Below are 115,343 nucleotides of genomic sequence, written 5' to 3' on the forward strand. Positions count from 1 at the left end.
AGAATGGCGGATAAGATGCTGGCGGATAAGATGCTGACAGGCGTGGATCGTCAAATGGAATGGGCAGCGCATCGGTCGGCGCAGCGCTTTCATTTCAGTGATTTGAAAGGACGGGGATAGCGGATGCCGGACCTGGCGCCGCTGGGTCACCCATAGGTCTGACTCTGCCGTAATCGGTAAGCAGCTCCCAGATTTGTTTGTGGGTTTCGTACATTCGATCAAGCATGCTCATCACGTCTACATGATAGGGGCGGCGCTGTCCGTGATGCTCCGTTATAGGCCCGATAGGGTCGTGTTGAAGTCCATAGAGACCTAATAACCTATTCAATGCTGGGTCCATAATCGAAACCCAATGGGTAACATTGTGTTCAGCAGACATACTTATGAGGCCAACCACAAGCGCCAGCATGGGATGGGGGAAACGCCGGAGTTTCCTGATGCCGCTTTCTTCAACAACGATTTTACGTTCAAAATTTCCGTTGTCTTCCCGCCGCTGACGGAACCGGCGCATGATTAGTAAGCGTGATACTTCAGCTGTATGCTGTCGAGGTAAGGTGCTGAGATCAAAAAGTAGCGGATCAAGCTGGGTATGCAGTTCGAGTGGCAATAATTTTTTTGGATGAGCCGGATCTGAAAGTATCAGTCGTGCTGTACCTACAAAACCGCCAGAGGGGCGGTGCAGAAGAAGCACATGAGATGAATGGTCGTCATAAATATCGCGTTCGCACTGGTCCGGATAGCGCGAGGCGTCGAATCCTGGCACACGCTGCTCGAGACATAACACCTGATATCGCAAACGGAATACTTCATGCTGCAATTCCTTGCTATTGGCAGGGATCACTTCGAAGTATTCATGAAAGGCAGCCACAATGTCATTCATTTGGATGAGCTAAAATAACTTTAATTGAAATTAAGAAATTTTGAAATCGCTTCCTTTAAAACCGTACTGAATTCAGGCCGTCTGATCCATTCCGGTAGATTTTCTTCTGAGGGTAGCGATTGTGATTGTTTAATGGGAAGCTTACAGCGGCGGATTTATTAACCGGCCATAGACGGACGCACAACCGCCGGGCAGGGAAACAATTTCGCTTATCCAAGAGTGTGGAAGCAGCAGGTTTATCGCATTACTCCTTTATAAAGAACGTGAAAAATTCTCTCTGCCGTTACTATTGCAACCAAAAACTATCGTATAGGTTGAGGCTTTAACGGCAGTAATTTGCCGCGCTTTATTTTCACTATGACCTTCTGAAAAGACGTTGCCTTCCTTAAGTATAAAAAGACTGTCAGCATGTTTCGCAGCTCAAACCCAAGCTTGCCGGGAAAGGGAAATTACCCACGTTCGAAATTTTAAAATTCTTATTTCGGCTCAGAATCTACGTCGCCACGAGGCGAAAAAAATTAATATTTCATTTCCTGTGTGAGGGCGCATACACGTAGCGCCGTTTCAACCGCAATATCGTTGATTTACGTGAAAGAGTGCGTTATAAGACAACGGATTGGGTTTTACGAATAGCTGTAAGATTTTACAGCTAGCTATTACACGAGCGACCGCGAGTGGTAACTGTGGCTGATTCAGGAGATTAATCCTTCTTTTTGGCGTCGTTTCCCCTGAGAGCAGCCTTTTGAACTGAATGACAACGATGCATTCGTGTCCGCGCGTGTGCGGTCTCGGCAGCTTTTTGAAATACAACTCGCGTCGCCTTTAGTGTTTCGAACGGGAACGCCCGTGCCGGCTGCTATAATCCGGTTGTTAGATTGGTGCGCGCGGTCCAACTGCCGAAAACTGTGCAGATTTAATTAACCAGAATGATGGACGCTGCGATTTGACGGGAAATAACGAATGGTGCCCAGAAGAGGACTCGAACCTCCACAGTGTTGCCACCGCTAGGACCTGAACCTAGTGCGTCTACCAATTCCGCCATCTGGGCAATGCTTCCACCTGTCCGGCTAGAGGGACAGAGGCACGGACAGACGCGCAATTTTATAGGAAACCATTGCTTTGTCAATCAAGAAAAGACGCAACCTTCGTGCGCTGGACCCTCATCTTCAACGGGAGAAAGAGCGCTATGGACACGCGTTGCCGAGTCGCGAGTTCATGCTGCAAATACTGGAAGAGCAGGGTGTTCCGGTAAATGAAAAAGCGTTGCGCAGCCTTCTCGAAATTATCGAGGAAGAAGAAGAAATATTCGGTCGCCGGGTTTCCGCGATGTTACGCGAGGGTCAGATCATGCGTAACCGCAAGGGAGACATCTGCGTTGTCGAGAAGCTCGATCTTATCAAGGGAAGGGTACAGGGTCACGCAGATGGTTTTGGCTTCCTGATACCCGATGATGCGAGTCCGGATTTGTTTTTAAGTGCGAAAGAAATGCATAAGGCGCTGCACGGGGACCGGGTTATGGTACGCGAGATTGGCGTAGACCGGCGTGGACGCAGGGAAGCCGCCATTGTGGAGGTGCTCGAGCGCGCGGTGACGCAATTGGTCGGGCGATTGCACGCCGATCACGGCATTTTGTTCGTGGAGGCGGAGAATAAGCGTATCAGTCAGGATATTCTGATACCTCCGGAAGAATCTACGGGAGCCAAGGCAGGTCAGGTAGTGATTGTCGAAATCATCCAGCAGCCCAGCAAACATGCTCAACCCATCGGTCGTATTGTCGAGGTCCTGGGTGAGTATGCGGCTCCCGGAATGGAGATCGAAATTGCGGTGCGTAAATACGATCTGCCTTACCAGTTTCCCACTCAGGTCAAAAAGCTTTCCGACAAATTTCCCCACAAGGTCACGGAAGGTGAGTTGACAGGTCGAGAGGATCTTCGCCATCTGCCTCTGGTCACTATCGACGGTGAAACTGCTCGCGACTTTGACGACGCAGTGTATTGCGAACGCGACGGAAAGGGATATAAGTTGTACGTCGCGATCGCGGATGTCAGTCATTATGTGCAAACACGCGACGCGCTCGATCAGGAAGCGTTCAATCGTGGGAATTCGGTTTACTTCCCGCGACGTGTTATCCCGATGCTGCCGGAAGTGCTTTCGAACGGCTTATGTTCACTTAACCCGCAAGTTGAGCGTTTATGCATGGTGTGTGAGATGAATATCGACCCCCTTGGCGACTTCGGTGGGTATCGTTTTTATCCGGCGGTAATGTTTTCCCACGCGCGGCTTACCTATACCAAGGTGGCGGCGATGCTGGAAGATCCCAAGGGGGAGGATGCCACGCAGCATAATAAGCTCCTGCCCCATATTCAGTTACTCCATAAACTATTCAAGATATTACTGAAGGCGCGCGGGAAGCGGGGCGCAATCGATTTTGAAACCATCGAAACTCAGATGGTTTTTAATGACCAAGGTAAAATCGAGCGCATTCTCCCGGTGAAGCGCAACGATGCCCATCGTCTGATTGAAGAATGCATGCTTGCGGCAAACGTATGCGCTTCCGATTTTTTGCAAAAGCACAAACAGCCGACCCTCTACCGCATCCATGAAGGTCCTACGCCGGAAAAGCTGGTGGCCCTGCGCGACTTTCTTAAGGAATTCGGGGTGCAGCTGAGGGGTGGCGACGAACCCCAGGCCAAGGATTATGCAAAAACTTTAACCAAGATCAAGGACAGACCCGATGCGCAGCTCTTGCAAACAGTAATGCTGCGGTCGTTACGTCAAGCGGTTTACAGTCCGGATAACGTAGGTCACTTTGGGCTCGCCTATGAATCCTATACCCACTTCACATCGCCGATCCGGCGTTATCCCGACCTCCTGGTGCATCGTGCCATCAAGGCAGTGCTGAACGGAACTGTCTATACTCCCGGCGACTGGCATGAATTGGGCGAGCATTGCTCGCTAACCGAGCGGCGCGCCGATGATGCCAGCCGCGATGTGGAGTCATGGCTCAAGTGTTTTTACATGCAGGATAAAGTCGGCGAATGTTTTGATGGCGTCATCAGCGGGGTCACTGGCTTCGGGCTTTTCGTAGCGCTTGACGGCATTTATGTGGAAGGGTTGGTGCATATTTCAGAGTTGCCCAGCGATTATTTTCATTTCGACCCCGGTAAGCACATGTTGCTGGGAGAGCGCACCGGCAAGCGCTACCGCCTTGGGGACCGGCTTAGAGTCGAAGTGGCAAGGGTGGATCTGGAAACCAGCAAGATTGATTTCGTTTTGACTAACAATTGCGATTCATGAGCTTAAATCCAACCGCTGTGCGGCCATGAACAGAAGCTTGCGCTCGTCCGCTACTAATCTTTAATGACCCAGTTCGCCGATGTCCACCAATCGTCTGATGTTCGGTTTCCACGCGATTACGAGCCGGGTGCGGCAGAATCCCGCCAGCGTCAAGGAAATTTTTCTTGACAGTAGTCGGCGCGACCCGCGCGCTCGCGATCTGGCGCTGCTCGCCGAGAATAGCGGCATCAAACTTATATCGTGCGATAGCAGCAGACTGGCAGGAATGGCCCAAGGGCTCCGCCATCAGGGTGTAGCAGCGTCGATAGACCCCACGCGCAGCCACATCAATGTCGAAGACGTGCTCGATACGCTTGCTGAGCCCGCGCTTCTGCTGGTGCTCGACGGGATACAGGACCCGCATAATCTGGGTGCCTGCCTGCGCGTTTCGGACGCGTTTGGTGTCCACGCGGTGATCGCGCCTAAGGATCGCGCGGTCGGGCTAACGGCCACGGTATTTAAGGTCGCGAGCGGAGCAGCGGATGCCGTTCCCTATATTTCCGTCACCAATCTTGCGCGTACGTTGCGGGGATTGAAGCAGCGCGGTATTTCGATAGTCGGTGCCACGGCTGACGTGGACAGCGACCTCAATACTGTCGAGCTGGATGGGCCCATCGCGTGGGTTCTGGGCGCCGAAGGGAAAGGGATGCGGCGCCTGACGCGGGAAACTTGTGACCGGCTTGTTTCCATCCCCATGCTGGGTAGCGTGGAGAGCCTCAACGTTTCGGTCAGCGCGGGCATCTGTTTGTTTGAGACGCGCCGACAGCGCAGCAAGGGTTGATAGATTTCCTTTTTATCGTGCAGCCTGGCCTTCATGCAAGCGCTTTTCGATTGATATTTCCTTGCTGGTTCAGTATAGTACCCGCCTCTTCAACCTAATCCGGTAGTTGCAGTAAGCTCACTCGAAAAGCAAAAGGTGACGCGGCCGACTAAATGTCGGGTCGTACCGCCAAGCTGAGAATGAGCGGCCAATGCTGGGCCTGGGTTTAACCCTTGCCTCACCGTTCCCGCATGACGGGAGGCTTTTCCCGTAAGGAGAATATATGCGCCATTATGAAATCGTTTTCATTGTTCATCCCGACCAGAGCGAGCAGGTGCCCGCGATGGTCGAGCGATACCGCGGCATCGTCACCGCCAGAAATGGCAGCGTTCATCGCCTCGAAGACTGGGGGCGCCGCCAGCTCAGCTACCTGATCCAGAAGGTTCATAAAGCGCATTATGTGCTGATGAATATCGAATGCGATCAGGAAACGCTGGACGAACTGGATCATTCATTCAAGTTCAACGACGCGATACTGCGTCATCTTACGATTAAGATGGATGGGCCGATCACAGCACCCTCGCCCATGATGCGCGAAGAAAAGCCGAGGCCGGCCGCCGCTCCTGCGGAGGACGCCAAAGAGACCACGCTCGCGACATAGTCCGGCACTAATTGCACTGTAACCAGACGGTCATTTGCGGCAGGGTCATCGAAACTGGCAGCTTGCGCTATACACCAGCGGGGATAGCGGTAACGGAATTCAAGATCGGCCACGCCTCACGTCAAATTGAGGCGGGTAAGCCGCGCAAGGTGGAATGCGAAATTCCCGTCGTGGCGCTGGCGCAATCGTTAGAGACCGTGGCGGCGATCACACCTGGAACCATGGTGAAGGTCGCCGGTTTTCTGGCAAAAAAAAACCGCATGAGCTTGCAGCTGGTGTTGCATGCGAGCAAAATCGATTTTATTTAATTTAATCATATTCGAGAGAAACAGGAAAAATCATGGCTCGGTTTACGACAAAACGTAAAGATGGCAAGGACAAGGATAAGGATAAAAAAGCAAGCCGTCCGCTGTTTAAGCGCAGAAAATTCTGCCGCTTTACCGCTGAGGGCATCCAGACGGTTGATTACAAGGACGTCGACTTGTTGAAAGATTTCATCAATGAAAATGGCAGGATTATTCCTGCCCGCATTACCGGTACCAAGTCGCGTTATCAGCGCCAGTTGGGTATTGCCGTGGAGCGTGCACGCTTTCTTGCATTGCTTCCTTACACTGACTTGCACTAAGGAGCGGATAACATGCAGATCATTCTGATGGAGAAGGTGGTCAACCTGGGTCAGCTGGGCGATGTCGTCAAAGTAAAAAACGGGTATGCACGAAATTTTCTCATTCCGCAGGGCAAGGCCAGGCGGGCAACTTCAACCGCCATCGCCGAGTTCGAGGCGCGGCGCGCGGAATTGGAAAAAACCCAGGCGGAAATATTGGCTGCTGCGCAGGCGTACGCGGCCAAGCTGGAGGGCCTCATGGTGCAGATTTCCCGAAAAGCTGGCGTGGACGGCAAGCTGTTTGGTTCGGTTACCAACGCCGATATCGAGGAAGTACTTAAAGCTCAGGGCTTTGAGATTGAGCGTGCAATGATACGTATGCCGCAGGGGTCTTTAAAGCAGATTGGAGACCATCCGGTAGCGATCGCGTTGCATAGCGACGTAATCGCGCATATCGTTGTCTCTGTGCTGGGCGAACCTACTTCCTGAGACTTTCGCATTCTGCTAGCAGGAATCGCCGACCCGCGAGGTGGGTTCGGCGATTCGCCGGGGGCTGTCTGCAGCCCTTTTTTGTTTTCATATTGCCGCCGCCGTGGCTGTCAGACGGATGGTAGAACCTTTCGATACCAGCACGTTTACCTGATCTCATGGCTCAATTCCTCACCTCGCCCGCCAGCGATCAATTGCTCGAATCCTACAAAATGCCTCCCCATTCGGTGGAAGCGGAGCAGTCCGTCCTGGGCGGACTGATGCTCGATAACCATGCATGGGATAGGGTGGCCGATGTTCTTACGGAGGATGATTTTTATCGGCAGGATCATCGCCTCATTTACCGGCACATTTGCAAGCTGGTTGAGCATAGCAAACCGGCAGACGTAGTGACAGTTGCCGAGTCGCTTGAAATGTCAGCGGAACTGCAAAATGTAGGTGGACTGGCGTATGTCGGCATAATTGTTCAAAACACCCCATCCGCAGCCAACATCCGGCGTTACGCGGAGATCGTGCGGGAGCGGTCGGTGATGCGCAAACTCGCGCAAGTCGGATCCGAAATCTCCGACTCTGCTTATAGCCCGTCGGGGCGTTCGGCAGCCAACCTGCTGGATGAAGCCGAAGCGAAGGTGTTTGAGATTGCGGAGGCAGGGGCGCGCGGCAAGCAGGGATTCATCGATATTCAGCCCCTTCTCAAGCAGGTCGTAGAGCGGATCGAGACACTTTACAACCAGGATAATCCCAGTGACGTGACTGGCATCGCGACCGGCTTCCACGACCTCGACCAGAAAACCTCCGGCTTGCAGCCGGGCGACCTGGTTATTGTAGCTGGTCGTCCGTCTATGGGAAAAACAGCTTTTGCCCTCAATATTGCAGAGCATGTGGCGCTCATGCTGGGAAAAGCCGTCGCGGTGTTCAGCATGGAAATGGGCGGCGCTCAACTGGCAATGCGGATGCTTGGCTCGGTAGGGCGTCTCGATCAGCACAAGGTGCGTACCGGGCGTTTAGAGGACGAGGATTGGTCGAAGTTGACCCATGCGCTCGGGAAGCTGAGTGATGCGCCCCTCTTCATTGACGAGAGCGCTGCATTGAACGCACTGGAATTGCGAGCGCGGGCGCGAAGACTTCATCGCCAGCAGGGGGAATTGGGATTAATCGTCGTGGATTATCTGCAGCTCATGTCTTCTACCAGCCACGGAGAGAATCGCGCTACTGAGATTTCAGAAATTTCGCGTTCGCTAAAGGCGCTGGCAAAAGAACTGAACGTGCCTGTGGTCGCATTGTCGCAATTGAACCGTAGCCTGGAACAGCGCCCGAACAAGCGGCCGGTCATGTCCGATTTGCGTGAGTCAGGCGCAATAGAACAGGATGCGGACCTGATTCTTTTTATCTATCGGGATGAGGTCTACAACCCGGAGACACAGGATAAGGGGATTGCCGAGATCATCATTGGCAAGCAGCGTAATGGGCCGATAGGCAAGGTAGACCTGACCTTTCTTGGCGAATACACTCGCTTTGAAAGCTACGCTAAATCAGGACATTATTAGTCGGAATGGCGCCCGGTTCTCCATACCGAACTGGAGCTCTGGCCCGCCTATAACACCTCCGCCGCATAATCGGCCAGTCGCGAGCGCTCGCCGCGTTGCAATGTCACGTGTCCGCTGTGGTTCCACCCCTTGAACCGGTCTACGACGTAGGTCAGTCCTGAACTGCCCTCGGACAAATATGGTGTGTCTATTTGGGCAATATTGCCTAGGCAGATGACTTTGGTAGCGGGTCCGGCCCGGGTAATGAGGGTTTTCATCTGCTTGGGAGTTAAATTCTGGGCCTCGTCGATGATGAGGAACTTATTTATAAACGTGCGCCCGCGCATGAAATTGAGCGATTTTATCTTGATGCGCGAGCGAATCAGATCAAGGGTGGCTGCGCGTCCCCATTCTCCCGCACTGCTGTCTGTTTTGTTGAGCACGTCAAGATTGTCTTCCACCGCGCCCATCCACGGTGTCATCTTTTCTTCTTCCGTGCCGGGTAGAAAGCCGATGTCTTCTCCTACCGGCACCGTGACTCGAGTCATAATTATTTCCGAATAAATCTTGTGCTCCAATGTCTGCATCAGCCCGGCCGCCAAGGTAAGCAGCGTCTTGCCCGTGCCGGCCTGCCCCAGCAGAGTGACAAAATCGATCTCCGGATTCATCAGCAAGTTGAGCGCGAAATTTTGCTCGCGGTTACGCGCCGTGATCCCCCAAACGTTATTTTTTTGATGACCGTAGTCTTTAAGGGTTTGCAGAACAGCGGTCCGGCCGTTACGCTCCTTGACGAGGGCATAGAACGGCTTGTCATGTTCCAGATAGACGAACTGATTGATCATGAAATCTGCGCATAGCGGTCCATTGACGCGATAGAACGTCTGACCGCCCTGCTGCCATGATTCCATATCCTTGCCGTGCTTATCCCAGAAGTCGCCTGGTAGCTCTTGTATTCCGGAAAAAAGGAGATCAGTGTCTTCGAGGACCTTGTCGTTGAAGTAGTCTTCCGCAGCCAGTCCCAATGCGCGCGACTTGATGCGCATGTTGATGTCCTTGGAAACCAGGACCACCGTGCGGTTCTGATAGGTTTCGTGCAAAAATTTTACGACACCGATAATCTGATTGTCAGCGCTGCCGCTTGCCAGGCGCATGGGCAGGACGCTGCTAATCGCCTGGGTCTGAAGAAACAGCCTCCCGGTGGCGCTCTTGCTGCCGTGCGGTTGCAGAGGGATACCTTCGTCGATATCGGTGATAGCGCTGTTCACGATCTCATCTAGAAAACGGCTGGTTTGTCGCGCATTACGAGCCACTTCGGACATGCCCTTCTTGTTATTGTCGAGCTCCTCGAGGGTCATCATCGTGATGTAGATGTCATGCTCCTGGAAGCGGAACAGACTGGTGGGATCATGCATCAGCACATTGCTGTCCAGCACGAAAAGCTTGGGGTTGGCATGTAGCCGAGTGACGGGAGTAATGGACGAAGTCGGAGAGGAGGCTGTTTTTCTAGGGCTCATGACTCTCCCTCGGCAGTGTCTTGACGAATTCCAGCACCTCCTGAACGTGACCGGCTACCTTGACTCCCCGCCATTCCCTGCGCAGTATTTGCTTCCCATCCAGCACGAAGGTGCTACGCTCGATTCCACGTACCTGTTTACCGTACATATTTTTCATCTTGATGACATTGAACAGTTTGCAGACGGATTCGTCCGAGTCGCTCAACAGCTCAAAGGGGAAGTCCATTTTGATTTTGAACCCGTCATGCGATTTGATGCTGTCGCGCGAGATGCCAACAATATCGCAACCAAGTTTTGCAAAGTCATCATATGCGTCGCGAAACTCCTGCCCCTCGATTGTGCAACCGGGGGTGTTATCTTTGGGATAAAAATAAATTACCAAATTTTTCTCTGAGGCTGCGGACAAGCGGAAGATTTTGTTGCTGGTCGATGGAACCTCAAAATCGGGAACGGGTTGATTTAGCATGGACGTTGGTAGGTTGTGGAATTCGGTTCATGTTAACAAAAATCGCGTAAAACGACGAAATTAATTGGCCTTTGGAAGCGCAGGCGCATGATGGAGGAGGGCTGCCCGCAATGGTTCTAATTGTCTCAGCGGGGCGGTTGGGCACTGGCTTTGTCGAGGGGACTTTTACAACCCAGGCGCATAAGGGCAGTTTCAAGTGCGATCAAAAAAGCCACTAGTTGTCCTCATGTGTGACAGCTTGGGCGGAGCGCACATCGGGTCGCATGATTCACGGAACCAGCTGGTTACCCCAAGGTCAAACCGGTAAAAATAAACGGGTTAAAATAAATCGGTCAAAATTTACCGCGTACCGCATCCGCCCAGCAATTAGGCGTTTCAAACAGGCGTACTTGCTCCAGCCTCAGGTGATTGCCGTAAGTATCCTGGTAGGCGACGTCTAGTATCCGAAATGCGGTAAGCGCGAGATTTTCAGCTGTGGGTGGGCTGTCCAGCACGACTGTTTTGTGATCATCGAGAGATTGAAGGAATTGTAAAACTTCGACATCCTGGCGATAAACCAGGAATGCATGATCCCACAAATCCACCAAGGCAACATTGGCGATACGTTTTACTTCGGAATAATCCATTACCATCCCTTGCTCGGCAGCGCCTGCCTCAGTAATAATGAGGCCCGACAAGGTTACTTCGATAGCGTATCGGTGCCCGTGCAGGTGTCGGCATTTGCTTTGGTGCGCGGGGATGCGGTGGCCAGCGTCGAATTCCAGCCTGCGTGTAATCAACATTAGGGAATTGTAACATTGCAGCGCACCTCTAAACTATTGCATATCGCTGACCACAGCCGCGACATTGCAGGTCTTACTTATGTTTATCCGGTAGTTTCGCGGCGCTCTGGCGGGGTGTCGATAGGGATCAATCTGAATCCCAATAATGCCTGCAACTGGCGCTGTGTTTATTGTCAGGTTCCCGATCTCAAACGCGGCACAGCGCCACAAATTGATCTCACCGCACTTGAAACGGAGTTGCGGGCATTCCTGCATGAAATTCTGCACGGCGACTTCATGTTGACACAAGTCATCCCGGAAGCGCGGCGCATCAATGATATCGCCTTATCCGGTAACGGCGAGCCTACCAGCGCGCGGGAATTCGCACAGGTGATCGCGTTGATTGGGCGCGTAAAAGCTGATTACGATTTACCCAGTAATCTTAAACTGGTGCTGATCACTAACGGCAGCCTGATCGATCGACTGGACGTGCAGACGGGGTTGAGCGCGATGGCGCAGCTCAACGGCGAGGTCTGGTTCAAACTCGACAGCGTTACTCGCGGGGGGCGACAGCTCATCAATAATACAAGGATGAGCTTGCAGCGAATGCGCCAAAACCTGCAGTTGGCAACGACATTGTGTCCCACCTGGCTGCAAACCTGCGTGTTTCGGATCGACGGCATTCCACCTTCGACCGGGGAGTCGGAGGCCTATCTCAACTTTATCGAGGACTTCCTGATAGAGGGCGGACAACTGAAAGGCGTGCTGCTTTATGGTCTTGCCCGTCCCTCCATGCAACCGGAGGCGCCCCGGCTTACTAAAGTCAGTCAAGTGTGGATGGAAAAGTTTTCAGCAAGGATTCAGGCGCTGGGCATTGATGTCAAGCTAAATGCCTGAGTTGCAGCTGCTGGTAAAGCTTTTGCGAAACGACCGCCGAGAGTGAGTCAAGACTGACCAAGATTTTCCGCGAACGGGACATTTCGATTTGTCTCTTTAACAGTTGCGCCATATTTCCAGAGAAACGGCCCACCGTCCCACCCCGAGATTAAAGACTTCGGCGATACTTTCTCCTGCTCAGTTGAGATGAGCTAAAGCAACTCGGAGGTCAGGTTTACCATGCGGTGAGTCTGGCTTAGCCGACGTTCTCGCCTTATTTCGCTTTGGCGGCTTTCTTCAGACTCTTGTACAAATCCGGATTCTGGCTTTTCAGTAGCGCTGCCACAGCCAAATCATCCTTCTTGATCTTGCCAAGATCGATGTGTTCGATATGCACAAGCCGCACCAGCTCCCTTACAGGCCGTGGCATATTTCGTCCACTTTCATAACGGGAGCCACCACTTTGCGTGACGCCGACCTTGCTCCAGAAGTCATGCTGATTAAGACCCAATTTGCGACGGATTTCACGGGGATTGGATATTTCTTCGAAGAGTTTCATAAGCCAGCTCTCTACAGGTTATGTTGAGGGATTATTGTACATTCATAAATTTAATTTGTTTTTTTATTCTGTGCAAGTATTAACTACATTCAGTTTGCTTATTTCAACATTTTTCGGCTGTCGCATTTATCGTATTGCATATTTACTGGAGCTGGAAATAAACTCACATAAGGTGGTTGCCAGGACCGGGCGGTTGGGGCACTGGAGCAGGAATAATCCTCGTTTTCCACCGCACGTCGTGGCAAGCTGGCAAAAGACCGGCTGCGGAAAAGTGTGCACAACCCCTTGTTCCAGCTATGTTTAAAATGCAGCGAACGGAGCAGTCGTACGAGGCCCTGTGAGAAGCGTCACGAAAATGAACAAGTTCCGTTTAGCTGCTCAGACTCCGTCTGGTTGCGCTCAGCTAGAGGATACCAGAGATGTTTGCCAGTTTTATTTTTGGTAATCAGGTAAAATTCCCGATCGAGATACCTGTATTCGGTTCAACTAGACTCAATACTTGCATTGGCGGTACGTTGAATTGATCTGACATAATGCTTGCGACGGTATCTTTTTTCTCAATGTCGAATTGTTGGCGATCGTGACACTTATTGTTCAAAAATACGGCGGCACATCGGTTGGAAGCACGGAGCGGATAAAAAATGTCGCGCGCCGTATCGCCAAATTTCAGTCTCGCGGCCATCAGATCGTAGTAGTGGTTTCTGCCATGAGCGGGGAGACCAATCGCCTTATTGCCCTCGCCAGGGAATTTCAGGCGAATCCCCATCCAAGAGAACTGGATGTCATGGTATCGACCGGTGAGCAGGTCTCCGTGGCGTTGTTGTCGATGGCCCTCATGGATCTCGGCGTCCAGGCGAAGAGCTATACCGGGTCACAGGTTCGTATACTGACCGACAATGCCCATACCAAGGCGCGCATTCTTAAAATCGACGAAGATAAAATCCGCGCGGATCTCGACGCCGGATACGTTGTGGCCGTGGCAGGATTTCAGGGAGTGGACGAGGCGGGCAGCATTACCACACTAGGCCGAGGCGGATCGGATACCACTGCGGTCGCGTTAGCAGCAGCGCTCAAGGCGGACGAATGTCAAATCTATACCGACGTGGATGGCGTTTATACCACCGACCCCCGAATCGTGCCTGAAGCGCGCAAACTCAGGACCATTACTTTCGAGGAAATGCTCGAAATGGCCAGCCTCGGTTCAAAGGTACTGCAAATTCGCTCAGTGGAATTTGCCGGTAAATACAAGGTTAAATTAAGGGTATTGTCCAGTTTCGAGGAAGAGGGCGAGGGCACCCTGATTACTTTCGAGGAAGAAGAAAACATGGAGCATGCGATTATATCGGGTATCGCATTCAATCGTGATGAAGCCAAGATCACTGTACAGGGCGTTCCGGATCGCCCCGGTATCGCTTATCAAATTCTTGGTCCGGTGGCCGATGCCAATATTGATGTGGATATGATCATCCAGAACGTCGGCCATGATGGCATGACCGATTTTTCGTTCACCGTAAATCGTAGCGATTTCACGAGAACAGTAGATATCCTGAAGAATCAGGTGCAGCCGCATATCGGTGCGCGCGGGGTAATCGGAGGCGACAGGATCGCCAAAGTCTCCATTGTGGGCGTTGGCATGCGTTCGCATGTGGGCATCGCCAGCAGAATGTTTCGCGCCCTGGCCGAAGAAGGCATCAATATTCAGATGATCTCGACCTCAGAAATAAAGATTTCCGTGGTCGTTGATGAAAAGTACATGGAACTCGCTGTGCGCGTGTTGCATAAAATATTTGAACTGGATCAGATGTCGTGACACCGCAGTGCAGGCAATGGGAACGTACAGGATCAGTTGCAAAACCTGGTTTCGGTTGTTTGACCAGGAAGGTTTAAACCGCTATCCTAATGCGGCTTCGTGGAGAGATGGCCGAGTGGTCGAAGGCGCTCCCCTGCTAAGGGAGTATAGGCTCAAAAGGCTTATCGAGGGTTCGAATCCCTCTCTCTCCGCCAATAATTCAAATATCTTATTGAGTATTAAGTGTTTTTTATCTTATACTTTATATTACATACACCTTAACCCACGTTGAGATTAACCGAGTTGCGTTAAGAAAAGGACATCGTTAGCTTTACGAGCAGCCAAACCCTGCCAACCTGCACATCTCTTCCCAGCAGAAATATCCGCCCGCGTACTTGCCTCTCGGAAGAGTTGAGTTTTACCTAGATCTCCAGCTACATTCAGTCATTCCACCAGCCTCGACTCATCCTCGAAGCCATCAGATTGGACAATTAAGTGGCGAAGCCCTTAATAGCTAGCGTGCCCGATAGTCTTTCCTAGAGTTGATGTTCAATGTCTGTCGCATCGCCCCCGAGGCGTGCCAACGCTAGAATTACCCCCATGACCAACTACACTTTGCCTTGAATTATTTTTAGCCATTCATCCAACTTAGATAGCATAGGTCTTCTTTAGTCATGGAAAGCCGAACTCAGGCGACCAACAGATTTATCGCAACGCTTAGCATTCCCTGCCAAGCTTGGATTTTAGGTTTTATGGCTGACCCCAACAAGTGGACTTCGGTACTCCATCTACCGCTGGTATCAGAGTTCCAAAATTGTTCTTATCGGTCGCCCCGATGTTGAATGTCCATGCCCTTCTCAAAGAAATGATAGTTGTTGCGTCCATTTTCCTTGGCGTGATACATCGCTATATCCGCATTTTTTACCAAAGCTTGCGCATCCTGGCCGTCGTCGGGGTAGATACTAATGCCGATGCTGATGGAGACGAGAATCTGAAGCTCATTGATTCGATGGGGAGCGATTAGCGCCGCGACTATTTTTTGTGCAGAAGCTGCCGCATCGTCTCGGTGTTTAATGCCCGTCAGCAGCACCAAAAATTCATCTCCGCCTTGGCGGCAGACGGTGTCTGAGTTGCGCATACAACCAACCAAGCGCTGTGCAACCGACTGCAGCAACTGGTCGCCATTGTCATGGCCTACGGAATCGTTGATTTTCTTGAACTCATCCAAATCCATGAATAGGAGTGCGAATTGTCCGCCTTGGCGGTGGGCCAAGGCGATCGTCTGGCTGAGCCGGTCTTGGAGAAGCAATCGATTTGGCAGGCCGGTCAGAGCATCGTGGTGAGCCAAATGGTCGAGCTGAGCATTGGCTGCTTCAACTCCTTCGGCCAGTTTGTGTGCTTCAATGATAGCGACGACTAGCTGCGCGTTTGCCTCTTTCACCAGCCCAAGGTGATCGCCGGATTCGGTCTCTACCCTATCTGTGGCGTGGAGCGCAGTCGTTGCTCGTTCCCGAGCCTCCATTGCTTTCTCACGGAGAAGTAAAGATTTTTCACGAAGATCGGCAGTTATCTCGCGCGAATATACCGCGTCTTCGCGTGCGGCGAGCGATTTCTCGCTCATGAGAACCTCTGGCGTAGAATCGCCGGCTGTTCTCTCTGAGCTTTGTTTTCTTTTTCCGGGATATGGGGCAACGGGTCTTTATGCTGGCTTGGCAAAACCAAGGTACCGTATCGGAACTATCGAGGCCAGAGCACCCCCTCGATATCCGTTTTGATCAGTTAGGCTCCTGTCCCCCGGCTAGTTGATGGGGGCTGACATTGGCAGAAATAATTGTCAGTGCAATGTTCATTACGGCATGCCGTCAGATTACTGAACAGCTCTAGAACATTACAGGTGCGAACATCGCCCTGGCGGAACCGGGATATCGACGCTCAGGATACGCTCCACAGCTCCCGAACCGTGGAGAAGAGGTAGATGGCCTGTCAGGGAATTGAAGGGGATTTTCCCTTCATCAACCGTGAATGGGCAAGTGGGATGCCAGTTTGCAGTAAAGTGGCGAGCGATTCTGCCCCCACCGGATGGCCGAAATAGTAGCCCTGGCCCTCGTCGCAATTGTGAGCCAGAAGAAATGCATACTGCTCCGGCGTTTCCACGCCCTCCGCAATGACGCGGAGCTTCAGGCTTTTACCCAAGCCGATCACGGCGCTGATAATGGTGGCGTCGTCCGGGCTCCTGGTAATCCGGTTCACGAACGACTGGTCGATCTTCAGAGTATCAATCGGAAACTGCCTCAAATAACTGAGGCTGGAATAGCCGGTGCCGAAGTCATCAATTGCAAGCGTTACGCCCAGGTCTGAGAGCGCGTGCAGCACGGAATCGGTAAACTCTGCATCCTGCATAAGGACGCTTTCCGTTAATTCGAATTCCAGATATTGGGGCTCCATGCACGTCTCCTCAAGTGTCGCACGTGTGCTTTCCAGAAAATCCGGAGCGTTGAACTCGAGTGCGGACGTGTTCACTGCGACTGTGACCGCTGGCAAGCCAGCCTGTTTCCAGGCCCGGACCTGAAGACAGGCTTCACGCAGCAGCCAGCGTCCAATGGGCAGGATCAGGCCACAGTCTTCGGCAATGGATAAGAACTGCCGTGGTGGCATCAGTCCTTGTTCCGGATGTTGCCAGCGAATGAGTGCTTCAACACCGACTATCATGTTGCTGCCGAGATTTATTTTTGGCTGGTAGTACAGCACAAATTCCTGCCGTTCCAATGCGCGGCGCAAGCCGGCTTCAATCGACTGGCGCTGGACCGCACGGATACTCATCTCTTGCTCGAAGATTTTGTAATTGTCGCGTCCGTTTTCTTTGGCATGGTACATCGCCGTGTCCGCACTTTTTATCAGGGTTTCCGCATTCTGACCGTGGTCTGGGTAAATGCTAATGCCAATGCTCACTGAGAGCTGTAGCTCGAGTTCCCCGATAAGGTGTGGAACAGCAAGCGCAGCAAGGATCTTTTGTGCGCTGATTGCCGCGTCGTCTGCCTGTTTGATATTGGAAAGCAACACCACGAATTCATCACCACCCTGACGGCTGATAGTGTCCGATTGACGCACGCAACGCACCAGGCGGCGTGCAACCGACTGTAGCAACCGGTCGCCAACCGCATGCCCGAGGGAATCGTTGATATGTTTAAATCGATCAAGATCCATGAATAGCACCGCGAATTGCCGACCTTGACGACGGGCCAACTCAATCGTCTGGCTTAACCGGTCTTGCAGGAGCAATCGGTTAGGCAAGCCGGTGAGAGCATCATGGTGGGCCAAATGGTCCAGCTGATCTTTAGCGGTTTCGACTTGTTGGGCCATTTTGTGTGCTTCAATTCCGGAGATGCAACTGTGCATTCGCGTCCTGCATCATCCTCAGATGATCGTCCCGCGTCGACTGTAAGGCATCTACGGGCCGAACTACCAGCTCACGCAGGGTGACTACTCCTCTCCGTGCATTGGCCTCTCCTACCCGTATCTCAGCCGCTTTCTCGCGCGCGTGGGCCTCTCCTTCCCGTATCTCAGCTGCTTTCTCGCGCTGACGGGCAGCATCTTCACGCAAGTCCGCTGCTTTTTCACGGCCATGCGCGGCATCTTCCCGAGCATTTGCCGATTTCTCGCACCTTAGAACATCCGCATCATCGTCGATGAGAGCATTTTTTCTGCCAGGAACACTTTTTTTCTGCAAAGCTGCCGGTCTATCTTTTTGCTGTTTTGACAAACGGTTGACCTCCGGGAGACGGGTTCGAGAAGCAGCCACAACCATGCCTCATTGCGCTAACGGGGCCGATTGACAGTTGTTTTCAAAATAAAAGCGTTATAGCGATAGTTATACGACTAGCTGCCATACTGCCATTTTTCCTAGTGAAAAAGTGCTTGGGCTTGGTCAATTGTGCTGATTGTGTTGCAAAAACCATTTGACTTTCTACAGGTGCCAATCAATTCTTGACTTGGCAGTACAACGTTCCTCTTATCTCGCTGGTCTTGCCTCTCAGATTTTGCGCAAACATATCAAATCTTTCTTAATTATTGGATATCCCTGAATTATTAGGTAACAGAATTATGCTCTGTATAGCTGTAAGAAATCGCAGACGACCTCGGTACGCACCAGGGCCCTTTCAAGTTCAACTACGGGCAAACGCCGGCGACTGTTGCGTATTCTGTTCGCTTATTTAGGTGGGTGTCCACCAATTCCAACGCGGGAGGGCTACTGAAGGTCGAACAGCGACGCTTTATCCCCCTAGGTGTACCTGAAACTGGCACCCGATAGGTCAAGCGACCTTTGCTGAAGTACGCGTCTAGATAATAAGTTGCTTAAACTCTGGCTGCTCAGGTCCCCATCTGGGAATGCTTTGAATGTTGCAGCGATACAAACGTTGAGTACTTCGCCCAGATCTCAGAATGCATACAGAAGCGGTTGCTTCGTCTTTTTAGGTGGATTTGTATCTGATGAACTCGTTAATGATCATGGATGAGTCGCGCTTGATCGAGGGGTATTTCTGAATGCAAAGGGCGATAGTGAGAAGGCATTTGGTAGGCCGTTCTTTTGGAGCTTGCTCAGTCAGGACGTCAGCCAATTATTTTATCGAGTAGTAGTGTTCAAGGTCGGCAGGCGGGCCATAACGCTTGCTCCTTATCTAGACACCATATTTTTACTCCGCATTAAGATCCTAAATTATCGCCCTTTTTGGCTTTTAGCTCTCAACGGCTCAAGTTGGCCGTACCCCGACCGTTCTTGTAATGACAACTCGGTTTGCCCTGGAAGTTTTGACGCAATGTGGCACCAAGCCCCGGAGGGGGAATCATGACGATCCGGAAATTGAGCCATGTCTTTTACCTTGCGACTTGGGTGCTTATTTCCCTGCTTATTCTTTTTGTTGTGCTCCGCTTCTTCGAGCAGCGGGAATTGGACCACCTTCGAGACGTTCGCTACGCTTCGTTCCTTGTTGCCGACAAGTTGCGACAGTCATCTGATGACCTGAGCCGCATGGGCCAAGCCTATGTCGATACCGGCGACCCCAAGTTTGAGCGTTTTTTTTGGGAGATACTTGCGATCCGCAACGGGGAGATAGAAGAACCCGTTCACTATGAGCGCAGTTATTGGGACCTCGTGATCGGCGATCCCAACTTCCAGCCCAGCTTGGGAGGCCAGAAGATTTCTCTACAAACGCAGATGGAGAGACTTGGATTCACCGAGGAAGAATTCGCCAAGCTTAAGGAAGCCGAGAATAATTCCAACCAGCTGGTGAAATTGGAACGCATCGCGTTTAACGCAATGAAAGGACTGTTTCAGGGCCCCACCGGAGCGTTCGATGTAAGAGGCGCTCCCGACTCCGATCTGGCCCGTCGCCTTTTTAAAGATGAGAACTACTTTGGCGGGAAGGCCGGGATCATGCGGCGATTGAACGAGTTTCATGAATTGCTCGACACGCGCACGCTCAATGCGGTTGCAAGGGGCCAGCATCGCACTAACCTCTATGTAGCAGGCGTCTTCGCCACGCTCGCCTTGCTCGTCGCCTGGCTCGTTCTTTCGTCCCACATCGTATGGCGAAAGGTACAAAATCTGATCCATCTTGAAGATGAAACCCGCAACACCGGAAACGTGGACTATATCTCCCAATTCGAGACTAACTCTAACGACGAGATAGGCAATCTTTCCCGTGCCTTTGCCGCCGCCCAAGCTGAACGCGACCGCTACTTCGATCAGTCTGCTGACATTCTATGCATCTCCGGTTTTGACGGCTTTTTCAAGCGCTTGAATAGAGCCTGTGAAAACACCTCTGGCTATACACAGGAGGAGTTGAGGTCTCGACCATTCATAGATTTTGTTTATCCCGCTACCCGTCCCGAAGCCGCGCGGGTAATGGACCAGCTAATGATGGGTATTCCGGGTTCGTTCGATACCCAGATGATCGGCAAGGATGGTGCGTTGCGCTGGATGTCCTGGAATATAACCTCGAACATGAACGTCGAGGAAATTTACTTCTCGGGCCAGGACATCACTGCGAGAAAGGCGATGGATATCGAGATGCGCAAAATGCAGTTTGCGGCCGAGGCTGCCAACCGCGCCAAGAGCGAGTTTCTGGCAAACATGAGCCACGAAATTCGCACCCCGATGAATGGCGTGCTTGGAACGGTGGGCCTGCTTCTGAACATGCCGTTGACTGTGGCACAACGCGAGCTGGCTAGCCTGGCACAGGCCAGCGGCGAGACGCTGCTCACCATTATCAATGACATTCTTGATTTCTCCAAGATCGAGGCCGGTAAATTGGTTATCGCGCCTACGCCTTTTGACCTGCTTCAGACCATTGAAGAGGTGGGCGCAATGATAGCCATGCAACCCACCAGAAAAACGGACGTGAATGTGATCGTGCGCTATCTCCCGGATGTGCCGCGCCATGTGATCGGGGATGTGGGACGTATCCGCCAGATTCTCATGAACCTGACCAGCAATGCAATCAAGTTCACGGATAAGGGTCAAGTGCTCATCAGTGTCGAAACTGACTCGATCAGTGAAGATGAAGTTACGCTGCGCATCAGTGTGGAGGATAGCGGACTGGGAATCGCAGCGGACAAATTGGAGAGTCTCTTCGACAAATTTACGCAAGCAGATGCTTCTACCACGCGCCGGTATGGCGGCACAGGCTTGGGTCTGGCTATCAGCAAGCAACTGGTGAAGCTGATGGGCGGGGCCATTGCTGGCAAGAGTCGCGTTGGCATCGGCTCAACTTTCTGGTTTACCTTGCGCTTGCCCCTGCAGGGGAATCACCCCGCCATGGCGCGGCCGCACGCTGAACTGGCACGTGTTCGTGTGTTGATTGTGGACGATAACGCGGTTAATCGTCTCGTATTGCAAGAGCAACTCCGCATCTGGAAGATGCGAATTGGAAGCTGCGTATCGGGCATTGAGGCGCTGCGCGCGCTGCGCGAGGCTCGGGCCGTCGGAGACCCGTACCAAATCGCGATCCTCGATTATCAAATGCCGGAGATGGACGGGGAAATGCTGGGCCAGGCCATCAAAGCGGAGCCCTTGCTCCAAGATGTGCAGCTCGTAATGCTCAGCTCCCTGGGACAAGAGGGCGATATCAGGGAGCGACTCAAGAAGATTGGTTTTGCCGCCTATCTGGTCAAGCCCGCCCGCCAGTCAGAACTATTGGAAACGCTACTGACTGCCTGGGACGCACACTGCCGTAATAACTCGATAGTCCTCATCAGTGGTCATCAACCCCTTCCGAAAACCCTTGAGGCACCGGTAACCGTCAGCCCGGATCAACCCTTTGTTGGCACGCGTGTGCTGCTAGCGGAGGATAACGCCACCAATCAGATTGTCGGGGGAATGATGCTGAGGAATCTGGGCTGTCATGTAGATATCGCCGCCAATGGCCGTGAAGCGATACATATGATAGAAAGCTTTCCCTACCAGATTGTGTTCATGGATTGCGAGATGCCGGAAATGGATGGTTTTGAAGCCACTGCTGCAATTCGCCGCCGGCCAGACCGCAAATCTCAACTTCCCATTGTGGCGGTCACCGCGCAGGCGATGCAAGGCGACAGCGAGCGCTGCCTGCTCGCCGGCATGAACGATTACATCAGCAAACCGGTGAAGCAGGAGGATTTCGCCGCCGCCTTGAAAAGATGGGGACGAGGTAAAGATCGGGAACAGGAGAGTGAGCCGCAACAGCATCGAACAGAGAATGAGGAAGCGGACATCGTTAATATCCCGGGCTCTTCTTTATCCCCGATCTCATCATCCCCCCGCAAGACCTCTGCCGCTTTGAGTGCCGAAGTCGTTGCGCGCCTGCGCGCGTTGGAAGAAGCAACAGAACCTTCTTTGGTTAGCCAGATATTTACCTCGTTCCTGAGCGATGGCGCTGAACGTATCAGTCTTCTTCGAACGTCCCTGGAGGCGGGTGACGTCGAGCTCTTGCGTAGGACTGCCCACTCGCTCAGGGGTGCAAGTGCCAATGTTGGTGCGTTGCATATGGCAGACATTGCTCAGCAACTGGAAGCTTTGGGTAAAAGCAGCAGCATGGCTGGGGAGGCGGCGTTGATAGAGCAGTTAGAAGCCGAATTTAAACGGGTAAAGACTAGAATTGCTGAGCTGGGTGTCCGTACCTAACTGCCAAATCTTTAAAGCTCAATAATTGGCGGGCGATATTGGACGGATATTAGTGCTATACGAAAACGACTGGCTATAGTGCTGGAGAGCATGATTGAGATCAGTTTCACAGCCCCAAAATCTGGCAGCACTCCAGCGGTCGGGGCCGCGGGGTTGCCAGAAATATTTCAATGGTTGACTGAAGAACAGTCCGGAGAAATTCGTAATTCCGAAAAGGCACTGGTACGCGAGGAAATGGACGATGTGCTTCTTTTTCTTCTGAGGCTCGCCGATAAACTGGACATTGATATCAATGAGGCCGCTTTGGACAGCATCGAATCAATGCATTGAAGTATCCCGTAGAGCTCTCAAAGGGAAATGCGGTGAAGTACAACAAGAGGGACAAATAACTTCTAAAGTCATACCGCAGCCCGTCAGTAATGGCGATGCAATGCGACACTTTGTGGGCACTATCAAAATTTGGTCGCAATAGAACGAAATCAAGTCGCACCTGACTGCATCGCAGCGCGCCGAGCATTTCGTAATATTTGAAGGGCGCAGCGCAATTGCAGTATATAACCAGTTTATCTTGCGTTTTAAAACGGTCCCATGTGCAAGTCCTGAACATCGGTCGGAATCAAGCGGCATCCCTATTCCAGGAGTTAAATGCTTAGTGAATTTAATGGTCTTTTTGGCCAGGAAGGCTTCATTCCCCATGGGCATTGCTTTCTCTGGATGCCTGAAGTGCTATGGCTTCACCTAATCTCAGATGCTATTATTGCTTTGGCATATTTTTTCATTGCTATCGGCCTCTTCTATTTTTTGAAACGCCGCAACGATCTTGCATACAAATCTACGTTTGCCAAGTTTGGGTTACGATACTCTGGCCCGCCTGGGAGGAGATGAATTTGGCGTATTGCTGGAAAGCTGCACAACGGTGCCTGCAGTGAACGTGGCTGAAATGCTTCTAAAGACCGTGCATGAGTTTCGTTTCGTCTGCAAAGAAAAAGTATTTCAGCTGGGTTTGAGTATCGGATTGGTCACCTTTAGTGATGGAAAGGAAACACTAGCCGATATTTTACGCATGGCAGATGCCGCTTGCTATCTTGCCAAGGACAAGGGGCGCAATCGGGTTCAGATCTATACGGCGGAAGACGCGGGGCTCACGCAACGTAGTGGTGAGATGGGATGGGTTGGGCGCATTCAGAAGGCGCTGGAAGAAGATCGTTTCGTTCTGTACTCGCAAAAGATATTGCGGCTGAATAGCATTGAGGATGGGGATCACTACTAATTGCTGTTGCGCATGCAGGACGAGGATGGAGCGCTAATACCGCCAATGGCCTTTATCCCGGCTGCCGAGCGTTACGGCCTGATGCCTCAACTCGATCGCTGGGTCATCACTACCGCTTTTGCTCAATATGAGGAACGTCATGCGCCGGGAACGCGGATCGGCACCGTTTAAGTACTCTTCCAATAGCTTTAATAGAAGAATTGGCCTAGGCCATTTGTTTACTCACGAAAAACACCCTTACGGGAGAGCAATCAGTAATAAAAGTGATATACCCCCAAAGGATCAACAATCGTGACTCAACTTTGGACTTTCACTAGCGAAACTTCTCAAGAGTAAAACAGCGAAGACCGAAAAACGTACCTCGCGGTCATTGCGGGAGCCCGTTATTCGCGCACAAACCAGTCTGGAAGACTCTCTCTCGCCAATAACATTAGTTTTTGAATATTTGATTGCGCCCGTGGATATCGAATTCATTCGTGGCGGGCACGTCCTCTGAATTTCGCCGCGGCTTGTCGCCTGCCGGCGTAGATTCGAAGAGGGATACCGGTCATGTATTCGTCTCGCAAGATGACAAAGTAACATCTGGCTGCTCATCCGCAAACGCGGACCCGAATCAGGGCTGCGCAAGCACGCTCAGAGGGTGCGGCCGAGGACAGTTTGGGTGTTTCGCTCCACCCCGGTCACGGCTTGACGACGTCGGCAAATAGTCGATTATCCAACTGCATCAGTTGTTCCTTGATCGTCGGAAGCTCGGCCAATGCCGCCCGTGCGCCGATTTCGGCCATTTCCTCGGCCCGCACGAATTCTGTCAGCGCGTATCGGGTCACGTCGGGTTCAATAATCGCATCCGCGGGTTGCAGACCGAATGAATTGACGTTTTTATTCTGCACCAGGAGACTGCGCATGATAGTCTGTACGGTCGAAGCATGACTCATCGATGACTGGGGAGCACGCGACCGCTTGGGTGGAAACTCGTGTTCAATCTTGGCCGTTACACTTACCGCTATAACAAAGTTGCAGCCATAATTCACGAGCACGTCGGCCGGAATGTTTTTTACCAGCCCCCCATCGACCAGCGCCTGGCCGTCGCGAAAGATCGGCACAGACAGCCCGGGTAAATTGATGCTCTCCAGGATGGCATGCACTACGTCGCCTTGATCGCGAACAATTGCCTCGCCGCTGATCAGGTCAAGCGTTACGGCACAACTGGCTATCGGCAGCTGCTCCAATCTCGCATCCGAAAAGTACTTTCTCAGCATTGCATCAAATTGCCCGGTACGGTACTTGTAGACAAGATACCAGTGGTCGCCATTCGGAAGGCAGCGAAACAGAAATGGTGGTTTCAGGTCTGAGGCAAATTGCCGGGCCCAATGGTCGGCTGACACGCCGGAAGCATAGGGAATGCCGGTTAGCGCTCCCGCACTCGTCCCGGCGATCATGTCGACTACAATCCCGTTCTGCTCCAGAACCTGCAGGACTCCGAGGTGGGCCATTCCGCGTGCGGCTCCCCCGCCGAGGGCCAGCCCAATCTTGATGCCGCGCAGGTAATGGACGAGTCTTTCCACACCGGAGGCTAGCGTTTTACCCAGCGGCGGCTGGGGCTCGCAGAAAGTGACCTTGAAATCGTACGATGCCAGCTCTTTCAGCTCGGGAGCAAAAGGCGATGTCTGACATCCCTCCGCTAATAGCCAGACGAGATTGATCTTTTCGCGGCAACCGGGAACGAGCGCAGAGCTCGCCTTCAGGCGGACCGCAGCCAAATTCTCATCTCCTGCCTGGACACACCACATTACTGAATCACTGACTTCAATGAGCTTGGAAGCGAGCTCGTGGTCAAGTGCGGCATCCACATCGATAAACAGCCGCCCTAAATTTCGCCGCCGGATGACTTGTTCGCGGATTTTCGATATGGAGAGTTCGCAATTCTCCTTGCCGAGTGCGGCGTAGTCGACACCTTCCTCGTGTTTCTCCTCGTCCTGATCACTCAGTACACACGGCTGTTCTCCGAGCTCGGCTAACCGGCGAACGAGGCGCTGAGTCAACGGCCGTGTCGCGGGCGAGCTATGGAAGATGGCCACGATCGATGGTTGCGGTTTCGATTTATCCTCAATGAAATTCCGGCGAACAGCTCTCGCGACAGCCTGGAGGACATTGAATCGGAACTTCGGGTATTTTGGGGCCAGGATTAGCGCCTTCTCGTGCTCCAGTTTCAGTAGGGTGCAATTTGTTCGGGCAACGATACCTTCGGGAAGAGACTCCGAAAGCGCTCCACCGGTAATGGCTCCGAATTGGTCATCCCGGGACAATACGCCGAGCACTTTCTCGTTCCCCCGCAGATCGCGGTGGGTTGCGCTCAAGCTGCCCTGAACAACAAAATAAATATGTGCGAGGTGCGTATTCGGCTGATGCACGTATTCGTTGGGCTTATACCGCACCACTTCCATATGCTCGGCAATCTCGGCAAGGGCGTCTTCCTCCAGCCCTTGAAAACAACCATGCATCCTCATCAAGTCCAAGGCTTCTGTTGTTTGCATATCAGTCTTCTAGAGCCTTCAAACCAGCACCCCCTCCCGACGCCCCAAGGGTGGAAAAACATCCTTGCGGCACAAGACCACTACAGGCATGTCCCCATTCGCTTCCTTCAAAAAAGACGAAGGCATTTTGAGTTGCGAGTCGAAACCATACGGCTAGCGGTTGTCGGTCTTGCGCGTGACCGAAGGTAAGGAAAGACTTCACCAAAATCAAAGGGTCCATTACTGCTCCGGAGTCATAAGATAGTCAAAGTTGTGGGCCAAAAACTGAACGCTCCGCTCCGTGTCGGGATCGGCGGCGAGCTTTTCGCTATACAGGGAATGGCGCACCACCGCGCTTAGGTAATTAATTATGAGAGTACGCGCCTCAGACGCAGAGGCGCTAGCTGCGTCCTTCTTTGACGAAGGACGTGCAAAATTCGATTGCCTCATGGCGCTCCCCGTTGCGCAAGCAGTAGGCGGAGCCAGACCGGGCGTTTAAACTTCAAAAGGGAAGATCTTGTTGCGCCCGCGCTGGCGTTGCGTCTTGTAGCAATACCGACAACACTCAATCTCAGAATAGACCATAATCGAAATGGCGTATTTCTTTTCTTACGAGAATAATGAAGACTTTTATGTAAAGTTCCGCCGGCAACAACCTCCTCGGTGGGAATGCAGCCGGGCGGGGTGTCTTCGCTGCTTGTTCTTGTGTAGCGCCTGGACAATTTTCCGGTTCGCTGAACAGAAGCCCTTGGGGCTCCTGAGCGGCTCGCATGCGTGAAGCCGGAATCGGCCAGATACTGCTAGCTTTTAATTACATGCCAAAATCGCTCACCTGGAGATAGAGCCTCCCGTCATAGCAGTGGTAACCTGCCTCTTTCTTGTTAACTACTTCCATTACTGATAATCTAGACAACCGACGCCTCATCTCGATCCTCGTTTCTACCAATATTTGCTAATAGGATAGTATGGGGCCCACTTGGGACACGTCACGGCAACAAATAGCTGGAAAGCTAGACGGGTGCGGGTTCTTAGGACTTGCTGGGATTTGACAGAACAATAGTCTCGAGACTTTCTCTCCGCCATAAAATACCCTATGCCACCCGGGTGTCGTCGTGCGCGTATCGTATGTAAGGCGGGTTTAGCAGTTTCTCAAATCTAATTCATTTTGCCGACATGTGACGTCAGATCACATGTGTCAACCGCTTCCCTTGACCCTGGGCATGTCGCAATAAGGAGGAAATGCGTTGGAGTTTGCCTATCCCAGGCCTCAGATGCAGCGCTCGAGTTGGACCTCGCTCAACGGCACGTGGCGCTTTTGCTACGACGACGCCCGAGAGTTCGCGCTTCCCTCGGAAATAAAGTCCTGGCCCCTGGAGATCACTGTGCCCTTCGCCCCTGAATCCAAGGCCAGCGGCATTGCCGATCGCGGATTTCATCCGTTGTGCTGGTACCAGCGAGACTTCGAGTGTTTTCCCTCTTCGGGGCGGGTGATCCTGCGTTTCGGTGCGGTGGACTACGCAGCGCGCGTCTGGATCAACGGGTGTTTGGCCGTTACTCACGAGGGGGGGCACACGCCCTTCTGGGCCGATATCACTGACATGCTCGAGCCGTCCGGAAAACAGACGGTAACAGTGCAGGTGGAAGACGACCCGCATGAGCTGGCCAAGCCGCGGGGCAAGCAGGATTGGCAACTGGAGCCCCACGCAATCTGGTATCCCAGAACTACGGGCATCTGGCAAACGGTTTGGTTTGAGCGAGTATCCGACAACTATATCGCTAAAATCCGCTGGACGCCTCAAGTCGAAAATTATGCTATTGGGTTCGAGGCGCGAGTGATCGGGGATTCGGCCAATGAACTTTCTGTAGAAGTTGTCCTCCGGCATGGTGAGCGGCTGCTCGCGCAGGACCGCTACCGGGTGGTGGATGGGGAAGCCGATCGGCTAATTGTCCTGTCGGATCCCGGAATCGATGATTATCGCAATGAACTGCTATGGAGTCCGGAACGGCCCACGCTGATCGATGCGTCGGTGCGGCTCATGCGTGGCGAGGAAGTGGTGGACGAGTTTATTTCCTACACTGCCTTGCGCTCCGTGCACCTGCTGAGAGACCGCTTCATGCTCAACGGGCGGCCTTACCTGCTCAGGCTCGTGCTGGATCAGGGCTACTGGCCGGATACGCTGATGACCGCACCTGATGATAATGCGCTACGCCATGATGTGGCGCTGGCGAAGGCGATGGGCTTCAACGGCGTTCGCAAGCATCAAAAGATCGAGGACCCGCGCTATCTCTACTGGGCAGATAAGTTGGGTCTTATGGTGTGGGAGGAAATGCCCTCGGCCTATCGTTTCACGCGCAGCGCCATCAAGAGAACTGTGCGGGAGTGGTCCGAGGTCATCGAGCGTGACTACAGCCACCCCTGCGTCATTGTATGGGTGACCTTCAACGAGTCCTGGGGAGTGCCCGAACTCACCGCGATCGGAAAACAGCGGCATGCGGTCGAGGCACTGTATCACCTTACAAAAACATTGGATGCGACCCGTCCGGTAATTGGCAACGACGGCTGGGAAAGCAGCGCCACGGATATTATCGGTATCCATGATTATGATGCCAATGTCGACCACTTGCGTCAGCGTTATGGCGCCGAAATCAAACCGGAGCAACTGTTCGACCGGCGCCGGCCGGGAGGGCGAATTCTAACCCTTGATGGCTACCCGCATCGAGGCCAGCCGATTATGCTATCCGAGTTTGGAGGTATTGCGTTCAATAAGTGTCCGCAGTCCGGGGTGAAGCAAACCTGGGGTTACACCGTAGCCAAAGACGAGGGCGAGTTCGGGCGCATGTATGCCGAGCTGATGGAAGCGGTCATTCACACCGCACTCTTCAGCGGATTTTGCTACACTCAATTTGCCGATACTTTTCAGGAAGCGAATGGCCTGCTCTGCGCCGACCGCACGCCTAAAATTCCGGTGGAGGACATTGCGAAAGTTACACAAGAATCGCCCACTCATATACCCGGAGGGGTGTAATGTTTTCGCTGGACCTCACCAAGCAGGACGGACGGCACCTCACGCTTTATTCCCGCCGGGCAATTGATCCGACTATTACTGCGCCCAGTCCGTTCGCTGAACCGCTCAATGCCAGTCCGCATCTGCGGTGGCATCCGCTGCGCGGAGAATGGGTGACCTACGCGGCCTATCGACAAGGGCGGACGTTCCTTCCACCGCCCGAGTTCAACCCGCTGGCGGTGACCACTGATCCGGCTTATCCTACTGAAGTGCCGGCTGGAGACTGGGACGTAGCGGTATTCGATAATCGTTTCCCATCTCTCGCTGTGCCGAGCGCAGAGCCTCCCGTCCTGATCGTGCCCACTGCCCCGGCGTCGGGCTACTGTGAAGTGGTGGTGTTTACCCAGGATCCCCAGGCGTCGCTCGGGAAGCTGCCACTGGCGCATATCGGTTTGCTGCTGCAAGTATGGGGCGACCGCACGGCCAAGCTTGCGCGACACGGCGGCATTGCGTATGTGTTGCCCTTCGAAAACCGTGGCGCGGAAGTGGGCGTGACTCTGCACCATCCGCACGGTCAGATCTACGCCTACCCGGTAGTACCCCCCGTGCCGGCCCGGATACAGCAGGAGGCCCAACGGCACTATGCCGAGACTGGCCGCGGCGTGCTTCAGGATCTCATCGGCAAGGAGCTGCGCGAAGGCACGCGCATCATCTATGCAGGTTCTCATGCAGTTGCATTTGTCCCGGTTTGCGCACGGTATCCGTATGAGGTGTGGGTCGCGCCGATAGAGCCGGTAGAAAGCTTTAATCATCTCAGCGCAGAACAGCGTGCTGATCTGGCGCGGGCGTTAAAGACGGTTTTGCTCAAGTATGACGATTTATGGCAAAGGCCTTTTCCCTATCTGATGGCCTGGTATCAGGCGCCGACCGACGGCAAAGCCCATCCGGAGTCGCATTTGCACGCAGAGTTTTATCCTCCTTATCGTACGCGTGACCGGCTTAAATATCTTGCCGGCACCGAAATCGCAGCAGGCTTCTTCGCCATGGATGCATTGCCCGAAGAAAAAGCACGCGAGCTCCAGCAAGTCGAGATCATGCTCGAATGAGTGCCTGCTTAAGCTATAGCCATGACCCGCACGACCGGGCGAGCACGTGCCCCAGGTCTTTTGTTACCGCGGGCGGCAGCAGCCGATGAGCAGTTTTGAGGAAGTGTTCGGAAGTGCGCCAACGGTGGTGGCGCAGGCGCCTGGCCGCGTCAATCTAATGGGTGAGCATACCGACTATAACGACGGCTATGTGCTGCCGATCGCGATTGGGCAACGGACCCGAGTAAGCATGCGACCCAATGGCAAAGATCAGCATGTTCTTTATTCCGAGATGCTCGACCGTGCGGTCCGCTTTACGCTCGATAACCCGCCGACGGAACATTTCGCCACATACGTATATGGATGCCTGATGGAAGCGCGCGTGGATGGTATCGAAGCGCCCCCGTTGGATATCCATGTTCAGTCTGACGTGCCCGTAGGGGTCGGGCTGTCCTCCAGCGCCGCGCTCGAGGTTGCGACATTACGCGCGTTGCGGGCGCTTACCGGGGCGCGACTGGACGATGTGCGTCTTGCGCAACTGGGGCAGCGCGCAGAGATCGAATACGCCGGGGTCCGCTGCGGCATCATGGACCAGATGGCGTCGAGCCTTGCGGAAACGCGCAGAGCCCTGTTTCTCGATGCACGGACCCTAGAGCGAAGGCTGGTTCCGTTGCCACCCGCGTCCGCGGTGCTGGTAATCGATTCCGGCGTCGCGCGGACGCTTGCCGGCTCCGGCTACAACCAGCGGCGCGCGGAGTGCGAAGAGGCCGCCCGACGACTTGGCGTACTTGCGCTAAGAGATATTAAGGACATGGCTGCCGCCGATTCTCTGCCTGAGCCTTTACGGAGTAGAGTGCGACATATCGTCAGCGAAAATGCCCGTGTATTGCTGGCGGTGGATTGCTCGAATGCGCACGATTTCGGGCTGCTCATGAACGAATCGCACGACAGCTTGCGCGATGACTTCCAGGTTTCCGTGCCGGCGCTCAATCATCTGGTTGCATTGTTGCAGGCGCATCCGCGTGTATATGGAGCGCGGATGACCGGAGGTGGGTTTGGCGGCGCTTGCATCGCCCTATGCGAGCCGCAAGCGTTGCATGAAATTGCCGCGGCGGTGCTGCGGGATTACGCGCGCGCTGGCTTTCAGGGGCGCCTGCTGGTCCCTTCGCCGGCTGGGGCAGATAACGCCGGTAAATGACGGTCGTCACCCTGAATGGCTCCGTCCAAGCCCGATCATTCCATGCACGCCATGGTGCTGGATGCGCCAAGACGACCGCTTGAATTACGGTGCCTGCCTCCTCCCATCAGGGACCGGACCCATTGCTGGTCAAGATTGCAGCCTGCGCTATTTGCCGTACCGATTTGCATGTGGTCGATGGCGAACTGCCTAAGCCGAAACACCCGATTATTCCGGGTCATGAAATCGTGGGCAAGTAGCATCTCCAGGAAGCAGTGCGAATGGTTCTGATATGAGCGATGCCTACGGTTCTTGTTTCAGCTCCCATCTTCTTGCTCAACCTGACACCTCGGCAGGGAGCGGAATTGCTTTGACTTGACCGCGTGCCAGTCTGATATAATTGTGCTTGGCAATCGTAAAAATACCGAGCAAGATTGCCCAGCTTTAGCGCCCGTAGCTCAGTTGGATAGAGTACTTGGCTACGAACCAAGGGGTCGTGGGTTCGAATCCTGCCGGGCGCGCCAGCAATTTCAATGGCTTACAAGGTTTGTCCCTGTAAGCCATTTTTATTTGGGCTCTCCGTGGGTAAACTTATGGGTAAACTAGAAAAATATTGGACGTTGCACAACTCATTTTCCGTACCGATGATTGTCTCCTTCTCTTACGCTTGCACCAGAAATGGTGACGATGTACTTATAAGCCTTAATTTGCTCGCTTTACCCCTCTTTCCCGATTCCTAAGTTAATGAATGCGTCAATGATGGAGTCAGGGGAGCTTGCGAAAGGATCCTACGCTATTCGCGCAGCCTACCACCGAGTGATCTATATCAATCTAAGCCGTATATTGACTCAATGACAGGGGTATTGGCTGGAGAGCCTCCAGGCCGGAGCCAGGGCATTCCTGACGTGAGCAGCCATTGGTGAACCTCATCGGGAAACACGATCTACTTAGTTAACCCAATGGCGAAAATGCCATTGGCAGCGGAATCGCGAAATTTTGAATTGAGACGTGGGAAGCAGGAGGTAGTGCAGATGTTGTGTGCTACAGGTCATAGGCCCACCGTTACGACGGCTACTTCATCATTTGCAAGACCGGGACGGAATAATTCCCCCTACATTGAAAATAGCCACCTCATCCCTCCTCCAACAGGCAAGGCAGCTAGCAATACTTCCGCCTACTATTCCATCCGCTAGATAATACACCTGCGCATCCTCTCGTACGTTTGCGTATTTTTTCGTACAGGCGACGCGTTGCTTTTTTAAAGCGTGTCTGTATTATCTATGGCTGGACGTAGCCAACCCCGTAATCACAAAATATTGAGTTAGCAGGTCTAGTAATAAAATGGCCCGAGACGCTGTAACGTCTCAGGCCATTCTGCAACACGAGTGGAAACCCGGATGCATTTTAAATTACAGGTCCGTCTCTAATAGAACCCTTAATTTGTCGCGAAAAAAACTGCGACATCTGTATTCTCAATGATGAATACGGAAAGTGCAATGAAAATAATCCAAACATGGTTCGTGTGTTCTGAAGAACAACGTTTGTATGACCGGGTTTCCTTTTCTGACCTAATGAAAAGAGGAAACAGCAAATTGCACAAAACTCAAAGTCCGGAAGCAGACAACCTTCACGACTTACTATTGCGAAAGGTTCGTTCCAACGATAGGGCAACCAGAACCGAACGAAAGCCAAATGGGAAGAGCACAGCCGCAAAAGCAGGCGAAAGCGACGGCGAAGACGACCATCCGTGCTTGACCAAGCCCCGGGCGCAGTTGGCGGGCTCGCTAGCCCAACTCCCGCAGGAGGGGTATGTTCGTCTGACCGCAATTATCGGTAACCCTAGAGCTAACCCTCCAGTGGTTGGAGTTTTACCGGTTAGCAGATCGCATTTCCTAAATGGTGTTAAGGAGGGTATCTATCCCGCCCCTGTGAAACTTTCCGTCAGAATCACCGCCTGGTCGGTGGATTCCATAAGGGAACTCCTTAGACGCGTGGGGGAATAAGCCATGCCGACACCACGCGAAACCGCCGGGGACGTCCCGGTGGTAAGGGAAAGTCATGCCCGAAAATCCCTCTCAGCAGTAATTAAATCCCTCATTGTTGACGCTGTTTGCCGCGGCTTAATTCCAGATAAGCTAGCGGAGTTGTTGATCCAGCGGGGAGGGCTTCGCAATGCTTAGTCCTATTAAGCAATTCCGAAATGCAATTCAGGCGGCGGGGCTAATCCCTCCAGTTGTAATCGAAGCCGACGGAAAGCTGCATCGCTTCTCCACTAATGGCAGGCCGGACGACGATGCCGGGTGGTACGTGTATCACGGTGATGGCATTCCCGCTGGCGCCTTGGGTGACTGGCGCAGCGGGGTTAACCAAACTTGGCGGGTAGACATCGGCCGTTCTCTGACTCCGGCTGAGGAGCGTGAACATCGGGCCCGGGTGGATGCAATGCATGAGCAACGCGAAGCGGAGAAAACCCAGCGCAGGAAACAGGCGCGCGAAAAGGCCGAACAAATCTGGGCGAAAGCCGTTCCCTGCGTCGAGCACCCTTACCTTACGTCCAAGCATATTCGCGCATATGGAGCACGGCAATATAAAGATGCGCTTGTAATCCCCCTGTGGGTGAACGACGTAATTCATTCCCTGCAATTCATCAGTGCGGAGGGAAAAAAGAAGTTTTTGCTTGGCGGGCGGGTAAGAGGTTGCTATTTCATAATCGGCGACTCCGTGGGCGCTTCGGTCCTATGTATTGCCGAAAGCTTCTCGACCGCCGCCAGTGTCCATGAAGCGACGGGGTATCCGGTAGCGGTGGCCTTTGGCGTGGCCAACCTCAGTGCGGTCGCAAAAGTCATGAGTGAAAGATTTCCGGATGCGTCGCTGGTCATCTGCGCTGATGATGACTACGCGACTGCCGAGAACCCAGGATTGACGGCGGCAACGGAAGCGGCGGGGGCCGTGGGTGGTGTGGTGGCGGTTCCAGACTTCGGCCAACACAGACCGGATGGAGCAACAGACTTCAACGATATGGCAGCGCATTGCGGGATTGAGGACGTCAAGCATCTGTTAGTGAGCGCGGCGGCTTCGATAACAGAAAAAGATCATGACCAGGAAGAGGATACCGGAGATGGTCTTAATGCAGCGGGAGATGCAAGCACCGCATCACTGGATGCTGAGGTAACACAGGTATCGGGGGTGCAAACCAATGAACATGGGGCTTCCGCTGTTACCCGCTCCGCTCCTGCGGAGGTAATAAGGGTAGCAGACGGATCCGGCACCTCAGACGGATCAGGCAACCCAGTCCCAGAAGCAATAGACCGACCTGCATTTCGCGTCTTTGATGACCCAGTGGAGCATGAGGGGCAGGAATTCAAGGCTGGAGTATGGTATTTCGATACGGACAGGGAAGGCAGACCAACGCAAACCTGGGTATGTTCCCCATTGCACGTCGTCGCCGTGACCTCTGACGGCCACCAACACAACTTCGGCCGCTTGCTGCGCTTTCGGAACACATTGGGTTATTGGCGGGAATGGGCCATGCCAATGGAACAGCTGCGCGGGGCAGCAGATGATCTGCGCGGCGAACTGCTGGCGATGGGCGTGGAAATTGACGCTGACCAGAGAGTGCGGCGCCTGCTTTCAACCTACCTGCAAGAGAAGCCCCCGGAGCGGAGAATCCGTTGTGCGCTACAGGTTGGCTGGTGCGAGGATTCTTTCATATTGCCCGATACGGTAATCGGCCCCAAGTCCTCGGACGTGATCTTCCAGAGCGGTGAGATCGGCCACGACGAACACACCACCGCCGGAACGTTGGAGGGCTGGCAGCAGGACATATCGTCGCGCGCTGTTGGCAATCCGCTTCTACTACAGGCGCTGTCTGCGGCGTTTGCGGGACCCATGCTGGCATTGTGTAATGCAGAAGGTGGAGGGCTTCATTTTGTTGGTGACTCATCCACCGGCAAGACAACGTTGCTTGAGGCAGCTTGTTCGGTCTGGGGTGGGCCCAATTACCGACGAAGCTGGCGTGCAACCGCCAACGGCATGGAAGGTGCTGCAGCAACATTCAATGATTGCCTGTTAGCCCTCGATGAAATCAGTGAGGCCCATGCGCATGAAGTGGGTGCAATCATCTATGCCTTGAGTAACGGGCGCGGCAAGCAACGAGCCGGTAGGGCGGGCAATGCCCGTGCCCTTACACGTTGGCGCTGCTTCGTACTCTCCAGTGGAGAGCGCAGCATTGAAACGACCATGCAGCAAGTAGGTCAACGCGCTAAGGCTGGACAGTCAGTACGATTGCTGAATATCTCAGCCTCGAGGGTATATGGAGCATGGGACACATTGCACGATCTACAAAGCGGGACGGCCTTTTCCGATGCAATCAAGCGAGCAGCAGTTACACACTATGGACTTGCCGGTCGGGCTTTTCTCGAAAAACTGACAAGGGACGGGCGGAATTTCAGTGCCTATCTCGAACGCTTCAAGGCGCTGAAGCAGTTTGCGGTAAAGGATGGTGAGGGACAGGAGAAACGGGCAGCAGCGCGTTTTGCCCTCTTGGGGCTGGCGGGGGAGACGGCAACAGAGTACGGGATAACAGGTTGGCCTCCTGGAGCCGTGACCAAGGCAGCGGGAGAGGGTTTCAGGGTTTGGCGGGCTTCGCGTGGACCTGGTAATGATGAACGGCTGCAGATTGTTGAGCAGCTCTCCGGGTTCATAGACCGCCACGGCGACTCGCGTTTTTCGGCAGTGACAAAGAGCGATGAAACACCGGTTTCCAATCGCGCAGGATGGTGGCGGGATTTTCCAGACGGACGCAGCTACTTGTTCACGGCAGAGGGTTTGCGGGAAGCACTCCGAGGCGTCGATTTTTATCCGGCCCTCGATGTCCTGCAGGAAATCGGAGCCCTACCCCCTCCCGACACGGAAGGCAAACGAACGAAGGTATTCAATATCAACCGGGAGTCGAAGCGGCTATACCCTATAAAAGCTGGCAAGCTAGGCGATAGCCATGTCGCTCGATGATCTGCTTGTCACACTGGAAAGGCGCGACATTACCCCTGTTACCTCGGTCAATCCTGCAGGGGTAACATCAAAACCCGCGCCAACAGGTGCTCTTACCCCTGATACCCCAGTTACCCGGCAAAAGTGCCATGCAGAAGATGTGTTGCGAAAAGCAGTGCAGGGCGCTCAAGGAACGCCATCCCAGTGGTGGCGATTTCACTATACCCACCGCGAGCCGGAGGAAGCGTCCTACAGTCCTGCAGCTACTCATGCAGAGGCAATGGCTGGGGAACCAGATGCAATAAAGGCAGAACCATTTGAGCCGCTGCTACGGGAACCAAATGCGCCGTTAAGCCAAGAAGAGGAAGCTACGATACTGGATTGGCTGGAGCGTATAAACGAAACGGATGAAGCAATAATCAGCGCTGCGCTACATCAGTGTCAAACCGATCAGGACGCGAGGGATTTTTTCATTGGGTTGGCGGAACAATAGGAGGAGTAGCGGAGTTGAACAAAAACACTCGAACTGAACTCACCCTGAAACAGCAACGGTTCATAGCAGAGTATTGCGTTGACCTGAACGCCGCTGCTGCATACAGGCGCGCTGGCTATAACGCCCGGGGAAATGCAGCTGAAGCCTGTGCTTCCCGACTGCTAAGCAATGTTAAGGTTCAGCAAGCGATCCAAGAGAAGGAAAAGATCGCCGCGAAGCGGCTGGAGGCGAACACGGAGAACGTTTTGCGCGCGACCTCGGCGCTTGCCTTCTCCGATATTCGCAAGCTGTTCAATAGTGATGGTTCACCAAAATCCATTCAGGAACTCGATGACGCCACAGCTGCGGCTATCTCATCTATTGAGGTCGGCCAATTGATGTCCGAGGGCAAGGTGGTCGGCCGGGTGTGCAAGATCAAGCTTTGTGACAAGAACAGCGCACAGGAACGCCTGTTCAAGCACCTTGGGCTGTTTCGCAAAGAGAACAGCCCGCAGCCAACCTTGAGTAATATCGAAGTATCGTTTGTGTCGTCAGATGGACGGCGAACCGATTCATTGGAGACTGGAAAACGTGATGACGCTTAGGTGTCAGTCTCTCCCTTTGCCGACTAGAAACTTGGCAAAGGTTGTATGCCCAGTCCTGGAGGTGTCGGCGCAACAACTGCAGGAGGATTAGTGGCATAGGGATTGTTCGGCGACTCGTTGGAATAGCGCGAACCGTATTGACCGTGCGGATTGTTGACGGAGTCGGCTGAATATTCGCTGCCGTAACGTCCGTAGGGATTGCTCGTGCTGTTCGGATCGTACTGGTTGCCGCCAAGATTGCCGAGATACTTGCCCGTCTGACGATCCACGAGAATAGGTGGACCCGCTAAAGACAATTCGAATGCGAGCGCAAGAATTAATCCGACCAGAAACGATGTGCCTTCCTTGTTCATCGTGCTTCTCCCATTGACTGTCCTTTGATTATTCCGCGGACCACGACACCTTCATATTGATGTTACGTCTTTTTGGGTCGATAACCAGTGGACCTTGGTACAGCTTTTCTGAATGAGTTTGGGAGCTGATGCCGTTGAACCGAGGCGACCTCTACAGGAAGGAGTTGCAAGGAGCCAGGTGTCGGTGCGATCAAGCCGAACATATCGACGCCGCAAAAGGGGCGAGCGTACCGAATACGTTGACGTACTGTTACCGAAATACGTTTACGCTGACATGTGTAATCAAGGTTTTCTCCGGAGAAAGAACCAGGCCACGTTCCGCCAGAAACGCTTCAACCAGCGGTTTCACTCGGTCTACGAGAATCTCCCGTGAATTCGCCGTGATGACGAAATCATCAGCATAGCGAATCAAATGCACCTGCGCCGCTCTGCCTTGCGTCGATCCCGGTCCCAAGAGCGGGAACGCCGCGAGAAGCCGCTTTTCGAGGCCATCAAGAGCGAGATTTGCCAGTACAGGCGAAATGATTCCTCCTTGCGGAGTGCCCGAAATCGTATCGTAGAGCATTTGGTTCTCCAGATAGCCAGACTTGAGCCATTTCCGGAGTATCGATCCATCCATAGGGACGTGCTCGAGAAGCCAGAGGTGACTGATGTTGTCAAAGCAGCCTTGGATATCTCCCTCAAGAACCCATGAAGGTGAGCGGCGGTACAGATTGGTGAAACATCGCTCTATGGCGTCTGCGCAGCTTCGTCCCCGCCGAAAGCCGTAGGAGCCTCGGTCAGCCAGCGCCTCAGCAACCGGATCGAGCGCAAGCAGATATAGCGCTTGCATTGCCCGATCTCGAATTGTCGGGATGCCCAATGGACGCAGCTTTCCGTTGGCCTTCGGGATATAGATGCGTCGTAGAGGGCGAGGCCGGTAGCCTCGTTGCCTCAGAGAGACTACGCCTTGCAGTTTCTTGGAGGAGGTATTCCAAATGTCCCCGTCAATCCCGGGGGTGCGTTTGCCGTCGTTCTCGGTTACACGGCGTACCGCGGATCGCTTGCCGCTAACCGAATGGGTCAAGAGGCGTTGCAACGCCTTCACCTTGTTCCATCGTTTTTCCTGTACAGCCTTCACAATACGCGCTTGAAGTCGGCTAACACTCGTCTCCACGGCAAGCCAGTCTATGGCTTCCCATAAAAGGTTTGTGTCCAAGGACGCACCAGCTTTCGCCGTCATCTGCCTTTCCCAGTTGACCGATTGATCAAATTCTCTTGTGACGTAAGACCAAGAGGAAGTCTGCCCGCTTTCGCGTCGGACAATGTTTCAGTCCGTATTCCGGCCATTACAGCCAGACATTCGCTTTCTCCTCTATCCTCTACCCGCATTGCCATCATCTCGCCTTACGGTTCGGTTTCCCACCGGGAGCAATACGGGCTTGCCATGTTCCACATGCATGACCAGAATGGTTTAGGTTCCTCTACCGTACCGGCGGCAATTATGCCCATGACGGATGAGAATGGAGCATCCGTGCCTTGCCGCGATCAGATCACACAGCATCTTTTGATCCTTCATGGTTGGCGATACTAATGAGGTTCGCTTACGCTAACCAGCCATCCACCCTAGCTCCGACCCACCTTGATGCTGGCAGGCATGCCGTCCTCTCGCGATTCCGGCACCCGTCTTGCGACGGAGGTTGCATTGTCCAAGGGCTTTTAGACGGGCCGTTGCCGGACCGCCATACCTCGTAGGGTACTGCCGATGGGACGGCAGGTTCGGCCGGATGACTCCGCCGAACAATCACACATGCGACTTCATGTCGCAACCATTCATACCATCCACCGGCGCGTATGATCACCCGTCCTTCCCTGAACATGTGCCGGAAATATCTGCCAGTCAGCGCTTTCTCTACCCGCGCATGATCCATGGTTTACGCTTCGCCGCGGCTTCGTTCGGCGTTCTGCACCCTCACGTGAGGTAATCGGACTGAAGCTTTCCTGTCAACAAATGGAGCAACAGGGCAGGGCGACCAGGGCTAAGGTTGTACTCGGGGCCAGGATCACCACCCAACCAATCGGGCTCCCAAATTTTGGGATAAGAGCCCCTCGCGTCGTGCCCACGTGTTTCGGATTGTTCTATGCGGCCGCACATTTAGATGTATTAAGCAATTGTCTATTGCTTGCTGTCTTTCTTCCCCACCGCGCCATGCCATCAATTTGTGCAATGAGTTGAGGTGTTCTTCGCCGGGGTCGGCATGTTCACATTTCTCGTCACGCGCCAACACTGGAAGGCTTCAGTGGTCAGAGGAAAGCCTGAGCCTCTCCATGCTAGTCCTCTCCGTTGTATTTCCAAGGATTAATACGGCGCTCCCACGTCACTTTAACTCTCTCTAAACGCCTTTCCGTTGTGCCAATATTCTCCAGCTGCGTCGGCTCATTTTTCCCTAGTCTGGGTGGCTTAATAGGCGTTTCCGCTCCATCTTTCTTTGGCCGGCCGCCCCACAGAACATCGAAGTTCGGCGCGTAAGTCTCTTTCGATTCGCTATCAGCCAGCCTGTAAGCCTGTTGCCGCGCCAGCTCAGCAAGCCGCAGGATCTCGTCGACTTTGGCCTTCATCTCCCTTCGCGACCCAATGTGTGGCAGCTCCTCGACGATAGCCTCGATCTTGGAGATATTGACGACGAGAAATTCTACGTTTGTACTGGACATGCTCCGCCTCTTACTTTGTAAAAAGATCAACCGGAAAATTTAACGCTTGTGAAATTGATAAAGAACATTGATAGCCCATGCCTTGATCGGATGGACGCCGTCGAGTTCGGCATCGACAGCCTCGGCAGGAATGCGAGTTCCGTCGTCCGTCGCCTTAGCTGCTTTATAAAGAGCAACATGGTCCAAGCCTTGGTAAGACGCCGCCATGTCTTCAAAAATATCAATTGGGACGATAGTATTCGCGCTTGCCGTCCTTTTCTATGACAATATCCTGCTCATTTGCGTACGCTCGCCTCGGCTCAATCTCGCCTGGAATGTCACGTGTTTCTGCACTCCTCCGATCTTACGGACTTCGGGATTAATTAACAGTGGACTTTGGTACAGCTTTTTTGGCTGAGCCTTAACGAGTTGATGTGGATGTACGTCCCCGCATAGTCCGGGCTTTCCTGCTTTTCACCGCTTTCCAATCTTTTTTTTTGCGTCCGTAAAGAGTTCCGAAATTTCACATGAACCAGAACCCAGTGACCGACTCCCTAGGGTGTACTTCAGTCCAATAGTCATTACCATCGATGCGAGTAAAGTGTGCGGAAGAACTCGAGACTCAGGTTGCTGCCTGGCGACGATTCCAAATGTGAGATGCGCTCTAAAGGAGCGGGAACGCGCCTACAGTCGGCTTGAGCTATTGTTGGCCGGCATCATGCTGGGCTTTAGAAAGTCCGGGTTAGCCGGCGAAGATACCAAACGGCATTCGAGTAGGGATGCAGTTAGAAACCCGGTAGGGCGGCGTTTGGTTACAGAAGTCAGAAAGGAAGTGAGAACTCAAACGCCGAGTGGCCTACTGGAAACAAAAGGCCGGAATCGAGCGGCCCTGAGAAATCAGGGCAGCCAAGCTCGTGGTCAGAATTAAGAAATACAGCGAAAGGTTCGCAGCCATGATAAGCGAAAAGCAGGTCATGGCTACCAGGATCGCAACTCCCACTAAAATTCTCGGCTGCGTTAGCCGAGCCCAAGGGCAACGAAGTACCTTCAAGGAAAATACCATGTCGCACGAATCGCTTAACCCATGGATGCTCGCAACAATCGGAATACTGTTGGTGGGCACAACCGTCGGGGTCACAATGCTAGCAGGACGAGAATCAAAGATTGAGGCTCCTGAATCCAAACCGGCGCGAATCAGTGAAACAAAAGCCCAGGTGACCCAGAATGTAGGGAGCGCGAACGTCGTCCGGGTAAAGAACCATCGGATGACGGCGCAGCCTGCACAGTCCATCATCGCAACATGCAACGAGTATGCAGATGATCAGGTAAACAGCAAAACCGAGGAGGTGTTCACAAGTGCCGTGCTGGGTGCTGCTATTGGCGCAGCAGTAGGTGCCGCCGGAGGTGCCATCGCGGGGGGAGGGAATGCGGGAAAAGGAGCCGCCATAGGTGGCTTGACCGGTGCAGCAGGCGGCAGCCTCTACGGCCTCAATGAAAGTAAGTCGCATGATGCACGATATCAGGCCGCTTATTCTTCCTGCATGCGCTCAAAGGGTTACCGCGGTTAACATTCCCTGCGTCTTCATTTTGACGGTCTCGTAAATACCTCCCAGAGGAGGCTCGTTTCATGAAAGCCCCGAGATATTCAGTAGCTCTGTGCGCGATAATTCTGCTCGTTGGGTGCGGTTCCCGCTCAATCCCAGATAAAACCGCACATTCTAACCGTTCCGTGCATATCAATGGCTCACAGGGCATACTCTCTGTCCAGGAAAGCAAGGCAGTCCTGTCGAATCTCAAAAAGGGCAGTCCTGAAACAGATATCTTTAACAAGCATCTTGCCCAGGAAGAGGAACTGTCGGGAAGCTCGCTTACGATGGGCAACAAGGTAACGCTGTTGGTCGATGGTCCCACCACCTACAAATCGATGTATGCGGCAATACAGGGCGCCAAAAATCATATCAACATGGAAACCTATAGTATCGAAGACGACGAAGTTGGTCGTCGCTTTGCCGCTGCGTTGATTGAAAAGCAAAAGCAGGGCATACAGGTACATTTGATTTACGACAGTGTGGGGTCAGCCGATACACCTGAAGAATTTTTCCAGCCATTAATCGACAGCGGAATTGCGATACTCGAATTCAATCCCCTCAACCCGCTCAGCCTTCGCAAGAAATGGGAAGTAGGCCGGGATCACCGTAAGTTGCTCGTGATTGACGGGCAGGTCGCCTTTGTAGGCGGCGTCAATATTAGCAGCGTATATTCCAGCGGATCATTCCGATCAAAACCTCCTACTAGGGATTCCCCACCGTGGCGCGATACGCATCTGCGTATCGAAGGCCCCGTCGTCAGTGATTTCCAGAAATTGTTTATGGCGACGTGGGAAAGACAGCAGGGTGAGCCCATCGCAGCGAAATCTTTTTTTCCGCAGATAGGCAGTAGGGGTAACGAAGTAGTGCGGGCCGTTGGCAGTTCGCCGGCTGATCCTTACAGCCGCCTTTACGCTACGCTTATATCCGCTATAAATAACGCTCAAACCTATGCGTATGTGACTACCGCGTATTTTGTACCGGATTCGCGGCTACTGGCTGCGTTGAAGGGCGCAGCCCAGCGCGGCGTTGACGTGCGATTAATGTTACCGAACAAAACCGATTCGAACCTGGTATTTTATGCGGCACACTCTTACTATGACCAATTGCTGAGTGTTGGAGTGAAGATCTATGAACGGGAGGATGTTTTATTACATGCGAAGACCGCATTAATCGACGGCGTGTGGTCCACCATAGGCTCGACCAATCTTGACTGGTTAAGTTTGGAGCAAAACCAGGAAATCAACGCGGTCGTTCTTGGGCAAGAATTCGGTGCGCAAATGAAGGCACTGTTCGACAAAGATATTGAATCTTCCCAGCTTGTCATATTGAAAAAATGGCGGCAACGTCCATTTGTTGTTCGCCTAAAAGAACTTGGCGCCAGCTTGTTGGCTCGCGGCCTTTAGTTTCTATCGCAACCCAAAAAACCTAACAAAGCGATAAGACCCCTTACCGGTGCCGTACTCACCTTATGCAGACCGACGGTCGGCGGGACGACAAAGAACAGGGCGACATCGTTGGTCAGCAGAGTCGACGGGAGCGCCGCAGTCAGAACAAGAAAAAGGACTATCGCTCAACCGTGGGCGATCAATCAGGATGTATTTTTAGCGGTGTAAATAAAATTAAAAAGGAACCGAAATGAAAGTAAAAGAGAATCTCACATTAATCGGTATCTCGATGCTATTCGTCTGCGGGCTTACCGCATGCGACAAGCCGGGGCCCGCAGAAACCGCAGGTAAAAAAATAGACCAGACGGCTGGTGAAGCCAGCAAGAGAATAGGTGAAGCAGCCGATGAAATCGGTAAAAAACTTGGCAAGCAAGGCGAGAAGGCCAGTGTGACTATTGATGATGCCGAGATTACGACCAAGGTAAAAGCAGGCATATTTGCCGAGCCCGGTCTCAAAACACTACAAATCGGTGTTGATACAATAAAAGGCGTGGTGACATTAAGCGGATCAGTCGATTCGTCGCCAAGCAGCGATAGGGCTAAAGCACTGGCTGGTGCGGTGGCTGGAGTGAAAGAGGTTAAAAACCTGCTTGTGACAAAATAAACCAGATGACATTGAGTTGGAGCCGACTGCATTCCAGCCGGTCCGAACCATTGGGGGGATATTTCGCAGGAGATGGGCCATATTTACCTTTAACCTCTGCTGAGTTCATCGCCAATTAGTGGCGTTTCTTCCTTCCCGGCCTTACCCCTTTTTATCGGATATATTGGTAAAGAGTCTCCCTGCTTATTCCAAACTCTTTCGCCAGTTTTGTCCGGTTTGCACCCGTTGCGGCCTGTTCTCGCAGTTGAGCAATCCTCTCCGCGTTTAACGCTGGCTTCCTGCCCTTGTAGACCGTTCCCTTGGCCTTCGCCAGCGCTATCCCTTCCCGCTGCCTTTCCCTGATAAGCGAACGCTCAAACTGTGCGAAGGCGCTGAGCATAGTAAACATCAGGATGGAACGAGGGTCATCACTGCCTGCCGTAAAGCTCATATTCTCCTTGATGAATTCAACCGATACACCTCGATCTTTCATCTCCCTCACAAGCCTGAGCATGTCCTCCACATTTCGTGCCAGCCGGTCCATGGAATGAACGACGAGCGTATCCCCTGCACGAAGATGATTCAGGGCTGCCTGAAGTTGTGGCCTGTTCGTATCCTTGCCTGATGCCTTGTCGGTGAACACCTTGTCCGAATAAATGCCGTCAAGCTGGCTCTCGGCGTTCTGGTCAAGCGAGCTCACACGAACGTATCCAATTCTCTGACTGGTCATGATCTCTTTCTCCTAAATGTCCAGTTAGAGTCTATGACCTTCGTCCGTTGCTGTCAAGTAAGATGATTTCTAATCTTAAACTGACAAAAAATGACGGTGATAGTGTCAGGTGCAGGTGTATGGTTGAGGTGTACCCCATAATGACAGCTCAACGAGGATGGGCTTTGAGGGCATATATCCACTGTCCCCAGCACCAAGGGAACTACCGTACAGTAGGGGGGAAAAGGGGTGAGAACGGCAATATAAAATACGTTATCAATAATAAAATAGGGACATGAGCTCATCCGATTTACCAGTATCAATACCTCCCGATGACAAGCTTTTCTTTCATTGCTCTCTCCTAACTATTTTTTCCTATTTTCCTTTTTTACATAATGAAATATGTACGTTAGTTCGCATTGCGATATATAGAATCGTCTCGGCCAGAATCTTCTGATACTCGTGTAGACGCCGATATTCCTTGGCAACAGCTGCGTAACCCTCACCTGCGAGTTCCTCCCATTCCCGGCGGTTGCATACAGTGATGTGACCGCGACGACATCGGACCGCGCCGATGGCTTCCAGTTTTTTCGTAGCCATAGAGATACCTTCGCGTCGCACCGCAAGAAAGATTGCTACCTGTTCATGGGTCGTATAGAGCTCATCGTGGGGGTGGCGATCAACAATAATCAACAGGAAATGACTTAATCTCTGCTCGATATTATTATGGCAGTTACCAACCGCAATCTGCTCTGTCTGGGTAAGCAGGGCAACTGTAAACCGCAGGAGCAAGCGGTGAAAATTTCCTCCGCATTGAAATTCTTTTTTCAACAAGGCGGCTTTGATTTGGAAGGCGCTGCCCTCGCTTAACACAACCACTGGCGCCAAGGCGTTCTGGCTCCCCGGTATGCAGGATATCCCCACCATTCCTTCGCTTCCCGTGGCGGAAGTTGTTACGGATGCGCCATTCTTGAGCTTATGCAAGCTAACGGCAATGCAATCGGTCGGAAAATGCAGACGGGCGATTGGGGCGTTAATTTCATAGATGCTTTCCCCGACCGGTAGGCGAACGAGTTGGAAGTCGGGCAGAAGGCGTGCGTAATCCACACAAGGCAAAACAGCCAGTAGCGGATTTTGCCTGGGACTTGCGATAGGCTCATAAAACTCATGCAGGCGCATTGCAGTTGCCTTCGGCGCAAATAGTCCGCTAAACAGTGTTTCTTGCTACTTCAAGTGATCTGCGGCGAGCATTCGAGACTTATCGGGTAGACGAAGGAAGGCTACCCCCGCTAGACCCAAGGCAAAAGATCCGTAGACAATAAACAAGGCGCGTTTTGAAAGGCGATGCTCAAACCCCGGGCTGAGCCGTTTAGGGGCAACATAGAAGTCGACTACATAAGCCGCCGCTGTGGCCGCAAGGGCAGGAGCGATTACCGCTGTGCAGTTTTTTGCCTTAAACCCTTCCTGAAGTTTTTCGTGAAGAATAGCCCAGAACACAGACGCGGCATGATGGATTGCATACCCCAGGACGGTGTATTTAAGGCTGAAACTATTCTTGAACGGCGCATGCCTTCCCCAGACCCATTGGCTGGGACCATTAACCGGTGCAGCGGACCTGTTCAACTCACTCTTGCCCAGAAACCGCAAGGGAAATGGCGGAAAGAATGCTGGCAGCGGCACCCGGCACAAAGGCTTTGCGCAATGTTCTGCCAAGGCTTATGTCGGTAATTCCATAACTATTGGGGCGTGCCGGAAAGCTTGTCGCTATCGCCATCAATCCATGCACGAGCTTCTACGTTTGCAGACTCCTCAGCCTTGCTTTCGTCGTCCAGCGGCGGGACAAGGCTCTCCAATACAACCTTTCCACTTTTATCAAGAATCCTGTAGCGGCCGTTCCACACGTCAAGGGTATCGTCGTGCTCAGTACTGATAAAAATGTTATATCCCTTATAAGTCCCCTGCTCTGCGTTCATCTTGTCTCCTAAGGTGGCTGATATGCCCAGGCAAAAATTATCCTTTCCTAACCAAATCCTAATCCAGCTTATTATCCTTCCTGGAAGAATTTGCTCTGTACGGTAATCCGCATTGGTCTAATTCTGGGTAGTTGCTCCGGCGTGCACGCAGTGCCCTCATCGCTAGAGCTCACAGCCGTAGCATTCTGGGTGGCAGCAGGATCGTCTTGAGACAAGGCCCCGATGCTCGACTTACTCATTTCCATGACTCCGATATTAGCCCTTGGCATTATGCTTAAATGCACCCCCACGAGTAGTTCCGGTCTCTCTATTGGTTCCTTGCTTCTGATTTTCTCGCCTACCACTTGGAAGTTGCTCAGACTTGCTGCCATGATGACTCTGACGTCCTTTTCTGTCTGCGTCGACATGCTGCTCAAACGAACTCCCGCGGGTTGAGCCAGACTCGGCATTGGTTGTTTGACGTTGGTTTCCTTGGCTACCTCCTTTTTGGTATCCAGTTTCGCCATGGCTGCTTTGTCCGCCTTTATTGCCCGGCTCACGAACTTCGCCCGAATCTAACTCATGTGCGTTTTCTTTATCTTGAGCCGATCTTCTACCTTCACTGGAACAAAAGCCCCGATCACTTTCTGATCCACCTGGTTTCTGGTCGTTATTGTTATCGTTATTTGAAGGCATGGTGCTCTCCTTTAGTAGAAAAAAGATTCGCTCGACCCCTCTTTATCTCATTTCTTTGTAATGTGGCCTTCCCGGACATCCATCGGAAATAAACACAGCTGAAAGACAACAATTATCTTAATATCTTCGAATACTCTATGACAAGATAGTGCATCCGTTGGAATTCATTAAGGCGGCTCCGAACAAGTCAGAATTTGGAGTGCCGTATTTATCAAATTGCTGTATCTCGTTTTTGGTCTGGGAGGGACAGCAGAGACAGCGGTCTTGATGTTGAATTGCCTGTTGACGGGCGTTCTCCCGTCGCTGGCCGGCTGTGGCGCGACGCAATACCTTGTCAGTTTTTTCCACCGGAAACCGGAAGCCTTGGGCGATGCAACCGGAAAACATGTCGCCCAACTACACCATGAGCTGGCGCGACGTCCCGTGACGCACGCGCACTAGCAAGTGGGCAAGCTTCCGATCCGCTTGCCTATCTTTGTGTCCAGCCCGTCAAAGGTCGAAAGGGGTTGGAGGGGTAACTACTTCAAATCACATTAAAGGGAGATTTCAGATAATGACGAGAAAAGAATTTATCCAAACCATGGCAACAAAGACAGGCGCCAGCAAAGCTGACATGGAAGTCACCGTTGGCGCACTGCTCGAGGTCATTTCGGAGACGCTGAAGAAAGGCGACTCGCTATCCTTTCCGGGTTTTGGCAGCTTCGAAGTACGCGAACGCCCCGCGTACAAGGGGCGCAATCCCAGGACGGGAGAAGAACTGCAAATTAAAGCCTCACGGATTCCTACGTTCAGGGCAGGCGCTACGCTGAAGGCGGCAGTCAATGGAAAATAATGAATACCAAAAGCCGGGGCACCTAAAGTGACGGGTCCGCTTAAAAGTGCGAAGGCTGCAAGTGGCGTGGCGGCGCCGGGAAAGAAAAAAACCTCCGGTTCGCCGCATTTGCCTGAAGGGGCAGCTAAAGCTGATCTACCTCGCACGCTGCAGCCACGCTGGCCACGCTGGTCGATGGCCCTCCCAACGACCCCTGCGAGTGGATATACGAAATCAAGTTCGATGGCTACCACCTGCTGAGCCGAATAGACGGGGAGGAGATTCAGCTCTTCACCCGCAACGGCAATGACTGGTCCCACAAGCTTCCCCGCCTCGTTAATGCAATAAATGGGATGGGTTTTAAGAGCGGCTGGCTCGATGGGGAAGTAATGGTGCTCAACGAGAACGGCCTTCCGGACTTCCAGGCATTGCAAAATGCCTTTGACAGTTCCCGTACGCAAAACATCATCTACTATGTTTTTGACGTGCCCTTTTACGACGGCCACGACCTAAGGGCGACTCTGTTGGTTGAGCGCCGGGAATTCCTCAAACAGTTGTTTGCCACACGTTCCTCGGAGACAGTACGCTTCAGCGCCACCTTTGATGTGCCCGCAAGCGAAATAATCGTCTCTGCCTGTCGCATGGGGCTGGAAGGCCTGATCGGCAAACGCAAGGACTCAGCCTACGTCTCCCGGCGCTCCCCCAACTGGATAAAGCTCAAATGCTGCCAGCGCAAGGAATTCGTGACCGGCGGCTATACCGACCCGCAAGGCACCAGGATAGGAATCGGCTCGCTCTTGCTGGGCTTTTACGATAAAGAACAAAAGCTGCGGTATGCCGGTAATGTTGGCACGGGATTCAGCGACAAGAGCTTGCGCGATCTGAAGGCGCAGCTGGACAAAGTCGCAGCTACAGCCAATCCCTTTTCCAACGCCACCGGTGTCGGCCGTAAAGTTCATTGGGTCAGGCCCGAATTGGTGGCGGAAGTCTCCTTTGCCGAATGGACCCGGGAGGAACATATTCGCCATTCCGTGTTTCATGGCCTGAGAATAGACAAGAAGGCCGCTTGATCACGCGTGAAAAACCGGTTCATGCCGGTCCCGGCGAAACTAAGCTTAAGCTCAAACCCAGACCTGAACCCAAACGTGGTTGGGCATCAACCCCAGCCGTTGCATCTGCGCGTATCACCCATCTGGAAAGGGTGATCGGTCCATCCACCGGGTTCACCAAGATGGATTTGGTCCATTATTGTGGTTTAGTGGCACCCCTGATGATGGAGCACCTTTCTGGGCGTCCGGTCTCCCTCGTGCGAGCGCCAGACGGGATTACGGGTCAACTGTTTTTTCAGAAACACCTGGAAAAATACAAGATGACGGGGGTGATTCAGCTTGACCAGGCTCTCGACCCTGGGCACCCCCCGTTTCTGGAAGTCGCAACACAGGAAGGGCTTCTGGCTGCGGCGCAAATGAATGTGATCGAGTTTCATACCTGAAACGCCACGAAGAATGCGATTGATAAGCCAGACAGAATGGTATTTGACCTGGACCCTGGAGAAGGAGTGAGTTGGAGATTCATGCAGGATGCAGCCCAGATTGTCCGCATATTCCTGAACGAACTTGGGTTAGTGTCTTTCCTGAAGACCAGCGGAGGGAAGGGCTTACACGTGGTCGTGCCCATCAAGAGGTTGCGCGACTGGGGTACCGTGAAAGGTTTCTCTCAGGCGATTGTCGAGCATCTGGCCAAGGTGATACCGCCGCGTTTCGTGGCAAAGAGCGGGCCGAGCAACAGGGTGGGAAGAATCTTTATTGACTACCTGCGAAACGGACTAGGAGCCACCACTGCTTCTGCCTTGTCGGTCCGAGCACGTCCTGGACTTGGTGTTTCGGTGCCGCTTGCATGGGAAGAACTGGAACCTTGACCAGCTCAGAGCGCTGGACCGCTTCCAATATGCAGGAGCGTCTGGAAATAGGGAATACCCCATCGGAAGAGTATGAAGCTTCACGGCGATCAATATTGCCAGCAATGAAAACACTAGGGTTCAGGCCAGCCAAGGGATCTTGAAAATCCAATAAAAAAGCCCGGAGCAGGTCAATGCGGCCGGGCTGGGGTTTCAATCTTCTGGAGGGAAAATAGTTACCTTGAGGCATATCCTACAGGCTTTTCACACCCTGCCTATTGGACTGAAGTACAAGTAGCAGGGAAAGCAAAAGCGCATCAGATTAACGTTCTAAACTCCCGACGGAATCGAAGCAAGGAAGGTCACAGTAAATAGGGTCGTCCCTCCTCTGTCATATAACCTCGACTATATAGGCACTCCCTCTATCACGCTGTATGCTGATGTAGTCGGCACTATTCGCCTGGGCAGGATCAATCCCAATCGGCTCCATATCGCCATACACGGCCCATACTCTTGTCTGTCATGACGGCAATACGCCGGTAACCAAACCGCGGATAACGGCCCACGCTTCAATTAGCTGTGCGGCACTCACTGAAGTATATGCCAGGTGCAACACTCAAGGCTGCGGTCAACAGCGGGGCGGCTAAGTCGTAATAGCACTATAAAGCTACTCCGCTGTTGGACTCGAGCTTCCCTGAGGATCTTTATCCTGGTCAAAAAAGATATAACCCCCATTTTTTTCTTTCGCCCGGTACATAGCCGCATCCGCGTTTGCCACCAGTTCACTGGGCGTCCCGGCGTCATTAGGATAGACAGCAATACCTATGCTGGCCCCAACCGTAAGCTCCAGATCGCCGATAATCAGGGGTTGGGAAATACGTTCGCAAACCCTATCTGCGACGAGTTGAATATTGCGGGGACTTTTAGGATTCACCAATAAATAAAGGAATTCATCACCGCCATAACGACAAACCGTGTCTTCACTGCGAACCTGTTCATCCAATCGTTGCGCCACAATCTGCAAGACCGTGTCACCCGTCGCATGACCGTAGGTATCGTTGATTAGCTTAAAACGATCAAGGTCGATAAACATTATTGCCAAAATCCAGTCGTGCCGAGTGGCAAGGGCAACTGCCTGTTCAAGGCGGTCATTGAACAGCTCACGACTGGGAATACCCGTAACGAAATCCCGCATTGTGCGCAGCGTTGCTTTCTCTGCCGCCAAGGAGGCGCCCGTTACGACGTTCTCCATGGTGGATAAAAATGCCCTTGTCGCAGACAATTCTTGCTTGGTCTGTTTGAGCTCTTGTTCAAGCTTTCTGCTGTCGTCCATTTCCTCTACGAGGACGTCATTGAGTTCTCCTAGCGTAACAGCGGATTCCTGTATTTTTTCTTCCACATCTTTGTTTTGTTCCAATGCTTTTTTTACCTGCGGTGATGCTGCAATTGGCGATATTTCTTTCTTCATCGTTTCATTGATGGTAGAGAGCTCAGTGGCGCATTCCTCTATCTTTTCCTTTACATAATCATTTTTTTCCAATGCCTTTCCCAACGAGAACGGAGTGTTGCTAGCCGAGACCGGTGATGAGTTTTCGGAATCTATTTTTGGATTTGATGGAGTAGTCGAACGGCTAGGCTCAAGAGGAGAATATTTGGTCATGATTCATATCCAGGGTTAATGGGTGGTGGAGCTTCAACATCACGAATGGGATGTGTAACTAGTGCTCGTCGATCGTATATTTCTTCGTGGCCGGCATGATTTCTTTAGACAATAGAGATACCTCGCAATAATCGCGTAGTAATTGATAACTGACGTGATTGCCATTTATAGGTTGAATTCCGCCGATCGCGGCCCGTTTTTTTTCCCCCGACAGTGCCTCATCAACCGCGGAGATGAGGGTGCCTGCGTCTTCGCGCCCGTGCCCACTGATCGCTATGCCCAAGCTTGAGGTCAGCTGCATTGCCGTCTGGCTTGCTTGATCAGCAGAGGGGACAGCTTTTAATAAACGAAAACGGCGGTGCAACGCGATTGTATCGTGCCTGCCTAGGGCATCTTCCAGGCCGCCATCCACGCTTCGAACTCGTTCACAACCATGGGTTTTGCATATAAGTAACCCTGGCCTTCATCGCACTCAATGCCCTGAAGAAACCGCGCCTGTGCTTCCGTCTCAACACCCTCGGCAATCACACGCAAGCCTAGGCTGCGACCCATCGCCACGATCGCCCGAACGATAGCTTCAGCGTCGGGGTCCTCTGGAAGGTCACGAACGAAAGACTGGTCTATCTTCAGACGATCCGCCACGAATTGCCGCAAGTACGACAGGCTGGAATAGCCGGTACCGAAATCGTCAATCGCTACTTTTATACCCTGCGCATTAAGAATACGCATTTTCTGTATGACCGATTCCACACCTTGCATTACCACGCTCTCAGTTACCTCAAGTTCCAGGCGCTCTGCCGCAAGGCCGGTTTCTTCGAGCACACGCAATACCACATCAATGAAATCTTCCTGACGGAATTGCACGGCTGAGACGTTCACTGCAACTCCAAGATCAGTCCCGCAGTGGGCACGCCACTGGCGTGCCTGAAGACAGGATTCCCGCAGTACATGCTCCCCAAGTGGCAGAATTAATCCAGTGTCCTCGGCCACAGGAATGAAGCTTGCGGGCGGGACGAAACCGCGTTTGGGGTGCCGCCAACGCATAAGCGCTTCTGCGCCAATCACACGCCTGGTAAGAAGCTCTATCTGTGGCTGGTATACGGCAAAGATTTCGTTACGCTCAACAGCACCCCTCAGGTCGCGTTCAAGGCTGAGCCGTTCCGTTGCCCGAGAAGTCAACTCCACCGAATAGAATTGATACCGGTTGCGACCGGCCTCTTTGGCACAATACATCGAGCTGTCAGCATTGCGCATCAAGCCGCTCGCGTCCTTGGCACTATCCGGATAAATGCTGATCCCGATGCTTGCACTTACCAACAACTCATGCTCCTCTATTTCGTGAGGCTGAGACAACGCTGTGATTATTTTTCGGGCAACCCTTGCCGCATCCTCCGGCGAGTCGATCTGGCCCAGCAAGACAATAAACTCGTCACCTCCCACGCGGCTGATCGTGTCGATTTGTCGCACTGAAGATTGCAGACGCTCTGCGACAACCTTAAGTAGTTTGTCTCCAATTTCATGACCGAGCGAATCGTTGACCAGCTTGAAACGATCCAGATCCACGAACAGCAATGCCAGGCGATGGGAATAGCGGTCGGCGTGCGCGATGGCAATTTTAATGCGGTCAGCAAGTAAAGCGCGATTGGGTAACCCTGTCAGCGGATCATAATGGGCGAGATGCTCGATGCGCTCCTGCGCCTCCTTGCGCTGGGTGATATCGCGAGCAACCTTGGAGGCGCCGATGACGTTGCCCACGCTATCCTTCATGGGTGATATCGTAACGGAGACATCGATTAGCTTACCGCCCTTCGCCAAGCGTACCGTCTCAAAATGATCCACGGGCTTCCCGCTCTTGATGAGGCTCATGATTCTGCTTTCTTCTTGCAAACGGTCGCGCGGGATCAAACCGAATATGGAACAGCCTATGATTTCGTCGGCACGGTATCCAAAAATCCTTTCAGCCCCCGCATTCCAGCTGGTAATGATACCGTTGAGATCTTTGACAATGATTGCATCGTACGAGGACTCAACGATTGCCGCCAACTGTGCTGTATAAGCTTCCGCCTGCTTTCGTTGGGTAACATCCCTGAAGCTCCACACGCGACCCACGTTTCGCCCTTCTACAAGCTTGATTTTCGTAAATCGTTCAAACACCCGACCATCCTTAAGCTGGTGTACATCAAAGCTCTCCGGCGGCCATATTGAATAAATTTCCTCGGTTAAGAGCTGGAACTGCTGAGGTTTTTTTAAATGATTGCTGCAATACTGGATGAGCAGCGGGTGTTTGGCGGCTTCCATGAGTTCGCGCGGAATGCCCCACATATCAACGTAAAGCTGGTTGTAGCAAAGCACGTTGCCATTCTCGTCCGTCACCAGCATGCCGTCCGCCGCCGATTCTATGACTGCTCGCAACGTGGCAAGAGAGCGATTAAGGTGGGCCGTTCTTTCCTCCAACAACTCCATACCGACTGTTTCAGCCGTACGAACTTCTACCTGTCCTTTCCCTTCCTTGCTGGGAAGAGGCAGCGCAGGTGTCTCAGGGTTATGTTTATTAGTCATTGGCTTTAGTGTGATCTGAAAAATGGAAAAAGAAGGACGTAAAGCCACATTTACATGCAAGAAGCGTTTTTTTCCGGCTTTCAGCAGATTGGCGCGGACATTATCCAATCCTTGCCGAGCCCCTGGTTTTTTGAAGACACCAATTATCTATAAAACCCCTCGAAAAAGTGAATGTTGTTGTTTACGGCAATTAATTCGTTTACCTGATTGAGTGTAATTTGTTGTCCCAGACAGCACTACGGCAAAATCTGCTGCGACGAAAGCAGGCACCGTCAAGGAGGGGTTCTAGCGTATACGCAGAACGACACATCGAGTGCCTTGGGATTATCTTAAGGAAACTAGTTACAGCTGCGCGGCAATCCCACCGTGAATACCGTTTCGGTCTCGTCTGACCGGGCTTCGATAGATCCGCCATGGCCTTTGGCAATTTCTCGCGCGATGTACAGTCCAAGCCCGAGGTTCCCGTCCGCGTCGTGTTTGTTCTCGTTATCGGAGCCTCGCTTCAAAGGATCAAAGATCTGGTCGAGGTCCAATTGCTCGATGACAGGACCGCTATTCCTGACTTCGAGGACAACGCCCTCGCCATCCTCATTTACGCCCACATACACCGGCGCATCTGGCGCTCCATACTTGATCGCATTACGCACGAGGTAGCCGAGTAACTGCTGCAGTCGTTGGCTATCCCAGTTGCCGCAAGTATCGCCCTGCACCTCTAGATCGATCCTCCGACCCGGATTTGCTGCACGCAACTGGTCCAATGCGCTAGCACACAATTGACTGAGATCAACATCGCTGGGAGTGATATTTATACCTAACCGAGCGTGGCACGGTTGAAATCAAGCAGATCGTCGAGTAGCGCATGCATATCACGGCCGCTGTTGATCAAACGGCGCGCGGCTTCCGATACTTTGGCGTCAGCATTGAGCGCTGCGAGTTGTAGTCTCCTACTAGTACATGGTTCACAAATAACCCTTCCCCTTTAACTAATATGTAACTGTGCATCAATCCCGACGGAATGAACACACTGCTTGGGCTATCGACAACAGATGTTTCATTGTCCAAGAATACTGCGACTGAGAGTCCCCGTAAATCGTCTTCGTTGCCCAGAAAAAGGCAGATGCTGTCCACGCTGTGGCGGTACCGATCCACATGCCCTGGACCGGAATCTTTCGGTTCAGGAATTCGTCGCACGATGCAATATTGACGAGAATCGGTAACATCACGCTCGTCTTGAAAAGAATGGCCATCGCCTGGGCCATGTCGGTGATGCCTAATCTCAACGGATGAAACTAACTTAGGTTTGTTGATTAACTGAGTTGGTGTTGGCGGAAGCGTGCTCCCACCGAAGGAGTTTACGCGTCCAAAAAGGGAAGGATCTATCCAAGTGTAGGTGCGTTCATCACGCAACATTGCTCTGCGGTGCAGCTTTGCAACATGCGTAAATGAATTGTGGCCAACAATTGGCCGCCACTTATCAACTGGAAGACGAGCGTGGGTTTCCACAAGCGAACTTGCGTACGGAATTCCATGGCCATTTTGCAAGCTTCTCCAGTTGAGAGCACGGAGGTGAGAAGAACAAGAGTTGCACAACCTGTTTTCCCTGGCAGGGGAATCTTTGGGAGCCAGGATTTGCTAGTCTGTAGTCAGGGAGCTTAGCGACGGGAGCCTTTCATATGAAAAAAAACGCGGAAACGGGGAACGCTAAAGTAGCGGGAAGCCAGTCTAAATTGCCCTACTGGTTGCAGGGCAGCGAAATGGGCGAGGTGATTTTTGCGCACGATTGGACAAACTCCGGCCTTGGGCCCCTCTCGACATGGCCGCATCATCTTAAATTTGCGGTCAATACCATGCTGTTGATGCCCTCGGCCGCCATGCTGCTTTGGGGACGGGATCTCCTACAAATTTACAATGACCGTTGTCGTGATTTGATGGGCCCAAAGCACTCCATTTATCTTGGCCGGGCAACAAGAGAGTCCTGGCCAGAAGTATGGGATTTCACATGGCCGATTTGCGAGGGAGTGACGCAGCGGTGGGAATCTTTTAATTTCGAGGATAAGCGGTTGGTGGTGAATCTCAATAACGGGGCACCTAAAGAGGTATTCGTCACGCTGACATATAGCCCAGTTCCAGGAAACATTTTCGCGGAGATTTCTGACGGGATAACGATTGAAAGGGGCGAGGCAGCCGGCGTGCTACTAACGGTAACCGAGACGACGGAATCGGTCAGAGCGCGCGCTTGTGAAGCAGAGAGAGTCCGGCTTAAGGAGGAGTTGGCCGAGCTCGCATTGCGTGAGAGCGAGAACCGTTTTCGGCAAGCGCTTGAGATTGATACGGTGGGAGTCGTTTTCTTCAATAAACAGGGACTGGTTACAGAAGCGAACGATGCCTTCCTGAAGATGAGCGGCTTTAGCCGCGAAGATCAAAAGACAGGGAGGCTACGGTCTGATGACCTGACGCCGCGGGAATGGCACTCAACAGTTTTGCGCGCGGCGGAGGAACTCAAGACGACCGGGCGCATCACCCCTTATGAGAGGGAATTATTTCGCAAGGATGGTACACGCTGGTGGGCATTGGTCGCCACGAAGCAACTTCATTACAACGAGATAGTGGCGTACGTGGTTGACATAAGCGAGCGCAGGCGCATCGAGAAGAGCCTGCGCGAGAGTGAGGCAAGGTTTCGCGCGCTTGCTGAAGCTTCGCCTGCGTTGATCTGGCAGGTGGACCAGCTTGGTGATGTGATTTATGTGAACCAGCGGGCGGTAGAGCTGATGGATATGGGCGTCGAGGAGTTGATGGCTGGCGGGTGGCGTTCGATTCTCCATCCTGACGATGCCCCCGGCTATCTTGCGGCGTTCGATAAGGCGACCTTAGATCGCTCGTACTTCAAGCACCGTGTCCGGATCAGGAATCGCGAAGGCGGATGGCGGTGGCTCAAGACGCATGCTATGCCCTGGTTTCCGTCTCCAGGGGAGTATGCGGGATATGTCGGCATATCGCTGGACATTACTGAAACGGTTAACGGGGAAACAGCCTTGCTGGAGGCTAATCGGCGCAAGGACGAGTTTCTAGCCACACTCGCGCATGAGCTTCGCAATCCACTCGCGCCGATCGTCAATGCGCTGGCGCTGATTGCCCAGCCAGAAGGCATCGCCTCCGCTCCGCGGCTGCTGCCCATCATCAGCCGTCAGGTCGACTACATGGTGCATTTGGTCGATGATCTGCTGGAGATATCTCGCATTACGAGCGGAAGAGTTGAATTGCGGATAGCGCCAACTGATCTGGTTGGTGTACTGCGCAACGCCATCGACACAAATATGGACGGGATCAACGAGAAGCAACTTGAATTGAGCGAATCCCTTCCCCAAAAACTTTTAATTGTGCAGGGGGATGCCGTTCGCCTTGAGCAGATCTTTGTGAATCTGCTCAACAATGCCATCCGCTACACCCCGAAAGGCGGACATATCTGGATTGACGCTTGGCAGGAAGACGATAGCGCTGTCGTATCGGTGAGGGACAACGGCATCGGAATTCTGCCCGGAATGCTGCCTCGTTTGTTCGAAATATTCTCGCAGGAGCGGCGCGGCGGGATGGGGACCCAAGAAGGGCTGGGCATCGGGCTAAGCCTGGTGGACCGCCTCGTCAAAATGCATGGAGGAACGGTGGAAGCCAGAAGTGAAGGGGAGGATAAAGGCAGCGAATTTGTTGTGCGCCTTCCACTGAGGCAAGCCCAGGCGAGTGAAAAAGTGCAACAACCAGAGAAAACAGTTTCGGCAAAGCCTAGCCTGCGCGTGTTGGTGGTTGACGACAATCACGACGCTGCACAAGTAATTTGCATGCTGCTTGAAACGATGGGAGTCAACGTGGAAGCAGTCGATAGCGGGCCTGCTGCACTTGCGGCCATTCCTGTTCATCGGCCGAATATGATTTTGATGGATATTGGCATGCCTGGCATGGATGGCAACGAGGTAGCGCGGCGGATTCGGCAGCAGTCGGTGTTCAACGATATCAAGCTCGTTGCACTCACTGGATGGGGTCAGGAAAAGGATCGACGGAGGTCCAAAGAGAGTGGCTTCGATCACCACCTGACCAAACCCGTAAATCTCCCAGACCTAACGAAGCTGATTGCCTCGATTTAAGCCAGTGGTATCTTGTAGTTCCTTACATCGGGATAGCCTCAAATTCTACGTTTTTCGGTTGTGGGGCATCGACGACTCGGGAAATTCAATCAGAGTTTTCCACTTATTACTGCGCCACAAATCATCTCAATTTTCATTTCACTTCCTATTCCTGTCGTTTCTCCTGAAACTCATCCATAGCAGAAGTTATGGGAGAGAACGTTTCAAGAGATAGTTTTAAGACGAGAAAAGATAGCAAAACAGAAAGTTCTTCTGTCCTCCTCGTTATGTCCTGAAAACGACCGTTTTCGAGAAATAACTAAAGTAAAGTTGTTTCGAGTTAAATGTCGTTAGATGAGAGATCGCACGTTTTTTCTGTGTCGAAAGAGAGGGATTTTGGCACAATGTGCATTTGAGCCACCTTCACGTTTCCTGAACTCTGCCCTCAAGCGTGCCGGTCAAGGTAGCTGTACCAGCATGGCCCCGCGTTTGGCGCGCGTTAACGCGACGTACAGCAGTTTGCGCTGGTTCTCGGTCTGCGTGGGGTCTCCCATATTATTCATGGGCGCAAGAACCACCACGCAGTCGAACTCCAACCCTTTGGCGCGATGCATCGTCGCCAGATGAACCACATTAAGGGCATCTGCGTGGTTGTTCTGAGCGTCAATCGTGACGCAGGCCAGGCCGGCGTTTTCAAGTTCGCGGCTCATGGCGTCACGCACCTTGCCGCTTGCGGTGATCACGCAAAGAGACAGCGGCACAACGTCTGCCTGCTCGGTGCGCCACGCCTTGATAAAGTTCGTGGTTTCCTCCACTGCAGGCTTCAGACCGTCGACCTGGATCAATTTTGGCTCAGGCCCGTGTGATAGCGATTTATAGCGACTATTCTCGTCGCTGCCGCCATCCAGGTCGTCAATATCGCAGCCTTCGAGTAAGGCGACCGCCTGTCTGCGGATCTCGTCCGTTGTGCGGTAATTCAGATAGAGCTTGCGGGAGCGTCCCCGAATTTCAATTCCGCAACGACTCATTACTGCGCGATTCCTGCTGTAAATACGCTGATGCCCATCGCCCACAAAGAACAGGTCGTTGCTGCCGGCAGGAATCATGGCGCGCAGAAGAGTCAGGGCTTGTGGGCCGAGGTCCTGAGTTTCGTCCACAACGATGGCGCTGTATGGAGGGGCGTGTGTCTCGGCGGCAGATGCGGACTCTGCCCCTAGCGTTTCTGCCACCTCACGGTAAGCATCATCGACCTCTTTGAGCTTTCGCGACGCCAATTGCCCACGATACTCTTCAAATACAGGCCAGACGGCATCACGTTTGGCACGATTAAGCACCACGCCACGCCCGGTACGACGCGCAACGCGGTATTGGGCAAGTGTTGTTATGCCTTGCGCAAGGACAACCTGCTCAAGCTCGTGCTCATAAAAATCGTCGGGCAGTTCGAGCCTGGAATCTTTGCTGGCAAGTGCCGACTCCCAGGCCTGCCGCGCTGCATCCCGCTTGCGGTCATAGACGATACGGTGCTCGAGCTTTCGGCCGCGAATAAATGCACCTACCCAAGCGTCAAGATTGCTAACCTCTATCTTGGCCATGGTTGCCGCACTGCATAAGGTACGCAGGTTATGCTTGATATCGGTGGCAAGATTCTTGGTGAAGGTCGTGAACAGCACCTTCTGGCCGTCGGGCGTCCTGTTCTCAGCCAGCCATCTGGCGCGATGGATAGCCAGCACTGTTTTTCCCGTGCCGGCTTGGCCCAATACCCGCATCGGGCCGCTGTGGTCGTCGGAAGCCAGTTTTTTTTGCGTCGGGTGTAAGAATACCCGCCATTGTGCAAGCGGCGCGTTCATAATGGTACGCATGGCTTCGTCGTCAGCCACAACTACAAAGCGTGACTGGGCCTCTGGGGTCTCTAGGCTGGCAGCAAAATTCTCGGCATCGATAACCTGGTCGACTCGGGTCTCGCGGGCCATGAGTATCTGGCTGACCGTATCGCCGGCAACGACTAAAAACAGGCCTTCATATGCCTCTACAGGCAGGCTGAGTTGAATGGCATCCAGTTGCGCTTCGCTGGTGAGCCCACGAACCCTAGCAATTATCTCTTGTGGAACGCCCAGACTCATCAGCTCGTGGTCGGAGAGCTCCGCGAATAAAGGCCGCGCGTCCTGTGTAGCAGCAACGTACGCCGCGCTACCTTGTGCGACCGGATTTTGCGGTCGTTCCTCCTGCTGGATGACGTGTTCCAACACGACCAGCTGCATGGCGCCGGTGACGGGATTAATTGTGAGTCTTCGATTCTCTGCCCAGCGATAGGCGTCATCGTGGTGGTCAACGTACAGCAAAACATATACATCGCCTTTGGTTGGCTTGAACACAATACCGCGCCAATCGTTGTCCAAGCGGACGGACTTCAGATTGGGATCCCGGGCGCCATTGATATTCTCGTAGTTGATGCCGGGGCTGGTCGGGTCGGCTTGGAAGCGGGTGGCCCACTTCATCACCTTTGCATACACAGCGGCAGGCAGTTTTGCCAATTGACCCAGAAATTCCTGGGATAAGGCCACTTTTGGTTTGAAGGTCACGGCATCACTCCTGAGTATCCAGTTCAAGTTCGAGCCCCAAGGCGGCGGCAGTGGCTACGAACCATGGTTGATTCTCGACTCGGATATGGGTTTCATCGAGCATCAAAATTGTCCACCCGGCTGTGTTCCAGATGCTGATCAGGTCTTCCTGATCCGGCCTAAGAATCACCAGTTGGGCCCGAGGCCAGGCCATTTCCGCATCTGCGACGACCTCGCCTTTGCCGTTGACCAGCTCCCACCCCACTTCGGGGATGACGGCACCCGCACGTGCAAGCAGGGCCAGACCGGGCTTAAGCTCATCTAGCACCTGCTCTAACGCCTCCAGCCACGCCTGCTGCAAGGCAGCATGGTCGCCGGGGCGTACCGGCGCAGCGGCTTCTCCAGTTGTCATCACGCTCAAGCCATCGTAATCATGGGCATCCAGGCCTTCCGCAGTGGTTAACAACATACCCGGCAGGACTTGCATTGCGTTGTACAGCTGCAGCCATCGGCGCCAAGACCTATGTAACACCTCTTCGTTCGGTGCGGCCGACCCGTCCAGCAGCACAACACCCGGTGCTGACCAGCGTTGAGCAGGAATGAGGCCTCCGGCCAGCGCCAGAGGCCAGTATCCAATCAGCAAGCAGGGGTCACCCGCCCTTGAGACACTTGGTGCGAATCCCGTACCCGAAAAACCGGTCCCGGGCTCAACAACGCTCTCCGGCAACCGGGGCAACCAGCGTGTCAACTGCTGTTCACAGTCGGTCCTATCGGTCGGCGTTGAGGGCACGGAAAGGAAAGACAGCCACAAGGCATTGCGTTGCAATGGTTCTAGCGCAGCATCATTTTCTTGGCCCTCGCTGGCCGCCGCCAGCCACTGCAACAGGCGAGCCACGGCATGCTGGGTGTAGGCTTTTTCCTGTGCTCTGGGTACGGTGTTCGGTGCCCGGCTGCCGTCGTGGCGTGACATGGCCACCAATGGCGATTCCAGGTCGGTTTCCAGTACGCCATCAAGCGCCGCCACGACATCTTGATGCGTTACCGACCACACCCAAAACGCACTACTGTTCACAATGGCGCTGCGTTTGCGCGCATCCTCGCTTATCTTATCCTTGTGATACACCCAGCCATCACAAAACACCGCAATGGGCCGGCGTCTCGAAGTCGCCGACCACGGCCAAATCATAAAATCCGGTTTGCTCCAAACCGACACGCCCTGGGCGGCGTCCAGCTCGCACTGAGGCTCAATGCGGTAGCGCTGTTTGCCCACCTCCAACACATAGCCGGATTTTCCATTAACGATATCGGAAACCAGCTTGACGACGGGCAAGCCGCCGGTGCCCCCCAGGCGTTTCAGACTTTCGATGAATCTTGCTTCCAGCACGGAATCAAAATTCGGATTGATGTAGATATCCGATATGGTCTTGACCCGTTCCAGCTCGCCCAACGAATTCACCAAGTCTGTCATAACGGACTTTGCGGTATCGCGCGACACCAGTTCCATGTTGCGTCCCAGCCGGTACTGATACAGGCAGCGGTAGCAACCGTCCTTTTCGGGGTCGTGATTACAGCTGCATGTGGTGAGCGCATCAAGCGCCATCCGCAGAATATCCGCTAGGGTTTTCGCATCTTGCGCCAGCAACTGGTGCAAGTAGCCGGTGCCGCCGGGCACTGAATCGTAGAGCAACACATAGTGCTTGCGCGGGCCGCCATCCTTGCCGGGCTCGTCTTGCAGCACCATGCGCAGATGGTCCACTTTGCCGCCAAAGCGTTTTTTCACGCCCAACTGCACCGCCGCCATGAACGACTGCACCACACGTTCGTCGACCCCATTTTTGGTGTAGGGCACGAGAATCCGCAGAGCCTCGGACTCGAACTCGCGATACAAGTACAGACAATCCAGCAAGTTGGCAGGGTCTTCGCTACCATGCTTAGGGCAATCAAAACTGTGGGTCTGCTCCTGGGCCTGGCCATTGCGACGTATCGGTTTCTGAACCTTGCCGCAATGCCTACACAGACAAAATCCGGGCCGCGCCGACTCAACGTCGGCCACTTTGAAGGCTTCGCCTGGCTTGGCGAGCTCACCAAAATTGACATCCCGGAAGGTGACGCGGGAGATGAATTCAAAGCCGAACGGCAAGTCTCCCGAGGATATCTGCCAGGCTTCCCGGATGCTGGAGGGTAAAAAATCCGCCATCAACTGGCGCACATAGAATTTCGGCTCGCGGTCCTCAATCGTATCGTCGATGCGCACATCCGCATCATTGCTATTGGCAATCGCTTGCTTGAAGCGCAGCAGTGTGCGCTTCTGCGCGGCATCTGCCCACATCGCATCGCCGCAATGTGGGCAAACGGCGTGCTCGACCGGCTCCTTACCCAGATGCTGCATGTGATGGCAGGCTGGACAAAAGCGCCAGTTCTCGGCCTGCGCCAGGTTCATATTGATTTGGTCAACCTGCACGCGGCGCTGATTGGCATAGAAGCGGTTTTCCGGTGCAAATTCAGACAAGGCAGACTGGGCGGGACGCTCGTACTTGAGCGTTTTTAAGGTGACATAGGCGCCCGAGCCCGGCTCGTCTGGTTCTCGCTTGCGCCACAACACCGATTTGAGCTCAATGCCCGCTTCAGGGAATGCGTAATTCGGAATCAAGCCGGCGTCCGTCAGGGTATTGAGCAAATCACGTCCGTTGATTTCCTTGATGAGCTCCAGCATGGAATCGCGCTCGCGCATCAATTGGTCGCCTTCTGCCTGTGTGGCTTCATCCTGCGGCCTTTGCTTGAGCCTGGCGCGGACCTTGTCCAGCTCATCCTTGCGTTTCTTGTAGGTGCAGCGCTCCTCGACCAGTTCCTCCAGCACCTTGGTCAGGCGGGTACGCAGGCCGTCCCCTTCGCCTTGGCCCTGCATGGTGTTCCATAGGCGCTCGCGCACCCTGTCGGTTGCATCTTCGGCCAGCAAGGCCATGAACGCATCAAAAAGTCGCTGCTCATGCTCCAGCACATAGTCACAAAAGATATAAGGAAAACGGTCCCGACGGTCCTGTTGAACCGCATCAAGCGCCTGCGAGGTTTTTTGGGGCAAGGCAATCATATTGCTAAGACTCGCCGCCCAGTCGTCCATGCAGAATGCAAACAGCTGGCGACGAAGCACTTCAGCTGCCTGCAGGAAAATCCCTGGCGGGCTCACTTCGCCGGCAATCATCTCCTGGGTTTCGGAGAAAAAATACAGGTCGTGCGGGCTATTGCCATCGGCCAGCGTCGTGGCCACGGCATTGCCATCCACACGACCCGCGCGGCCTATCCGCTGCAGGAAGCTCGCCTGGGAGGGCGGCACCGAACACAACAAGACGGAGGACAGGTCGCCAATATCCACCCCCATTTCCAGAGTAGGCGTGGCTGACAGTAGGTTTTCAAACCAGGGTTTCGGATTTTTATCCTTGAAGCGCTGTTCTAACGCTTCGCGAGCGGTACGTTCAAGCAGGCCTGTGTGCTCCGCGGCAATTACCCGGCGCAAACTTCCCTGACTATAGCGATGGGCCCACCCGCCGTCGGTTTCGGGCACCCGTACTTCGTAAGTGGATTCCACGGCGTCCAGGCAGGGCATGCCGAGAAAATGCGCCACTTCGCTTCGTGGTACGGCAAGTCTGCGTTGACTACCAGGGGTGGCAACGAACGCAACATCGGTATCCAACTGCAAGGCATCCGGGTTTAGGGCCAAAGTGTCGCCCAAATGGTGCGCGGTCAGGACAAGAATACCGTCCGCCCGCAGAACTTCCAGCGCGACCCGATACATGTCGCCCGTCATACCCGCTGCCAGCAAGGTTTGCTGGCCCAATACCCTATCCGCCCAGCGTTCATACCAGATGGCACGGCCGCGCTGAGTCAGTTTGTCAAACTCACGCTGCTTGCCCAGCGTCAGAAACACCGGCTTGGCGGTGTAATCGCCCATTACGGGCATCCAGCCGCCACGCCCGGCGCCCCTGAGTAGAGCATAAACATTCCCATCCCCGGCGTAGTTGGCAAGTTCCGGATGCATTACGCCACCCCGGCGGCGCATGTGGGTCAGCGTGCCCCATAACCACTGGGCTACGGTTTTCTGGTCCAGCCCGTGCGCACCAAATTGTTCTCGCAGTTTGGGGGTCAGGAATTCCGCCACCCTCATCAGACGCTCCCAAGGCACGGATAAGGTTGCCTTGCCGATGCGCTCCAGCGTGCGGCCGCGCGTACTCAAATACGTCATTTCACTGACGGCTTGCCAAAGCAAACGCTTCTTGACCCTGCCCGGCAGGCGGCTACCCGCAGGCAGACGCAGGTGCTCAGGCAATTCCGTTGCCCAGTCACGCTGCCAGGTCATGTTCGGCCCGATGAATTCGGACACCAGCCTTTCATCATCCATGTGCAGCACAGAGCCAGGATGGTCGAACTGTGCTTTGGTGCGTGCCAGGAACTCCGACCAAGGCAACGGCACCTGGGCGACCTCGTCCATGACCTGGGCGAGCGCCATGCGGACGTTGTTCAGATAGGTGCGAGCACCGAAAAAGCCCGCACGGTGGGCGGCGTCCTGTACCGAATCGGAAAATGCAATCAGCTTCTTGTCGTCGTTGAAGACGCTTGCCCAGGTGGCCTCGACCACTTGTGAGCCCAGCGTCGCATTGCGTGCGCCCAGCAAAAGGAGTGCATTGCGCTCGCCACAGGCAGGGCAGGTATTATCGTGTCGCGTAAACTGGGCTTGGCCAAATACTTGTGAGCGTTGTGCTGTTACCCTGAATATCGACAGCAGCTCCTGATGCCCGCAAGCGAGGCAAGCCCCATCGGTCGCCTGGAGATTGCCGCAAGCCCCACAGACGCGTTGCGTCACCCCGTCCACATGGGATTGTCTGACGCTGGAAGAGGCATAGAATCGTGCCACTTCGGGCCGCCCAGAAAACCAAGTGTTATAAATTTCGTCCAGTTTGGTCGACAGCTTGCTGGTGCCTTGCACCAGCCGAGATAACCACCCAGTAGTTCGGCACTGGGTACATTGCACCATCGGCAGATAGACGCCATCGCGCTGGCTGGGCAGGTCGCGTTCGCTACGCAGAACGACATCGTCGGGCCGCATGCTTAACTTGCCGACCATGCGCCGCAGCTCGCGCACCCACAGTTGCATACGCAATGTCACTAGCGGCTGGTTTCCGTCGCGCAAGGCCCAGGCCACCAGCACCAGTAAGGCATCCAGCACTCGGCAAATCTGGGCGTCCGTCGCGGTGGGCATATTGCGGGCAAAAGCCTGTTTGAGTTCGGCGGCATCGACGACACCACCTTTCAAGTGCTTGAGCAGATTCACAAACAACTGATGCTGCTTGAGCCGCTGGCCTAGCACCTTGCGCCATGCCGGGTCTTTTACATCAACCGGCTCAGTTTCATTCGGGAAAAACAGGTCATACCAGTCTTGTACGGCCGCCTCGGGCGAAGCATAAAGACTGGGTTCCAGCCGCGTGGCCGCTTCGGGGCGAAACGGGAACATATAGTCCACCGTGGCATCTTCCAGAAAATCGCCCACACTTTGACGATTTTCAGTCACAACGGAGTCAGGTCCGAATGGCACCCCAAAAATCTGACGCGCATAATCGCGTAAAGGAGAGGAATCGGAGGCCCCACCCAAGGTTGCGGAAGTGCCCGCACATATCAGGTGGCCCGCGGGTGTTTTCAAACGCGCCCGCAAGCGCCGCAGCAACAAGGCCAGATCGGTGCCTTGTGCACCATCAAAGGTGTGTAGTTCGTCTACCACCACGTAACGCAGGGTCTCGGGCGTGTTCGCTGACCAAAGCTGACGGTCCTGGGGCCGTAGCATCAGGTAGTCAAGCATTTTGTAGTTGGTCAGCAAAATATCCGGCGGCTGCTTGCGCAAGGTATCGCGGTCAGAAATGACGTTGTCAGGCGTCATTACCATACCTGTGCCGGGCGCGTCTTGCCGGCCACCCACATACAGTCCAACACGCAACTGAGAAAATGCTGGCACTGATGCAAGCAACTGCGCAATACGCTGCGCCTGGTCGCTGGCCAGCGCATTCAGCGGGTAGATGACCAGCGCCTTGATGCCGGCCTCACCCGTCGCGCGTACCCGAGCGCAATAGTCGAGCACGGGGTACAGAAAACACTCGGTTTTGCCGCTGCCCGTGCCGGTGGCAACCAGGGTGCTGGAGGCCATGTGCTGTGAGGACAGACGATTCCATGCCTGTTCCTGGTGGCTGTAACTGGGATACTGGGTCTCGAATGTAGAGAAGAACTTTCTGCCATGCGAACCATCGACAAACGGCAGGCCGATTTGCACATAGGGGCCTTTGAGCCAGGTGGATTCATCCTCCACGAACCGGCTCATCAAGCCATGCATGAAGGCATCGGCCGGCTCAAAGCCAGCAATCAGAAACTGCTTGAGCCCGGTCCGGATGTCTTTGGTCAGGAGCGATGGTAGCATGGGATAACGTCTCTAAAACTCAGATATCAACGCGACATTTCACGGTGAAAGCCTCTTTCCGAAGAGAAATGAGTGTTATTCAGCAATCAGTTCTTACGGTTTTTCAATGCTTCGCTAGACACCCGCCATACGATTGGGGTCATGAACTCCGCAGCAATCTTCTTCATAGGTTCTGAAATACGCTCCACCATCACGCCGCTACCCTCAGGCTTAACAAGAACCCGATATAGCCATCCTTTTCCGCCTAGGCTCGCCAATACCTTCCGTTCGTTATCGGTAATGTAGAAATCGCTGTCTGAAACGGTTGTGCTTTTCACTTCAATACAGCGCTCCTGGCCTGGCCACGTGGATTCAATGTCGTAACCGCGAGCCACATCAGTCAGGGCAACTCGATTGACGTACTGCTGAGGGTCGGGGCATCCGCATTCGCGTAAACGTTCAAGCTCATCCAACACCACCAACAACTCACCAGCTTGTCCCACTTCGGAATTGCGCTGCAACTGATTTTGCAGCTCTTCAGCGGATACCGGCGCCACTTTGTGTTCAGCTGCTTGCCCATGTGTGGGTAAGCTCGGGTCCACGATAACCTGACCATTCTGTTGCGGTGCAACGCCTAAATACACTGCCAACAAGTCACCGATGTGTCGTGTTCGTGGAATAACTTGTAGCAAGGGATTGCCCGGCGAGGGGTTAAGAAAAGGCGCGTGGTGCCCCAGCACACTACTCCTAACACCTTTTTTTGGGTCGGTATGAGTCGCTTCAACGATTGCGAGGCCGTCAATTAAGGTTTCAAGCTCTTTTCCATCCAGAGTCTTTCCACGCATCAAGAAGCAAATTTTCCCTTGATTCATGGGAACGGCTATCTGGGCGTCTTGATAGTCCGGAAAAGTGAATATCCATGTCGTCGACTTTTTATTGTTTTCCTTGTCACGGCCAGAGTCGTGCGTCAGTGAAGCGCCGAACTGCTGCTCAATGACATTAATAGCATCCCAAATTTTCTGCGCAACATTTGACAAGGGCCGCTTCGGTATAGCCGTTAATTGGACAGTCACTCAAATATCTCCTGAGTTAATTATTTTGCTATTCATTGCCAAAATGCCTCCATGCAATTTGGTAGTCCTCTTCACGGTCAGCGCGAGCGAATGGAGCGACATAGCGGCGCTCCACGGTACGGGGACCGCCCGGTAAGGTGTCGTCCTTGACCCATTCCGTCACTACCGCTCCGTCAGGAACCAGCCATTCATCGTTTTTGCAGAGGTCTTCCCAGCCAAAGTTGCCTTCGCGGGTATTGCCATCTGGCGTCTGAATGCGGGTACGTGAGGTGGTTCGACTGCCTTTTCGGGGCAGCCCAACACCTACCAAGCCCTTGCTGTTGGTGAACACAATACGACCATTTATGTCGTACCAGGTATCGCGCTCGTAGCCCTGCATCACTGGGAACTGGACGCGGTAGATGAGCAGAAGCTCATCGAGTGTAAGACCCAATTCCTGGGCGACGAGCACATCGATTTCCACCAAAGCCATGCGACGCGCGTAGTTGCTACGTAGGGCGGATTCGCGCGTCCAGGTACCAGTGAGGTTTTGCCAGAAGTCCTGCGGAAGACGGGGGTTGCTTGGTTGGCTCCATGCCTGCTCGGCGAAACACATGTCAAAAGTTTCCTCCCATAAAACGGAATAATGGGAAGTAACGGCTATAAGCGACAGATATCGAGCAGAAATTCCCGAGCCTTCAAGTATTGGCAGTTTGTCAGCAAGGTCTCCTCTAAAGTCTGCTTTACCCGAAATTTTTACCAAAAAATCAAAGGGAATAGATACTGCTCCCGAAGAAAAAGACACAAGATTCTTTGGGTCTTTAAAGGCTATCGAAAAACAACCATCAATATGGGCAACTTCAGGCGGGGCAATAATTCCAATAGCTGTGCGTTCCATTGAAATGCTAATAGCTCGCCGATGGACGTGTCTAAAATACTCTGTCACGGCCTTCGGGGCGGTCTCTCCTTCCCCTACCCAACTGACCTTTGGCGTGCGGCGCAAGTATTTGGCGCGGTCGGCCATAGGCAGGTAATTAGTACGCGGCAGATAATCATCAGGCAGCATTTCGAGTTCTATGACGTCGTAGTGTCCTTTTTCGGTGCATACCTTTCGTGGAGTTTTGTTGAATGGATTCGCCACAAAAAAATGCGGACCGGACAATACCCATTCCTCCAGCGTAGCAGCAAAACCAGCAACGCTTGCAGGACGACGACTGATGGTTCCGTCTCGTTGTGCGTACGTTTCATCAAACATGACTGTAGAAAAATACTCGTCTCCCAGGTCTGCCAGCCGCCGCGGATAAGCAGCAAGTTTGGCCAGGACGCTGCTTAATGCTCCAGCATGCAAAGCGGGCAACCGCGCGCGGTGTGCTGGTGTGTCGGGTTCATCGTAAAGCTGAGCAAAGGTCGCTAGAGCTTTATCATTGACATGCACAATCCGGTCTTGATGTCCGTTCGTGTTCCATTTTCCATCGTCCTTCTTGATTCCGCCGGGCAAGCCAGTACCGTCATGCTGATAAGAAGCGTCAACCGTGGCGGGTACAAAGAGGTTTGCAATATTGTCGAAATCAACGAACGGCCTCAAAGCACCGTACACATTGATGCTGTATTTAACCCGGTGTCCGATGGGGAATAGCATTTCTTGATTTTGGAACTGGAAATGCCGACGCAAACGGCCATACATAGCCTCGCGTAAGGCTCCGCCCTTAGGGTCATCATAGGGCCCTTCTGGGTGCAGCAGTCCCGTCACACCTTCTGGACTATTTAGCCTCCAAGCCAATGGCATGAAGCATTTGTACAAATTGGTTTGTACACCTTTCAGCAGCGGATAGTTCTGTACGGCATTCAGGAAGCTCTGAGTACCTTCGGCCTCCTGCAACTCATCCGTCCAGGCTTCCTGCACTCCGTAGAATTCCTCGAAAGCGTCGGCTCGCAGCCTTGCCAAGTCGCTTGCGCTGATGTTGCGCACTGCAAACACCGGATTGTATTCACCCAAGACGCCGGACTCGTTCCACTCCACCTTCAACCAGGGCGGATTTCCCAGTATCACGTCAAATCCGTCGTGCTGCAGTAACACATCGGCAAAGCACAGTTCCCAGTGCATGAAGCGGCGCGCCTCGGCCACGGCTTCGACTTGTGCGACACGCGGAAAATGCTGGCGTAATTTACTTATACGCAACTGACCCAGCGTATCGTGCAAGCGGACGTGGTCATCGGCCCGGGCGCGCAAGGTGAGCTGGACATCGAAGCCCGAGAAGCTGGGCTGGTTTGGCTCAAACCCTGAGGGTTTGTCATTGCCGACAACTTGTCCAGTCTCCGAAAAACCCAAGTCCAGCCCCGCTTGCTGCGTCATATCGACTACATTGCCTTCAAGGATGGCACCAAGCTCCATCCACCACGCTTCGCGACTGGGCAGGTGCTGGCTGGCTGTGATGGGCCAGAACCACAGGGTGCACCAATAATCCATGACGAGCTTCAGGCGCCGGAATGGCGTGGCAAGGTCGCCATCTTCGTTTAACAAGCCTTGCCGGCGTATGGCTTCCTTTTGAGCCCGATTGATGCGGTGCGTATCATCTGAAACGTCGTTATCTGGCTGCGGCCAGACAGTCGATATGTCTTCGGTGCGTCTCCGATCACGCGCCAGCGCCCGGGTGTGTTCCTGCCATAACTCCTGCACCCGCCTGCTGAGCTGCTGCAGGCGGGCAATTTCATAATCGGACAAGGGCGCGGTAAACGCTTTGCGCCAGCCCTTGAGTCTTTCAAAATCCTGCGGATACAGGGCTTTGGCCGTCTTGTCGGTGTGGTTGGCCATGCCGGGGTCGGGCAACAGGAAGTGCCAGATTTCGTCGGCGCTGCGGGGTTGCTCTGCCGTGACCGAGCGCGGCGGCTCTTGATGCCAGGCGGGTTTGGCCCCTTTTAGCAGGCTGCCGGCACGGTACACCTGGTGGCGCGCACCTATCAGGCTATTTCCGGCAAATAACTGATAACCAAACCACGGCACCCTGGCGGACTTAGGTTGACCATTGGCGTCCGTCTCGCCATAAATGGCATTTAGCCACAGTGACACCTCGGCAAGTTCCACGGCCACGGGATTCAGGTCTACGCCAAAAACATTCCGGTCAGCCAGGTACATCCGCACCTTCTGCAGTTCATGGGGGTAGTCCTCATGCGGGATGCGGCGCCCCAGCTCTGCCTGCTTGCGCTCCAGGTAGGCTTCGGCCAGTTGATTAACACCTTCGTTCAAGAATGCGGCACTGCCCATGGCCGGCTCGCACACTGTCACGCTCAGGATATCGTCCGCCTTCTTGACCCGACCGCCTTCGAGCAGCTCCTTCAGTGCATACTTGACCAAGCACTGGGTAAGTACCTGCGGAGTGTAGTAGCTGGCGCTTTTCTGCCGGTCGCGCCCGGCCAGGCGGTAAATGAAGCGCCCGCGTTCATGCTTCCGCAGCACCAAGTGGCCGGCGTCATTGCGGTCATAGACTCGTTCGTCCTCACGGTATTCATCCAGGCGGCTGGCAGGTATGAACCAGGCGCTGTCCAACAAATCCGCTGAGGCGCTCGAGGCCTGGCTTGATGAACTGCCCCTTTCTGGTGCCATGTCATCGCTATCGTCATCCTCGTTGCTGTCGTCATCGTCGGACGCCGTTACCGCCTTTGCTCTCTTAGGTGCCGGTTGTACCTCGTATAAATCTTCTGCTGCAAAAAAGCCGCGATAGCTCAACAAGGCTTCGTAGACCGCACCCAATTGGTTGATGGACAACAACTGGTAGCTCACACGCCCCCTGCGCTGACCCCGGCCTTGGCCTCGGGTCAGGGACATCAGGCGGATGATGCGCTGCCAGATATGATTTGGAAACCGAACTTTGTGCAACAGCGGCATAGTGCTGTCGTCAAACAGGCGGCTATCCAGTGGCGCCAGCGCAAAAACGTCCTTCGCGCCCGCCGTGCTCACGCCCAATTCGCGTTGCGTGGTTTCACCAAGGCCACAGCCCGTGGCAACCAGGCCAAAAAGCTGCCGCAATGTGGTGTCGAAATACAGGCCATTGTGTGCGCTGGGTGTGGTGAGGGGCTGCATTTCCAGGTCGCGCAGGCTTTCCAGGCTGTACCCCTTCTGGTAGACCTCGCTTTTTGCAATGGGCACATAGGACAGCTCTGGACGCGCCTCTATATAGAACATGAAGAGCAGCCGGTACGCCATGCGCAAGCATTCCATGCTGAGCTCATCGGCATCAAGCTGGTCTTTTCCACTGAAAAAGCCTTTTTTGGCGTTTGCCGCCTGTTGGCGCAGCTGGCGTGCCGCTTCATTACCCAAGAGTTCAATCGCTTCACGCAGGGCGTATTTCAGGTCTTCACTGACCCCAAAGGCGTGCTTGTGAGCGTTCTCATCCAGAGATTGCAGCAGGCTGTCGCCCGCGCCCGGTGCAAGGCTGTCCTTGTGCAGAAACACCGCGCAAGCCTTGAGCGTGTCGGCATCCTTACGGTCAAGGATTTTCGCCCAATTAAAGCGTAGTGCTCGGTTATTGGGCCATTTGTAGCGGTCAATCAGCAGCCACTCGTCCAGGCCTACCAGCACCACATATCGCGGTGCGGATTCTGCGGCGAACACCGCGTCGGAGAGCAGGTCGGCCCAGGTTTCATTCTTCAAAGCGTTGGGAATGGGCTCATCCCCATAGAGAAGGCCAGCCAGAGTGTGGTCGAGCAAGTCTTCTTGTTCTGCACCCGGAAGATAGGCGGGAATGACCGCCAAGCCGGGTAGCTGCAGAGTCCACAACGGAATGGACAAGCCCGGCACTAGCTCATGGCGCCGCGGTAAAGCCGCAGGTTTCGTGTAGCCCAGCGCTTGCAGCAAACCTGCCTGTATCTCGGTAAACAATTGCCAGCGATGCTTGTCGTCGCCCGCCCGGTGGACTTGGCTGTGCAGGCTAAACCACTTCTGGGCCCAGGTTTGCAGGCGCTTGTACGGAGCACGATGTGTTTCATCACCGGTATGCTCGGTCTCATCGGCTTCCCAAGCATCGAGCTTGTCCTTGATATCGCCCTTGAATACCTCAGCGAGGTAGTGATGGCTATAGAACTCATTTTCATTGGTGATACCGGCGAAGGTCTGAACCTCTTCCAAAATAGCCATGGTCAGGCTCGCGCGAGAGAGGTTTGAGGATGGCACACGGCGGCTAGTACCTGTATCCAAGGCTGTGGCTCGGTCGACAAAGTGTCGTGCACCCACTGACGATAGTCATCAAAGACGCGGCTGATTTGCTGGCTGCGTTGCTCGAAGCGGCCGCGCCTGACAGTTTCCAGCTGCGTTTGCAGACTGAGCTCAAGCTGTTCCATCTGCCGGCCTTGCAAGCGCTGCAGTTCCTGAAGTGTGCCCGCCAGCCGCTGCTCAAGCGCTGCAGAAAAAGACGCCTGCTTATCGAGCATATGGACTCGCATCATTTGAGCGGCATTCGGCAATGCCTGCTGCATGGAGTCAATCACGTTATCAAGCTCTGCGGAGTATCCTCGGTTGGGCAGGCCCCCCGCCTTGATGCCGATGCGTGCGGCGAAGGAATCGAAGGGTTCCAGCGAAAAATCGCCCTGGGCTCGGCGACATGCCACCTGCCATTCCACCAGCATAGACTGGCCCTTGCGGTTGGGCACCAGCCCCATCAAAACAATGGCTTGCTCGTCAGGCTGCATGGCGGCGCTTTGCAGCAGCGGTGCTTTGTGGCGACCGAAATGCGTCAGTACGCGCTCGCCCAGCCACTCCATGATGGGGTGCTGCGGCCACAGGTAATGCAACTGGGGCCAGGACTCTTCTTCGGCCTTTGCCTGGCGTGCGGCCTCGATGGCTTCGGCCATGCGCTGCGGGTTGGTGGTCAGCGAATAATGGTCATTGGCAGCCTGAACCTCGCCCGGCAATTGGCGCAGGCGCTCTTGCAAGTCGGGCGGCGCCGTCAGGGCAATGACCTGTTCGGCGTCTTCTGCCGACCACTGGCACAGCAACTGGCCGTGGTTCAACAGGGTCAACGCGGTTTTGGCGTAATGATAGTCGTTGGTGAACAAGGAGGTGGGTTCGTCTATGTCAGCCAGGCTATTACCTGGTTTGTCGGTTTTCGCCCCGGACGCAGCAACGTCGTCCTGCACGAGGTTACTTGTATCATCCCCTCCGAACAACTGCATGAGCCAATCGCCCTCGTTGCTGTCCTCTATGCTGGCGGCCTCGTCCATATCCGCTTCGACTTGTTCAGGCGTCAGGCCGCTGGCCATGAACTCGCTGACTTTTGCTTCTTCTTTGTCGGGGTCAAAGACATTCAGGAAGGCGGAAGGGTCACCCAGATTCAGCAGCGCCTGCTCATCCTTCTTTTCAAGGATTTCAAGAATACGGAAGTCACCACGGATTTTCTCGTTGACGGTCTCCGTGAATAGATAAACGATGTGTGGCTGATGCGCTTGACCATATCGGTCAACTCGGCCATTACGCTGCTGAAACACCATCAGAGACCACGGCAAGTCAAAATGCACCAGTCGATGGCAGAAGTAATGCAAGTTCAGGCCTTCACTGGCTACATCCGAGCACAGCAGCACACGCACGGGGTCGTTAAGGCGCCCGAAGCATTCCACCAGCTCCTGCTGTTCGGTATCCGCCATCTGGCCATGCAGCACTTCAATTTGATTGGATTTGAGGTGCAGGTCGGCGCTAAGCTGTTCCCGCAGCCAATGCAGGGTTTCGATACGCTCGGAAAAAATCACCAGCCGGTCCGCAGCGTCAGATGTGGCCCATGCAAACTCAGCCGAGCGCAGATGCGTGAGCATACGTTGGTACTTGCTGAAGCTCGCCGCATCAGGCTCATCCGAGAGAGTCTGCAAAGCGTTAACCAAATCCCGCAAGCCCCACGCCTCGGCAAGCTCGTCATCGCTTGGAGTGTGCTTGCCCTGTAGCAGGGCTATTCGCTTTTTCGTCGACTCAAGCGCCGCCGCCGGGCTGGAGAACAGCGTTTTTTGCAATCCCACCCGCTGCAACTCGTTTTGCTGGCCCGGCTTGTGCTCGCCCCGCTGTGTGAAAGGCACGGCAAGCAAGGCTAGGTAAACCCCTTCTTCAGCAGCACTTGCTTGCGTATGCAACCGTGTGGTGTGACGCTCCTTGAACTCGCCCGCGACTTGGTCGCGAATATCTTTCTTGAAGCGACGAATCACCAGGCCCTTGCTGCGGAAATCGACCGGAGTGTAATCATCCGGGTCGGAAATAGCTGTAGGGTCGAGCAAGCTCATCAGCGAGGCAAAGCTTCGTGCTGAGCCGTCGTGCGGCGTGGCCGAGAGCAGCATCAGGGTGTCGGAACGCGTCGCCAGCAAGCGAGCCAAGCGTGCGCGCCGGGACAACCCTGTTTCACTCGCACGCGCGGCAACATTGTGACACTCGTCGATAACGATAATGTCCCACCACGCATTTTCCAAATAGTTGCGATACTCTAGATTACTCTTGAGGGTATCGATGGAAATGATGCTGCGGTCGAAATAATTGAAGGGGTTGTGATTTGCAGGGATGCGGTTGCGCACACGCGCAAGGCCCACTGAATCTAGGCGAACCAGCGGAATCGAAAAACGACTCCACCATTCTTTTTGGAACTGCGTCAGCATTGCCTTCGTGGTGACGACCAAAATACGCTTGCCGCGACCGCGCTGAATTAGCTCTGTGGCCAACACGCCGGCCTCCAGCGTTTTACCCAAGCCCACGGCGTCTGCAATCAGAATACGCGAACGCGTTTGCCGTAAGGCCTGCAACGCAGGGTCCAGCTGGTAGGGCATCAAATTCATCACCCCGCGATGACCAAGATGGATACTTTCATCATTGGGGACGCTGCGCCGTCGCAGGCTTTCAAGGTAGAGAATGGATGCGCTATAGGTCGGACTTTCGTCGGGCACGAGCCGGGTTGCACCCGGGTCGAGCACCTCTATTTCATCTTCAAGCTGTGTTAGGAACAGTGTCGAGCGCCCGCGCACCAGTTCAGACACCCCATCGCAGGTCAGCAGGCGACCGCCATCAGCAGAGGGGTCAACGCGGCGAATAAGCCACTCTTCGTCGCGGATAACGACACGAGCACCGGGGCCAAGCAGAAGCATGAGGGGAGTAAATCCTTGAGCGAATACTCCCACCAGCACATCCGGTTCGCAAACCGTTACATTTTCTAACCAAAGGCGGGAGACTTTCGCATTGTATCGTGCGTGACGCGATTATCACACCATTACCGCCTTGGCAACCAACGCCTACAGTCTCTACTACCCTAACGAGCTTACATTCCTCAGGGTAACTACCTGCCTCAAGAAATACCCGAACTTTGGTGAAGCTTGGAGCTTTAGAGCAAAACTCCCCTTACCCAAAAAAGGGGGTGAGTCTCGCCCTTGGGACTGGACTTCGGAGCCAGCTCATCCCACAGGGCCCAATGGTCGAGCGTACTACTTAAAGGGGCTACGTAGAGGAAAGGTAGAAATATGGTAGCAATGAAATAAAAAAGCGGTTAGGAAATTAATTAACCACTTGTTTTGAGTAGTGAGCGGCTCGAACGCTCTACCTAGGATTAGGAGCCCTAGGAGCAGTCATCCAACCACGTCACTGGTAACCAACTAGGGGCTTGCCTTTTCCTGGCGGCGACCCTAATCAAATGCCACTGAGCGGGCGAAAGCAGGCATTAGGGCGTAGAGGAGTCTATGACGATAATTAGATTCCAAGCTATTTTTAGATGCCCCCTCCCAGACTCAAGCCCCTGGTAGCGCAAGGACTACGCAATAAATATACGAGGGGGCGTCGGACTTGTGAGTTGGTTAAGAATGACCGTGTAATTCCTGTGTAATTGGGCAGCGAAAATTACGCAATTCACGAGAATTAAAGAGAACTAATACATTTACGATTAGCAGTAAAAATTTCGGGAAATCAAATTACTAGGAACAATATAGAAGTCATCAGACAATGTGAGTCGAATACTGTTAATCCGCAGGTCGCCGCTAAACGGCGTGTAAAAAGCCATGTCATATTTCACTAGGTCCCTTACTGGTCTCGTCCACGCCGTGCACAGACCAATTGCTGAGTGGCTTATAAAGAACACGATGTGGCTAAGCGCCCACTTATACCTGCTGAGCCGACAACGTTGCTAGTAGTTTCCTCATCTACCAATTCCAGCTCTTAGTACGGATTCGCTTCGGAGCGTATCCTTCATCCCTAAATCTGGAATACCCATACTGGTTCTCTGGTGTACCTCAGTACATTGGTAAATACTGCTGAGTTATTTATAATCGCGAAAGCTGATCGGTTCTATCCCTAATTAGTACCGTAATTTAACGGCGATTCTGCACTCCTCACCTGGTTGAACGTGGAGCTACGCATTCACACTTCGTTTCTACGCGATTAAAAACTTGACCGCACCGCGCACATCGATAAATGAATGAAGAAGACCTAGCGACACGGAGATTTCGTTTTGGCACGTTATAACCCGGACTATGATCCAAAGCTTAACCACGCTGCAGCTGCGAGATGGAGCGAGCGCTGTCTGATCGATGACGACTCGATATTACAGGATGGATTGAAGCTATGGATCCCTGCGCTGATTGAAGAGTTGGACCAGAGATTCGTTAAAAACCTTGACGAGGGCGAAGGTGATTTCTTCGAAAAGCTACGGGCCCAACTTTTCGAGGGATCAGCTGAATGTCTTAAGCTAATGGCAGAGGTCCTCTGGATCCTTATGCTGTTCCAGTCAAACGTCAGCGCGTCGAAAAAGAGGGCGAACGTCCGACTGGTTTGGTCCTGGTCGGGTGGCGAGTTGCCCGAGGATCATCCCATGCTTTCCAACGCCGTCCTTGAAGGGCTCGGCTCAGCAGGCACCGCGTACAACACACAACGATGGCGAGAGATTGCGTTTCTAGTTGCGGCGCTACTCGACTTTAAGCATCGTGACCGAGCCCAACGTCAAAACATGGTGAACGATCCATGGATGTTCACAGAATGGCTGAGTACATTGCCCGAAGCTCGAAACCGGCAGCTAAGACATATCCTGCCTCATCTCATGTTTCCGGACAGCTTTGAGCGCATTAGCTCAGCGAACGACAAGAGACTAATCCTCTCTGCCTTCGAGGGCATGACAGAGAAGGAGTTGCGTACGTGGGACCTGATCAAGATAGATCGTGCGCTCCTCGATCTGCGCCGGCGGCTGGAAACTGAACATTCCCGCGAGATCGATTTTTACGAGGAAGAGCTCTCCTCCACTTGGAAAAACTCAATAAAGAGCTGGTTATTGAGCTGGAACCCCAAGAAATGGCCGTGGCCCACCCTCGCCGCGGACCGTGCCAGCACCAACGCAGCAGAAGCTGTGAGGCATGGTTGGCGGTGCGCATCTTCCGCAGTCCGTGAGGGAGACCATGTGTTTTTAGTGCGGACCGGGGTAGATCCAAAAGGGATTGTAGCATTCGGATCCGTGGCACGCGGGCCCTATGAATCACTCCACTACGATGTCGAAAAGGCTCAGGCGAATAAAACCACTCAATTCATCGACGTGGATTTCACCGAGATCCGAGACGCGATGCAGGATCAGGTTGTGCCTCTGGAATCGCTTCAGCGAGAGGTGCCGGACCAGACATGGAATCCGCAATCATCCGGTATCGAGATCAAGCCAAAGGCTGCGCGCATCCTATCTCAGTTGTGGGCGGATTTATCCGCAGCGAGAACAGAAAAGCAACCAGCCGTGGCAAGGTCGGACAAAGCATCTGATCCCGGGGAGCCGCTGAACCTGATCCTCTACGGTCCGCCGGGTACGGGTAAGACCTATCGTCTGCAGCACACATATATGCCACGCTATTCCGGTAACGAGGGCGACCGCTTTGAGTTCATCACCTTCCATCAGAGCTACGCTTACGAGGATTTTGTTGAGGGCATCCGGCCGAAGACTATCAACGGGACCGTTACGTATGAGATCCGGCTCGGTGTCCTTCGGCGTCTGTGTGATCGTGCACGCAACGATCCCAGTCGCCGTTATGCTCTTTTTATAGATGAAATCAACCGCGGAAACGTCGCTAAGATCTTTGGGGAACTGATCACGCTCATCGAGGCGGATAAGCGTTTGCGCTTCGACTCGGATGGCAAGAAAGTCAATGGCCTCGAAGTCACGCTGCCGTATTCTGGTGACCGCTTCGGCGTGCCTGCGAATGTGGATCTGATTTGCACGATGAACACTGCAGACCGGTCAATCGCCCTGCTCGATACGGCATTACGGCGGCGATTCCGCTTTGAGGAGCTTATGCCGAACGCGAGAAATATCGACAGCCAGGGTTCAGGAACGATCCCCGACGGAGAAGGCGGTGAGATTGATTTGCGTCAGCTACTCAATGCGGTCAACGCACGACTCACGCATTTCCTGCACCGAGACCAGACAATCGGGCACGCCTATTTCACCAAAGTGAGAAATTTTTCTGATTTGCGCACTGTGATTGCTAAAGCGGTTCTGCCTCTCCTACAGGAGTATTTCTACGATGACTGGAGCCAGATACGCCTGGTCCTCGCCGACCAAACCGTCAACGATCGCGAATACCAGCTTGTGCGACATGTCACTGCTGGCCCTGTGAACTTATTCCCCAGTGCCGACTTCGCCGGACTTGGCGAGCGCCATATATTCGAGGTAACGCCCGAGGCGGAAATCACCCCTGACTCCATTCGCAAGATCTACGAGTCCCGCTGATGCGGCGACTGACCCTGCTAGAGCGAGATGCGATTCCTGTCGGAACAGACGACGGCCTGAGCGAAGCCGAGACCGCAGCATTTGCACGGCTTCAGCCCACCCTCCCCGCAGGCAGCATGAATTGGCAGCATCGCGCTATCCGCTTCGGACCCTTCTGTGGTGTTTTGCGCGCTGGCGATGTAACGGTGGAGTTACTACCTAAGATTGAGGATGGACAAGATTCGAACGAGGGCGCGCGCGGCCTACTGGTGGCTATGCTGCGCGCCACGGGGAACCTCATCGTGTCCAACGCGGGAGAGTCAACACTCGGGCAGCAGCGGCTTCATTTGCTGGATCAGTTCATTTTAGATTTCTGCTCTCGCGTGAGCACGGTGCTACGCGGTGGCGCAATCGCACACTATCAGGACCATGAAGAGAACCTGAATGCGCTCCGCGGCCGATTGATCCTAACCAATCACCTTCGGCGCAACGCCTTTGACCGATCGCATCTGTTCTGTAGCTTTGATGAGCGTACCACCGACAACCCACACAATCGCGCGCTGAAGGCCGTGTTGTCGGCCCTGCGCTCTAGCGCAATCAGCGTTCAGACCAGGGCCACCGTGACTGCTCTCTTGCATCGCTTTGATAATGTCGCCCTGCATCCAGTGACACCGCGAGATATTGCCCGGCTAATCTTTGATCGAATGACGAATAGTTGGAAGCCGATCTTCGAGCGAGCGGCATGGCTTCTGCAGGGCCTCTTTCCAGACGTCCGCAACGGGGAAATCGATGGCACGTGCCTGCTGTTTAATATGGAACGACTGTTTGAAGCATTCCTCGTCGTCAAAGTGCGGCAAGCATGGCGAGGTAGTCCGGAAAACAACTTTAAAATTTTGTCGCAAGGTCCGCCAAAGAACTTGGCGCAATCTGACACAGGCCCTGCTTTCAGCCTCCGGCCAGACGTAACCGTGATGGACGATGATATTGTAGTCCGGATCTTCGATGCCAAATGGAAGCGGCTTGATCCTAAAGCCTCTTCATTCGGCGTTTCGCCGTCCGACGCTTATCAGCTGGCTGTGTATGCCAGTCGATATAGCTGCGAACGTGTGGCGCTAGTATATCCGTCCTCAATAAGCTGCCCGCCCGGGCTTGTCGAAAGATATAGACTGGCAATGCCGGGGGCTCCTATTCTAGAGATTCACGCAGTTGATATCCGAGGGCTCGCACGTAACGGTTCACTGCCGCTGGAATTGAGACCACAAATAAAAGCGCCCATCCACTAGGCCAGCAGCCCTCAAAGTCCCTAATTTGAGCCTTTGATCATTGCAGTGGCCACTTTGGGCGGTTGTTGTGTGACCTACACTGCGGCTGATCGATCAGGATGGTATTGCCGAGCTACTGACAAGCCATTTCATAACTTTTGCGAGCGTTGAAGGATTCCTTTTTTCCTCTTAGACCTAGCAGCCCCGGAGACAGATATGGACTAAACATTAGGGCCTACAGCTTGGACGCTTCCCCCTACACGCTACCGCCACTGGGGAGGACAACTTCTCTGATGCCGTAAGCCATCTTGGGGTTCAAAATGCTGGTAACCCTCAAAATCAACTCATTCTTAATAACGTGCAGGACTTCATGATGTAGCATTTGGCCGCCCTTAATGCCATTTAAAGTGGGCGGGAAACTAAATGGGGATAAAAAATGTCGGCGAACAAAATAAAAACAGACAAGCTCGGTTATGTGTACGTTTTAGCTAATAGCGCTATGCCTGGATTAGTCAAGATTGGAAAGACAACGCGCAACCCATCGGAAAGGGCGACCGAACTCTCCCGCGCAACTGGTTTGCCTACGCCTTTTATTGTCGTGTACGAGCAATTGTTTATAGATTGCAGCTCTGCGGAAACTTTTGTTCATTCTTTTCTATTTCAAAAAGGTTTTAAACTTTCAAAAAACAGGGAGTTTTTTAATGCTCCGGTGAACGATGTAATTCGGGCGATCGCGTTGACTCATGGGGCAATTGACAGCGACTCGCAGGAGAATGAAGGAGGGGCAGAAAACGATTTGCTCCAAGAGGACGAAGAGGCTGAAGGTGGCACTTACATTTGGACCTCGGTTTTCGAGGAAGCCGAGAATTATTACTACGGAATTGGCGATTATTTGCAAGATTATGACGAAGCTCTTCGACTATATCGGCAGGCAGCCAAGTTGGGCTCTTTACCTGCGTACGGGAAGATAGGTGAGATACACAAACGAGGAGAAGGTGTGCCGGCAGACCAGAAAAAGGCGATTAAGTATTATAAAGTGGGAGCGGCTAAGGGAAGCGTGTATTGTTATTGGGCGATGGGTGTTCTATTTTTAGATGAAGGAAACCAAGAGAATGCGGAGAAATGTTTTTCAAATTTTCTTAAGAGCTACCCATCGTTTACCGACGAAAAGCATCTTACGAGCTTGCAACAGTCATCTATATTTATGGAAGCGGGATTCTTAATCAATAGGAAATTAAAATACGGATTGAAGTATCCAACCATTCTTGATACCTTTTTTAGCGGGGAGCGAACAGAGAGCATCCTGCACCACGCAAATCTGAATCTAAAAGACTACCGAACCACCAATGACTTAAATAGAGAAAACGATTTTAAAAAGGTGATCGATTATCTTCATTCTCTGCAGGGCATAGCTACCGGCACGACTCCTGAACCAGATAACCCTGATACTCCACAGCCGAAGCGCGGCTTTTTTGCCCGATTATTCTCTTAACCGGTAGGGTAATCCCCGCTTCAGTCGATTATCAGAAAGGCAGGAAACGGGGTAACTTTTGGGGTAACAAAAAGCATAGAAAACAAAGTAGCGATAAAATAACAAATGGATACGGATACTATTCATTAGTGACCCCTCAACGGTCGCTAAGCGACTTGAACATGCAGCGGGATCACTTTCATGTCGTTTTCATCGCCCCTTAGAATTGCTTCCAATCTATCGCCCAGCATCTCCCATGCCTCACGTTTTTCATCAGAATATTCGTCAAGCAAATAGACTCGATCAACTCTCGAGCCAATTACATGATTTTGGCAAAGGTTAATAATGTCACGGTTGATCTTAAGCTTTTGCATTAGGGTTGACCCGGTTCTTCGCAAGTCGTGCGGTGTCCACTCTTCATCACCGAGTACGAGACTGTTATTTTCAACGCGGCATTTCAGTTTTCGGCTGCGTTGCTTAAATTTTACTTGCCTATCCCCCACCTGCTTACTGACAGTTTTTTCGCACACGTGACCCTCTTTGTTACGTGCTGGAAATGCCCAATTGCTGTCACCCGTTAGGGAATGCAATTGTTTGAATTGATCGAGTGTAAACTCGGATAGGTAAATAAGCTGGTCGTGTTTTCTACCGTGTTCACCCTTGGTATTTGCTGCCGGGATAAACCATGTTCGCTGCTCAAAGTTCACATGCTTCCACTCAGTCTTCAGCAATTCCCCGATGCGATAGAGCGTTCCTAAGCACAACCATAATGCAATTTGCGATTCTTTTTTTAAGACGCATTCGACGCCATGTTTTCGAGAATCGCTTGCATAATTTTGAGTTGTTGCATTAAACATGCGTTTCAGTTGAATGATTTCTTCGATGCTTAACTGCCTTTTCCGCTCTTTGGTGTAGCCCTTCGGGACAAGTTGTTTGATGTCCACCAACTCTGCAGGATTGCCATCGATCATTAACGCACGCCAAGGCTTGCGCTTTTCCGCCCACCGCAACATTTGTCCGATGTCCTTTGATAACTCGACCGCTGTTGCCGTCTTTCCAGCCGCAATGATGCGCCGATAAAGATCACGCAAATGATTCTCGGTCAAATGCTGTACTTTGATATCGCGCAGTACAGGAATGGCATGCTTGCCAAATGATTGCCTAATATATTTGTTGCCATCGCTACGGCTCACCCCGTCTTCAATCCATATGCCATACAGATCACTAAAGGTTAGGGCTTCGGTACGCTTTTGCTCATCGACACGAATAATTTCCAGAACGGCAGCTTGAGCTTCAATTTTGACCGCAACCTTGTGGGATCGAGGGTCAACACCTGACTTAACTAAATCACGTGCTTTATCGCGTTCTTCGCGAACAACCGCGATATCAACAGCTGGGTAGGTGCCGCAATAATGCCACGCCACTTTTCCCTGCCATTTGAAAGCGTAGCGAAAAACAACAGAGACACTTCCAGAATTAACGCGAACTTCGCCAGATAGTCCACCGCCATCATTTAATGTGTCGCCTTTCCATTCTGCCCTAATGGCATTCAGTTCTTTCACGGTCCACTTGCTACCTTTTTTGCCCCTCGGATACCTTGTCATGCCTACGTCCATTAATTCCTATGGGTAAACCCATGGGTAAACCGGTCAGCGGCTTTTGTCGAATCTCGTCGCACCGTAATGGACGAACTATATCCTGTAAATCAAATGTTAACAATCTGAAAACAAAAGAAAGTATATGTTCTAGCAGGTCCAATAGCGTCCAAGATCGTTTATTAGTTTACCTTATAATACCTTGCTACGAACCAAGGGGTCGTGGGTTCGAATCCTGCCGGGCGCGCCATATAACGAAGGAGTTAGATAACACGTCTAACTCCTTTTTCTTTTGGGAACACGCGGGGGATACTATGCGCCTACCTATCCAAACCGCCGTGCTCCTTCGTCCCCTCCTGAGCCCTTCGTCACGGAGACTGGGCCCCTAATATGATACGTGCGCGTTGATGAATCGATAGTGCGGAGTAGACCTCCCGGCAACGAAATGCTCAGCCGGATCCGCTCAGAAATATAGTGATCGACCGGTAGTTCTACAATTGCCCCAGACGGCGCCCCCCAGTCAAGATTGGCCTTTCATCATTTCCTGGCTCGGTGTAGGCACACGCCGTGCGGCTCTCCCATCTCCCCCCTATATGCGTCGAGGGCCTTGCGCCGGTGCAGCTTCTATTTCAAGGCTACTTGAAAAATCCGTGTTCTTGGCGTGCGTCCCGTCAGGTTTCTCGTAACGGGGGTACTGCCAGCAGCCGGCGCGTTTTGCCCTGAACAACCCGTACCTACTATGCGGAGAAGATCATTCCACGGGGGTGTCGCCATTTGGCGACATTTTCCCCGGGCCTGCAAAAACGTCAGTTTCATTCTGAGCGATTTGTCAAAAAAATTTCATATAACCGCCACATAACTCATTTGATATGTCGCTGGATGGCGACATATCAAAAAACCAATCAAATCAGCTCGCTGGATATGTTAATTCTCTTGCTCAACAAATTTGTTGTCGCGCTTGGAAGCGACAGGGTGATCGGGCGCGAGGTTCGAGCTGTATCGGGACTATTCCTGATAACCACGTGATATACCTCGTAAATTACAGTTGTGGCATGTTACGTGCTGTACGACTAAAGGCGGCATGCAAGATGGAATTACTCCGGGTGATTGAGAGGGAGCAATCGGCTTTCACATCATAGCAACTTGCATCCGCGGTAGGTTCCTAATGAATCTATCTCATAAACAGGTGGTAATCGCACAATCCAAACTTACTTTCGGGAGGTCTACATGGGTATTATTAACTCAGCATTAAATCTTAGGTTTGAGCACGACAAGAATGACAAGCATGACGGGAAGGGCAAGGACGAGAAGGACTGGAAGGACAAGCACGACGACAAGAACGACAAGCATGGCAAGAATGAGCACGACAAGGATTGTAAGGACAAGGACGGGAAAGACAAGCACGACAGGAAGGATGATCACGGCAGGAAGGATGATCACGGCAGGAAGGATGATCACGACAGGAACGACAAGCACGACAAGCATGGCAAGAATGAGCACGACAAGAACGACAAGCACGACAGGAAGGATGATCACGACAGGAACGACAGGAACGACAGGAACGACAGGAACGACAGGAACGACAGGAACGACAAGCATGATGACAAAGGGGACCATGGCGATCATGGCCGCTGGGCTGCCGGAAGCGGCCACGAGGATGATTACTTCCCCGACCACGCCCACACCGACGGCTGCTCGTACGGTGGCGATGGCAAGGGATGGCACGATGCCCCGGTGGCGACACTGGTTGGCACTCCCGACCTCGGGGTCAGTGATGGTTTTCTGGGTGCCTAGCGCGGACGATTGCTGATGGCGCTTTGTGCCTGAGCTAAATCGAGTGTAATAGCCCTACAAACGCCTACGGAGAAATCCGTGGGCGTTTTTTTATAATTTATATGGAGGGATTCGTCTGGGTCTGGAATTGGGGGAGCTGCCTCCCACGGCAAGGAAGAGTTGGTCGACGGTTGCCATGCTCGGGTGCCAGTCAGGCATGTGGCAGGTGGAAGTTCAGTAGATTAATCATTATCTGCCTTCTTTTGGGGATTGGGATAAGGAAGGGGTACTCTCAGACGGGAAATCATTCGTGGGACACAGATGGAATACTTGCGGCATTTTTTCAAGGATTACTCGGCCCGCTTACCGGTACAGAATATAAGCGACGCAATATAAGCGGTGGTATATGATGAAACCCACTGAAGCTGGCGAAGGAGTGCTACCCTATGACTCATGGGCAGAGTCATCCGTTAGGGATAGGTGATATCAAAGGCGCTGGTAATTTTTGGTAGAATGTTGCTGTCGCGAACGACCAATGGGATACGCCAGGAACGCGCTTTGAATAAGCCGGGTTAGCGAGGTTTTATGGGCAGCACATCGGTGCGCGTTTGTTGAGTTCTCTGGGTTAAGTACGCAAACGAACGGAACGATTTTGCGTCAGGTGTACCATTTGAAGCTATCTTGATTAAACGAGGTGCCCCTTGAAACACCCTTCCATTTCAGTTAACAATATAGTTAACAGTTCCCGGTTGATCTTGCTTGCCGGTCTGATCAGTGGAATAGCTGGTGTCGTCCATGCTCAAATTCCCGGACCCGGACAGTTTGGGGGTATGGGTCAAGGCGGGGCGCCAACAGGGATGCGCCCCTCGGACTTGAGAAATGCTCCCCCCGAAGAAAGACACCGGGGACAACCACAACAAGGCGGGACCCCCGCAGGGCTGATTCCGACCGACCCGAGAAATGTTCCCCTGGACCAGAGAGAGACGCCAGCGGGCGCAATATCGGGGCAGACGCTCGACAACCGTAATGTCCCCCTGGGCCAAAGAGATTCACGAGGCGGCGCAATGACGGGACAATACCCGACCGACCCAAGAATGGCACCCTCCGGCCAGAATCCGGCATACGGCGGCGCAACGCCTGGTCAGTACCCCGGGGACTTGAAAAACACCTTGGGCCAGAGACGTACCGCGGCCGACGCGAAAAAGACACCCCCGGGCCAGAAACGCACGTACGGCAGCGCAACGTCAGGAAAGGCGCGACCCGAGTCCAAAGACGCATCCGGCAGCCAAACTCGCACGTCCGGCAGCGCAACGAGGGGGAAGGCGGCGGCTGACTCTGAATATACGTACACCGACCAAAGCCGTGGATACGGCGACACGACGGCTGGGCAGGGTAAATCCGCCGTTAAGGACTCGACCTCTGGCGAAGGACGGGAAGCCGGGCGCGCCGCCAAGGGCAAGGCGCCAGCGGTCGCAAGGGAGACATCCGCGGACGAAAGACAAACCAACGCGCAGGGAAGCGCTCCAGTGGACCCAAAGAGAGAGCGCCCTGCCGATTCAACAGGCGCGCTGCCACCCCACTCGACCGGCGATGCCGCTTCCATGCCAGTCAAACCGGGTAAAAAAGAGTTCCCAAAAGACCCTTATGAAGGAATTAAGCTGAAATGAGAAAACCAGGCGTGGATGGCGGACGGTTGGGGGCCGCGGCATGGCACAATTTTTTACTTGATGCCGACCATGCCTTCCCAAAGAGCTCAGGATCATTACTTCCGCCGAAAAATCCTGACCTGTTATTCCTTGATCGGTTAAACAAGGGCGGTTGCCTAAGGGATTTGTCACGATGTGGCCCGGTGTTTGCCGGGTCCGAGCCCGAAACCTCTGCCCAGTTCGGCAGGGCTGTACCGCTCAGGCAGATTCTCCTCTCACCATAGAGCGACTGTCGTCGGCCATCAACCGGCCAAAGAAATGCTGGAAGATGATATCCCTTCGTAGCATCGCGCGCGCATAGGCCAGCCAAACTCGCACATCCGGCTAGCCGCAACGAGGGGTAAGGCGGCGGCTGGCTCAGGATATACGTACACAGACCAAAGCCGCGCATACGGCGACGCAACGGCCGGGCAGCAGCCATCCGCCGCTAACAACTCGACCTCTGGCGAAAGCCGATCCTGCGGCCCAAGTATTTCGGGGAGCCCGGTGAAAAACGTGTAGGGCGTGGCGGCTGAACACGTCAACAAACGGCAACGTCGTCATGCCCGACCATCACGTTCCCGACGAACACCAGGATACCGCTTCCGTCTAAAAATCCTGGCGGGATTTAAAGCAAAGGTATTTGATTAAGACATGGGCCCGACGTTACAACGCCCAGTCAGGATGACTTTTTGCCCAGCTGGCATCCTGTTTTACCAGCAAATGTCATTCCATTCCAATACACCCAGTCGGGCCGATTCAGGCGACCCGGCTTCCTGTATGCTCAGGCAGATTCTCCTCTCACCAGAGAGAGACTGTCGTCAGCGATCAAGCGGCCAAAGAAATGCTGGAAGATGGTATCCCTACGTAGCACTGCGCGCGCATCTACCATTAGACGCAACCGTCCGCTTTCGAGCCGTAAAAGCTTCACATAATTGGGAAATATATGGTGCGCAGGCACCGCGACCCCGTTGCCCGGTTCAACGGGATAGATGACCCATTCCGGGACCAGCCCCGATTCGCGTATGGTGGTTTCCGATTCTTCGAAAACGTACGCTGTAATACCCATCGCGGCGCTTCTCCAGCATTCGACTGGTACAAGCGGCTGCTCTGCTTGAGAGTTGGAGCCTGATATTTCCATGGATTCGCGCTTGGGTTTGGCTTTCATAACTTCCTCTGAAGATGATCACATTATGCCCGCCCGTTTTCCCTCATCCAGCAGGCCATTCGGGCTTATTTTGTTTTCCTACCAGATATGAATCCGTCAATCGAACGTTCGCCTGTAGGGGCTTATCATTTGTACAGATAAAAACAGATGGAACAGATGTTCTGCTTGGCATCCCGCCCGCCTCGACGCCCCTCCGCCTGCTTGAAACGCTTGCGCCCCTTCGTACGTTGTGCCCGCAATTTTGCAAAATATCCGAGTGCTCTTTTTTGCTCGGTGGCGCCTGTCTACGATTCCATATTACGCGTTCCGAGGACTTTGCCCATTGGACCAAAGTACAACCGCGCCCGGAAGGTGGAAGAGGGCGACCGGACAGACTCTTCGGGTCGGGCTCTGGAAGGCCAAGCCATCGGGTGCGCCGCTATCCAAACGCCGCCGCCAAAAACGACCGGGCGTATTTTAACTCTTGCATTCCCATTTAGTAAGCATCCTCGCGTTGGGCAATAGCGAGGGAGCTCTGTATGGTCCAGCAGAAGATGAGTTCTGCATGCGGCGAGTGCTTTTTTATTGTTATCACGTGGGTAAGCGGTGTGCTGTATAAAAAGCGCCAGTAATGGAACCTTCCTTGTTTTCCTCATGGTATTCATGCCACCAGCGCGCCGCCTGCCAGATCGCTTCCGGGCAGCTGGCGCGGCTTTCCAGGCCCGGGGTTAGGTCGAATCCCGCGGCGCCCGCCACGGTCTCCAGCATCGCCGCGGACGGCATCCCCAGCCCGTCCAGTAGAGGATTCCCCGACCGGCCCGCGCCCCACACATATCCCAACCATGCCAATAGTAGCTGCACTGCATCGATCACGATCCGCTGCTGCTGGAACCGCTCGACCGCATTCATCAGCATCGCCGGTTTTACCGAGGGCGGCAAGTAAAGGATGGCAATGTTGGGGAAACGCTTCGTATCGCCGTACCTCTCAAGGGTGCCTGTTTGTACACCGTTGCTTGCAGTAGGGAAGCCGAAGCCCGACGCAGGAGCCAGGGAGATTTCATACAGCGGAGCGGTAGCCAGGTGCGCGGCTTTGCTCTCTCCCAGTAACGCCACATGTGACCAGTGGCTGGGGGTCAAGTCACTGCGTAGATGCGATTGGGCAATTCTCAGACGAAAATCGATGAGATCTGTCCCGCCTAAAAGCAGGATACCCATCCTGTCCGGCTGCCAGTGCGAGCTCAGCCAGTCCATGTTTGTTGTCCCTTTTCCCCGTCTGTGCTCCGCAAATTCCTTGTTGATCGATTTGGCTCTTGAAGAAAGCGTATACATATTGTGTGATCCTTATGCAGGGGCCAGTGACATTTCACGGAGCGACCGCGGTTTGCATTGTAAGGGGTCGTCGTGAAGCGGGTAGTAGGTGACGCGCATGCGGGCGCCCGCGCCAATCCGGGCAAACGAGAGTAGCGCCACATGGTTGCCAACCTGCTCGTGGGTCCGTGAGCAGCTAAACCGTCCCCCGAACCCGCCGAACCATAGAAACTCGGGTACGGGGTCGGGGGAAGAGTGTCTGGGCCAGACACTGGTTTGGCCCGTAACCGCGTCCCGGACGGCGACCAGCTGATCTCTCCCTACAGAGCTTGCGAGCGAGGTGGGGGAGGAGATGATTTCGAATATCGACTCGCGCCCGGTACGAGCGTCTCTTATGGTTGCGACACGCCCCCAATGCACATCGCCTGTGATGAGAATAACCGGCAGGCCTGCTTCGGCCAGTTTTCCCAACGTCGCGGTAATATGACCGAAGTCGCCATAGTTTGGCATCAGGTAATCCGCGATCTTGCCCTTCCATTCGCTCGATGCCGAGTCGAGCAGCGATTGCCCGGTAATGAACAGCGCGGTGCACCGCTTCCGTATCACCTCGGCTGCCCAGTGTTCGAGTTGTTTCCTCGCTCTCGTTGTCAGTACCGTAGCGCGACCGGGGTCGCGCAACGATCTTCCGTCTGCCAAAAAGAAGGACAGCGGCTCGATGTCAATTACTGACGCATCGCCCAGCTCTGCGGGTCCGCCATGAAAATAGGCGTCGCGCTCGTGGGCGAATTGGAATGCCTTATATAGGTCAGTCGCCGCGATGGTCCAGTTGCCCCGCCCCGACTGTGTCCAGCTGTTCTGGATAAACGGGCTGGGATGAGGGAAATTGTTCCAGTATTCATGGTCGTCGGGTACCGAGATGGTTGGCGCCAGCCTGAGCAGTTGCGAATATCCCGCTTCCCCCTGCCAATTGGCCCGGTAGTCGGCCTCAAACTTGTGCGCGAGCGCGGCCGCATTGGCGGGGAAGTTTGCGAGGGTAGGCAGGTCGAGATATACCTGATCGCCGAGCAACAACGTTAGATCGGGTCGCGCGGCGCTGTTCAGTTGACTTGCCATCAGGCCCGCCTGCCCGCCTCTGTCCTCCGCATGATGAAAACAGGAAACCAGCAGGACATTGAATGTCCCGTCCAGGAGGTCTGGAATGCGGGACGGCAATGTTTTCAGGCGCAACTCGGCGCTTGTTATTACACCGTTGGTGCTTGCGGTGACGCTTACTTTATAAACCCGTCCCGATTCCAGACCACTGATCTCAAACACGCCGGTAAAATTCTCCACCGGCCGTTCATCCCGCAGTTCGTCGGCGATGGCGCTCGCAAGAGGACGTAGAGGTTGTACGCAGGGGGAATTGAGGGGTATGTTGTCCAGATGCCATGTCAGTGCGGGCATCTGCGATGAAAGAACGCCGATCCACAGGCGCAGGCAGTCGTTCGGCGCCACCCGAGGCACAAGAGTTATTTTCATGGCCGCAAAAGCCTACACATCAAGTGCTTGTACATCAAATTACATCTGGAAACGGTTAGAAACACATAAAAAGCAGGCACAAAAAATGTGCGAAACTGACCCTATTCAGCCTTGGTATGACGGCCCAACCGGCAAAGGGAAACAAATGATCTTGGCACCTGATGGATTCGCCCGCTACGGATTTATTCGATTTGAGGAGATTATACGGTAGTGATGCTGGAATGCGATCACTGAAGAGTTCCAGTGTTAGGCAGCCTGGCCGGGACCGCGCCAGCGATGCAAGCAATGAAGCAAGGGACGACCCGACAGTTTACTTCAGACACGGTATCGGTCGTTTATTGCTGCAGCTCATTTTATTCGGGAGTGAACCCTTGGAGCGGGCGCAAGCGCAGCCAGCACGCCGAGGGGTAAAGGCAGCAATTGTCCGCACGCGGCCGCAGCGATCACTTCACCGGAAAGGCCGGCCGTGATCAGGCCGCGCGTGCCATGGCCCAGGCTGGTATAGAGCCGGGGCAAGAGCTCACCTACGAGCGGCATCGCCCCGGGAACTGAAGCTCTTATCGAGGCGCGGCCCTTTAGCTGACCAGGGTTCAACGAAACGATATCAGCTGCCTTGCCCAGCTCCGACGAGATTTCCGCCAATCTGGCTAAGTTCTCAACGTGTTCGGCGATACGCACGTCGGTTTCTTCATCATTGAAGCGATGCGTTGCTCCGATCAAGTGGAATCCTCCGATGGAAGGGGCCAGATAGCCGCTGGCGCATACGATCGCCTTGAGATTTTCGCTCATGCTCGTGGAAGGCGCCATGGTGATCTGTCCCCGCACCGCGGTGAGGGGCAGGTTAGTCGAGGGTTGCAGCAATGTTGCGTTGGGGCCGGTGCAAATTACTGCTACCTCGGCCTGACAAACCCACACCTGGTTGTGCTGGTCTTGTCCTTCCACGCGCCATCCGTCATCTACAGGGGTTAACGAGTCTACCCGGCAGCCCGTGCGTGGCACGATGGCGGCGCTTTTCGTGAGCGCCATGCACATCTCCAGCGGCACTACCCAACCTCCTGCGGGGAACCATAGCCCGCCATTGGGCAGCTCGATGCCAGCCAACCGTGATGCTTCGCTTGCGTCCACTGGTCGTAGCACATGCTTAGGCCAATTGAGCGCCGCCAGTTTGTCGATCCGTTTTGCTTCGTTCGCGGAAAACGCCAGTTGCAGTTCGCCGCATTCCGAGCGAACCGCCCCATCAGCCGGTAACTTCTCGTCGAGCAGGGCGAGAACATGCCCATAGCACGCCAGCACGAAGCGATGCAGCGGATTCATGCCGGCGCTCAAGCGAGTGTGCAGTATGCCTCGTGGATTCCCCGAAGCGCCGGCGGCCAGGCCGTGTGCGCGCTCAACGAGCGTAACCGCGACCCCGCGAGCGGCCAATGCTGAGGCGGTGGCACAACCGGCCACGCCGCCGCCGATGACAACGGCTGTTCGAGGAACGCAACGCGCAGGCGCAAAACCGGGAAGACGACCTTGCAACATCTGCCGTTTGTACCCAAAGCCGGTGGATTTGATTACCTGAAATCCGGCTTGTTCCAAACCTCGCCTTACCCCGCCGGCACAAGTATAGGTGGCGAAGGTGGCCCCCGGACGCGACGCTTGCGCGATGCCCGTGAACACCTGTTGGGTCCACATTTCGGGATTACGTCGGGGTGAGAAGCCGTCCAGAAACCATGCGTCGATATCGGGGCGGATTTCAGCCAGGGCTACTGCTACGTCGGCAATGACGAGGGTGAGATGCGCCCGGTGGTTCGCAAAGCTCCAGCGATTCCACCCCGGGACGCGGCGCTTCCAGCGCGTGCTGAGTTCGTCCGTGTAGTTGCGCAACCCCGGCCACAGCGCGAGCGCCTCGGCCAATTCCTGGTCATCCAGCGGAAATTTCTCGATACTGAAGAAATCCAGGTGGGCTTCAGGCGGCGCCGTCTCGTTGAACAACTGCAACGCGCATAAAAAGGCCAAGCCAGTACCGAAGCCGGTTTCCCCCACGACCAGACTGTCACCCGGCAGCAATGAAGCAAAACGCTCCGCAAGGTCGTTGCCCTGGAGAAAAACATGCTGTTTTTCGGCCAGCCCGGACTCGCGGGAGAAATAAACATCGCCGAAGCGGTTGGAAAAAGGTTGTCCGTCCTGCCAATCAAGCATGGCGCGTCTTCATTGCTCGCTTGAGACTAGCAACCAGCCAGCCGAACAGGCTTGCAACAGGAGCGTGATTCGTCCTGTCACTCAACCTTGCTTAACGGTGTGTGCAATTTAACTGGCTCCGCGATTTTCTTGCGCATGCGAAGATTGATGAATTCCACGGCGACCGAAAATGCCATCGCGAAATAGATATAGCCCTTCGGTACATGTACGTCGAAACCCTCGACGATGAGTGTTACCCCTACCAGTATCAGGAACGAAAGCGCCAGGATTTTAATTGTGGGATGTTTCTCCACAAAATCCCCTATTGGCTTGGCCGCGAACAGCATCACCAGCACCGCCAGGATAATAGCGATCGCCATCAAGGCGACATGCTCAACCAGTCCGACCGCCGTAATAACCGAATCCAGCGAAAACACAATATCCAGAATGGCAATCTGGATCAACACCGATCCCAGGCCCGTCACGATAATCTGTTTATTGTTGCCCTCCGCGCCCTCCAGACTGTTATGAATTTCATGAGTTGCCTTGAATAAAAGAAATAATCCGCCACCGATCAAAACCAGATCGCGCCCCGAAATTGACATGCTGAACAGTTCAAACCAGGGTTTGGTCAAGCCCATGACCCATGAAATGGAGAACAACAGCCCGAGGCGCGTGAGCATGGCGAGGCCAAGGCCCATCCTTCTTGCGAAATTACGCTGAGACTCCGGGAGACGTCCTACCAGGATCGATATGAAAATAATATTGTCGATGCCCAACACGATTTCCAGCGCGGTCAGCGTCACTAACGCTACCCATGCTTCCGGGCTCGCCACCCATTCAAACATCAGCTTCCCCTAGTCTTAACGTGAATTTTGTCTGGCACGCGGTTTTTACGGAATTCGATTTCGCTACCGTTTGCATGCGTCGCCCATGTGGGCGTTCTATGACAAAGGTATGAAGAGAACGAATGAGCCGAGTAAGCGAAGCCCGGTGCGGCTATTTTACCGCTGATAGCGGTTTTACGACCGACGGCGCCAGTTTTTTATGTTATCACGGCCAGGGTGACAGCGAACCACGACAGTGGATCTGTCCAGGTATGTTCCACTTCGAATCCGCCGTTGTTTAGCAGGCTTTCCAGACATTCAAGGGTGTATTTGTAGCTGTTCTCGGTATGGATGCGCTCACCTTGACCAAAGCGCAATCTCAGGTCAAGGGCGTCTATCCTGACGGATTGGGGAATGGCGCTTTCCAGATGCAATTCCATGCGCGATGCCGCCTGGTTCCAAAACGACACGTGCGAGAAAGTGTCCGGTTCGAAGTGACCGCCAAGTTCGCGATTAATCCGGACGAGAAGGTTTTTGTTGAACGAAGCGGTTACGCCAGCGCTGTCGTTATAAGCTGCGTGCAGAATCTCGCTATCTTTTACCAGATCTGTCCCAAGGAGGAGTTGATCCCCTTTGGATAAATGGGCGGCGATGTTTCGCAACAGCGATATTGCCTGATTCCTTTCCAGGTTGCCGATACTCGACCCGATATACAAAACCAGCCGCGGCGGAGCTTGACGCTTAAGAAAGGTCAGGTCTTCGAAATCCCCGACATGGGGATGGACCCGTACCGATTCCAATTCGCTTTCCACTTCGTGCTTCGCAATCTGTAGCGCGGCCGCCGATACATCGAGCGGAAAGTAATTGACTTTAAACTGCCGCTGCAGCAGTGAGCGCAACAAAATGCGGGTCTTGGTCGCTGTCCCCGCCCCCAATTCGGCAACAGAAACGTTCCGGCCAAGCCGAGAGCATATTTCGTCAGCGTGAGTCCTAAATATGGCGGCTTCCGTTCGGGTCGGGTAATACTCCGGCAAACAGGTGATCTGCTCGAACAAGGCCGAGCCTTTGTCGTCATACAGGAGTTTCGGCGGCAGGCTTTTTGGCGTCCGGAACAGGCCCTCCATTACGTCCGCCGCTATCGCTGGCAGCGAGGGTGAGACTGGACTAAGCTGCTGGCGCGGGATCATGAGCGGGCGCAATCGTGAGCCAACCGTATGCCAGAGAATTGCCAACGCGTCTGCGGCGGGAAGAAATTACGGTAGGACTTGCGGATATGCGATCGAGGCGTGGCACAGGAGCCGCCACGTAATACCATTTGGTTGCACATGAATTTGCCGTTGTATTCGCCTTCCGCGCCGGCGGGCGGGCGGTAGCCTGGATAAGCGGTATATGGGCTGGAGGTCCATTCCCACGTGTCGCCGAAGACCTGGTCCATGCCTGTCTGTGGGGGGTTCGCCTGAACGGCGGGACGGGGATGGTACTTCCTGCCCTCGAGCAGGTTTGCGCCCGCTGCTTTGGTATTCTTGAGTGACCCCGCGGCGATTTCCCATTCAAACTCTGTTGGCAGTCGCTTCCCCGCCCATCGGGCAAATGCATCCGCTTCATAGAAACTGATGTGGCACACCGGTTCAGCTGGATTCAGCGGCACCATTCCACCGCACGTAAATTGCGTCCATTCATTTCCTGCCTGTTCCCAGTACAGCGGCGCTGTCCAACCGTTGCGGCAGACGTGATCCCACGCATCGGATAGCCATAGTTCGGGGCGGTGATATCCGCCGTCTGAGATGAAGGCCAGATATTCGCGATTAGTCACCAGACGGGAGGCGATACAAAAAGGCTCAATAAAGACGGCATGCCGAGGCAATTCATTATCGAAGGCGAAACCGGGGTCATCATGGCCAATATGATGGATACCCCCGTCGAAGCAACACCATGACCGGGTCAGCGGCTCGGCCTCAGGCGGTTCGGTAGTGCCTTCGACTTCAGTTTTGGCCGGCTGATAGCTGGGGCGTAAAGGGTTGAGCCAAAAGGCGTGCTTGATATCGGTGACGATGAGTTCCTGATGCTGTTGCTCGTGGTTCAACCCCAGTTCGAGCAATCGATGGACTTCAGGGGAAGCATCGCGACCGAGCAACGCCCGAATGTTGTCATCCACATAGGCACGATAGGCCTGAACCTCGTCAAGCGTGGGACGGGAGAACGTTCCCCGGGTGGCCCGATCGGGATGGTGCCCCAGACGCTTGTAGTACGAATTGAACAGAAAGTGAAAGCGCTCATCGTACGAAATGTATCTGGTTAAGTGCGGCGCCAGAACAAAGGTTTCGAAAAACCATGTGGTGTGGGCAAGATGCCATTTTGACGGGCTCGCATCAGGCATGGATTGAACCATCTGATCCTCCGGCGTGAGCCCGGCGACGAGTTGGGTCGTTTGATTCCGTACCTGTTGATATTGCTCAAGCCATGCAGGGGATAGGGAATGCGTGCCGTGCCGCGGCGATCGGGTGAGTGGGGCGATCTTGCCGCTTCCCGGCTCCACCACGGAGCCAATAGGGGCGCCTTTCTGCCATCGCGTAGGTGACGTGGATATGGGCATCGTTTGTTCTTCCGGAGTTCGTTATTCAGGGTGATACATGATGGAGTGATGGGGGCGATGGGAAGATTTAACGTCCCGGCAGCTAACCTTTCTCGAACCCAGCATCTCGCAGCATAGCGTTAGCGTCTTTGGCTTCTTTCTGGCTTCTTTCGTTCCACGGCGGAGATTTTGGGCGACCTGCCGCATCAAATCTGTGCGCTGTCAGACATTAGGCCAAACATAGCCTGAACATGAGAGAAAAGCATCTGGTTGCGACGTGAGATCTCGGGGAACATTTGATCAAAGCGGCGAACATGCGGGCTTTGTATGTTAGCGCACGGACCCTCATCAGCAATTTCCGCATCATGTACCCATCCGATGCGCTGCAAAGTGGATCGAAGGGGCTGAGGACCAACGCAAGAAGGTCCTTCGCAGAAAGTCGAAATGAAAGATCGAACTCAACTCATAACCTTCAAAGGAGACAACCATGAGCTATGAAGATCGCGATACCTACGGCATGTATAAGGGCACAACGTACAAAAGCTATGACAAGCAGGGGCCGGGGCCTCGCCTAATGGGTGCCGACACGCTCATTGGCGAGGACGTGTACAATCACAAGAGCGAAGATCTGGGCGATATCAAGGAGATCATGATTGACATGAACACTGGGACCGTCGCTTACGCGGTGTTGTCCTTCGGCGGATTGCTGGGTATTGGCGAAAAACTTTTCGCTGTGCCGTGGAAAGCGCTGAAGCTGGACACGGAAAACAAGCGCTTTATACTGAACGTGGATAAGGAACGCCTTGAGTCCGCGCCAGGGTTCGACAAGGACAACTGGCCCGATATGGCCGATCCCACCTGGCAGAACACCATCAACTCCTACTATGGGACCAAGTCCTATATGGACACCACGTCGTCTAAGGATTACACCTCGTCGGGGAAGAAGGAGGACCGAATCATACCCGAGGCCCCATCGGGAACCGACTACGTGAAAGACGAAACCGGTGGCGATTACGTCCATAAATAAGACGGGGCCAATCAGCCCGGTATGTCATGACCTTAGATAGAGTCATTGACGCAAAAGAGGCAAGTTAATCTTGCCTCTTTTGCTTTTCAGGATATGGAAACCGTTGGATCTTCCACCAGTCCGGTAACAGGCGGCGAACGCGAGGTTGCGCAAACCGGTCATCAATGAGATAGATGACCCCTTCGTCCAATGGAGTGCGAATGACGCGGCCAGCGGCTTGCACAACTTTCCGTATGCCTGGAAAGAAGTACGTGTAGTCGTAGCCGGCGTTGAACATGCTATCCATGCGAAGCTTTACTTGTTCATTCACCTCGTTGACCTGCGGCAGCCCGAGTGTCGCAATAAACGCGCCGTTCAGGCGTTTGCCAGGAAGATCGATACCTTCAGCGAACGACCCTCCGAGTACCGCAAACCCTATTCCCTGGCTGGTTGCAGTGAAGCGCGCAAGAAACTCGTGCTGCTCAATCTCGTTCATTCCATGGGTCTGCACCCAGATTGGAATGTCGGGTTGACTCGATCTGAACTGAAGCGTTACGCGTCGCACATATTCAAAACTGCTGAAGAACGCGAGATAATTTCCCGGTCTCTGCAAGTATTGCCGGGATATGAGATCAACAATAGGAGAAATGGATGCCTCGCGATGCCGATACAGGGTCGAAATATTGCTGACGACCTGGACCAGCAATTGTTCGGGCTTGAAGGGCGAGGGCACATCGATCCATCCGGTATTTTCCGGCAGTCCCAGCATATCGCTATAAAAGCGCCGCGGACTCAGCGTAGCCGAAAACAGCACGACTGACTTTGCCGCACCGAAGCGGTGCGCTATCAAAGGCGCGGGTATGACGTTTCTGAGGCAGAGCACCGCTGTGTGATTGCGTAAGGTTCCGTTTTTTACGGGGTCTGTACTTTCATCTTTCATATCGAGCGTTACGTCAAACAATGAATGCTCATCGAATAGTTCGCTCATCCGCGTGAAATGCAGGGAATCGAAGTAGAAGCGTTGCAATTCTCCGTTGATGCTTTCCGGATTTTCGGCTGAATAATCGGTAATTGCGGTGACGGCTTGCTGCAACGCCACCAGGAATTTTTCCGGTACCGCGTTGCGAACCGCATAATCTTCAACCTGATCTTTGCAGATCACATTCCAGCAGCGATTGAGCCGGTCAAGCACTTTTATAAGTTGTGCCGGCGCCGACCGCCTGGCAGCTTGAAAACGCGTTTGGGCAAGTTCCGCCGTATACATCGAGCGTGCCCGGCCGATCAGGTTATGCGCCTCGTCCACGAGGACACCAATAGCCCACTGGTTGGCGACGGTCAATCCGTGCAGGATGGCACCGAGATCGAAATAGTGGTTGTAGTCGCCGATTGCCACGTCGCTCCACTGAATCAGATCCTGGCTGAGATAGTACGGACAAACATGATGCTCACGGGCGACCGCGCGCAGCGCGTCCTTGTCCAGCACGTTCGCCACGGCGAGTTCAAGCGCGGCGTTGCGCGCCTGCGGCAGGCGATCGTAAAAGCCGTTTGCAAGCGGGCAGGAAGCGCCATGACATGCCTTGTCCGGATGCTCGCAAGCTTTTTCACGTGCGACCAGTTCGATTACGCGCAGGGGCAACTCCGGTTGGGTACGCTTGATCAGCATGAGGGCATCCAGCGCAAGTTTGCGCCCGGAGGTTTTGGCGGTGAGGAAGAAAATCTTGTCCAGTGCCTGTCCGGGCCAGGCTTTAAGAAATGGAAACAGAGTGCCGATTGTCTTGCCTATCCCGGTTGGCGCTTGTGCGATCAGGCAGTGGCCGTGCTTGGCCGCTTTGTATACGGCCTCAGCCAATTGCCGTTGCCCTTGGCGAAATGAGCCGTGGGGGAAGCTCAGACGGATCAATGCCGCGTCGCGGAGAGTGCGGTGAAGCAGTTCCTGTTCAGCCCAGTTCAGAAAGTACTCGCACTGAGTATCGAAGTATTCCTTGAGCGCGCTGGCCTCCTGGGTCTCGCTCAACACGACTTCTTTCTTGCTGACGATATCGAAGTACACCAGTGCAAGGCAAACTCGCGCCAGACCCAGCTTACGGCACAGCAGCCAACCGTAGATTCTGAGCTGTGCCCAGTGGAGCCGGCGATGATTATCAGGCATCATGCCCAGCTCGCCCCGAAACGTTTTGATTTCCTCGATCTGATTCCGGGCCGGGTCAAAACCATCCGCGCGGCCGCGTACGAGCAGGTGCTTATACTCGCCGCTGAGATTGACTTCGGCCTGATATGGTGAGGGGCGGCGCGCTTGTACGACCCTGTGCCCGAGCATGCCCTCTTCCGCCGAAGGCGCCGGGGTAAAACGCAGATCAAGACTGCCCTGTTTGGCGGTGAACTCACACAACGCGCGTACCGACACCGTATATTTCATCGGTGGGTTTGGTTCAATCGGAGTGTCAATTTCTGTGGCTGGCCGCACGTGCGTTACCTCTGCCGAGGCTTGCAAATTCACTGCTGATTTTGTCCCAACATGAGAATATCCTTCCAAATATTACCGAGCTTCACTCGCGCACGCATCGGTTTTTGCTTTGCGGCCAGCTGAGAAATCCAATCCATGCATCCCCTTCCTTACTGGCGCCTTTCGGGTTTTTATTTCTTCCATTTCGCCTTCATCGGGGCGTTCGCGCCTTATTGGAGCCTCTATCTCAAATCCCTCGCATTCGGCGCCTTTCAAATTGGCATGCTCATGTCGCTGCTACACGTCACGCGTATATTCGCCCCCGCTGCATGGGGCTGGCTTGCCGATCATACCGGCAGGCGGGTGCTGATTGTGCAGGCGGCTGCACTCATGGGTTTGATTAGCTACTGCGGAGTATTTTTTGGCGAGTCGTTCGCGTGGATGTTCGCGATCATGGCGTTGATGAGCTTTTTCTGGAGCGCGTCGCTGCCTTTGATCGAGGCCACTACGCTTTCGTATCTTGGCGAAAGCACGGCGAGATATGGACGTATTCGAGTCTGGGGTTCGGTGGGGTTTATTTTCGCCGTGACCGGAACCGGTTATCTGCTGGATGCATCGAATATCACTTCCCTACTGTGGGCAGTGCTTGGATTCAAGCTGGGTATCGTTATTTTCTCGCGACAGATACCTGAAGCGGAAGTAATGGTTCACCCGGCGGACGGAGTCTCGGTACGGCAGATATTAGGTCGGCCGGAAGTGATTGCCTTTTTCGCGGCTTGCATGTTGATGGCGCTTGCCCATGGCCCGTATTACACTTTTTATTCAATTTACCTTGTGGAGCACGGTTACAGCAAGAGCACCGTGGGCTGGCTATGGGCCGTTGGCGTGATTTGCGAAATCGGGATATTTTTCCTGATGCCGCAGCTGATGCATCGCTTCAACCTCAAACAGATCATGGCTTTCAGTTTCAGTTGCGCCATTGCCCGGTTTTTGATGATAGGCTGGGGAGTTGACTGGCCGGGCGTGATCTTGTTGGCGCAAGTATTGCATGCCGCGACGTACGGCGCCCACCATGCCACCGCGATGATGGTGGTGCACCAGTTCTTCCAGGGACGGCATCAGGCAAAGGGGCAGGCGCTTTACACCAGTCTGACATTCGGGCTGGGAGGAACGCTAGGGGGAATATTCAGCGGTTATGCCTGGGAGTGGCTGGGGCCGGGCCTGACGTTCACCGTGAGTTCGATTGCGGTGCTGCTTGGGTTGGTATTGGTGGTATGGAAAATGAACGTCGGCCGAAAATACAGGACTATATAACATGCACGGAAGAAACCTGCAGCGTGCTATCACTGTCTGCACTGTCTGTTAAGGTCGCGTTATGGGATAATTTCGGTCTATGTAGAATAATCCTTCTATTACATTCGAATTCGAGATGCAAACGTTATACGACAAACTCTGGCGCAGCCACGTGGTACATGAAGAATCCGGGCAGCCGGATGGCATGACGCTGCTGTATATTGACCGGCATCTGGTGCATGAGGTCACGAGCCCGCAGGCGTTTGAAGGCCTGAAGCTTGCCGGCCGCAGGCCTTGGCGACGGGATTCCATTCTTGCTGTCGCGGACCACAACGTGCCCACTACCGGGCGCAGGCAGGGAATCAGCGATCCGGTATCACGTCTTCAGGTGGAGACGCTCGATCAGAACTGTGACGAACTGGGCATCACCGAGTTCAGGATGAATGATCTGCGTCAGGGCATTGTTCACGTGATCGGCCCGGAGCAGGGCGCTACACTGCCCGGCATGACGGTGGTTTGCGGAGACTCGCATACCAGCACCCATGGCGCATTTGCCTCTCTCGCATTCGGCATCGGCACCTCCGAAGTGGAGCATGTGCTTGCGTCGCAGTGTCTGTTGATAAAAAAAGCCAAAGCCATGCAAGTGGTGGTTGATGGCGAACTCGGTCATGGGATTACGGCGAAGGATATCGCGCTCGCGATCATCGGCGAAATCGGCACGGCCGGCGGTACGGGTTATGCCATCGAATTCGCGGGCAGCGCCATACGGGCGCTTTCCATGGAAGGCCGCATGACTTTGTGCAATATGGCCATTGAGGCGGGCGCGCGCGCCGGCATGATAGCGGTGGACGATACCACGATTGAATATCTTCGAGGGCGTCCTTTCGCGCCAAGGGGTGATTTATGGGAAAGAGCAGTCGCATATTGGCGGACGCTGAAAAGCGATGAAGGCGCACGTTTCGATAAGGTGGTGACGCTCGATGCGGCAGAGATCAAACCCCAGGTGACCTGGGGGACCTCGCCTGAGATGGTGACAACGATCGACGGGAAGGTCCCGGACCCCGCGCAGGTCGCGGATATTGTAAAGCGCCACGACATGGAACGTGCTCTTAAGTATATGGGTCTTGCACCCAATATGCCGATCAGCGAAATCCGCCCCGATAAAATATTCATCGGTTCGTGCACAAATGCGCGCATAGAGGATTTGCGTGCTGCGGCGAAAGTAGTGAAAGGAAGACACATTGCCCCGAATGTCACGCTCGCGATGGTTGTGCCTGGTTCCGGCCTGGTCAAGAGACAAGCTGAGCAGGAGGGGCTGGACAAGATATTTCGGGATGCTGGCTTCGAATGGCGCGAACCCGGCTGCTCGATGTGTCTCGCGATGAATGATGACCGGCTTGAGGCTGGGGAGCGCTGTGCCTCCACATCCAACCGTAATTTCGAAGGGAGGCAGGGTCCAGGTGGGCGTACCCATCTGGTTAGTCCGGCGATGGCCGCAGCCGCGGCAGTAGCGGGACATTTTGTGGATGTGCGGAAAATATATTAATATTAGCGCGTAACACCGATGGTTCCGTTTATTTATTACAAAAAAGGGGGTCGTGATGAAAATGCTGCCGTTAATGGTTGCCTTGCTCGCTGTTATTGGTTTGTCCGGATGTAACACCTTCGCAGGTATGGGTAAAGATGTTCAGAGCGGTGGCAGGGCGTTGGAGAATCAGGCGAAATAGGTCTAGATTAAAGTAGCTAGTGAAAAAATTTACTTTCTGTGACGGTTTGGTGGCGCCGCTCGATCGCGCCAATGTCGATACCGACGCCATCATTCCGAAGCAGTTTCTGAAATCGATCAAGCGGTCTGGTTTCGGGCAGAATCTGTTCGACGAGTGGCGGTATCTGGACCACGGCGAGCCGGGTATGGACTCAAGCCAGCGCAAGCCCAACCCCGATTTCGTACTGAATCTGCCTCGCTACCGAGGCGCGCAGATATTGCTTGCACGCGCCAATTTCGGTTGTGGTTCCAGCCGGGAACATGCGCCTTGGGCACTCGAGGATTATGGCTTCGAGGTAATCATCGCCCCCAGCTTCGCCGATATATTTTTCAACAACTGTTTCAAGATTGGTCTGCTGCCTATCGTGCTCGATGTCGCCAAGGTGGACCAGCTCTTCCGTGAAGTGGCTGAAACCGAACGCTATCAGCTTGCTGTTACTCTTGAGGATCAGTCGGTCGTTACGCCAAGCGGAGATTCATTCTTTTTCGATATCGATCCATTCCGCAAGCAGTGTCTGTTGAACGGGCTGGATGAGATCGGCCTGACATTGCAGCACGCGGACAGGATCAAGGCGTTTGAGGACAGGCATCGCGCGGCGCAACCATGGTTGTTTGCATGACGCGACAGTTCACCCGATCGAAAAGGTTTTTATGAAGATTGCGATCCTGTCCGGCGATGGGATAGGGCCGGAGATCGTCGCTCAAGCTGTAAGAGTCCTGGAAGCGTTAACGAGTGACGGGTTAAAGTTTGAGCTGGAGCCCGGGTTACTCGGCGGTTGCGGGGTGGATAGCGCGGGGGAACCGTTTCCTGAGGCGACACGCAAGCTTGTTGCCGAAGCTGATGCGGTGATTCTAGGCGCGGTCGGGGGTCCGCAATACGATGCGCTGCCGCGGCATCTCAGGCCTGAACGAGGGCTGCTTGGCATACGCAAGGCGCTCAACCTTTTTGCCAATCTGCGCCCTGCGCTACTGTATCCGGAGCTTGCCAACGCATCCACCCTGAAGCCTGAAGTGGTGGCCGGTCTGGACATTCTGATCGTACGCGAACTGGTTGGCGACATTTACTTTGGCGAACCCCGCGGTATCGAGCGGCGTGAGGGCCAGCGCGTTGGATACAATACGATGATCTACAGCGAAGCGGAAATACGCAGAATTGCCCGGGTAGCGTTCCAGGCCGCGCGTAAGCGTAACCGCAAGCTTTGCTCAGTGGACAAGATGAACGTGCTGGAATGCACGCAGCTGTGGCGCGACGTCGTGAGTGAGACGGCGCAGGAATATCCGGATGTGGAACTCTCGCACATGCTGGTGGATAATGCCGCAATGCAGCTGGTGCGCAACCCCAGGCAATTCGATGTAATGGTCACAGGCAACATGTTCGGGGACATTTTATCGGATGAGGCGTCCATGTTGACCGGCTCGATCGGTATGCTGCCCTCGGCATCGCTGGATGAAAAGAGCAAGGGCCTTTATGAGCCGATTCACGGGTCGGCGCCGGACATCGCGGGAAAAGACGTCGCAAATCCACTGGCGACAATATTATCGGTGGCGATGATGCTGCGGTATACATTCGATCAGGATGTCGCGGCCAGCCGTGTAGAAGATGCGGTAAAAGCTGTGCTGGCGCAAGGTTATCGTACTGCCGACATTGATGAGCCCGGAATGAAAAGAATTGGCACCACGGCAATGGGCGACGCAGTTCTCGCAAATTTATAGATGGCAGGGTACAAAAGATTCGGACCCCTTTCCGGGACTGGATTGAGGACGAACAGGACAAACGATGAGACAAGTTGGGTTTATTGGCTGGCGCGGCATGGTGGGTTCAGTGCTGATGCAGCGGATGCGGGAAGAAAACGACTTCGCGCTGGTGGCGCCGACCTTCTTTACGACCTCGCAGAAGGGTGGCAAAGGTCCGGACATCGGTCAGGATACGCCACCGCTCAAGGATGCCCACGATATAGACGAGCTCAAGGCCATGGACATCCTTGTTTCCTGCCAGGGAGGCGACTATACCAGCGAGGTGTTTCCCAAATTGCGCCAGGCCGGTTGGAACGGTTATTGGATTGACGCCGCCTCGACATTGCGCATGGGTCAGGACGCGGTCATTATACTCGACCCGGTCAATTTACCCGTTATCGAGCAGGCCCTGCACGATAACGTAAAAAACTATATCGGCGGCAATTGTACCGTGAGCCTCATGCTGATGGCTGTCGGGGGATTGTTCGAAGAAGATATGGTGGAATGGATGAGCGCCATGACTTATCAGGCAGCCTCTGGCGCCGGGGCGCAGAACATGCGGGAGTTGCTGCTGCAGATGGGCGAAGCGCACCGGGTGGCCAAAAATATGCTGGATGATCCGGCTGTGGGCATTCTCGATATCGACCGAGAGGTTGCGGGAACGCTGCGCGATATCAGTTTTCCGACCGAGAATTTTGGTGTGCCGCTGGCCGGCAGCCTCATCCCGTGGATAGACAGGGATCTGGGCAATGGGCAGACGCGGGAAGAATGGAAAGGCCAGTCGGAGACGAACAAAATCCTGGGTCGGTCCGATCATTTGGTTCCGGTCGATGGAATCTGTGTTCGCGTGGGGGCGATGCGCTGCCACAGTCAGGCGTTGACGATCAAGTTGAAGAAGGATGTCCCGTTGGACGAAATCGAGGATATCCTCTCCGCCTCCAACAGTTGGGTGAAAGTCGTTCCCAATGAGCGCGAGAGCACATTGAAGGAGCTCACTCCGGCTGCGGTTACCGGATCGTTGACCATCCCCGTGGGGCGATTGCGCAAGCTTGCGATGGGCGGCGAATATCTTTCTGCATTCACTGTGGGAGACCAGTTGCTATGGGGGGCGGCAGAGCCGTTGCGCAGAATGCTGAGACTGCTGGTGCAAGCCTGAGAATCGGGGTAGGATAAACGTTACCTTCGCAGGAACATATAATGAAGACGAGCTCCCCACGCGGCTTGTCTTGTTACAGCAATGTTATTCCCCGGTTTCATTCCCTTTGTCATTCCTCGGTGACATCACTAATTGTTTCCAGGGCGTACCTGCGTGTACATGCCGATTGCGGAACTTCTGCATATGAGCCCCGCGGATAAGAGGGCAGCGTTGTTGCTTGATGGGTATGCCGCGACTGGCAGGGCGCGGCCTGCGCCGCAAGAGCATGCTGATTTTTCCGGCAACGCCCTGCATGGAGAGTTTGTTCAGAGGGTTGTAACGGTCTCGGTGCTTTTGATAGCCCTCATGGCCTCCGGCGCGGCGCCGGCAGCAGGATTGGGAAGGCTTACCCAGACTTCGGCAATAGGACAGCCGTTCCAGGCGGAAATCGAACTGGTCGCTGTCAGGAATGAGGAACGACGCGTGCTAACGGCGAGCCTGCCGTCCCAGCAATTTTTTCGTCAGGCAAACGTCGAGTATTTGCCTCTGCTTGCGATGTTTCAAGCCAGTATCGAAACCCGTTCCGACGGGCAGCCCTACGTCAGGATCGCTTCTTCGCAACCTCTCGCTGAACCGTTGCTTAACCTGCTGGTCGAGTTGAATTGGCCGTCGGGACGCGTGGTTCGTGAATACACTGTTGTTCTCGCTCCGCCCGCGGGTTACGCGCTTACCCACTCTAAGCAGTTAGTTGAAACCTCTCCGTCTGTTTCCGCCGAGGCTGAATTGCCTTCCCGAAATGCCGATGGCATGGGTACCTGGGAAAGGTTTCGATTTTCCGTCGCGAAAGCGGATACGGACGAGGAAGCATTAAAACAGACTGTGACGGGAAAGATCGAGTCTGCGCAGACGGCAGATCCTGTTTCAAGTAGAGAGAAGGAGGGGCCGCGAGTACTCCGGAAGCTCTCAGAAGGCATGGAATCGCAGCACACCGGCAGCGAAGACCTGGAAGTGGACGTCAGCGGAAGTATTCGGGTGAACGGAAGAGATGAAAGTGCGCAAGCAAACCTTCATGCGATTGAAGAGGATGCTACCGCCAGAAAGGGGTCGCTTCGGCAAGCCGACGAGAGCGTTGCTCTGCCAGTACCTCAATCTGCACAATCTGCCCCATCTGCCCCGATACAAACCGACACAATTCATACGGTAGAAGCTACGTCGGTTTATGAGGCAGCAGACGAACCGGTGTCGGTCGCCAGACCGATAAAAGTCCCGCTGCTATCCGCAGGAGCGTCAGATCCTGAAGCGGGTTCCTTGGTCCATACCCAGGGCAAACGTTCAGTCGTTGATCAGTTGACGATGAACCTTGAATTTCTTGGCGGGGCGCTCGTGCTTCTGTTTACCGGAATCGTCGGCGTCTCCATTGCGCGCAGGCCGAGGGAGGCCGGCGCTCATGCCGGTGAGAACGTCGTTGCACCGGCGCCCGATTCTCCAGCCGGCGGTGGCGCTTTACCTGTCATCATCAACCCCCAAACGGACGCTGCTTTACCCGTGGAAGCGATGGGCGCGGCAGTCGAGACCCAAATGTATCAGGAGACCCCTGACGCGCAAGCTGAACCGATCCCCCGGATTTCCCGGAACGCTGCGGCAAAAGCGACAGAACATCAGCAAAGCCCGGGGATGAAGATACGCTCGCCGTTTTACGGTCCATCCGGGGATGCGCCGCCGCCATCCGGACCCGGTTCGCTGATGGAACGTCGCCTGGCTGGAATTGATTTAAACAAGGACCGCCGCTCCACTGACGTTGCTAGAGGCCCCTTGCTTGAAAGGGGGATGCGCTGGCGCGAAATACTCTCTCAGCTTGATCTGGCCAGGGCCTATCAGGAAATGGGTGATAAGGATGCGGCGCTGCAAGTTCTGCGGGAGGTGATTCGTGATGGCGATTCAGCGCAGCGGGAAAGCGCGAGACGTATATTAGCGAACCTTTAGAACGGGCTTCAAGTTGCAAATCATTATTTCGTTATTCTTGCTTGGGGATCACAACGTGAGGGCCCCGATGCTGTGAGAATCGCATTGGTGCTGGAGTACGATGGCTGCGGTTTCCATGGTTGGCAAAGCCAGCCATCAGGGGATACGGTGCAGGATGCCGTGGAAGCGGCATTATCGACAATTGCGGCTGACAATGTTCGCGTTATTGCGGCAGGACGTACCGATGCCGGAGTTCACGCCTTGTGCCAGGTACTGCATTTTGATACGCAGGCACAGCGGCCCACAAGTGCCTGGGTTCGGGGTGTCAACGCGCTGTTGCCTGACGGCATTGCCATTTTATGGGCGTCGCAAGTTTCTGACGAGTTCCACGCACGCTATTGCGCCATTGAACGCTGCTATCTGTACATATTACTGAATCACCCTGTCCGACCGGGGCTCGGTCACGGCAATATCGGCTGGTTTCACGAATCGCTGGATCTCGAATCCATGCGGTCGGCGGCGCAAATGCTGGTGGGCGAGCATGACTTCAGCGCATTCCGTGCCGCCGAATGCCAGGCCTTATCCCCCGTCCGCAACCTGACGAAACTGGACATCCAGCGGCATGGCGACATCATCATCTATGAAATCCGCGCCAACGCTTTTTTACATCATATGGTGAGGAATATTGTCGGCTGCCTAGTCTATGTGGGCAAGGGAAAATATCCCCCGGAATGGATCAAGGCGCTGCTTGAGGGGCGCGATCGCGCCGCCGCCGCGCCGACATTTCCTGCGGCCGGGTTATACTTGGCAGGAATCAGCTACGATGCCAAATGGAAACTGCCGGACCATGTTAATCCATCGCTTGCCGCCGTGTTGCCGTACTGCCGCGTACGGACCGGCCTGTGAATGGGACCTGCACGGGAAATTTGCCGGTGGATTTAGCAGAGACACGAAGAAGAGATATCAAGCAGAGACCGGGCCCGGGTCGAGGTGTAGCGTGAAGGATGGAATAGATGGAACCGAGAGAAAACCAGCGACTGTTACCATGCCTGTGCGGGTAAAAATTTGCGGCATCACTCGGGTTGAGGATGCCTTGGACGCAGCCCATCTGGGAGCCGACGCCGTCGGGTTTGTTTTCTGGCGGCACAGCGCGCGCTACCTAACCGCGGAGAATGCGCGGGATATTATTGACGCTCTACCGCCGTTTCTCACCAAGGTCGGCGTCTATGTTGATCCGGATCCGGAGTGGGTAGAGGAAACTTCCTCTTTGGCTGGCCTCGATTTACTGCAATTCCACGGTGATGAGTCACAGGAATTTTGCCGGCAATTTTCCCTGCCTTATATAAAGGCCGTGCGCGTCAGGGAGGGGCTAGATTTGCTACAATACGCATCCCTTTATAAGGGGGCAAGCGGGCTGTTGCTGGATACTTATATTGAAGGCGAGCCCGGCGGAACAGGGCGCGCGTTTGATTGGGATCTGATTCCCCGGACGTTACCGCTACCGGTGATTCTGTCTGGCGGACTGCACCCCGGCAACGTTGCTGAAGCGATCCGGCGTGCCCAGCCATGGGCTGTAGATGTATCCAGCGGTGTGGAAGCCGCCAAGGGTATTAAAGACGCGGGAAAAATTGCTGCTCTCATGCGAGGAGTTCGAACCAGTGAACGTTTATGATTTTCCCGATAAATATGGGCACTTTGGTCCCTACGGGGGCGTATTTGTAGCGGAAACGTTGATTGCGGCCCTGGATGAGTTACGCGTTCAGTATGAGCATTTTCGCAATGACGCCAGCTTCCAGGCGGAGTTTGCTTACGAATTGAAGCATTACGTGGGCCGGCCCAGTCCCATCTATCACGCAAAAAGATGGTCGGCTCATCTGGGCGGGGCGCAAATTCTGCTGAAGCGTGAAGACTTGAATCATACTGGTGCTCACAAAATCAACAATGCGATCGGACAGGCGCTTCTGGCCAGACGGATGGGCAAGTCACGGGTAATTGCGGAGACCGGCGCGGGCCAGCACGGCGTCGCCAGCGCTACGGTTGCCGCCCGCTATGGGATGGAATGCATTGTTTACATGGGTTCGGTGGATGTGGAACGTCAGGCTGCCAATGTTTACCGGATGAAGCTTCTGGGTGCCACGGTTATACCGGTCGAATCAGGTTCAAGGACGTTGAAGGATGCGCTCAACGAGGCCATGCGCGACTGGGTAACCAATGTCGAGGATACGTTTTATATCATCGGCACAGTGGCCGGACCGCATCCCTATCCGATGATGGTGCGGGATTTTCAGGCGATTATCGGACGAGAAGCCATCGGGCAGATGCAGGAAGAATATGGTTGCCAGCCGGATGCGTTAATTGCCTGCGTAGGCGGCGGATCGAATGCTATTGGGCTGTTTTATCCCTACCTCGAGAGTGATGTCCGCATGATCGGCGTCGAAGCGGCGGGGAGGGGGATCGAGACCGGCGAGCACGCTGCTACCCTTACCACGGGCAGGCCCGGCGTGTTACACGGTAACCGCACCTATCTGATCCAGGACGAGAATGGGCAGATTATTGAGACTCACTCCATTTCTGCCGGTCTGGACTACCCCGGTGTAGGCCCCGAGCACGCATGGCTCAAGGACAGCAATCGCGCTGAGTATGTTGGTATCACCGATGACCAGGCGCTTGAGGCGTTTCATGCACTGTGTCATTACGAGGGTATCATACCCGCGCTGGAATCCAGCCATGCGCTCGCCTATGCTGCCCAGCTTGCGCCACAACTTGCCAAGGATAAGCTGCTGCTGGTGAATCTGTCCGGACGAGGGGACAAGGACATGGGCACCGTGGCGCAGGCATCCGATATTGCTTTATAACCGACTTCCCCTTTATGTCTCGTATCGCTACCGTATTTGACGAGCTTCGTCAGCAACATAGAAAGGCATTGATCCCGTTTATCACTGCAGGTGATCCGGAACCAGGACTGATGGTGCCGTTAATGCACGAACTGGTAAAGGCGGGTGCGGATATTATCGAGCTGGGGGTTCCGTTTTCCGACCCGATGGCGGATGGTCCCACGATACAGCGGTCGTCGGAGAGGGCTTTAAAGCACCACATCGGGTTGAGGGACGTGCTGGCGATGGTGAAGGAATTCAGGCGAAGCGACGCTACCACGCCGGTCGTACTGATGGGTTATGCCAACCCGATAGAAGCGATGGGCTACGAGCCATTTGCCGCAAGCGCGAAGGAGTGTGGTGTAGACGGGGTGTTGACGGTGGATTACCCGCCTGAAGAGTCTGCGGAGTGGGTCGAATTTCTCCGGCACCAGCAAATTGACGCTATCTTCCTGCTTTCTCCCACCACGCCGCAGGCGCGCATCGAAGAGATGGCAAAGATGGCGCAAGGATATGTTTATTATGTTTCGCTAAAAGGCGTTACCGGCGCCTCTAACCTTGACCTCAGCGATGTCGCCAATAAATTGGCGCAGTTGCGTTCATCCATCTCCATTCCTATCGGTGTCGGTTTTGGCATCCGCGATAGCACGACCGCCAAAGCGGTGGCAAAGCTTGCCGACGCAGTCGTGGTTGGCAGCCGGATCATCGAGGAAATAGAAAACTCGTCCCGCGCAGAAGTTTTAGCCAACGTGCATGCGTTGGTCAAATCCCTGCGCAGCGCCATAGACGAAGCCAGACCCATATGACAGCGATAGCCTGCATGATTTTCCTCAGATACCTATGAGCTGGTTTCAGAAACTGCTGCCGCCAAAAATCAAGCGCAAGGAAAGTGGTGGCGAAAAAAAGGCCGTGCCCGAGGGCTTGTGGAGCAAATGTGCTTCGTGCGACGCCGTACTGTATTACTCCGACTTGGGGAACAATCTTAACGTCTGTCCCAAGTGCAACCACCACAACCGCATTTCCGCCCGCGTGCGCCTTGATTTATTTCTTGATGCCGAGGGTCGCTACGAGATCGGTCCGGAAGTTCAGTCCATCGATCCACTTAAATTCAAGGACAGCAAACGTTATATCGATCGGTTATCTGAGGCGAAAAGAGATACCGATGAGGATGATGCGCTGGTGGTCATGCAGGGTAGTGTCAAAGCGGTACCGATGGTGGCGGCAGCGTTCGAATTCGGTTTCATGGGTGGATCGATGGGCTCGGTCGTGGGGGAGCGCTTCGTACGCGGGGTTCAGACTTGCGTCGAGCAGCGCCTGGCTTTCGTGTGTTTCACCGCAAGTGGCGGCGCACGCATGCAGGAAGGACTTCTATCGCTCATGCAAATGGCCAAGACAACAGCGGCGCTCACGCAGTTGAGCCAGGAACGCCTTCCCTTTATTTCGGTATTGACCGACCCGACCATGGGCGGCGTATCAGCCAGCTTCGCCTTTATCGGTGATGTGGTAATCGCTGAGCCGGGTGCGCTGATCGGTTTTGCCGGGCCGCGCGTAATCGAACAGACGGTGCGTCAAACCCTGCCCGAAGGTTTTCAGCGCGCCGAATTCCTGCTGGAGCATGGCGCCATCGACATGATCGTAGATCGCAGGCGCATGCGCGACAAGATTGCCAACCTGTGCACGCTGCTGACGCGCGCTTCATAACCGGCCTGATAGCCGGCCTGGTGTCGGTTCTCCCGTATTTCATCAAGCCTGAGGGTGCATGGCAGCGAACGAAATCCATTCCGAAGCTCCAACACTTACCGATTGGCTGCTGAGGCTCGAACAACTCCATCCCTCGACAATCGACCTGGGACTGGAGCGTGTGGGCCGCGTCCGGGCCGAATTGGATCTTAAGCCGTCGTTTCCCATCATCACCGTCGGCGGCACCAATGGCAAGGGGTCGTCCTGCATCATGCTGGAAGCAATTCTGAGCCATGCAGGATATCGGGCAGGCTGTTACACTTCGCCTCATTTATTGCGCTACAACGAGCGAGTGCGGATAGGCCGACGGGAAGCAACCGATCCCGAATTATGCGAAGCTTTTCAGGCCATTGAATCCGCGCGGGTTCGCGCGGGTGTTTCATTGACGTATTTTGAATTTGGCACCCTGGCGGCAATGCAGCTGTTTATCCAGGCGGGAGTGGAGATCGCCATTCTGGAAGTGGGGCTGGGCGGGCGGCTGGATGCCGTCAATGTTTTCGACGCCGACTGTGCCGTGCTGACCAGCGTTGACTTCGATCATATGGATTATCTCGGGAACACACGCGAGATGATCGGATTCGAGAAGGCGGGTATCTTCAGGAAGGGAAAGCCTGCGATCTGCTCTGACCCTGATATGCCTGAGGCGGTGCGCCTGCATGCGGATGCAGTCGGGGCGGAGTTATTGCACATCGGTAAGCACTTCGGGTACTCGACGGACGCAAACGGATGGAATTACTGGGGAAGTGGCGGAAAGCGCTACTCTCTTCCCTATCCCGCTCTGCGTGGCGTGCATCAGTTGCGTAATGCCAGTGCGGGTCTCGCTGCACTTGATGCCCTCCGCGATCTGCTTCCGGTTACCATGAGCAATGTCCGCCACGGTCTATTGGATCTCGTGTGGCCGGGCCGGTTTCAGGTTTTACCGGGACGTCCGGCGATAATCCTGGATGTGGCGCACAATCCGGGCGCGGCATCGGTTCTGGCGGAATGCCTTGATAGCATGGGGCGCTATCGAAAAACCTACGCGGTGTTTGCCATGCTCAGGGATAAGGATATCGTTGGCGTCGCGCGCGTGCTTGCGCCCAGAGTGGATGTATGGCTGGTGGCGAGTATCAATGCGCCTCGTGGCGCTTCTTCTGGCGAAATCGAACATGCGCTCGAAGCAGCGGGAGTGACCCCAGTGGATCGGCAAGCGGAAGGGGCAGCGCAAGGGCAAGATGCGACGGCGGCGGGAAGCGAGACGATTCTTCGCTTCCCCAGTCCCGCCGCAGCTTATGCATACGCCTGTGAGCAGGCAAGCGTAAATGATAGAATTTGCGTTTTCGGCTCATTTCACACCGTGGCTGAAGCATTAATCCATAAAAAAGTTGTGCACGGTTAATCAGGGCATTCAAGTGGCAAAGACCGTTAGCGAAGAAGAAACTCAGCTCAGAAAGCGCGCGAGAAGACGGCTTGTCGGATCAATCACCCTAGTCATCGCAGCCGTCGTTATTTTACCGATGGTGCTCGATAGCAAACCGGAGCAACGCATCGAGGAAATTGATATCCGCATTCCCGCGGAAGATGCCGTCGATGAACTCGGGCCTGAATCCGAGGGGGCCAGGGACGTTCCCGCCAGGACTGCGCCGGAAACTCCCGCGAGTGAAATACCGGCGGCAAATCAGCCGGCGCCTCAATCCTCGGGCAAATCCGCCCCCACTGTAAAGGGAGTAGAAAAGCCGGACGCGTCCAAAGGGACGGGAGACTCGGGATCCAAGGTAGCTGCCGGAAGCGCCAGGGGGACGGCAGCGCCTGCCAGTTCTGAACTGTTTGTAGT

86 protein-coding genes, 3 tRNA genes and 1 pseudogene (1 of these 90 only partly in view) are annotated in these 115,343 nt (G+C 54.0%); 51 read left to right on the forward strand and 39 right to left on the reverse strand.

Features of this window, described 5'->3' with window-relative positions; all coding sequences use genetic code 11:
• Positions 1–94: 94 nt before the first annotated feature.
• Together C8R31_RS01570 and C8R31_RS01575 are read right to left on the reverse strand one after the other, a co-directional pair.
• Positions 95–880, reverse strand: coding sequence for a PEP-CTERM/exosortase system-associated acyltransferase (locus C8R31_RS01570; RefSeq protein ID WP_107692322.1), 786 nt, complete (start codon positions 878–880; stop codon positions 95–97).
• 961 nt (positions 881–1,841) lie between these two features.
• Positions 1,842–1,928: transfer RNA gene (locus C8R31_RS01575), tRNA-Leu, on the reverse strand.
• A 71-nt stretch (positions 1,929–1,999) separates the two neighbouring features.
• Here C8R31_RS01575 and rnr point away from each other — a divergent pair.
• From rnr to dnaB, 7 genes are all read left to right on the forward strand, one after another.
• Positions 2,000–4,177 (forward strand): ribonuclease R, encoded by a 2,178-nt coding sequence (rnr, locus tag C8R31_RS01580; protein WP_107692323.1) that lies wholly within the window; start codon positions 2,000–2,002, stop codon positions 4,175–4,177.
• Between the two features lie 79 nt (positions 4,178–4,256).
• Positions 4,257–4,997: a 23S rRNA (guanosine(2251)-2'-O)-methyltransferase RlmB gene (rlmB, locus tag C8R31_RS01585; RefSeq protein WP_107692324.1), complete on the forward strand. Its 741-nt coding sequence runs from the start codon at positions 4,257–4,259 to the stop codon at positions 4,995–4,997.
• A gap of 262 nt (positions 4,998–5,259) precedes the next feature.
• A complete protein-coding gene (gene rpsF / locus C8R31_RS01590) occupies positions 5,260–5,637 on the forward strand; it encodes a 30S ribosomal protein S6 (protein WP_107692325.1) in 378 nt (125 codons plus the stop codon).
• 11 nt (positions 5,638–5,648) lie between these two features.
• Positions 5,649–5,945 carry a primosomal replication protein N gene (gene priB, locus C8R31_RS01595; protein ID WP_107692326.1) on the forward strand — a complete coding sequence of 99 codons (297 nt, stop codon included), beginning with the start codon at positions 5,649–5,651 and terminating at the stop codon, positions 5,943–5,945.
• A gap of 32 nt (positions 5,946–5,977) precedes the next feature.
• Positions 5,978–6,262 (forward strand): 30S ribosomal protein S18, encoded by a 285-nt coding sequence (gene rpsR / locus C8R31_RS01600; RefSeq protein WP_107692327.1) that lies wholly within the window; start codon positions 5,978–5,980, stop codon positions 6,260–6,262.
• Between the two features lie 12 nt (positions 6,263–6,274).
• The gene (gene rplI / locus C8R31_RS01605) at positions 6,275–6,730 is read left to right on the forward strand and encodes a 50S ribosomal protein L9 (protein WP_107692328.1); all 456 of its coding nucleotides are present in this window, start codon (positions 6,275–6,277) and stop codon (positions 6,728–6,730) included.
• A 158-nt stretch (positions 6,731–6,888) separates the two neighbouring features.
• Positions 6,889–8,277, forward strand: coding sequence for a replicative DNA helicase (gene dnaB / locus C8R31_RS01610; protein ID WP_107692329.1), 1,389 nt, complete (start codon positions 6,889–6,891; stop codon positions 8,275–8,277).
• 47 nt (positions 8,278–8,324) lie between these two features.
• Here the strand turns inward: dnaB and C8R31_RS01615 are convergent, their stop codons facing one another.
• The 3 genes from C8R31_RS01615 to queD all read right to left on the reverse strand — a co-directional run bounded on the left by C8R31_RS01615 (position 8,325) and on the right by queD (position 11,018).
• The gene (locus C8R31_RS01615; protein ID WP_107692330.1) at positions 8,325–9,770 is read right to left on the reverse strand and encodes a PhoH family protein; all 1,446 of its coding nucleotides are present in this window, start codon (positions 9,768–9,770) and stop codon (positions 8,325–8,327) included.
• On the reverse strand, positions 9,760–10,236 hold the full coding sequence (locus tag C8R31_RS01620; protein WP_107692331.1) for a peroxiredoxin: 477 nt from the start codon (positions 10,234–10,236) through the stop codon (positions 9,760–9,762). Before C8R31_RS01620 ends, C8R31_RS01615 begins: the two co-directional genes overlap by 11 nt.
• 332 nt (positions 10,237–10,568) lie before the next feature.
• Positions 10,569–11,018, reverse strand: a complete 450-nt coding sequence (gene queD, locus C8R31_RS01625; RefSeq protein ID WP_107692332.1) for a 6-carboxytetrahydropterin synthase QueD — start codon at positions 11,016–11,018, stop codon at positions 10,569–10,571.
• A 15-nt stretch (positions 11,019–11,033) separates the two neighbouring features.
• Between queD and C8R31_RS01630 the strand changes: the two genes are divergently transcribed.
• The gene (locus C8R31_RS01630; RefSeq protein ID WP_107692333.1) at positions 11,034–11,894 is read left to right on the forward strand and encodes a radical SAM protein; all 861 of its coding nucleotides are present in this window, start codon (positions 11,034–11,036) and stop codon (positions 11,892–11,894) included.
• A gap of 253 nt (positions 11,895–12,147) precedes the next feature.
• On the opposite strand, the gene C8R31_RS01635 is transcribed toward C8R31_RS01630, so the two are convergent.
• On the reverse strand, positions 12,148–12,432 hold the full coding sequence (locus C8R31_RS01635) for a DNA-binding transcriptional regulator (RefSeq protein ID WP_107692334.1): 285 nt from the start codon (positions 12,430–12,432) through the stop codon (positions 12,148–12,150).
• Positions 12,433–13,012: 580 nt separating this feature from the next.
• Here C8R31_RS01635 and C8R31_RS01640 point away from each other — a divergent pair.
• On the forward strand, positions 13,013–14,242 hold the full coding sequence (locus C8R31_RS01640) for an aspartate kinase (RefSeq protein ID WP_107692335.1): 1,230 nt from the start codon (positions 13,013–13,015) through the stop codon (positions 14,240–14,242).
• A gap of 101 nt (positions 14,243–14,343) precedes the next feature.
• Positions 14,344–14,436: transfer RNA gene (locus C8R31_RS01645), tRNA-Ser, on the forward strand.
• A gap of 605 nt (positions 14,437–15,041) precedes the next feature.
• On the opposite strand, the gene C8R31_RS01650 is transcribed toward C8R31_RS01645, so the two are convergent.
• From C8R31_RS01650 to C8R31_RS16135, 3 genes are all read right to left on the reverse strand, one after another.
• The gene (locus tag C8R31_RS01650) at positions 15,042–15,842 is read right to left on the reverse strand and encodes a GGDEF domain-containing protein (protein ID WP_107692336.1); all 801 of its coding nucleotides are present in this window, start codon (positions 15,840–15,842) and stop codon (positions 15,042–15,044) included.
• A 362-nt stretch (positions 15,843–16,204) separates the two neighbouring features.
• Entirely contained in the window at positions 16,205–17,581 is a 1,377-nt protein-coding gene (locus tag C8R31_RS01655) for a bifunctional diguanylate cyclase/phosphodiesterase (RefSeq protein ID WP_258192487.1), read from the reverse strand.
• A 10-nt stretch (positions 17,582–17,591) separates the two neighbouring features.
• Positions 17,592–18,020: a hypothetical protein gene (locus tag C8R31_RS16135; RefSeq protein ID WP_219907420.1), complete on the reverse strand. Its 429-nt coding sequence runs from the start codon at positions 18,018–18,020 to the stop codon at positions 17,592–17,594.
• A 1,044-nt stretch (positions 18,021–19,064) separates the two neighbouring features.
• Here C8R31_RS16135 and C8R31_RS01660 point away from each other — a divergent pair.
• The 4 genes from C8R31_RS01660 (at position 19,065) to C8R31_RS01675 (ending at position 23,820) form a co-directional block, all read left to right on the forward strand.
• Positions 19,065–22,379 carry a response regulator gene (locus tag C8R31_RS01660; protein WP_107692337.1) on the forward strand — a complete coding sequence of 1,105 codons (3,315 nt, stop codon included), beginning with the start codon at positions 19,065–19,067 and terminating at the stop codon, positions 22,377–22,379.
• A 90-nt stretch (positions 22,380–22,469) separates the two neighbouring features.
• The gene (locus tag C8R31_RS01665) at positions 22,470–22,709 is read left to right on the forward strand and encodes a nucleotide pyrophosphohydrolase (RefSeq protein ID WP_181320328.1); all 240 of its coding nucleotides are present in this window, start codon (positions 22,470–22,472) and stop codon (positions 22,707–22,709) included.
• Between the two features lie 490 nt (positions 22,710–23,199).
• Complete coding sequence (locus C8R31_RS01670) at positions 23,200–23,649, forward strand: diguanylate cyclase (protein WP_181320330.1); 450 nt, start codon at positions 23,200–23,202, stop codon at positions 23,647–23,649.
• 12 nt (positions 23,650–23,661) lie between these two features.
• Entirely contained in the window at positions 23,662–23,820 is a 159-nt protein-coding gene (locus C8R31_RS01675; RefSeq protein WP_146164522.1) for an EAL domain-containing protein, read from the forward strand.
• A 509-nt stretch (positions 23,821–24,329) separates the two neighbouring features.
• Here the strand turns inward: C8R31_RS01675 and C8R31_RS01680 are convergent.
• Positions 24,330–26,183, reverse strand: a complete 1,854-nt coding sequence (locus C8R31_RS01680) for a patatin-like phospholipase family protein (protein WP_107692340.1) — start codon at positions 26,181–26,183, stop codon at positions 24,330–24,332.
• A gap of 1,250 nt (positions 26,184–27,433) precedes the next feature.
• Here C8R31_RS01680 and C8R31_RS01695 point away from each other — a divergent pair.
• From C8R31_RS01695 to C8R31_RS01740, 8 genes are all read left to right on the forward strand, one after another.
• Complete coding sequence (locus tag C8R31_RS01695) at positions 27,434–29,188, forward strand: glycoside hydrolase family 2 protein (RefSeq protein ID WP_107692343.1); 1,755 nt, start codon at positions 27,434–27,436, stop codon at positions 29,186–29,188.
• Positions 29,188–30,273, forward strand: a complete 1,086-nt coding sequence (gene galT / locus C8R31_RS01700) for a galactose-1-phosphate uridylyltransferase (protein WP_107692344.1) — start codon at positions 29,188–29,190, stop codon at positions 30,271–30,273. Before C8R31_RS01695 ends, galT begins: the two co-directional genes overlap by 1 nt.
• Before the next feature lie 85 nt (positions 30,274–30,358).
• Positions 30,359–31,450: a galactokinase gene (gene galK, locus C8R31_RS01705; protein ID WP_107692345.1), complete on the forward strand. Its 1,092-nt coding sequence runs from the start codon at positions 30,359–30,361 to the stop codon at positions 31,448–31,450.
• A gap of 89 nt (positions 31,451–31,539) precedes the next feature.
• Positions 31,540–31,689 (forward strand): alcohol dehydrogenase catalytic domain-containing protein, encoded by a 150-nt coding sequence (locus C8R31_RS01710; RefSeq protein WP_258192488.1) that lies wholly within the window; start codon positions 31,540–31,542, stop codon positions 31,687–31,689.
• A gap of 187 nt (positions 31,690–31,876) precedes the next feature.
• Positions 31,877–31,953: transfer RNA gene (locus C8R31_RS01715), tRNA-Arg, on the forward strand.
• Between the two features lie 1,648 nt (positions 31,954–33,601).
• Positions 33,602–36,439 (forward strand): DUF927 domain-containing protein, encoded by a 2,838-nt coding sequence (locus C8R31_RS01730; protein ID WP_219907422.1) that lies wholly within the window; start codon positions 33,602–33,604, stop codon positions 36,437–36,439.
• On the forward strand, positions 36,426–36,911 hold the full coding sequence (locus C8R31_RS01735; protein WP_107692346.1) for a hypothetical protein: 486 nt from the start codon (positions 36,426–36,428) through the stop codon (positions 36,909–36,911). Before C8R31_RS01730 ends, C8R31_RS01735 begins: the two co-directional genes overlap by 14 nt.
• A gap of 14 nt (positions 36,912–36,925) precedes the next feature.
• Positions 36,926–37,495: a terminase small subunit gene (locus C8R31_RS01740; RefSeq protein ID WP_181320331.1), complete on the forward strand. Its 570-nt coding sequence runs from the start codon at positions 36,926–36,928 to the stop codon at positions 37,493–37,495.
• Between the two features lie 23 nt (positions 37,496–37,518).
• On the opposite strand, the gene C8R31_RS01745 is transcribed toward C8R31_RS01740, so the two are convergent.
• From C8R31_RS01745 to C8R31_RS15910, 5 genes are all read right to left on the reverse strand, one after another.
• Positions 37,519–37,848 carry a hypothetical protein gene (locus C8R31_RS01745; RefSeq protein WP_107692348.1) on the reverse strand — a complete coding sequence of 110 codons (330 nt, stop codon included), beginning with the start codon at positions 37,846–37,848 and terminating at the stop codon, positions 37,519–37,521.
• 250 nt (positions 37,849–38,098) lie between these two features.
• Complete coding sequence (locus C8R31_RS01750) at positions 38,099–39,046, reverse strand: reverse transcriptase domain-containing protein (protein ID WP_258192489.1); 948 nt, start codon at positions 39,044–39,046, stop codon at positions 38,099–38,101.
• A gap of 385 nt (positions 39,047–39,431) precedes the next feature.
• Complete coding sequence (locus C8R31_RS16695) at positions 39,432–39,758, reverse strand: SOS response-associated peptidase family protein (protein ID WP_375136103.1); 327 nt, start codon at positions 39,756–39,758, stop codon at positions 39,432–39,434.
• Positions 39,759–40,158: 400 nt separating this feature from the next.
• Positions 40,159–40,539, reverse strand: a complete 381-nt coding sequence (locus tag C8R31_RS01755) for a hypothetical protein (RefSeq protein WP_107692350.1) — start codon at positions 40,537–40,539, stop codon at positions 40,159–40,161.
• Between the two features lie 39 nt (positions 40,540–40,578).
• Positions 40,579–40,746 carry a hypothetical protein gene (locus C8R31_RS15910; RefSeq protein ID WP_181320333.1) on the reverse strand — a complete coding sequence of 56 codons (168 nt, stop codon included), beginning with the start codon at positions 40,744–40,746 and terminating at the stop codon, positions 40,579–40,581.
• Between the two features lie 833 nt (positions 40,747–41,579).
• On the opposite strand from C8R31_RS15910, the gene C8R31_RS15915 reads away from it, so the two are divergent.
• The 3 genes from C8R31_RS15915 (at position 41,580) to C8R31_RS01780 (ending at position 44,156) form a co-directional block, all read left to right on the forward strand.
• A complete protein-coding gene (locus C8R31_RS15915; RefSeq protein WP_181320335.1) occupies positions 41,580–42,086 on the forward strand; it encodes a hypothetical protein in 507 nt (168 codons plus the stop codon).
• A gap of 59 nt (positions 42,087–42,145) precedes the next feature.
• Positions 42,146–43,510, forward strand: a complete 1,365-nt coding sequence (gene cls, locus C8R31_RS01770; RefSeq protein WP_107692352.1) for a cardiolipin synthase — start codon at positions 42,146–42,148, stop codon at positions 43,508–43,510.
• A gap of 232 nt (positions 43,511–43,742) precedes the next feature.
• The gene (locus C8R31_RS01780) at positions 43,743–44,156 is read left to right on the forward strand and encodes a BON domain-containing protein (RefSeq protein WP_107692353.1); all 414 of its coding nucleotides are present in this window, start codon (positions 43,743–43,745) and stop codon (positions 44,154–44,156) included.
• A 151-nt stretch (positions 44,157–44,307) separates the two neighbouring features.
• On the opposite strand, the gene C8R31_RS01785 is transcribed toward C8R31_RS01780, so the two are convergent.
• The 5 genes from C8R31_RS01785 to C8R31_RS15920 form a co-directional block, all read right to left on the reverse strand.
• On the reverse strand, positions 44,308–44,865 hold the full coding sequence (locus C8R31_RS01785) for a recombinase family protein (protein WP_107692354.1): 558 nt from the start codon (positions 44,863–44,865) through the stop codon (positions 44,308–44,310).
• A gap of 354 nt (positions 44,866–45,219) precedes the next feature.
• The gene (locus C8R31_RS01790; RefSeq protein ID WP_107692355.1) at positions 45,220–46,023 is read right to left on the reverse strand and encodes a Crp/Fnr family transcriptional regulator; all 804 of its coding nucleotides are present in this window, start codon (positions 46,021–46,023) and stop codon (positions 45,220–45,222) included.
• Positions 46,024–46,068: 45 nt separating this feature from the next.
• Entirely contained in the window at positions 46,069–46,467 is a 399-nt protein-coding gene (locus C8R31_RS01795; RefSeq protein WP_258192490.1) for a hypothetical protein, read from the reverse strand.
• Between the two features lie 113 nt (positions 46,468–46,580).
• Positions 46,581–46,817, reverse strand: a complete 237-nt coding sequence (locus tag C8R31_RS01800; protein WP_107692356.1) for a hypothetical protein — start codon at positions 46,815–46,817, stop codon at positions 46,581–46,583.
• Positions 46,818–47,072: 255 nt separating this feature from the next.
• Positions 47,073–47,492: a hypothetical protein gene (locus C8R31_RS15920; RefSeq protein ID WP_181320337.1), complete on the reverse strand. Its 420-nt coding sequence runs from the start codon at positions 47,490–47,492 to the stop codon at positions 47,073–47,075.
• Between the two features lie 370 nt (positions 47,493–47,862).
• Between C8R31_RS15920 and C8R31_RS16700 the strand changes: the two genes are divergently transcribed.
• From C8R31_RS16700 to ligD (C8R31_RS16705), 4 genes and pseudogenes are all read left to right on the forward strand, one after another.
• Positions 47,863–47,919: a hypothetical protein gene (locus tag C8R31_RS16700; protein WP_375136109.1), complete on the forward strand. Its 57-nt coding sequence runs from the start codon at positions 47,863–47,865 to the stop codon at positions 47,917–47,919.
• A gap of 126 nt (positions 47,920–48,045) precedes the next feature.
• The gene (locus C8R31_RS01820; protein ID WP_107692359.1) at positions 48,046–48,324 is read left to right on the forward strand and encodes an HU family DNA-binding protein; all 279 of its coding nucleotides are present in this window, start codon (positions 48,046–48,048) and stop codon (positions 48,322–48,324) included.
• Positions 48,325–48,536: 212 nt separating this feature from the next.
• Positions 48,537–49,373, forward strand: coding sequence for a non-homologous end-joining DNA ligase (gene ligD / locus C8R31_RS16385; RefSeq protein WP_258192529.1), 837 nt, complete (start codon positions 48,537–48,539; stop codon positions 49,371–49,373).
• A gap of 203 nt (positions 49,374–49,576) precedes the next feature.
• A pseudogene (gene ligD, locus C8R31_RS16705) lies at positions 49,577–50,221 on the forward strand (non-homologous end-joining DNA ligase).
• 646 nt (positions 50,222–50,867) lie between these two features.
• On the opposite strand, the gene C8R31_RS01830 reads toward ligD (C8R31_RS16705), so the two are convergent.
• The 5 genes from C8R31_RS01830 to C8R31_RS16710 all read right to left on the reverse strand — a co-directional run bounded on the left by C8R31_RS01830 (position 50,868) and on the right by C8R31_RS16710 (position 55,922).
• Positions 50,868–51,860, reverse strand: coding sequence for a diguanylate cyclase domain-containing protein (locus C8R31_RS01830; protein WP_107692360.1), 993 nt, complete (start codon positions 51,858–51,860; stop codon positions 50,868–50,870).
• A 58-nt stretch (positions 51,861–51,918) separates the two neighbouring features.
• Positions 51,919–52,272, reverse strand: a complete 354-nt coding sequence (locus tag C8R31_RS01835; RefSeq protein WP_107692361.1) for a hypothetical protein — start codon at positions 52,270–52,272, stop codon at positions 51,919–51,921.
• Positions 52,245–54,419 (reverse strand): EAL domain-containing protein, encoded by a 2,175-nt coding sequence (locus C8R31_RS01840; protein ID WP_258192494.1) that lies wholly within the window; start codon positions 54,417–54,419, stop codon positions 52,245–52,247. The genes C8R31_RS01835 and C8R31_RS01840 overlap by 28 nt, the downstream gene beginning before the upstream one ends.
• A gap of 338 nt (positions 54,420–54,757) precedes the next feature.
• Positions 54,758–55,129, reverse strand: a complete 372-nt coding sequence (locus C8R31_RS01845) for a sensor histidine kinase KdpD (RefSeq protein ID WP_219907423.1) — start codon at positions 55,127–55,129, stop codon at positions 54,758–54,760.
• A 172-nt stretch (positions 55,130–55,301) separates the two neighbouring features.
• On the reverse strand, positions 55,302–55,922 hold the full coding sequence (locus tag C8R31_RS16710; protein ID WP_375136110.1) for a hypothetical protein: 621 nt from the start codon (positions 55,920–55,922) through the stop codon (positions 55,302–55,304).
• 170 nt (positions 55,923–56,092) lie between these two features.
• Here C8R31_RS16710 and C8R31_RS01855 point away from each other — a divergent pair, with 170 nt between their 5' ends.
• On the forward strand, positions 56,093–58,555 hold the full coding sequence (locus C8R31_RS01855) for a PAS domain S-box protein (RefSeq protein ID WP_107692363.1): 2,463 nt from the start codon (positions 56,093–56,095) through the stop codon (positions 58,553–58,555).
• 437 nt (positions 58,556–58,992) lie between these two features.
• Here C8R31_RS01855 and C8R31_RS01860 read toward each other — a convergent pair whose 3' ends face one another.
• From C8R31_RS01860 to C8R31_RS01880, 5 genes are all read right to left on the reverse strand, one after another.
• The gene (locus tag C8R31_RS01860; RefSeq protein ID WP_107692364.1) at positions 58,993–61,113 is read right to left on the reverse strand and encodes a UvrD-helicase domain-containing protein; all 2,121 of its coding nucleotides are present in this window, start codon (positions 61,111–61,113) and stop codon (positions 58,993–58,995) included.
• A gap of 4 nt (positions 61,114–61,117) precedes the next feature.
• Positions 61,118–67,546, reverse strand: a complete 6,429-nt coding sequence (locus tag C8R31_RS01865) for a DEAD/DEAH box helicase (RefSeq protein WP_107692365.1) — start codon at positions 67,544–67,546, stop codon at positions 61,118–61,120.
• A gap of 86 nt (positions 67,547–67,632) precedes the next feature.
• Positions 67,633–68,598 carry a DUF3883 domain-containing protein gene (locus tag C8R31_RS01870; protein WP_107692366.1) on the reverse strand — a complete coding sequence of 322 codons (966 nt, stop codon included), beginning with the start codon at positions 68,596–68,598 and terminating at the stop codon, positions 67,633–67,635.
• 28 nt (positions 68,599–68,626) lie between these two features.
• Positions 68,627–73,708 (reverse strand): class I SAM-dependent DNA methyltransferase, encoded by a 5,082-nt coding sequence (locus C8R31_RS01875; protein ID WP_107692367.1) that lies wholly within the window; start codon positions 73,706–73,708, stop codon positions 68,627–68,629.
• 2 nt (positions 73,709–73,710) lie between these two features.
• Positions 73,711–76,680: a DEAD/DEAH box helicase gene (locus tag C8R31_RS01880; RefSeq protein WP_107692368.1), complete on the reverse strand. Its 2,970-nt coding sequence runs from the start codon at positions 76,678–76,680 to the stop codon at positions 73,711–73,713.
• Between the two features lie 1,349 nt (positions 76,681–78,029).
• On the opposite strand from C8R31_RS01880, the gene C8R31_RS01885 reads away from it, so the two are divergent.
• From C8R31_RS01885 to C8R31_RS01895, 3 genes are all read left to right on the forward strand, one after another.
• Complete coding sequence (locus C8R31_RS01885; protein WP_107692369.1) at positions 78,030–80,279, forward strand: AAA family ATPase; 2,250 nt, start codon at positions 78,030–78,032, stop codon at positions 80,277–80,279.
• A complete protein-coding gene (locus C8R31_RS01890; protein ID WP_107692370.1) occupies positions 80,279–81,541 on the forward strand; it encodes an McrC family protein in 1,263 nt (420 codons plus the stop codon). The genes C8R31_RS01885 and C8R31_RS01890 overlap by 1 nt, the downstream gene beginning before the upstream one ends.
• A 415-nt stretch (positions 81,542–81,956) precedes the next feature.
• Complete coding sequence (locus tag C8R31_RS01895; RefSeq protein ID WP_107692371.1) at positions 81,957–83,012, forward strand: GIY-YIG nuclease family protein; 1,056 nt, start codon at positions 81,957–81,959, stop codon at positions 83,010–83,012.
• Positions 83,013–83,158: 146 nt separating this feature from the next.
• Here the strand turns inward: C8R31_RS01895 and C8R31_RS01900 are convergent, their stop codons facing one another.
• Entirely contained in the window at positions 83,159–84,553 is a 1,395-nt protein-coding gene (locus C8R31_RS01900) for a site-specific integrase (RefSeq protein WP_181320341.1), read from the reverse strand.
• 1,260 nt (positions 84,554–85,813) lie between these two features.
• Here C8R31_RS01900 and C8R31_RS15925 point away from each other — a divergent pair.
• Complete coding sequence (locus C8R31_RS15925) at positions 85,814–86,380, forward strand: hypothetical protein (protein WP_181320343.1); 567 nt, start codon at positions 85,814–85,816, stop codon at positions 86,378–86,380.
• Between the two features lie 680 nt (positions 86,381–87,060).
• Positions 87,061–88,026, forward strand: a complete 966-nt coding sequence (locus C8R31_RS15760; protein WP_146164523.1) for a hypothetical protein — start codon at positions 87,061–87,063, stop codon at positions 88,024–88,026.
• 802 nt (positions 88,027–88,828) lie between these two features.
• Here C8R31_RS15760 and C8R31_RS01920 read toward each other — a convergent pair.
• The 3 genes from C8R31_RS01920 to C8R31_RS01930 all read right to left on the reverse strand — a co-directional run bounded on the left by C8R31_RS01920 (position 88,829) and on the right by C8R31_RS01930 (position 92,017).
• Complete coding sequence (locus C8R31_RS01920) at positions 88,829–89,212, reverse strand: hypothetical protein (protein WP_107692375.1); 384 nt, start codon at positions 89,210–89,212, stop codon at positions 88,829–88,831.
• Positions 89,213–89,782: 570 nt separating this feature from the next.
• Positions 89,783–90,442, reverse strand: a complete 660-nt coding sequence (locus C8R31_RS01925; RefSeq protein WP_146164524.1) for a hypothetical protein — start codon at positions 90,440–90,442, stop codon at positions 89,783–89,785.
• 90 nt (positions 90,443–90,532) lie between these two features.
• A complete protein-coding gene (locus tag C8R31_RS01930) occupies positions 90,533–92,017 on the reverse strand; it encodes a hypothetical protein (RefSeq protein ID WP_146164525.1) in 1,485 nt (494 codons plus the stop codon).
• Here C8R31_RS01930 and C8R31_RS15765 point away from each other — a divergent pair.
• Positions 92,016–92,228 carry a hypothetical protein gene (locus C8R31_RS15765; protein ID WP_146164526.1) on the forward strand — a complete coding sequence of 71 codons (213 nt, stop codon included), beginning with the start codon at positions 92,016–92,018 and terminating at the stop codon, positions 92,226–92,228. The genes C8R31_RS01930 and C8R31_RS15765 overlap by 2 nt on opposite strands.
• 137 nt (positions 92,229–92,365) lie before the next feature.
• Here the strand turns inward: C8R31_RS15765 and mnmC are convergent, their stop codons facing one another.
• The 4 genes from mnmC to egtB all read right to left on the reverse strand — a co-directional run bounded on the left by mnmC (position 92,366) and on the right by egtB (position 97,600).
• On the reverse strand, positions 92,366–94,201 hold the full coding sequence (mnmC, locus tag C8R31_RS01935; protein WP_107692378.1) for a bifunctional tRNA (5-methylaminomethyl-2-thiouridine)(34)-methyltransferase MnmD/FAD-dependent 5-carboxymethylaminomethyl-2-thiouridine(34) oxidoreductase MnmC: 1,836 nt from the start codon (positions 94,199–94,201) through the stop codon (positions 92,366–92,368).
• Between the two features lie 77 nt (positions 94,202–94,278).
• Positions 94,279–95,028: a TerC family protein gene (locus C8R31_RS01940; RefSeq protein ID WP_107692379.1), complete on the reverse strand. Its 750-nt coding sequence runs from the start codon at positions 95,026–95,028 to the stop codon at positions 94,279–94,281.
• Between the two features lie 197 nt (positions 95,029–95,225).
• Positions 95,226–96,194: an L-histidine N(alpha)-methyltransferase gene (gene egtD / locus C8R31_RS01945; RefSeq protein WP_107692380.1), complete on the reverse strand. Its 969-nt coding sequence runs from the start codon at positions 96,192–96,194 to the stop codon at positions 95,226–95,228.
• Positions 96,191–97,600 carry an ergothioneine biosynthesis protein EgtB gene (gene egtB / locus C8R31_RS01950; RefSeq protein WP_107692381.1) on the reverse strand — a complete coding sequence of 470 codons (1,410 nt, stop codon included), beginning with the start codon at positions 97,598–97,600 and terminating at the stop codon, positions 96,191–96,193. Before egtB ends, egtD begins: the two co-directional genes overlap by 4 nt.
• Before the next feature lie 466 nt (positions 97,601–98,066).
• Between egtB and C8R31_RS01955 the strand changes: the two genes are divergently transcribed.
• Positions 98,067–98,606 (forward strand): PRC-barrel domain-containing protein, encoded by a 540-nt coding sequence (locus C8R31_RS01955; protein WP_107692382.1) that lies wholly within the window; start codon positions 98,067–98,069, stop codon positions 98,604–98,606.
• Between the two features lie 64 nt (positions 98,607–98,670).
• Here C8R31_RS01955 and C8R31_RS01960 read toward each other — a convergent pair whose 3' ends face one another.
• A complete protein-coding gene (locus C8R31_RS01960; RefSeq protein WP_107692795.1) occupies positions 98,671–101,001 on the reverse strand; it encodes a helicase C-terminal domain-containing protein in 2,331 nt (776 codons plus the stop codon).
• A gap of 183 nt (positions 101,002–101,184) precedes the next feature.
• On the opposite strand from C8R31_RS01960, the gene C8R31_RS01965 reads away from it, so the two are divergent.
• From C8R31_RS01965 to C8R31_RS02030, 14 genes are all read left to right on the forward strand, one after another.
• On the forward strand, positions 101,185–102,342 hold the full coding sequence (locus C8R31_RS01965; protein WP_107692383.1) for an MFS transporter: 1,158 nt from the start codon (positions 101,185–101,187) through the stop codon (positions 102,340–102,342).
• 115 nt (positions 102,343–102,457) lie between these two features.
• Positions 102,458–103,867: a 3-isopropylmalate dehydratase large subunit gene (leuC, locus tag C8R31_RS01970; RefSeq protein WP_107692384.1), complete on the forward strand. Its 1,410-nt coding sequence runs from the start codon at positions 102,458–102,460 to the stop codon at positions 103,865–103,867.
• Between the two features lie 55 nt (positions 103,868–103,922).
• A complete protein-coding gene (locus tag C8R31_RS01975) occupies positions 103,923–104,048 on the forward strand; it encodes an entericidin A/B family lipoprotein (RefSeq protein ID WP_107692385.1) in 126 nt (41 codons plus the stop codon).
• 19 nt (positions 104,049–104,067) lie between these two features.
• On the forward strand, positions 104,068–104,706 hold the full coding sequence (gene leuD / locus C8R31_RS01980; RefSeq protein WP_107692386.1) for a 3-isopropylmalate dehydratase small subunit: 639 nt from the start codon (positions 104,068–104,070) through the stop codon (positions 104,704–104,706).
• A gap of 31 nt (positions 104,707–104,737) precedes the next feature.
• On the forward strand, positions 104,738–105,799 hold the full coding sequence (gene leuB, locus C8R31_RS01985; RefSeq protein ID WP_107692796.1) for a 3-isopropylmalate dehydrogenase: 1,062 nt from the start codon (positions 104,738–104,740) through the stop codon (positions 105,797–105,799).
• 64 nt (positions 105,800–105,863) lie between these two features.
• Positions 105,864–106,976 carry an aspartate-semialdehyde dehydrogenase gene (asd, locus tag C8R31_RS01990; protein ID WP_107692387.1) on the forward strand — a complete coding sequence of 371 codons (1,113 nt, stop codon included), beginning with the start codon at positions 105,864–105,866 and terminating at the stop codon, positions 106,974–106,976.
• A gap of 183 nt (positions 106,977–107,159) precedes the next feature.
• Complete coding sequence (locus C8R31_RS01995; RefSeq protein WP_181320345.1) at positions 107,160–108,938, forward strand: FimV/HubP family polar landmark protein; 1,779 nt, start codon at positions 107,160–107,162, stop codon at positions 108,936–108,938.
• A gap of 72 nt (positions 108,939–109,010) precedes the next feature.
• Positions 109,011–109,823 carry a tRNA pseudouridine(38-40) synthase TruA gene (truA, locus tag C8R31_RS02000; RefSeq protein ID WP_107692389.1) on the forward strand — a complete coding sequence of 271 codons (813 nt, stop codon included), beginning with the start codon at positions 109,011–109,013 and terminating at the stop codon, positions 109,821–109,823.
• A 139-nt stretch (positions 109,824–109,962) separates the two neighbouring features.
• Positions 109,963–110,589, forward strand: coding sequence for a phosphoribosylanthranilate isomerase (locus tag C8R31_RS02005; RefSeq protein WP_258192530.1), 627 nt, complete (start codon positions 109,963–109,965; stop codon positions 110,587–110,589).
• Positions 110,576–111,772: a tryptophan synthase subunit beta gene (trpB, locus tag C8R31_RS02010; RefSeq protein WP_107692391.1), complete on the forward strand. Its 1,197-nt coding sequence runs from the start codon at positions 110,576–110,578 to the stop codon at positions 111,770–111,772. Before C8R31_RS02005 ends, trpB begins: the two co-directional genes overlap by 14 nt.
• Positions 111,773–111,786: 14 nt before the next feature.
• Positions 111,787–112,596, forward strand: a complete 810-nt coding sequence (gene trpA, locus C8R31_RS02015) for a tryptophan synthase subunit alpha (protein ID WP_107692392.1) — start codon at positions 111,787–111,789, stop codon at positions 112,594–112,596.
• A 34-nt stretch (positions 112,597–112,630) separates the two neighbouring features.
• Positions 112,631–113,491: an acetyl-CoA carboxylase, carboxyltransferase subunit beta gene (accD, locus tag C8R31_RS02020; RefSeq protein ID WP_107692393.1), complete on the forward strand. Its 861-nt coding sequence runs from the start codon at positions 112,631–112,633 to the stop codon at positions 113,489–113,491.
• Between the two features lie 58 nt (positions 113,492–113,549).
• Positions 113,550–114,908 carry a bifunctional tetrahydrofolate synthase/dihydrofolate synthase gene (gene folC / locus C8R31_RS02025; RefSeq protein WP_107692394.1) on the forward strand — a complete coding sequence of 453 codons (1,359 nt, stop codon included), beginning with the start codon at positions 113,550–113,552 and terminating at the stop codon, positions 114,906–114,908.
• Positions 114,909–114,921: 13 nt separating this feature from the next.
• Positions 114,922–115,343: the 5' portion of an SPOR domain-containing protein gene (locus tag C8R31_RS02030; protein ID WP_107692395.1), read on the forward strand. It continues 268 nt past the right edge of the window; 422 of the gene's 690 nt are visible here — the first part of the coding sequence; its start codon is at positions 114,922–114,924; its stop codon lies off the right edge, out of view.

It is taken from the genome of Nitrosospira sp. Nsp2 (genome assembly GCF_003050965.1).
Lineage (GTDB): Bacteria > Pseudomonadota > Gammaproteobacteria > Burkholderiales > Nitrosomonadaceae > Nitrosospira.

Coding starts and splice junctions, on each gene's coding strand:
- folC (WP_107692394.1), top strand. CDS start 113,550: ATGGCAGCGAACGAAATCCATTCCGAAGCTCCAACACTTACCGATTGG.
- C8R31_RS15925 (WP_181320343.1), top strand. CDS start 85,814: ATGGGTATTATTAACTCAGCATTAAATCTTAGGTTTGAGCACGACAAG.
- C8R31_RS01875 (WP_107692367.1), bottom strand. CDS start 73,708: ATGGCTATTTTGGAAGAGGTTCAGACCTTCGCCGGTATCACCAATGAA.
- C8R31_RS15910 (WP_181320333.1), bottom strand. CDS start 40,746: ATGGCGGCGTCTTACCAAGGCTTGGACCATGTTGCTCTTTATAAAGCA.
- rplI (WP_107692328.1), top strand. CDS start 6,275: ATGCAGATCATTCTGATGGAGAAGGTGGTCAACCTGGGTCAGCTGGGC.
- C8R31_RS16695 (WP_375136103.1), bottom strand. CDS start 39,758: ATGGATCATGCGCGGGTAGAGAAAGCGCTGACTGGCAGATATTTCCGG.
- C8R31_RS01790 (WP_107692355.1), bottom strand. CDS start 46,023: ATGCGCCTGCATGAGTTTTATGAGCCTATCGCAAGTCCCAGGCAAAAT.
- C8R31_RS01880 (WP_107692368.1), bottom strand. CDS start 76,680: ATGCTTCTGCTTGGCCCCGGTGCTCGTGTCGTTATCCGCGACGAAGAG.
- leuB (WP_107692796.1), top strand. CDS start 104,738: ATGAAGATTGCGATCCTGTCCGGCGATGGGATAGGGCCGGAGATCGTC.
- C8R31_RS01785 (WP_107692354.1), bottom strand. CDS start 44,865: ATGACCAGTCAGAGAATTGGATACGTTCGTGTGAGCTCGCTTGACCAG.
- trpA (WP_107692392.1), top strand. CDS start 111,787: ATGTCTCGTATCGCTACCGTATTTGACGAGCTTCGTCAGCAACATAGA.
- C8R31_RS01840 (WP_258192494.1), bottom strand. CDS start 54,419: ATGACTAATAAACATAACCCTGAGACACCTGCGCTGCCTCTTCCCAGC.
- C8R31_RS01920 (WP_107692375.1), bottom strand. CDS start 89,212: ATGAAAGCCAAACCCAAGCGCGAATCCATGGAAATATCAGGCTCCAAC.
- C8R31_RS01965 (WP_107692383.1), top strand. CDS start 101,185: ATGCATCCCCTTCCTTACTGGCGCCTTTCGGGTTTTTATTTCTTCCAT.
- C8R31_RS01660 (WP_107692337.1), top strand. CDS start 19,065: ATGACGATCCGGAAATTGAGCCATGTCTTTTACCTTGCGACTTGGGTG.
- C8R31_RS01695 (WP_107692343.1), top strand. CDS start 27,434: ATGCAGCGCTCGAGTTGGACCTCGCTCAACGGCACGTGGCGCTTTTGC.
- egtD (WP_107692380.1), bottom strand. CDS start 96,194: ATGATCCCGCGCCAGCAGCTTAGTCCAGTCTCACCCTCGCTGCCAGCG.
- leuC (WP_107692384.1), top strand. CDS start 102,458: ATGCAAACGTTATACGACAAACTCTGGCGCAGCCACGTGGTACATGAA.
- accD (WP_107692393.1), top strand. CDS start 112,631: ATGAGCTGGTTTCAGAAACTGCTGCCGCCAAAAATCAAGCGCAAGGAA.
- C8R31_RS01865 (WP_107692365.1), bottom strand. CDS start 67,546: ATGCTACCATCGCTCCTGACCAAAGACATCCGGACCGGGCTCAAGCAG.
- C8R31_RS01780 (WP_107692353.1), top strand. CDS start 43,743: ATGAAAGTAAAAGAGAATCTCACATTAATCGGTATCTCGATGCTATTC.
- C8R31_RS01680 (WP_107692340.1), bottom strand. CDS start 26,183: ATGCAAACAACAGAAGCCTTGGACTTGATGAGGATGCATGGTTGTTTT.
- C8R31_RS01975 (WP_107692385.1), top strand. CDS start 103,923: ATGAAAATGCTGCCGTTAATGGTTGCCTTGCTCGCTGTTATTGGTTTG.
- C8R31_RS01895 (WP_107692371.1), top strand. CDS start 81,957: ATGTCGGCGAACAAAATAAAAACAGACAAGCTCGGTTATGTGTACGTT.
- C8R31_RS01635 (WP_107692334.1), bottom strand. CDS start 12,432: ATGAAACTCTTCGAAGAAATATCCAATCCCCGTGAAATCCGTCGCAAA.
- C8R31_RS01655 (WP_258192487.1), bottom strand. CDS start 17,581: ATGGCCCAACAAGTCGAAACCGCTAAAGATCAGCTGGACCATTTGGCC.
- C8R31_RS01650 (WP_107692336.1), bottom strand. CDS start 15,842: ATGAGCGAGAAATCGCTCGCCGCACGCGAAGACGCGGTATATTCGCGC.
- C8R31_RS01615 (WP_107692330.1), bottom strand. CDS start 9,770: ATGAGCCCTAGAAAAACAGCCTCCTCTCCGACTTCGTCCATTACTCCC.
- C8R31_RS01675 (WP_146164522.1), top strand. CDS start 23,662: ATGCAGGACGAGGATGGAGCGCTAATACCGCCAATGGCCTTTATCCCG.
- C8R31_RS01570 (WP_107692322.1), bottom strand. CDS start 880: ATGAATGACATTGTGGCTGCCTTTCATGAATACTTCGAAGTGATCCCT.
- C8R31_RS01820 (WP_107692359.1), top strand. CDS start 48,046: ATGACGAGAAAAGAATTTATCCAAACCATGGCAACAAAGACAGGCGCC.
- queD (WP_107692332.1), bottom strand. CDS start 11,018: ATGTTGATTACACGCAGGCTGGAATTCGACGCTGGCCACCGCATCCCC.
- C8R31_RS15915 (WP_181320335.1), top strand. CDS start 41,580: ATGTCGCACGAATCGCTTAACCCATGGATGCTCGCAACAATCGGAATA.
- C8R31_RS01620 (WP_107692331.1), bottom strand. CDS start 10,236: ATGCTAAATCAACCCGTTCCCGATTTTGAGGTTCCATCGACCAGCAAC.
- C8R31_RS01960 (WP_107692795.1), bottom strand. CDS start 101,001: ATGAAATATACGGTGTCGGTACGCGCGTTGTGTGAGTTCACCGCCAAA.
- mnmC (WP_107692378.1), bottom strand. CDS start 94,201: ATGCTTGATTGGCAGGACGGACAACCTTTTTCCAACCGCTTCGGCGAT.
- egtB (WP_107692381.1), bottom strand. CDS start 97,600: ATGCCCATATCCACGTCACCTACGCGATGGCAGAAAGGCGCCCCTATT.
- rpsR (WP_107692327.1), top strand. CDS start 5,978: ATGGCTCGGTTTACGACAAAACGTAAAGATGGCAAGGACAAGGATAAG.
- C8R31_RS01830 (WP_107692360.1), bottom strand. CDS start 51,860: ATGACCAAATATTCTCCTCTTGAGCCTAGCCGTTCGACTACTCCATCA.
- C8R31_RS01955 (WP_107692382.1), top strand. CDS start 98,067: ATGAGCTATGAAGATCGCGATACCTACGGCATGTATAAGGGCACAACG.
- C8R31_RS02005 (WP_258192530.1), top strand. CDS start 109,963: ATGCCTGTGCGGGTAAAAATTTGCGGCATCACTCGGGTTGAGGATGCC.
- rpsF (WP_107692325.1), top strand. CDS start 5,260: ATGCGCCATTATGAAATCGTTTTCATTGTTCATCCCGACCAGAGCGAG.
- C8R31_RS01800 (WP_107692356.1), bottom strand. CDS start 46,817: ATGAACGCAGAGCAGGGGACTTATAAGGGATATAACATTTTTATCAGT.
- C8R31_RS01730 (WP_219907422.1), top strand. CDS start 33,602: ATGCTTAGTCCTATTAAGCAATTCCGAAATGCAATTCAGGCGGCGGGG.
- asd (WP_107692387.1), top strand. CDS start 105,864: ATGAGACAAGTTGGGTTTATTGGCTGGCGCGGCATGGTGGGTTCAGTG.
- C8R31_RS01940 (WP_107692379.1), bottom strand. CDS start 95,028: ATGTTTGAATGGGTGGCGAGCCCGGAAGCATGGGTAGCGTTAGTGACG.
- rlmB (WP_107692324.1), top strand. CDS start 4,257: ATGTCCACCAATCGTCTGATGTTCGGTTTCCACGCGATTACGAGCCGG.
- C8R31_RS15765 (WP_146164526.1), top strand. CDS start 92,016: ATGGCCGCAAAAGCCTACACATCAAGTGCTTGTACATCAAATTACATC.
- C8R31_RS01665 (WP_181320328.1), top strand. CDS start 22,470: ATGATTGAGATCAGTTTCACAGCCCCAAAATCTGGCAGCACTCCAGCG.
- C8R31_RS01745 (WP_107692348.1), bottom strand. CDS start 37,848: ATGAACAAGGAAGGCACATCGTTTCTGGTCGGATTAATTCTTGCGCTC.
- C8R31_RS01995 (WP_181320345.1), top strand. CDS start 107,160: ATGAGCCCCGCGGATAAGAGGGCAGCGTTGTTGCTTGATGGGTATGCC.
- C8R31_RS01890 (WP_107692370.1), top strand. CDS start 80,279: ATGCGGCGACTGACCCTGCTAGAGCGAGATGCGATTCCTGTCGGAACA.
- C8R31_RS01930 (WP_146164525.1), bottom strand. CDS start 92,017: ATGAAAATAACTCTTGTGCCTCGGGTGGCGCCGAACGACTGCCTGCGC.
- galT (WP_107692344.1), top strand. CDS start 29,188: ATGTTTTCGCTGGACCTCACCAAGCAGGACGGACGGCACCTCACGCTT.
- dnaB (WP_107692329.1), top strand. CDS start 6,889: ATGGCTCAATTCCTCACCTCGCCCGCCAGCGATCAATTGCTCGAATCC.
- C8R31_RS01735 (WP_107692346.1), top strand. CDS start 36,426: ATGTCGCTCGATGATCTGCTTGTCACACTGGAAAGGCGCGACATTACC.
- C8R31_RS01925 (WP_146164524.1), bottom strand. CDS start 90,442: ATGGACTGGCTGAGCTCGCACTGGCAGCCGGACAGGATGGGTATCCTG.
- cls (WP_107692352.1), top strand. CDS start 42,146: ATGAAAGCCCCGAGATATTCAGTAGCTCTGTGCGCGATAATTCTGCTC.
- C8R31_RS01855 (WP_107692363.1), top strand. CDS start 56,093: ATGAAAAAAAACGCGGAAACGGGGAACGCTAAAGTAGCGGGAAGCCAG.
- C8R31_RS01755 (WP_107692350.1), bottom strand. CDS start 40,539: ATGTCCAGTACAAACGTAGAATTTCTCGTCGTCAATATCTCCAAGATC.
- galK (WP_107692345.1), top strand. CDS start 30,359: ATGAGCAGTTTTGAGGAAGTGTTCGGAAGTGCGCCAACGGTGGTGGCG.
- C8R31_RS15920 (WP_181320337.1), bottom strand. CDS start 47,492: ATGCCTTCAAATAACGATAACAATAACGACCAGAAACCAGGTGGATCA.